Below are 114787 nucleotides of genomic sequence, written 5' to 3'. Positions count from 1 at the left end.
CACCTGGGAAAATGCTGATGAATACGCAAAAACTCGCGAGAAATTAGCGAAAATGTTTGTAGAAAATTTCAAACGCTACGAAGATGTCAAAGAGGGCGTAGAGTATGCAAAAGCCGGCCCAAAAGCTTAAAATTTGGCTTTTGTTAGGCACTGCGGGCTTGTTTTTGGGTTGCAAAGGCGAGCCTGCGAATTTAAAAGAACCGCTTCCTAGTAAAAGCGGTTTTTCTTTTTATGATACGCCGATAAACTACATAAACTATATCCGCCAAAGCTCGAATTTAAACCCATTTGCGCCAAATTCGCTTTTAGATAAAGCTGCGCTAAATCACGCCAAATATGTCGTTACAAACGATGAAATCACGCACGATGAGAGCGAGGGAAGGGCTGAATTTAGCGGCAAAACTCCAAGTGATCGCGCATTTAGAGTGGGATTTAATTCAGGCGTGGTAGAAAATCTCTCTTACAACGCCCACGATATCAAGGCCTCAATCGACGGGCTATTAAGCGCGATTTATCATCGTTTTGGGTTTTTGACATTTGACGCAAATCTTCTTGGCGTGGGATACTACGAGCAGGGCGAAAAATCCGCCTATGTCTATGAAATGGGAAATGGATATTTAGAGGAAATTTGTGGTGGCGGAAAGAGTCAGAGTGGGGACGGCAAATTTATCATAGGGCTTTGCAAAAACAAAAGCCTTGCCATACGAAACGAAAACTACGAGCGCACCAGGTCGCTAAATACCACGCCTTACGCGCATTATCCAAACAAAGAGCCCTCGCTTGCATTTTTTAGCCACGAGCTTCCTGATCCCGTGCCAGAGTGCGCGATTACAGCAAATCCTATTAGCATAGAATTTCACCCCCAAGCCAAACCTGTGGAAATGCTCGAATTTAGGCTATTTGATAGCGAGGGAGCGGAGATTAAAGATACTAAAATTTTGGATAAAAAAAGCGATCCAAATAGACGATTTAATGACAAACAATTTGCGCTTTTTAGCAAGGAAATGTTTAAATTCGACGCTACTTACACGGCGGAATTTAGCTATAAACAGGGCGAAAAGCAAGATAAAATTCGCTGGGATTTTACTACCCAAACCCCAAAATATGACTATTTTATAGTCGGTGGTGGAGAGAATTTAGCCATAAAAAACGGCAAATTTTACGATATATTTTTTGCGCCAAAAGACTGCAACGATGAGGTCAAAAACTACAAAACCAGCTACAATGGCGCAATCGACAAGCCCGAAATCCAAAACATCGCCACAAATATGCTAAGGGTGCGCGTAAATGGCGAACGGGGCGCCAAGCTCGAAATCAGCACGGATAATGGCAAGGTGGTGAGCTTGTATCTAACAGACGAGCCAAAAAATTCTAGTTTGAAACGCAAAATTATAAATTTATTCTAAGGATTATTGATGAAAAAAATGTGGGAAGGCAGGTTTAGTGAGGCTAGTAGCGAGCTTTTGGAGAGATTTAACGCTTCGATCATGTTCGATAGGGAGCTTTACGAGGACGATATCGCAGGCTCAATCGCTCATGCAAGCATGCTAGGCGATGCAGGAATCATCACCAAAGACGAGGCTAGCGCGATAAAATCTGGTTTGGAGCAAATTTTAGCCGAGATTAATGAGGGGAAATTTGAGTGGAAAATCGCCGATGAGGATATCCACATGGCGGTAGAAAAACGCCTAAGCGAAATTGTAGGCAAAGAAATCGGTGGCAAGCTCCATACCGCGCGCTCTCGCAATGATCAAGTCGCCCTTGATTTCAGGCGTTTTGTAATGCGAAAAAACCGCGAAATTTCGGTTCAAATTTTAAATTTGATCAAAACCTTGCTTGAAATTTCAAACTCCCACACAGACGCTTTAATGCCAGGCTACACTCACCTTCAACACGCCCAGCCTGTAAGCCTAGCCTTTCATTTGCTAGCTTATATTTATATGTTTAAGCGCGATTATGAAAGGTTTGTTTCGAGCTTCGAGCGCGGAAATTTCAGCCCACTTGGCTCGGCTGCGCTTGCAGGCACCCCGCACCGCATAAATCGCCATGCCACGGCTAGTGCGCTTGGATTTTATGCCCCTATGGAAAATGCTATGGACGGCGTGAGTGATAGAGATTTCGCCCTTGAAATTTTATTTAACATTAGCCTATTTTTCATGCACGCTTCAAGGCTGTGCGAAGAGCTGATTTTGTGGAGTTCGAGCGAATTTGGCTTCATCACTATAAGCGATGCGTATTCGACTGGAAGCTCGATAATGCCACAAAAGAAAAACCCCGATGTAGCCGAGCTAATCAGGGGCAAAACTGGCAGGGCTTATGGCAATTTAATGGGGCTTTTAACCGTTATGAAGGGTCTTGCTTTGGCGTATAACAAAGACATGCAAGAGGATAAAGAGGGCGTGTTTGATAGCGTAAAAGCGATTTTGGAGAGTGTTGCAATCCTAAATGAAATGCTAAAAACAGCCAAATTTAACAAAAAAAATATGCTAAGTGCGACTGAGCGTGGCCATTTAAGCGCGACTGATTTGGCGGATTTTTTGGTGCGAGAAAAGGGCGTGGCATTTCGCGAGGCGCATTTCATCACCGGAAAATGCGTAGCCACAGCAGAAAGAGCGGGCAAGGATCTAAGCCAAATGAGCGCGGAAGAGCTTCGCTTGGTCGATGAGCGAATCACGCCTGATGCGCTTGCATTTTTGGGGCTAAAAGCTTCGATGGACGCTAGGAAATCTTTCGGCGGGGCTAGCAGTTCTAGCGTGCTAGCGCAGATCGCGAGTGTGCAAAAGTGGCTGGGCGAGAAGAGCAGCTCTATTTAGTTTCAAACACTAAATTTGACGATGAGAGGGTGATTTGGCTAAATTTATGCGAGATAAAATTTCATAAATTTAGCATAAATTCCAAATTTGACGCACTTATTTTTACCTCGAAAAATGGGGTAAAAGCGCTTAAATTTAATGGTATCAAATTTAGCGAAAATATCCAAATTTACGCCATTGGCAAAGCGTGCGCTGATGAGATAGAGGATCAGGGATACAAAAATATTTTCGTAGCGCAAAACTCCCATGGCGATGAGTTTGCGCGCGAAATCGCACCGCACTTAAATGGCAAAAGCGCGCTTTATATCAGCGCCAAAGACAGAGTGTCGAATTTGCCCCAAATTTTGCACGAAAATGGCGTAAATTTAGCCCATATAATCGGCTATGAAAACGCGCCCAAAAAAGCTAGCATTTCGCAAAAACCAGCTTTAAATTCCGTGATAATTTTTACTTCGCCACTAAATGCAAAAAGCTTTATCTCAAATTTTGGTTGGGATAGCTCGTATGAGGCGATTTGCATAGGAAATAGCACGGCTAAAATTTTATCCAAATTTACTACGCCCATAATTAGCGAAAATCAAAGCATAAAAGCGTGTGTGGATTTGGCGTTTGCTTGTATTTTAAGGCAAAAAAACATATAATTTCGCTTGCCTGGGTGATGCGCCAGCGTTATTTATGAGGGTCTAACATATTTTAGTAGGCGACGATGTGATTTGCCGGTGTGACGCGGCTCGGTTTGAGGCTCTGAGCTTACGGGTTGCGACCTAAGGGCTTGTCCTAGTTGCAAGATTGGCTTTGTTTTAGGCCGAATCTTTTTCACGCAACGCTCACTTGGGCTATTTTTACACGGAGTTTTACCTTGAAAATTTTAATCATCGGCAGTGGTGGCAGAGAATACGCTATCGCACTTAGACTAAAAGAGGATAAAAATGTTTCAAATCTATATTTTGCCCCAGGAAATGGCGCGACTAGCGCACTTGGCGAAAATTTGGATTTGACAACTTTTGAGGAACTTGCAAATTTTGCGAAAGACAACAAAATCGATTTGACGATTGTAGGCCCAGAAGATCCGCTTACAAAGGGCATTGTCGATGTATTTAAATCAAAAGGTCTAGTGATTTTCGGACCGAGTAAAGCGGCAGCTCGTTTAGAGGGTTCAAAGGCCTATATGAAGGAGTTTTTGGCTCGTAACGCTATCCGCACCGCTAGATTTTTAAACAGTGATAATTTCGAGGAAATTTCTAAATTTATCCACACCCTAGATGAAAAAGTCGTTGTCAAAGCCGACGGGCTTTGCGCAGGCAAGGGCGTAATAATCGCTCAAAACCACGACGAGGCCAGAGACGCGGCATGGGAAATGCTAAAAGGCAGTTTCGGAGATGCTGGCAAAACCGTGGTTGTCGAGGAGTATTTAGACGGATTTGAGCTTAGCTTTTTTGCGATTTGCGACGGGGATAATTTCGTCTCTTTGCCAGTAGCCCAAGATCACAAACGATTGCTAAACCGCGATCAGGGTCCAAATACAGGCGGTATGGGCGCATACGCTCCAAGCCCGCTAGCAGATGAGGCGCTGATAAAAAGGGTCGAAAACGAAATCGTAGCTCCGACTTTAAGAGGTATGAAAAAAGACGGCAATCCGTTTTGCGGAGTGCTTTTTGTGGGGCTTATGATCGTGGGCGGAGTGCCGTATGTGCTCGAATACAATGTCAGATTCGGCGACCCTGAGTGCGAGGTTTTGATGCCTTTAATCGACGGAAATTTAAGCCAAATTTTATACGATGCAGCCACTGGCAAGCTAACAGACATCAAACTCCGCGATAAATTCGCCGTTGGTGTCGTAAGTGCTAGCGAAAACTACCCTTACAAATCTACGCCAAAAACAAAGATTAATTTAGGCAAAATTCCAGCTAACACTCACATTTGTTACGCTGGCGTTAGCGAAGAAAATGGCGAAATTTACGCAGACGGTGGAAGAGTTTTGGTAAGTGTGGGTGTAGCTAATAATATCAGAGAAGCGCGAAATTTAGCCTATGAATTAGTCAAAAATATAGAATTCGAAGGCTCTCAACACCGCAGCGATATCGCATATCAGGCACTTAGGGACTAAGTAGGTGTTAGCTAGTCTTCCTAAGAGAATTTTTGCCTTTATTTTAGATGAGGTGATTATGGGCGTGCTTTTTACCTTTATGCTCATTAGCGTGGCTTCCGAGCCAATGCTAGCGGCCTTGCAGATGAGCGGAAGCGACCCAATGGCGCTAAATAACGCAATTGCGCCGTATTTGCCCTATCTAGTAATGGTGAAATTTTTATATCACGCGATATTTGTATATTTTTATGGCGCGACTTTGGGAAAACTAGCCCTAAAAATAAAAGTCATCAGCGCTAGGGACGAAAACGAGAGGCTTAGCTTTGGCGTTTGCGCGTTTAGATCGGGCGTTAGGCTGGTTAGCGAAACAGCATTTTATATCGGATTTTTGTTTGCATTTTGGACGAAATTTCGTCAGAGTTTGCAGGATTTGGCAGCAAAAACCTTGGTGGTAGAAATTGAAAAAAAGTAAAATTTTAATATTAACATTTGGTGCGTTAGTGGCAAATTTGCTTAACGCAAAGGTGCAAAATGTCGAGTTAATCGCCGATAATGTCGAGCGAAACGGCTTTTTAACCATAGCTAGAGGCAATGTAACTGTGTATTCACAGGACTACTTCCTCACAGCCGATCGCGCCACTTATGATGAAAAAAACGAAATAATCGAGCTTTTTGGTAATGTAAATGCAATGCGAGGTGATAACGAAACCACTCGTGCTGAATATGTAAAAATTGATCTTAAAAACAACACCCAAGAGGCAAAAGCAAATTTTATGATGGATAAAGACGCTGAGCTTTGGATGCAAAACGATGAGAGTTGCAGTGATAGCGAATATTACCGAGTTAAGGGCTCTGTGGTATCTAGCTGTAATGTCAATGATCCAGACTGGAAAATCAAATTTAGCAGTGGCAAGCTAAATAAAGAGAGCAAATTTTTACACCTTTTCAACCCTAGATTTTATATCGGCGATGTGCCTGTGTTTTATCTGCCGTATTTTGGCGTGCCTACTGATACTACGCGTAGAACCGGTCTCTTGCCACCAGAGGGTGGATATATCGGCGATGAGGGCGTGTATTACAAACAGCCGATTTATTTCGCGCCGTATGATAGCTGGGATTTGCAGTTAGACCCGCAGGTTCGTTCGCGCCGTGGTTTTGGTGTGTATGGGACATTTAGGTTTGCGGATTCGCCGTATTCAAGGGGCGAAATTCGTGGCGGTGTGTTTGATAATTTTACCCGCGCCCAAGAACGCTTAGAGTATAAAAACGAAAAACACCACGGATACGAGATCGAATACGATAGAAGCAAACTTGTAGGATATCTAATCGATGGAAATTTCAAAGAAAATTTATGGATTGACTTTACGAAATTAAACGACCTTGAATACTATGATTTAAAGAGCAAAGGTGGCGTCGATGAGGACGATAACGCGTTAGTAACTTCTAAGCTAAATTATTATTTGACGACAGATGACCATTATTTTGGGCTTTATGGCAGGTATTATATCGACACTAGCAAGCTCAACCAAGATAGCGTCTTCCAAAACCGCGACACAGTCCAAGAGCTACCGACTGCGCAATATCATAAATTTATCGATGATATCTTTGTGCCAAATTTGCTCTACTCTGTGGATTTAAAGGCGCGAAATTTCACCCGCCAAGAAGGCGTTACTGCGCGCCAATACGAGCTTGATATTCCGCTTAGTTATAGCGATAGATTTTTGGGCGATTATTTGGGGCTTAGCGTGAGTGAGCGTGTGTATATGACGCATATAGATTGGAGCGATAAATATTACTATGCAAACGGCGAGTTAGAAGCCGATAAAAGCACATTTTACGCCAATCAATACACCGAATTTTCAGCATTTACGGATTTAGCCAAGGCGTATGAGAGCTTTTATCATACTATGAATTGGAGGGCTGATTTAAGGATTCCTGGCTGGCAAAAGGGCGAGATTGATAAGAGAATTTTAAAATCTCATCAATACGAATACGATGAAAAAAATGGAAATTTGCGCAAATCCCGCTTGGCAAGGTTACAAGATTCGCTGTATTGGGAGGATAATTTCCTTGGCGAGCTTGGCGAAGAATACACGCACGAAAATATCGCCCTTGGTATGACGCAGTATTTCTACGACGAAAATGGGCGCAAATTTATCCGCCACTCGGCTAAACAAAGCTATGATTTTGACGATGAAGAGCTGGGAAATTTCGACCATAGATTTGATATTTATTTCGCAAATGGGCTAAATTTGGGCAATCGTTTCACATACTCGCACAAATATGATAGTTTTAGCAAGGTTCAAACCTACGCAAACTACTCGAATTCTGATTTTAGCGCGAGCATAAGCCACGCTTATACCTACGATCAATTCGGCGACGAAAACGAAAAACGCTACAAAAAAGACAACTACACAATCGCAAATTTAAGCGCGAATTTGCCAGGAAATAACAAAATTTTCGGGCGCTGGGAGTATGATTTGGCTAGGTCGTATTCAAAAATGTGGAGGCTAGGTATCACGCATACGAGAAAGTGCTGGAACTACTCTTTCGTCTATCAAGAAGACATCGAGCCAAAAAACACGAGCAATGCTGATTACACCAAGGCTAAAAAAGAGCATGGATTTTACTTTTTCGTAAATTTCTACCCATTTGGCGGGGTTGGATATGATTTTTCGGTTGATACCGAGTATGGTGAAGCGCAATGATACCAAGAGCGGAATTGATGTTTGAAAACGAAGTAGAAGCGGCCGAAAAGCTAGCTGAAATTCTGCCCTCAAACGCGGTAAAAAACGAAAATTTCCTAATCATAGCCCAGTCGTTATCATCGATTTATTTGGTAAAAAGACTATCTGAAAAGCTAAATTTAAGCTATGAATTTTTATTTAGCGAGATGATTTATGCGCCAAATAATCCAGAGTGCGTGATAGCCTGTGTGAGCGAAACGCAAGAGATAGTTTTCATAAATGAGCTTGTAAAAAGCTTTGGGATAAGTTTAGATTATATTTACGGGCAGGCTAACCGCAAATATGAGGAAAAAATTTTAAAAAATGTCTATAAATTTCGCAAGGGCACGCTCTTGCCTGATTTGGCTAGAAAAAATGTAATCTTAGTCGATGAGGGTTGCGAGAGTGGGCTTACGACGATGACATGTATAAAAACACTAATCAAACTAAATGCAAAGACGATTTTTTATGCTACGCCGGTTATTAGCACTGATAATGCCGAAGAGATAGAAGCCGCGGTAGATGGGCTATACGCCGTGCATAAAATAAAAGATTTTGTAAATGTGGATTTTTATTATAAAGAGAAAAAAGAGGAAAAAGCCGAGGATATTATGCAAATTTTAAATAATTGCGAATTTTACCTACCATTTCACAAAGAAAAAAACATTGATAAAAACGAAAACAAGGAGAGTAACAATGCAGTGCAAGATTGATGTAAATAATCAATTAGAAATTTTTGACATAGACAAGGTCGCAAAACAAGCAGCGGGTGCTGCGCTTATGCGTGTGGGTGATACTGTGGTGCTAGCTACGGTCGCTAGGGAAGATAGACAGGTAGAGGAAGATTTCTTGCCATTAACCGTGCAATATATCGAAAAAATGTATGCCGTGGGAAAAATCCCTGGCGGATATATCAAAAGAGAGACCAAGCCGGGCGATTTTGAGACGCTAACTAGTCGTATTATAGATCGCTCGCTTCGCCCTCTTTTTCCAAAAGGATATGCCTATCCTACCCAAATCGTAGTTTATGTCCTTTCAGCAGATCCTGAGGTGGATTTGCAGGTCGTGAGCCTAAATGCGGCAAGTGTGGCGCTATATCTAAGCGATATTCCTATGAAAGCCCCAGTGTGTGGTGTCAGAGTAGGCCAAATAGACGGAGAGTTTGTGCTAAATCCGTCAAATTCAGCCCTTAAAAAATCAGCCCTTGATCTGTATGTAGCTGGCGTGGGCGATGAGCTTTTGATGATTGAAATGCGCTCGCTCCCTCAAATCGTAGATGGCGTCCAAAGCATGAACGAACTACCAGAGGATTTGACAGCCCAGGCGATAAATTTCGCTGCTAAGGCTATCGAAGAGGGCTCGCGCAAATACGAGGAAGCATTTTTAGCGCTTAAAAAACCAGACGCAAATTTAGAGTATAAACCAGAAATCGAAGATGAAAATATCGCCAAATATATCGACGAAAATTACAAAGACGCCGTAAAAGAGGCGATTAATCAAATGGCAAAAAGCGAGCGCGCAACCGAGCTAAATAAAATCGTAGATAAAATTTTAACCGATGAAATCGCGGTGCAAAACGAGTGGCAAAAAGAAGTAGTAACAAATGTCATTGGCAAATACAAACGCCAAATCATACGCACTCAAATCATCGAAGAGCGTCGCAGAGCCGACGGACGCGCGCTAAATGAGGTGCGCCCAATTAGTATTGAGACAAACATTTTGCCACGCGCGCACGGCTCATGCCTCTTTACCCGTGGTCAAACACAGGCTTTGGTGGTGGCAACTCTGGGCGGAGATAGCGACGCTCAGCTTAGCGATAGCCTAACTAGCCCAGAGCCGATAGCTGAGAAATTTATGTTTAATTACAACTTCCCTGGATTTTGCGTAGGCGAAGCAAGTCCGCTAAAAAGCCCAGGTCGCAGGGAGCTAGGACACGGAAATTTGGCAAAACGAGCGATTTTTCCAAGCATTGATATAAACTCTCCTCAATCAATGCGCGTAGTAAGCGAAATTTTAGAGAGCAACGGATCTAGCTCAATGGCGTCAGTATGCGGTGGCGCACTATCGCTTCGCGCAGCTGGCGTAAAAACCATAAAACTAGTCGCTGGTGTTGCAATGGGACTAATCTTTGAGGGCGAAAAACACGCGATTTTAACCGACATTATGGGCTTAGAAGATCACGACGGGGATATGGATTTCAAAGTCGCTGGTAGCAACGACGGAATCACTGCGCTTCAAATGGATATCAAGCTTGGCGGAATTAGTCTAGAAGTGCTAAAAGAGGCGCTAGCGCAGGCCAAAGAGGGCAGGGCGCATATATTAAATTTAATGGAGGAAGCAAACGCAAATATCGTAATCAATGAAGCCGTGCTTCCAAAACTCGAAATTTTCAGCGTCGATCCTAGCAAAATCGTCGATATCATCGGTCAAGGCGGAAAAACGATTAAGGAAATTACCGAAAAATTTGGCGTTAGCATTGATTTAGATCGCGAAAAAGGCGAGGTTAAAATCCAAGGCGCGAACAAAGACGGCGTCGATGGCGCAAAAGAGAGAATTCTCTCTATCGTTTCAAATTCGAAAGATTTCCGCAAACCGCGTGGCGATAGAGGCGATAGACACGAGCGCAAAGAGGTTAAATTTGAAATCGGCGAGGAATTTGACGGCGTAGTGCAAAGCTCGCTAGATTTTGGCACATTTATTTCACTTCGTGACGGCGTAGATGGGCTTTTAAGAGCGAAATTTATCACAACTCCATTTAAACCAGGCGATGTGGTTAGAGTGCGTGTAACAGAGCAAAAAGGTAGTAAAATTTCACTTGAATTAGTGTAAAAAGGAGGCAAAATGGAGCTTAAAAAACTTTTTTTCCCAATCGGTGGCGGCGAAGAGTTAGAGGGCAGAATTCGTGGTGCGTTGCTTGTGAATAAATTTTTTGGCACACACATGAATATCATGGCGTGCCAGCTAGATCCTAAGATGATTTATAATGTCCGCATGACGCTAAAAGGCGGGGTTTTAATGGACGAGTTTTTGGAGTCGGCAAACGAGGAGATGAAGGCTGAGCGCGATGAAATCGGCGCAGTTTTCGAGGCAGAGTGCAAAAAAATCGGCCTTGATATGCACGAAGATGAGAGAGTGGGAAAAAGTGCTTGCTTGCGCCATTTGGTAGGAATTCGCTCTGAGCTAGTTGAAAAGCACTCTAAATACTGCGATCTTGTCGTGGTCTCAGTGCCCCCAACTGGCACGATTACGGGCACTTTCGAGGCGGCTGTTTCAAAAAGTGGCAAGCCTTGTATCGTAATCCCAAGAGAGCTAAAAAGCTTTAAGGCTGATAAAATTTTGGTCTCTCTTACAGGCACGGCTGCAAGTGCCAGAGCGCTCGATCACTCGCTAGACTTGCTCAAAAAAGCGCAAAATGTCACAATCATCACAGCCAATCACTATCTCCAAGATAGCGCAGAAGAGACTAAGCGCAGAATCACTGAGTATCTAGCACTGCACGATGTGAAAGTCGATAAATTCGAGCTTTTAAACATTGACGGCAAAATTCCAGGGCAGGTTTTGATAGACTATGCAAACAACGGCGGATACGATTTAATCGTCGCTGGACTTCACTCAAACACTGGAATTAAGGAAATTCTGCTTTCAGGAACGAGCAAATTTTTCTTGCAAAACACGCAAATTCCTGTTTTAATGTAAATTTTATATGGGATTTTCCCATATAAAATCCTAAATTTAAAATGAAAAACAAATTTGTCTATATTTTGGCATTTTCGCATTTGTGCTGTGATATAAATCAAGGCGCACTCGTGGCGATTTTGCCGTTTTTAATCGCCAGCTATCACTACGATTACGCAACTGCTGCAAGCCTAGTCATGGTCTCAAATATCGTCGGCTCGCTAATCCAGCCCGTTTTTGGTTCGCTAGCTGATAAGAAAAACACACCTTACATTATCCCGCTAGGTCTTATTTTAGCAGGTGGCGGTATCGCGCTAAGTGGCGTTGCGCCTTCATTTGCCGTGCTTTGCGCGGTCGTGATGATCACAGGAATTGGCGTGGCGATGTTTCACCCACAAGCCGCCAGAGCCATAAATAAATGCTCTAATGCGCACAACAAAGCCCAAAATATCGGCATTTTTTCATTTGGTGGGATTTTGGGATTTTCTTTGGGACCGCTTTTTATGACGGCGATTATTAGTGCGTTTGGGCTAAAAGGCACGCTGATTTTCATAATTCCACAAATTTTAATTAGTATTGTGTATAAAATCTTTTACGCCGAATTTAAAAGACTTGGCGAAATTACACCCAAAACAGCCACAAACACCCAAACTAACGGCGTCGATGACTGGGGCGGATTTTATAAACTCATGGCGTTAATCTGTGGGCGTTCTATCATTTTTCACGGATTTAATACATTTTTGGCGCTTTATTTTATCTACGAATTTGACCAAAGTAAGGCTTACGCAAACACGCTATTAAGCGCATATATCGGCGTGAGCGCGATTTTTACCCTTCTTGGCGGCAGGTTTGCCGATAAATTTGGCTTTACAAAGATGATAAAAATCTCATTTCTTTGCCTTTTGCCGATTATGATAATGCTAGCAACCGCGCAAAATTTAGGCTTTGCCGTGGTTTTATTAGCACCACTTGGCATTTTTCTAGCTCTTTCTTATAGCCCGATTATCGCACTTGGGCAAGGATATTTACCAAACCGCGTTGGGCTTGCTTCTGGCGTTACATTTGGGCTGACTGTTAGTATTGGTGGGATTTTTGCGCCGATTTTGGGGCTGATAGCCGATAAATTTGGGCTTGGTTATGTTTTATACACGCTTTGCGGGGTTTGCGTTTTGCCACTAATCATGGCGTTTTTCTTGCCAAATTTAGAAAAAAGGCAAAGCTTATGAAATATTTTTGGCGTTATAGCTCGCCGCTTGGCGAAATTTTTATGCAAAGCGATGGAGCAAATTTAACAGCGCTTAAATTCGGCAAATTTGGCGCAGAATTTAAAGAGCAAAATTTGCAAATTTTTGGGGATACCTGCGCTTGGTTAGATATTTATTTTAGTGGAAATTTGCCAAATTTCACGCCTAAAATTTCACTAATTGGCAGCGAATTTCAGCTTGAAATTTGGCAAATTTTAATGCAAATTCCTTACGGAACTACCACGACTTACGGCGATATTGCGCACGAAATCTCACTAAAAAGACAAATCCCAAAAATGTCCGCCAGAGCCGTAGGCAGGGCAGTGGGAGCAAATCCAATCGCGATAATTATCCCATGCCACCGAGTTATCGGCAGTGGCGGCAAACTCACAGGCTACGCATACGGACTGGATAAAAAAGAGTTTTTGCTAAATTTAGAAAATGCGAAATTTAGGGCTTAATTTACTCCGCTTTTTGGATTAAAACTCTTTCGCATTTTATGATTTCATCAAATCCGCTTTCGAATTTACCGAGATTTATGACGCCTTCGTAGTATGGCTGAGGTTTGTAGTAAAGCACCAAATTTCCCCACGGCGAGAAATAGCCTAAATCGCCGACTTTGCCGTCCGAGCTGGGATCGCCGGCAAAATTTAATCGCACAGGCAAATCCGCGATTTTTTCTCGCCCTGCGTAATCTTTCAAATTTAACTCTAATGGTAAATTTTCATAAAAACTCTTTGCCGCGCCAGTATCGCCCAAAACAGCCACCGCACGGATATTTTCACAGCTAAATTCTACTCTCATATCGCCTCCTAATGCAAAAATCGCGCTCAAACACAAAAAAAGTAGTTTTTTCATAATTTTCCTTTAAAATTTTTGCCTAATCCTGCAAATTTTATTTTACCAAAATTCCGTTAGCATTTAGCCATGCTTTTATATCATCGCCGAGAGTCGCACCGCCTGAGTAATACAAAGCAAATAAATCACCGCCAACTAGCCAAGCAAGGTATTCGACGATGATTTTTGTATTTAATGTGCGAGTATAATAAACAATCAAAATTTTATGATTTTTAGCAAATTTGCTTAAATTTTCTTTTAAATTCGGGCTTAAATTTGCCACACTAAATACCGTCATAGTGCCAAAAATAGCGGAATTTTTAATAAATTCTCGCCTTTTCATCAAAATTATTTTTTACCCCAGTCTCTCATACCGCCACCTTGAAACTCTTCTATTCCCCTGTGTCCGTGGATTTCGATTTTATCAAGTGTGCTTTGAAGTTCGCTAAATTCGCTCTCGCTTAATTCCACGCTCCAAGCTCCCAAATTTTCTAAAATCCGCTCTTTATTTTTTGAGCCCGGAATTGGCACGACATTTGGATATTTGTGAAACATCCATGCTAAGGCGATTTGTGCAGGAGTTGCGTTTTTTCGTTTGGCAAATTCACTCACAAGCTCCACTAACGGAGCGTTTTTTTGCATATTTTCCTTTGACAACTGCGGGATAAATTTCCTAACATCATCGCTATGCGAAAAATCGCTTTTAGCGTTTAATTTGCCTGAAAGCAGACCGCTAGCTGTTGGCGAAAACGGCACCAAGCCGATATTGTTAGCTAAGCAGTATGGCAAAACTTCGCTTTCGCAATCTCGCTCGACCATGTTATAAAGATTTTGCACGGCTGAAACAGGCGTGATTTCGTGTGCTTTTTGGATAGTGTTTTTAGCAACTTGCGAAAGTCCCCAGCCACGAATTAATTTCTCATCAATCAATTTTCCCATAGCCTCAGCTACGATTTCTACGGGGATTTCAGGATTTACGCGGTGCAGATAATACAAATCAACATAATCAGTTTGAAGATTCAAGCGATTTTTCTAAATGCTTTTTGATAACCGCATACGCCGAGCCTTCGGCTGAAATTTCAGATTTGTCAAACATTAGTTTTGTAGCCAAAACCACGCTATTTCTAAATTCTTTTACAGCTTTTCCTAAAATTTGCTCGTTGTGTCCGTAGTGGTAGAGTTGTGCACCATAAACTTCGGAAGTATCGAAAAACGAACAACCAAATTCAAAAGCGGTTTTAATGGCTTCTATACTATAATCAATGCTAGGAATTTGTCCGTATCCGTGCGAAAAGCCCATGCAACCAATGCCGATTGGCGAAACTTCTATGTCGCCTAGTTTTCTTGTTTTCATCTTTTTCTCCTTTAAATTTTTGTTTGCGTTTAGTAAATTTACACCAAATTTACAACTATGCCTAAAATCAGCGAATTTTTCAAAAAATTTCTTCGTTGCATAAAAGCCCCTTAATCAGGCAACTTCCAGCTGTTTAACCTTTCTACCGTCGCAGGGTCGTTGTGATAAACTTCGCTAAAAAGGGATTTTTGCTCGTCCATATTGGCGATTGTTTGCATATCGTTTGTGCTAAGCTCGAAATCAAAAACGCTGAAATTCTCTATCATGCGCTCTTTGCGAGTGGTTTTTGGTATGACGATAATGTCAAGCTGGATAAGATAGCGCAAAATCGTTTGCGCCACGCTCTTTCCGTATTTCTCACCGATTTTTTTGAGAATTGGATTGTTAAACATATCGTTTCTACCCTCGCCAAAACTCGCCCAGCTTTGCACCGCAACGCCATATTTTTTGGCGATTTCGCGGTCAAATTTACGCTGATGAAATGGATTTAGCTCGATTTGATTAACGGCGGGTTTGATTTCGTTATTTATGGCGAAATCCACTAAGCGATCGGGATAAAAATTGCTAACGCCGATTGATTTAATCCTGCCTTCGTTTTTTAGCCTACTCATCGCCCGCCACGCCCCATAAACATCATTGAAAGGCTGATGAAGTAAAAGCAAATCAAGGTAATCTAAGCCTAGCTTTTTCATACTAGCTTCAAAACTGCGTAAAACGCCACTTTCTGTCGCGTTGCTAACCCAAATTTTGGTCGTGATAAAAAACTCTTCTCGCTTAATCCCGCCATTTATCGCCGAATTTACCGCCGCACCCACGCCAAGCTCATTTTGATACGCCTGAGCCGTGTCGATAGAGCGGTATCCTACGCTAATGGCGTCTTCAACGCACCTTTGGGTGTCGTTTTGTGGGATTTGATACACGCCGTATCCTAAAATAGGCATTTTGTTGCCGTCATTTAAAGTGATAAATTTCATAGCTTCTCCTTTTAAATTTTGCGAATTCGCGTTTAAATTTAGCGCACCGCCAAGCAGTGCCGCGCTACCTAAGATCGCAGAATTTTTTAAAAATTCTCGCCTTTGCATAAAAATCCTTTTCGGCAAATTTGATGAAATTTTAGCAAATTTGAGAGTAAAATTCATAGAACAATTCTCCAAATTCCTTGCCTAATCCTGCAAATTTTAATTGTTTTAAAAATTTATCTTAAATTTTATATAATTTTGAAATTAAATTCATAAAAATGGATATAAAAAAGGTTTATAATGTGGTTAAATTTGCGTAAATTTTTTGGATTTTTGGCACTTTTGCTATGTTTGATTTCATTTTTTTATGCCGTTTTTATGCAACTGAGTGGTAATTTTTTTGCAATCTTATACTATCCCATAAGTGCTATTTTCTTTCTCTTTTCTTTGTATTTTTATTTCAAACAAGATAAAAAAACCAAAAGGCAAATGGTTGGTTTTGCTTTGATTTTTGTTTTCATTGTCTTACCTTTTGTTGGTGTGAAATTTTATAATTATGCTTTTAAAGAGCCAAGCTATTTGGTGGGTGAAATAATTTTGGCTAAAAAAATCTCGAATTCAGACGGAAATATCACAAAATATCTAAAACCACAAGTTATACAAACCATAAAATCACAAAATTTAGATTATCTAAAATCACAAGGTTTTAGCGTAAATTCGCAAAGCGAACGCACAAGTGCATTTTTTAAAGGCGTTATCAAAAGACGGAATTTTGCAATATCAATAATAATTGAAAATGACAAAGTGGAAGTTCTAGCGTTTAGTGGATACAATGCGTTATGAATTTACTTAGGCGATTTTGCCTAAGTAAATTCCTTGCCTAATCCTGCAAATTTTATTTTCGCTCGATTCGTTCCGGTCCGCCTTTATTGATAGCGCCTACCACTTTGTGCGGGACATACAGCTCTTCAAGGTATTTGATCTCACTCTCATCAAGGCTGATTTCAAGGCTTTTTGCCCAGTCGTCTAAATGCTCTGTTTTGATTGCTCCAAGCACAGGGCTATCCACACCCTTAGCAAAGTGCCAAGATAAAGCGATTTGCGCCATATTTACGCCGCGATTTTTTGCTACTTCATCAATCCTAGCGATGATTTTAAGATCGCTTTCTTTAAATTCATCGTATTTTACGCGCAAAACCTTGTCTTCATTTACTCGCTTTGAATATCCGTCCCACGAAGTGTGAGCTAGATGACCGCCAGCTAGTGGGCTATACGGCGCGATACTTGTGCCAAACTGCCTACACACGGGGATCAAATCCCGCTCATCTTCCCTATAAATCAGGCTATAATGATTTTGCATAACGCTAAATTTGGTCAAATTTTCACGCTCGGCGCATAGTTGCATGTTAAAAAACTGATAACCATACATCGCACTAGCCCCTAGCGCACGGACTTTTCCGGCTTTTACTAATTCGTGCAAAGCACTCATAATTTCAAAAATTTCGTGGTCGTAGTCGAAGCGATGTATCATATACACATCGACATAGTCCATATTTAGGCGTTTTAGTGAGCCTTCGATTTCACGCATGATTGCCGTTTTGCTTAGTTTGCCTTCGTTGAAAAATACCTTAGTTTCAATTACGACATCTTCGCGTTTGACGCCTAAATTTCGAAGCGCCTTGCCTAGATAAATCTCAGAATCGCCGTTGGTATAGACATTTGCAGTATCAAAATAGTTTATACCAAGCTCCAATGCCCTTGCTACGACCTTTTCGCAGGTTTTCTCGTCCCCGTCAGTCCAAGTAAGAAAGTTTGGATTTGGTCTGCCAAAACCCATACAACCAAGGCAAATTTGCGAAATTTTAATGTCGGTTTGCCCTAAATTTGTGTATTTCATAATCTCTCCTTTTAATATCTGTTTATAAAGTCTTTGATTTCGATAAACGAGCTCTCGCTCTCCCAAAGCTCTGGCATCACAAGCGCGAAATCGTGTGGCATACCGCTATACACGCTCAGGCTAAACTCACCGTTAGCTTTGGCTAGTCTGCGCGCGAGTTCGACGCCGTCATCGGCTAATAGTTCGTATGCGCCCACTTGGATTAGCATTGGTGGCAAGTCGCTCAAATCGGCGTATAATGGCGAAAGGCGCGGATCTTTGAGATCGAAATTTTTAGCATAGCTTGGCGGAGTGATGATTTCTTTGTAGAGAAATTTGTTTTTCTCGCCCAAAACAGCGTCTTTTTTGGCGTTGTCTTTTTTGGAAGCCAAAGCCATACTCATATCTGTCCATGGCGAGATTAGCACCATAAGGCGGGGTTGCGCGACATTTTTTTCTTTTAGATACAGGCTTAATGCAAGGGCTAAATTTCCCCCAGCACTATCGCCGATGATTGCGATATTTTCGGGCTTTACGCCGTTAGCAAGAAGATATTCATACGCGCTAAATGCATCGTCTAGCGCGGCAGGGTATGTAAATTTAGGCGCAAGGCGGTAATTTAGCATATAAATTTCCTTCGCGCCCGTAACCGAAGCGTGTTTTAGGGCGAAATTTCGGTATCTATCGTTTAGTCCGCCCACATAACCGCCGCCGTGGAGTTGCAATATGGTTAAATTTGAGTTTGATTTCAAATTTGCTAATTTTTCGATTTTTAGCTCGCCACTCATTATCTCGCTGTGCTCCCAACCGCTAGGCGCACTAAATGGCGCAGGCTTTGGCGCGTTTTTATCAGGGTTAAAAAATTTATCCATTTGCGCTGCCATATACTCTTGCTTCGCGCTATTTTCGAATTTCAGCCCTGAATTTTGGGGAGTTGCCCCCTGTTTGGCGCACCCTGCTAGGCTTAGTGCCACAGCCACGCTCACACAAAAAAGCGAAAATTTATTTATTTTTTTCATATTTTTCCTTTCATTAAATTTTGCCTAATTCTGCAAATTTTATTTTAATTTCTCATATTTTTTACTTAAATTCAGACCCAAAATTCCCCAAACAAACGAAATTATTGCGCCTAAAATCAAAACTCCACTCACGCCAAATTTAGCTAGTGCTATGCCCTTGATCTGCGATGAGAGCGCGTCTCCGCCGCGATAAACGACCGTGTCAAGGAAGTTTTTGACCTTGTATTTGCTTTCGCTATCAAGCGGGACAAAAAGCATTTCGCGAGCTGGTTTTACAAGGGCGTATTCGCCGATTCTACGCAGGCTCATCACAAGCGCAATACCCCAAAATGCGGGGTGTGTGAAGCTTAGCATAATAAATCCGAGCGCAATCACAAATCCAAGCAGAGCCAAAAGCCACTTTATGCCAAAAAATTTAGCGATTTTTGCCGTTAGGAAAATTTGTATAAAAAAACTAGCGCTTTGCACGATGAGATCGATATTTGCAAAAGCTGCGGCTCTGGCTTCGCGGGTATCAAAGACGGCTCGCACAATCCTAGCTTGTTCCATGTATAAAAATGTGCTAACGCTTGTAAGCAATAAAACAAAGCCTACAAAAGATAGCAAATAGGGCGATTTTAAGATGATTTTAAAGCCATCAAGCGGATTTTTGCTAGGTAGTGGAGTGCTGAATTTTTGAGTGAAATTTGCTTTTTCGCTCTCGTTTTGGAGCAAATTTAGCCCCTCTTTTATGATTAAATTTTTTAAAATCAAGGCAAAAAGTAGCAAAAACGCCGATAAAAATATGAAATTTTGCGTCGAAACTTCTCGCAAAAAGCTAACCAAACTAGCCCCTGCAATCCCGCCTAAACTCGCTCCCGCGCTGATTATGCCAAACATTGATTTGCTAGTTTCTTTGCTAAAAACATCTGCTAGGACGCTCCAAGCCAAGCTTATGACGAAGAGATTAAAAACGCTAACCCAAATGTAAAAAACCCTACAAAGCGTGGCAAATGCGGGGCTTTGGGCGTCAATAAATCGCATAGCGACAAAAAAACCTAGCAAATTTAGGGCAAAAAAGATAAAAATGGCGTCGGTGTAGAGTTTGCGCCTAATAGCCCCACTTAGCCACATAGCCACAAACGAGCAAACAATCGTAGCGATAAAAGTGCCTAAAAATAGCCATTTTAGCTCGTCGCTTCCGCCGTGAATCCCAAGCGCATCGCGAATCGGGCGGAGTAGCGCATACGAGCAAAAAAGCGAAAAAATAAAAAACGCGCTGTAAAGCAAAAGCTTGAATTCTTCGCGCTTTATCTCAAAAACCGAGTAAAATTTCTCTTTAAATTTCGCCTTATTCATTTTAAAATTTGCCTACGATAAATTTTTGCGCATTTACCTAATGAAATTTGTCAAAATTTGCTCTTCATACTCAGGCATAGCAACGGCGTTTTTGGCAAATTCTTTGTTTTTGACAAACCAAGCGATATTTTTGGCTAGTGTTCGCATGGTCTGCAAGCCTTCTTCGTCCTTTGGAAGGTCATCAGGTGTCATGGCGTGGGCTTCGTTCCAATACTGCGAACCAGCCAAAAACATATTTGCAATCGTAAAAAATTTATTTAGTCTATCAAAACTCGCACTAGCCCCGCCACGCCTAGCTATAAGGACACTTGCGCCGATTTTACCGCTAAATTTATTTCCGCCCACGAAAAAAAGCCTTGTCAAAAACGCCTGAATTCTAGCTGTGGGTCCAGCGTAATAAACAGGGCTTCCAGCCACAATGCCGTCAAATTCATCAAGTCTTTGGATTATGTCATTTACCGGATCGTCTTTTATGGCACAACGCCCAGTTTTAGCACAAGAAAAACAGGCAATGCAATCATTTATCGCCTTTTTGCCAAGGTATAAAATTTCGCTTTGAACGCCGTTGTTTTCAAGCTCTTTTGCGATTTCGCTAAGAGCCAAATTTGTGCTTCCGTTTTTGTTCGGACTGCCGTTTATGAGTAAAATTTTTGACATATTTGCTCCTTAAATTTACTAAATTTCACACGCCCTTGCCGTCAAGATAAAATTTTTTCCCTGCGACATAATGGAGCGTTTTTAGCTCATCGCCCACTTCATTAAAATGCCAGTGGCTGCCGTCAAAAACCCTATCGTCGCCATAAGCTGCCACAACCTGTCCGATAAAAAGGTCGTAAGTCTGCTCGTTGTGAGGCTCTGGGATAACTTTGCAAATAATCCATGCAGCGCAACCTGCGACTAGCGGGACTTTGAAGTCATCTTTATAAAACAGCTCCACGCCGTCCATTTTATGCGGATTGTCAAAGCGAGAATTGTTTTCATCGCCCAAATTTAAAAGCAGATCTTTTTGCGTGGCAACGGGGATTTGCACGGCAAAATATCCACTTTTTTCGATGAGAGTGCGTGTAAATGAGCCATTGTGCGGCACTATTGTAACTTTGTCGTAATCAAGCGGACACGCCCAAGTAACCGCCATAGCGTTTGCCACTCCGTCAAATTCAGCCGAGACTATCGTCGTAGCACCGTGGTTTAAAATGTGGTAGGATTTTTGAATATCGACATTAATAATTGCCATTTTTTGCTCCTTTGACGGCTTGTCTTTTGAGTGCTTTTTTGCGATTGTTCGCAGTTGCTTCCTTGCGACGCACGATAAAGTGCGTCTTGGTCGCAACTGCTCCAAAACACAAAAAATCATCTCAAAATACTTCGCCTTAGATTTTTTTTATTTTCATGATTGCGAGAATTTGCAAAGCAAATCCAGCACTATAAATTTATCTTAGCTTTCCATACTGCTCGTCGCTTACAGGTTCTAACCACTCGTTGCTAGCTTCCACGCCCTCGACTTCGACGGCGATATGCGCAAACCAGCTATCCTTTGCTGCGCCGTGCCAGTGTTTGACGCCAGCTGGTATATTTATGACATCACCTGGTTTCATTTCCACGGCTTCCTTGCCCCATTCTTGGTAGTATCCGCGACCTGCTGTGGCGATTAAAATTTGACCGCCACCGCTTTTGGCGTGGTGGATATGCCAGTTGTTGCGGCAGCTTGGCTCAAAGACCACATTATACATTTTGACCTGTTGGGTCGAAATAGCGTTTAGGTAGCTGTTTCCGCTGAAATACTTCGCATACGCGCTGTTTAGTTCGCCCACGCCAAATGGGCTAATTTTGGCGAATTCGTCCTTGCTCATGGCACTAGGATTGCCAAATTTAGCCGAATTTGAAATTTCTAAAATCTCATTAATTTGCGCGTCGCTAACGCCGTTTAGTTTAGCGATTTTTATGTGAGCGTCCCTTTGTGGCTCGGTGCCACTCATCGCCGCTAATGCTGCGACCGTGATGATCTCGCGCTCCTTCCACGAAAAAATCTCGCTCGCAAAAATATCGCCAAATAAATGCGCCTTCAAATAATAATCCACATCTGCGCTAAGTGCGCTTAAATCGACTTTACCGCCTACTAAATCGGTTTGTGTTTTAGAGCCGATTTCAAGGCTATTTAAATTTTTCTCTATGATTTTATTTTCCGTGCCTTGCGTGGTTTTTAAGCCAATTTTTTCGCGCTCTTTAAGCGAAACGCTTAAAACACCAAGCCCATTTAGGGCTTTTGGAAAGCCACAATACGCATAAAGTTGCGCCATTGTATCCTTGATTTCGGCTACGCTCATGCCATTATCGAGGGCAAAATTTACGGCGTTTTTTAACTCGCTTAAATTTGAACTAGCCAAAAACGCTGAAATTTTGGTTAAATTTAGCTCTTTTTGGTTTAAATTTTTGATTTCGCTTTGTAAAATTTGCATATTTCCTCCCGTTTCATTTGCCATGCAAACCCCGCAAAATAGCGAAGTTATGGCTAGTGTTAAGATTGATTTTTTAAAAAACATACTCTCTCCTTTACAATTTTTCAAGATTTGCGATTTGTGCCATATCATCATCGCTTAAATTAAAATCAAAAATGCTTATATTTTCGATCATACGGGACTTTGTCGCAGTTTTTGGGATAGTGATGATATTTCTTTGGATTTGCCACCTTAAAATCACTTGTGCTGCCGTTTTGCCGTATTTCTCGCCGATTTTTTGAAGCGTTTCGTTTTTTAAAATTTTAGAACTACCTGAGCCAAAAGGCGAATAAGCTTGCGTGGCGACACCCAGCTTATCAAGCCCGTTTTGCGCACGAATTTGCTGTTTGAAAGGGTGGAGTTCGATTTGATTAAGCACAGGTTTTATAGCAAATTCATCACAAAGCTCTCGCACTAAATCCACGCTAAAATTGCTAACGCCGATTGATTTTATTAGCCCCTTTTCGACTAGCTCGCAAAACCCAGACCAAATGCCCTTAATATCGCCATAAGGAGCGTGGATTAGATACAAATCGATATAATCAAATTTAAGCGCGTCTAGGCTTTCATAAACTGCCCTCTTTGCGCCCTCAAAGCCTACATTTGCGCCCCATTGAAGCTTTGAAGTTACGAAAATTTCGCTTCTAGCGATACCGCTATTTCGCACAGCCTCGCCTACGATATCTTCGTTGCGGTAATACTGCGCCGAGTCAATGTGGCGGTAGCCCGCTTCTAGGGCATTTTCTATGGCTCTAAGCCCGTCCCTGCCACGAATATCCCAAGTTCCGTATCCTAAAATAGGGATTTCCCTGCCGTTATTTAAAGTGAAATTTGGAACTAAATTTTGCATTTTTGCCCCCTTGTTTGCAAAAAGCGAATTTGCGCTCACAATCACGCCTGCGCCAAAAATTACAGAATTTTTCAAAAAACTTCGTCTTTGCATAAAATTTCCTTGCGAGAGGTTAAATTCGCAGAAATTTTACCAAATTTGGGGTGGATTTTGGTAGAACAATCCTCCAAATCCCTTGCCTAATCCTGCAAATTTTTGTCTAATTCTTTGATTTTTTCGATTGCAAGAAGTGCGCCAGTTTTGGCTGTTTGCGAGAGCGCGGAGGAAAATTCGCCCAAATTTAGCAAATCAACCTTAATGCCTAAAAATAGTATTTTTGGGATAAATTCGCGCAGGTATTTGATCCACACGCACGCTGGGATATTGTGTGCGCTGTAAAAATAACTCACATCATCGCTTAAATCCACGAATTCGCACTCAAATTTGGCGTTTTCGTCCATTATCACGCCGATTGCATCGACAGCGACTAAGATTTCTGGCGCGTAAGCTCTGATTTTGGAAAATTCGTTTTCTGGCATGTCCCCGCCAAAAAACACCTTCCAGCCAGGAAGCTCGCGCATGGCGATTTTACCGACTTCTATGCCAACGCCGTCATCGCCACGAAGCTCGTTTCCTACGCACAAAATCGCTTTTTTCATCTAAAAACTTTCCTAAGCGTTAAATAACCCTCATCTAAATCCTTTAAAAACTCACCCAAAGCCGAATTTTCAAGGCTTTGAAAAAGTTTTATGGCGTGTTCTGGGAAAATTTCGATTTCATTTATCGTAGCGATATTTCCTAGCTTAAATTTCGCGTATTCATCGCCCGCGCTTAGTATCTCTTCCCACTCATTTTCGCTAAATTCGCAAATCTTCTCGCTAAAATCAATCGTGCCAACCCCATGCCCAAGGCTCGTAAAAATGGTGATATCCCTAAATTTTGGAGCACGCTCTGGCTCATCTACATGGCGTTTTGTCAGCTTCCAAACCTCTATCATAATCCTGCCTTAAATTTGAAATTTTGCGAAATTATACAGATAAATTCTTAATTATTAAAATTTAAAAAAATCCAAAATTTTGCCCTTTATTTGCTATAAAAGTAGTATAATCTTTCACTTAAAAGCAAAAGGCTTTTAGGACAAATTTTAAGGAGGGCGGTATGAAGGTTGTAAGTATTGTTGTAGTAGATGGCAGTGTCGTAAATGAATCTGATTTGATTACAAGTATTGCGTCGTATGATGATTTTAGCGCGATTAGCGCAGAGCTTCGAAAAGCCCTGAAAAAAAATTATATTAACAAGTCGCAATATACGAAAATTTACAAAAAAATCACCGCGCAAACCGGGTTTTCGCGCGCGAAATTCGACTATGCTCCATACGCGAAAGATATCGAGGAGCTGGTTTCAAGGGGATACACGGTCAAAGCGATTTTAGCCCATATCGGCGAGAAGGACGCGGAGTTTAAAAAATCTGTGAGCGCTTCGGGGCTAACGCACTTCATAGCTACGAATTGTAAGGACGAAAAAAACAAAATTCGCGCAATCGCAAAGAGCAAAAATGAGCTTTTGCAAGCGTATAAATTTGAGCTTAAAAAGCTCCATTTCAAGGGCATTTCTGACAAAGATATTTTGCGAGTAATGAGAGAGAAATACCCTGAGGATTTTACCAAAATCACAGAGGCGCAAATCCATGAGTTTATAGAAACCAACGCCAAACTCGATATGGGGCGCAAAATTTCGCTTCTTAAAAAACCAAGCCTGTATGATGAGCATTTCGACGAGATTATGAGCTTGTATAAAAGCGGCATGAGGGTCTATGATATCTGGAAAACACTAAGGCAAAAATACCCAAAACTAGCCAAACTTCAAGCCCCAAGCCTGTATCATTTCATCGGAAATAACGCACTTGGCAAGGCAAAATATATGCAAGAAGGATAGGCTTGGGCGAGCCTAGATTTTGCGTGATTTTGTGCGGTGGCAAAAGCTCTCGCTTTGGCAGAGATAAGGCAGTAGAGCCATTTTTGGGCGAGCCTAGCATGACGCATTTTTGTTTTAAAAGGTATTCTCGCATTTTTTCGCAGGTTTTTGTCTGCGCAAAATCGCAAAAATTTAGCCCCGCACTTCCTTTGATAAAAGATGATTTTAAGGATTTTTCGCCTATGGGTGCGCTGTATTCGGCGTTAAAGGGGTTTGCTGGGGAAAGGGTTTTCATTGTGCCTGCTGATACGCCATTTGTGAGCGAAGAGGCAATCCGCGCGCTTTGGGAGAGCAGGGCTGAGATTTCGCTTGCAAGCGATGGCGAAAAAACGCATAATTTATGCGGATTTTTTAACGGAGATTTGGCGGAGCGTGCGCTGAAATTTTACCGCGAAAACAACCATAAAATCGGCGAATTTATTACTTCTTGTGACAGTGAAATTTTAAAATTTAAAGACAAAGCGCAGTTTTTAAATATCAATTACGAAAGCGATTTAGAAAAAGTTGAAAACTAAAATTTTATTTTTGGCGCTATTTAGCGTTTTGTGCGCAGATGATAGCGAAATTTTGGCGAAAGCTAGGGATTTTGAGGTAAAGGGCGATTATAAAAACGCTATGATTTATTATAAAAAATTAGCCCTTGCAAACACTAGCGCGCAAAATTCAAGCGGAATTTCAAAGCCAAATTTAGCGTCAAATTCAAATGAAATTTCGGCGCAGTATCCGAAAAAGCAAAATTTAGCGAATTTAGACTTGAATTCCACGCCAAAACCAAGCAAAAAACAAAATTTTAGCGAATTTTTGGGCATTAAATATTACGAGCCAATTTATGCTCTCTTTACTCACGATCATCATAAAAAAGAGGGTCGTAGCCCCAACGAAGCGCACTTTGCGTTTAGTTTCGAACGGCCTATAAGCTATGATTATTTTGGCTTTGGCGAGAAAATTTCCTTTGCTTACACGCAAAATTCGTGGTGGCAAATCACCGCCGATAGCGCGCCATTTAGGGAAAATAACTACAAGCCAGAGCTTTTTATGAGTTTGGAGCTGGGCTTTGCCGACGAGCTAAAACTTGGCGTTTTGCACGAATCAAACGGCAAGGACGGGGCGGATTCGCGCTCAATCAATCATCTTTACGCGCAAAGTTCGTGGAGGTTTGGGGGCTTTGAAATCACGCCGAGACTTTGGTATGCTTTCGGGCTAGATCAGCGCAACAAGGACATTAGCGAGTATATGGGCTATGGGGATTTGCGCGCTTCGTATAGCTTCGGGCGACACAAAGTCATGGCCAAATGGCGCAACAATCTGCGCTTAAACTCGCAAAATCGCGGTGCAATCGAGCTTGATTTTATATTTCCGCTATTTAACAGCGGGCTTTATGGGTATTTTAGGTATTTTAGCGGATACGCTGAGAGCCTAGCGGATTATAAAAAAAGTGTCGATAAAATCGGCCTTGGCGTCTCATTTGTGGAATTTTAAATTGCGCCAAATACTGACCTTGAATTTTGTATAATTTGTCATTGCAAGAAATGCGAAGCATTTCAGTTAAATAAAACCAGCTGAATTTAGAAAAACGAAGTTTTTCTAAATTCAGCCACCTTGTAAAGCGTCGTCGGGGGTTGGGGGTTTATAAGGGGGAAGGGGCGCGACCTCGCAATTCAAGCCCCCTTCCCCCTTACAGAGAATTTCACGGCGCAGGTTAAATTTAAAAAATCGTTCAATGCTAAATTTAAGTAGAATTTTGAATTTAAATTTCCCTGGATTGCTTCGCTCGTTACACTCGCTCGCAATGACAGCAAATTTAGCGCAAGGAATTTAAAACTCGTAGATTGCTTCGCTTTCTACGAAAGCTCGCAATGACAGATTAAACAAATTTAAAAAAGCCCAAATTTTGAAAAGTCAAAATTTATAAAATTTTAGATAAAATCACAGGTTTAAATTTCAAAAAAGGATGTAAAATGGCAAAGGTTCAACCGGCAAATTTAATTTGGAAAAACGGCTCGCTAATCCCATGGGCTGAGGCTACAACGCATGTTTTAACCCACTCGCTTCACTATGGCAACGCAGTATTTGAGGGCGTAAGAGCCTACAAGACAGACAAGGGTTATGCGATTTTTCGCCTTGATGAGCACACAAAAAGACTTTTAGTTTCAGCCAAACTCTGCCTAATCAAAACCCCTTATAGCTTCGATGAGTTGCGTCAGGCGCAAATCGATGTCGTAGCCAAAAATGACTTCGATCAAACCGTCTATATCCGCCCGCTAATCTACCTAGGATACGGCTCTATGGGCGTTTCACTAAAAGATGTCCCAGTCGATACAGTCGTAGCTGCGTGGCAATGGGGCGCGTATATGGGCGAGGAAGCCCTAAGAGCGGGCATTAAGGTCAAAATTTCATCTTGGGCGAAACCTGCTCAACACTCAATGATGGCAAAGGCAAAAGCGAGTGCGAATTATTTCAACTCACAAATGGCAAACTTCGAAGCAGTCGATGCTGGATACGATGAGGCGCTACTACTTGATCCGCAAGGATTTGTGGCAGAAGGTCCAGGGGAATGCTTGTTTATCGTAAAAGACGGCGCACTAATCACTCCGCCAAACGATACTAGCTTGGAGTCAATCACTCAAAACTCAGTTATCCAAATCGCCGAGAGTTTGGGTATAAAAGTCCTTCGCCAACGCATTTCACGCGATCAAGTCTATGCGGCTGATGAGGCGTTTTTCACAGGCACAGCTGCTGAGGTTACGCCGATTAGCAATATCGACGGACGCATTATCGGCAAGGGCGAAATGGGCGAGATCACAAGCAAATTGCAAAAAGCGTATTTCGCGGTCGTTACTGGCAAAGACCCTAAATTTGAGCACTGGCTCACATATATCAAATAAGGATAATTATGCCGGCAGATTTAAATGATTATTTCAACAAAAATAAAAAAAATGGTGGCAACGAAAATGGTGGATTTAGCTTTAAGGGGCCAAATTTGCAGAATTTAGGCGGCTTTAAATTCGGCGGATTTTTCTACTTTTTAATCGCTATTATCGCGCTTTTTATCATCGCAAAACCGTTTGTGACAATCCAATCTGGCGAGGTTGGAGTTAAATCAAATTTGGGAAAATATGACCCAACACCACTAGGTGCTGGAATCCACTTTTTCGTGCCGTTTATCCAAGATATCTTTGTCATCGACACCCGTGTGCGTATCATCAACTACACTAGCAACGAGGATATGGCTACAAGCAGGGCAAGTGGCGGAAGTATCGGTGGAATCATCCGCAAAAATTCGCTTTCAGTGCTAGACTCTCGTAACCTGCCAGTAAGCGTGGATATCACCGTGCAGTATAAACTAAACGAAAGCACCGCGCCTGCGACAATTGCGGAGTGGGGACTTTTATGGGAGGATAAAATCATCGATCCTCGCGTCAAAGATGTCGTGCGTAGCGTCATCGGAAACTATCCAGCAGAAGAGCTTCCGACCAAACGCGAGGAAATCGCTAAGGCGATCGATCAAGGGATCCGCTCGAATATCGATGCTCTTTCAAACTCGCCTGTGGAGCTAAGAGCCGTGCAGCTTCGCGAGATAATCCTACCGCCAAAAATCAAAGAGCAAATCGAGCGCGTGCAAATCGCTAAACAAGAGGCAGAGCGCACCAAATACGAGGTTGAGCGCGCTAACCAAGAGGCTCTTAAAAAAGCAGCCCTTGCCAAAGGTAACGCTGATGCTGTAAAAATCGAAGCCCAAGGCAAGGCGGACGCCGTGAAAATCGAGGCTGACGCACAGGCGTATGCAAACACCGAAATCGCAAAAAGCCTAAATCAAAATTTGCTAAATTTAAAGCAAATCGAAACTCAGGCGAAATTCAACGAGGCTTTGCGTGAAAACAAAGACGCGCAGATTTTCCTAACCCCAGGCGGTGCGGTGCCAAATATCTGGGTTGATACCAAAAACAAACCGCAACAATCGGCGATTAGCGAATAATAAATTTTGCAATCCTTTCCTGGGATTGCAAAATCGCGTAAATTTATCAAAAACGGAGATTTTATGATTAAGGTTGATTGGCAAAAGGTCGCTGGCTTGCTCCCAGTGGTGGTGCAAGATTACAGCGACGGGGCTGTTTTGATGCTTGGCTATATGAACGAAGAGGCGCTTGCGCTTTCGCTAGAAACGGGGCTGGCGCACTATTTTTCGCGCACGAAAAATCGTATTTGGAAAAAGGGCGAAGCAAGCGGCAACGAGCAAATCATAAAATCTGCGTTTTTAGACTGCGATAATGACACACTGCTACTCAAAGTCGAGCAAAAGGGCGGCGCGGCGTGCCATACGGGGGCTAAGAGCTGTTTTTTTAACGAAGTAAAATTTGGCGAGAATTTGGCAAATTTGGCGCAAAATTCGCAAAATTTGGAGCAAAATTTGCAAAATTTGGGCGGTGGAAATACTGCGCCTAAAACTGCGCGCAAAATTTCGCCTTATGATATTTTAGATGAAATTTACCATGTTTGCTTGGATAGGAAATTTAACGCAGATCCCGCGAAATCGTATGTCGCAAGCCTCTATAAAAAGGGCGAAAATAGCTATCTTAAAAAAATCGCCGAAGAGGCGTGCGAGTTCGCGCTTGCATGCAAAGACCTAACCCGTGCAAAATCTGCGCCAAGTAGCCAGCGCGCGCAATTTGGCGAGCATAGAGCGGGCGAGCCAGAATACGACGCGATTTACGAGGGCGCGGATATTATTTTTCACATGCTTGTAGCTTTGGGGGATCATGGAATCCACCCTGAGACGATTTTGCGCGAGCTTGCACGCCGTGAGGGTATCAGCGGGATAGAGGAGAAAAATTCAAGAGGGCAAAATTGATGAAAAGCGTGCAAAAATGGCTCAAAAAACTAAAAACCGAGCGACTAATCAAAGAGTATTTTTACAAATATCCTATCAATCTAGCCGACCTAGATAAGGTGCAAAGCCTAAGTGTGGCGCAGGTTAGAGAGCTAGGCGAGGAGAGACTGCGGAAATTTATCAAAAAACTTCGCCATATCAAGCCTAAACAGACAGAGCATAAAGCTGTTTTCATAGCTCATAAATATATCGGCGAGGACGATTTTCCTGAGGTTTGCTTTGATTTGATTCATATTGACGAGCTTGGGAAAGACGGGGCGGAGGTGCCAGGCTATGCCTACGAGTATTGCAAACAGGCTGAAATTATGGGCTTTTTGGTCGCGGATTTAGAGCTTACGCGCGAAAATATTTATCCCCTAATGGCTGAGATACTCTATGAGGCGTCATTTTTTGGCTATGATAGTAAGGGTGTCAAAAAAGCGAACAAACGCCTTAAAAAGGCGATAAAAGAGGTAGAAGAGGGCAAGGTTATTACCGATGACGAGTTTAGGGCTAAATTTGGAATCAAAGAAAAAGAGCGCGATGAGAGGGCAGATGAGCTCTCAAATGCCGTTATAAAGGCGAAATTTGAGTATTTAAAATACATGCGCGATAAAGAACTCGAACTTTTAAAAGCGAGCCTAGTGCAGAGCGAATAATACTGCGCCGAATTTTAGAAATGAGATTTAGCGACACTTCCTCGAAATGACAGATTGGGTAAAATTTTACTTATATTTTATGAAATTTAAAATTCGGCTAAATTTGAAGCAAAAGTCCAAATTTAGCCTGCGTATCATCAAATCGGCATTACGCGGATATTTTCGCTTAAATTATCCTTCAAAACCGCCTCGATCGCATATAGCGTCGCGCCTGCGCCACTAGCGCAACCCGAGCACGCACCCAAATAGCGAATATAAATGTCAGTTTTGCCGTCATCGCTTGGTTTGATGTCGATGACATCGAGATTTCCGCCGTCCATTTGAAGCATTGGGCGGATATCGCTATCAAGTATCGCCTCGACCGCTTTAAATTTGCCGATTAAATTTAGCTCTTCAAAGCTTAGTTTCGCCTCTGGCGCCGTGCCAGAGCTAGCACACGCACCGGCTTGGGCTTGGAGTTTTTCTAGCTCCATTTCCTCTCTTGTTTGAGCTAAAATATCCTCTAAATAATACTCCCTAGCCTCGTGTCCGCCGGGCCTAATGCAAGATTTACAAAACGCGCCAGCCTTTGTGTATTGTGTGATTTGCTCGACGGTTTTTAAATCATTTAGCTTAATTACCTCTTTTATCGTGCCAAGGCTTACCCTAGCGCACTCGCACACGATAATCTCATCTTCGAAATGCTCAGGATCTATGCCTTTGTATTTTGCCGCAGCTGCTTTGATGACATCATACGCCATTACCGAGCAGTGCATTTTTTGTGGTGGGACAGCCGGCTCGTCAGGGGTGTCGCGCATATCGCGCTCGACATCTAAATTTGTAATCTTTACAGCTTGATCGACGGTTTTGCCGATACAAAGCGCCGCCATAGTGTCGCTACTAGCAATCGCCGTACCACAGCCAAAGCTTTTAAATTTAGCGTCGATGATAATGTCAGTAGCAGGGTCGATGAGCCAGTATAATCTCACAGCGTCCCCACAGCTCTCTGCGCCAAAATCAGCCACGATTAGCTTCGCGCCGCGCGCAGCAGCTTCTTCCTCTGTGATTTCGCCCATAAATTTAGGGTTGTTCATGCGATCTTGAACCTTGTTTGAGTATTGCTCCCAAATCGAACCATTTATTAAATCGTTTTTTGCCATTTTTAAATCCTTATTTTTGATAACCTTGTGGGGCGTAAGCAAATGTGCTAGAAATACCGCGAAGTCTGGTGATTGCCTTGCTGATATGCTCTATGGCATAATCAATCTCGGCCTCTGTATTAAAGCGAGAAAGAGATAAGCGAAGCGCTGTGTGAGCTAGCTCTTTATCTGCGCCGATTGCTTCCATGATTGGGTTATTTTCTAGTGCTTCGCTAGCGCATGCTGAGCCCGTGCTAGCGGCGATTCCAGCTTTGTTTAAATCCCAAAGCATAGCCTCGCCCTCTACGCCTTGAATCGAGGCTAAAATCGTATTTGGCACGCGAATTTCGCGCTCTCCCACGACATAGACATGTGGAATTTCAAGCAAAGCGTCCTCTAATTTATCGCGTAGCCTTTTGACATGCGAATTTTCAAAAGCCATAAATTTATTCGCTAACTCCATTGCCTTGCCAAGGCCCACTATGCTAGCGACATTTAGCGTGCCAGATCTGCGACCGCCCATGTGTTCGCCACCATGAAGCAGGCTAGTAAGTGGTTTGCTATTTTTGATATATAGTGCGCCAACGCCCTTTGGAGCGTGAAATTTATGTCCAGAAAGGCTTAAAAAATCCACGCCTGCTGCGCGCACATTTACAGGGATTTTTCCCATTGCTTGCACAGCGTCTGTATGATAAAGTGCGCCAAATTCGTGCGCGATATCTGCGATTTGCTTTACAGGGAAAATCGTGCCTGTTTCGTTGTTTGCCCACATTACGCTAACAAGGGCTGTTTTATCGTTGATTTTCTCTCTTAGTTCATCTAGGCTGATTAAGCCATTGCTATCCACGCCTAGCCTAATGATTTTCACCCCGCACACTCGCTCCAAAAACTCACAGGTCGCGCTAATAGCTGGGTGCTCGACAGAGCTGATTATGATGTTGTCCTTTTCGCCTGATAAAATTTTGTCGTAATAAATACCTTTTAAAACCCAGTTGTTGCTCTCTGTCGCACAGCTTGTGATGACGATATCGTCCGCATCTGCTGCGCCGATCCCCTCGTATAGCTCGTCCATAGCCCGCCTTAGAGCTGGGTGGGTTTCGCTACCGAAGCTATGCAGTGAATTTGGGTTTCCAAATTTTTCACAAAAATATGGCTTCATCGCCTCGAAAACTTCGGGATCGACCATAGTTGTAGCGTTATTGTCTAAATAAACACGCTCCATAAATTTCCTTTCTTAAATTTTTATTAATGAGATATATTTAATCTTTTGAAAGCTAGTTTGATAATATAATCATTAGACTAAATTTCACCTTAACTTACCAACGCTAAAATCCAAATGTTTTTGGCGAATTTATCAAATCAAAAAACTCTTTTCTGGTGTCGTTTCGGCTGATAAATAGCCCACGCAAAGCCGAAGTTGTCGTGGTGGAGTTGATTTTTTGCACGCCACGCATTTCCATACACATGTGGCGGGCTTGGATTACGACGCCCACGCCAAGGGGCTTGATGACCTCTTGAAGCGCATTTGCGATTTGTTCGGTGAGTTGTTCTTGGATTTGTAATCTTCGTGCGAAAATATTTACCATACGCGGAATTTTGGATAGTCCAACGACCTTTTTATTAGGTATATACGCCACATGCGCCCGCCCAATAATAGGCAAAAGGTGGTGTTCGCAAAGGCTGTAAAATTCAATATCCTTAATAAGCACCATTTCGTTATTTGAGCTCTCAAAAAGCGCGTCATTTAGCACATCTTTGGGGTCTTGCTCGTATCCGCTAGTAAGAAATTCATACGCTTTTGCCACACGCATTGGCGTTTTTATTAGCCCTTCGCGCTTAGGGTCTTCGCCAAGTAGAGTTAGCATTTTAGCGACACAAGAAGCGAATTCTTCCCTGCTTTTTTCGTCCATATTTTTCCTTTAAAATTTTTCGCGCATATTACTTAAACTCCCCTTTTATAACGCTAAAATTTAAAAGCAAAATTTAGCCCCAAACAATAAAATTTGCCAAATTTTAAAATTATTAAGCAAAATTTTGGTATATTCTGCGCTTTAATTTTAAAATTTTTTAAAAGGAAATTTATGGAAATCAATGCAAAGCTAACAAACTCTGCTAACGCAGTAGCAAGCACAAAAATCGATGCAGACACTATCGCTAAAAAAGTAGATGATCTTGCTAAAAAAGCCGCCAAAAACCTTAAAATCGACGGTTTCAGAAAGGGCAAAGTCCCAGTAGCAGTCGTGATGAAACGATACGGCGCGCAGTTAGAACAAGACGCAAAACAAGAGATTTTTAAAAATATCATCGACGAATCAATCAAAAGCATAAATAAAAAAGCTGATGAAGTAATCGGCGAGCCAATTTTTTCTAAATACGATGAAAAAGACGGAAATATCGATGTAGAGATGGAAATTTCTTTCCGCCCAGAGGTCAATATCGACGGATACGAGGAGCTAATTCCTGAGTTTTCGACACCTCGCGTAACCAAAAAAGAGATTGAGGACGAGATAAATAAAATTTTATTAATGGTCGCTCCACTAGAAAAATCAGATAAAACAGAGCTTGAAAAGGGCGATTTTGCCAAATTTGACTTCAAAGGTTTCGTTGATGGCGAGGCTTTCGAGGGTGGCGAGGCAAAAGATTATGTGCTTGAAATCGGCTCAAATCAATTTATCCCGGGTTTCGAGGATGGTATGATCGGACTAAAAGTCGGCGAAGAGCGCGATGTAAGCGTGAAATTCCCAGCTGAATACGGCGCGAAACACCTTGCGGGAAAAGACGCGATTTTTAAAGTAAAACTACATGAAATTCAGTGCAAAAAACCAGCTACTGAGCTTGATGAGGATATGCTAAAACGCATACTTCCAGGCGAGGAAAAACCTACAAAAGAAAAGGTTGAAAGCACGATTAAAGAACAGCTCAAAAATGACAAACTTCGCAAAAAAATCGAAGAAGAGTTAAAACCAAAAATGGCTGATGCTTTGGCTGAGAAATTTAACTTTGATTTGCCAAAATCAATCGTCGAGCAAGAGATAAATTTACAATTTAACAACGCTTGGCGCTCATTTGATGAGGCTACAATCGAAGAATTTAAAAAAGATCAAAAAGCAATTGAGAAAAAACGCGATGAATTTAGAGCTGGCGCAGAAAAAAGCGTAAAAATCACATTTTTGATCGACGCTTTGGCTAAAAAACGCGGTATTGATGTCAGCGATCAAGAGCTAATCCAAGCCATTTACTTCGAAGCCTACTCAAACGGCCTAGATCCGAAAGCTCACCTTGAAGAATATCGCAAAAGAGGCGTTTTGCCAGCTGTTAAAATGGCGCTAATCGAGGAAAAACTTTTCAACAATATTTTTAGCAAAAACAAAGACGACAAAGAAGGCGAATAATGTTTTTACCTTATGTAATCGAGCAAACAAGCAGAGGCGAGAGAAGCTATGATATCTACTCTCGCTTGCTTAAAGATCGCATTGTAATGCTAAGTGGCGAAATCAACGACGATGTAGCCAGCGCAATCGTAGCCCAACTGCTATTTTTAGAGGCAGAAGATCCAGACAAAGATATCTATATGTATATCAACAGCCCTGGTGGCGTGGTTACGAGCGGATTTAGCATTTATGATACTATGAATTACATCAAACCAGATGTCAGCACGATCTGCATAGGTCAGGCTGCTTCAATGGGCGCATTTTTGCTTAGTTGTGGCACCAAAGGCAAACGATATGCCCTACCAAATGCGCGTATTATGATTCACCAACCTCTCGGCGGTGCCCAGGGCCAAGCCACCGATATCGAAATCCAAGCAAAAGAAATTTTGCGTATGAAATCGCAACTAAATCAAATTTTAGCCCAAAACACAGGCAAAAATTTAAGCGATATCGAAAAAGACTGCGAGAGAGATTTTTTCATGAGCGCGAAAGAGGCCAGCGAATATGGACTAATCGACAAGGTATTGGAAAAGAGCTTTAAATAATGGTTTTAGAAATTCTTACATATCCGAACAAAAAACTCCATGTTCGCTCCAAAGAGGTCATCAAATTTGACGATGAGCTGGCGAAATTTTTAGACGATATGTATGAAACCATGATAAGTAAAAACGGCATTGGACTAGCTGCTATCCAAGTGGCTAATCCAATCAGAGCCGTTGTGATAAATTTAGCCAACGAAGAGGGCGTGCAAGACAAAGCCGATTTGCTAGAACTCATAAATCCCGTAATCACACAAAAAGAAGATGAAATCATCTACCAAGAAGGCTGCCTTAGCGTGCCAGGATACTACGAAGAGGTCAAAAGAGCGCGCAAAATCACGCTAAATTACCAAGATAGAAACGGCGAAAAACACGAGCTAAACGCCGATGAGCTTTTGGCTGTGTGTATCCAGCACGAGCTAGACCACCTAGACGGGCACCTTTTTATCGAGCGCATAGGCTACAACAACCGCAAAAAATTTGACAAAGAATACCGCAAAAACAAAAAAGAAAAATCAAAATGAAATCTCTAAAATGCGCTGTTTTTACCGATACTTTAATCAGTGTCAGTGTAGAAAGCACATTTGTTAGAGGCCTTCCTGGCTTTAATATCGTTGGCCTTGCAGGGACTACGATTAAAGAGAGCGAAAGCAGGGTAAAAGCGGCTTTGATGAGCCTAAATTTCAAATTCCCAGCCTCTAAAATCATTATAAATCTCTCCCCCTCTGATGTGCCCAAAAACGGCTCGCACTTCGACCTTGCAATCGCGCTTTTAATCGCTTTGCAAAAAGAGAGCTTTGGGGACGATTTTTTCGTATTTGGCGAGCTTGGACTTGACGGGGCGCTTAAATCCACGGCCTCTTTGTTTTCGACACTGCTGTTTTTAAGCACGCATGTGAAAAAGGCTAAAATTTTAGTGCCAAAAGAAATCGCGCTTAGAGCCTGCACAATCCCAAATTACGAGGTTTATGCGGTCGAAAATTTAGCAGAAGCGATTAGATTTTTTAGCGATGATAAATTTGCTGAGACCTGCCTTATGAGCGAAACTCACCCGATTTTTAAAGATGTTATCAAAATCGGCAGTGAAATTTATGTCCCAAACCGAAATTTCACCCTAAATTTCAAAGACATAAAAGGCCAAGAAAGAGCCAAAAGAGCGAGCCTAATCGCCGCTAGCGGTATGCATAACATACTCTTTGAGGGCAGTCCAGGGTGTGGCAAATCAATGTGCGCTAAACGCATAGCCCAAATTTTGCCACCTCAAAGCGTGAGTGAGATTTTGCTTTCGTGCGCTTATGAGTCATTAAACAACAAAAATGTCGATTTTAGCGCACTCAGAGCCTTTCGCTCGCCTCATCACACAAGCACTAGAAGCTCGATTTTCGGCGGCGGTTCGCTTGGAGCGCGTATCGGCGAGGTGGCTTTGGCAAACGGCGGTGAGCTGTTTTTCGACGAGCTTCCGCACTTTGGAAAGCAAATTTTAGAAAGCCTGCGAGAACCGCTCGAAGATAATAAAATTTTAATCTCGCGGGTAAATTCCAAAACAGAGTATGAGACGAAATTTATCTTTGTCGCAGCGCAAAACCCCTGCCCGTGCGGACATTTGTTTTCGCAATCGACCTCATGCTCATGCTCGGCAAACGAAATCAAAAAATACAAAAGCGTGATTTCTGGGCCACTGCTTGATAGGATTGATCTGTATGTGGCTATGGACGAGGTCAGCAAGGACGATAGATCTAGCATATCTAGCGAGGAGATGTATGAGAGGGTGGTGTGCGCCTTTCGCGCGCAAAAACTAAGGCAGCAAAACGAGCTAAACGCGAAATTAAGTGATAAGGATGTGCAGAAGTTTTGCGTTTTGGAATCAAGCGCGCAAAATATCCTAGAAAGCGCGATTGCTAGGTATAATCTAAGCCAAAGAGGGATTATAAAAACCAAAAAAGTAGCGCGAAGTATCGCTGATCTAAGCGAGAGCGAAGTCATCGCAAAAGCCCATTTACTCGAAGCTCTGAGCTTTCGAACTAGGAGCGAGATATGAAAAATTTGTATTTTAGCACAGCCGAATTTGACAAAAACGCAAGCCAAAATTTAGGCATTGATGAGAAAATTTTAATGGAAAACGCCGCTAGTGGCGTAGAAATTTTAATCCGCAAAAAGCTGAAAAAGGGGGCAAAAATTTTAGCCCTATGTGGGGCAGGAAATAACGCGAACGACGCTATTTGCGTGCTTCGCAGGCTAAGCGGGGATTATTTGTGCGAAGCGTTTTTAATCTTTGGCGAACCAAAAAACGAAGCGTTTAAATTTCAAAGCGAAATCGCCAAAAAAGTCGGTGTAAAATTTAGCCAAAATTTGGAAAATTTCAAATTTGACTGCATAATCGACGGCGTTTTTGGAAGCGGTTTATCGCGCGATATGGATAAAAAAGTATGCGAGATACTAGGGCGAGCAAACCATGCCAAAGCCCTAAAAATCGCCATTGATATCCCAAGCGGAATCGATTTGGCTGGCGTGCCAAGACCTATGGCGTTCGAGGCGGATTACACAGTGTGTATGGGAGCGCTGAAAATCTCGCTTTTTAGCGATTTGGCAAAAGATTTTACCGGCAAGATAAAACTGGCAAATTTAGGCATTTGTGAGGATAAATTTGCCACTTCGCCTGACGCGTTTTTGCTAGAAAAATCTGATTTACGCCTGCCATTTCGAAAGAAAAAAAACACAAATAAAGGCGAATTTGGCCATGCCTTTATCGCCTCTGGCGAAATGAGTGGCGCAGCCCAAATCGCCGCCCTTAGCGCGCACGCAATCGGCGCAGGGTTAGTCAGCGTCGTAGGCAAGGTAAAAAATCTAAATCCGATTTTAATGCGCAAAAACGAGTTTTTGGGCGCTAGCGCAATCGGGGCTGGTATGGGGCTAGGAGGGGCGAAATTTGACGCGCAAATCCTAGCTAGCACGCCTTGCGTCATCGACGCGGATTTGTGCTACTCTGACTCGATCATTGAAATTTTGCAAACTAACGAAAACGCCGTTATCACGCCACACCCGAAGGAATTTGCCGCCTTGCTAAGCTTGGCAAAAATCGCAAATTTAAGCGTGGGCGAAGTGCAAAAAGATCGCTTTGCCTTAGCGCGCAAATTTTCGCTTGCTACCAAATCTGTGCTCGTGCTAAAAGGTGCAAACACCATTATAGCGCACCGTGGCGAGCTTTTTGTGTGCGAGAGGGGAGTTAGCGCGCTAGCCAAAGCAGGCAGTGGCGATGTGCTATCAGGCCTCATCACAGGGCTTTTAGCCCAAGGTTATAGCTCGCGCGAAGCCGCAATAAATGGCGTTTTGGCCCATGCCTTAGCTGGGCGAAATTTTAGGAAAAACTCATATTCACTAAACCCATTTGACATCATCGAGGAGATAAAATGGTTACGAAAAAAATAGCCGTGCTTTTTAGCGGCAGCGGAAGTAATTTAGAGGCGATTTTAGAAAAGCTTCATGGCAAAATTTTTGGCGATATTAAAATCGAAGTTGTGCTAACACTAACTAACAAACCTAACGCGTTAGGTATCCAAAAAGCCGAAAAATACGGACTAACAAGCGTTGTTATTGATCATAAAGCGTTTGTTAGTAGAGAGGAATTTGACGCAAAAGTAGTAGAAGTTATCAAAAAAAGTGGCGCCGAGCTAACTGTGCTAGCGGGCTTTATGAGAGTTCTTACGCCAGTATTTTGCGAGCAAATCAAGGCGATTAACCTGCACCCGTCGCTTTTGCCACTTTTCAAAGGCGCACACGCAATCGACGAGAGCTTTGCAAGCGATATGCAAGTAGGCGGGGTGAGCGTGCATCTAGTCAGCGCGGAGCTAGACGGGGGCAAAATCATAGCCCAAGAGGCTTTTGCCAGAGAGGGCAAAACGCGCGATGAGTGGGAGGCCAAAATCCACGAAATTGAGCATGAAATACTGCCTCGCACAATAGTTAAAATTTTAAAAGGTGAGATTTAAGATTTGGTTTTGATTGAAATTTGCACCGCTAAATTTCAATCAAATTTCATTAAATTTATTCGGTTTTTCCAAGCATTTCTTTGATTTTTTCTTTCACTTTTTGCAAATCATCGTTTGAAAGAATTTCGCCCAGCCTGTCGATTTCTGCCACGCTTTTGTCCCACCATTTAAGACCCAAGAGCAAATTTATCATCTCATCATCGAAGCGTTTTCGCACTAGCCTTGCAGGGTTTCCGGCGACTATGCTATACGGCTCTATCTCGCCACCGACTACACTACGAGCGCCGATTATCACGCCATCACCGATTTTAGCTCCTGGTAATATGAGCGAGCGTTGCCCTATCCACACATCGTTTCCGACCACCGTGTCGCCTTTAATCGGCAATTTATCAAGGCTCGGAGCGTCTTGCAAAAAACCCTTAAAAATATAAAACGGAAATGTGCTAATACCGCCCATAGCGTGGTTTGCGCCGTTCATCATAAACTCCACCCCAGCCCCGATTTGACAAAATTTGCCGATGATTAGCCTGTCGCCGATGAAATCATAATGGTGCGTAACCTGCCCCTCAAAATTCTGCCCCGCATAGTAGCTAAATTCGCCCACAATTATATTTTTATTTTTAATGGTCGGCTTTATATAAGTTACACTTTCTAACCCAGATTTTAAGGGGAAAATTTCGTTTGGGTTTGGGAGAATTTTCATATTTACTCCATATAGCTACTTATCTAATGCTTTACACGCAAGTGTTTCGCCCAATTCACAAGCTTTTTCATAATATTTTTTGGCTAAATTTTCATTTTTTTCAAAAGGTATTGACGAATAACCAATTTGACGACTAAATGCAAGACAACTGCTTCTATCGCCTTTATCGCACTCTTTTGCAAATAAATTTATACTTTTTTTATGAACTTGTTCGGCTTTTGTAAAATCCATTATTCCAAAATTAAAATCCTTATAAACCCTACTAAGGTCTAAACAGCCTTCCGCACTTCCGTTTTCGCACGATTTTTCTAAAAAGCTTAAATATGTTTCTCTAATTTCTTGTATCTCTTTTTCTTTTAGTCTTTTTTTACCTACTTGATGATCATAAAATTTGGAATTTAATAATGTTTTACAAGCATATAGGCTTCCTTTTTCACAATTTGTTTTAAGCATAGGTATGAATTTTTTATATGGTTTGTTCGGATTATAAATTCTTTTTATACAGCTTTCTATATTATCTATGCCACTTTCACACTCTTTTTCATAAATTTGGTGTGCCTTTTCAAGCATTTTTTCGCCATAAGCTTCATCTCTATTCATCATTTTGCGAGTTGTTAATTCCCAAATTTGCAAACAGCTATAAGCCACGCCGTTTTTACACTCCTTTTCATAAAGCCCTTTGGCTTTTTCATAGTATTGCTCGGCTATTTCTCTATTATTCTCTAATTTTTCACCAAAATAATGCTCATAATGGTCGTATCTATGTCCTGTATAATCACACCCTTTTGCACTCCCACTTTCGCACTCTTTTTTTTCAACTTCTAGGGCTTTTTTCCAAATTTGTGGTTCATCTTTTTTGTCAAAATGATTTGTATATAAAGCACAACTTAAAGCATCGTTTTTTTCACACTCATTTTTTAAAAAAACCTTTTCATAGGCAAATGGCAATTCGTTATTTAATAAACCACTTTCATAGCTCCTAGCCAAGAGTGTGCAAATTTTAACATCTCCGTTTTCGCACTCTTGTGCGAATTTATCCGCTATATCGCCAAATGCGACATTTAAAAATATAAAAATTAAACAAATCTTTCTCATTTTTTGCCTTTTAATTTAAATTTTATCCGTAAATTTTCTTTAAATTCCCCAAATTTGCACTTGCGTTTAATAGAAGTAAATCAGCTAAGATTAGCCGTAAAAGTGCCGTGCAGACTACGCTTCCACGCACTCCGATACAAGGATCGTGGCGACCACGAAGCGAACAAATCGTTTCATCGCCGTTTTTATCAATCGTCGGCTGGTCGGCAAAAATGCTAGGGGTCGGCTTAAAATGCGTTTTTATGATGATTTGCTCACCTGTTGTGATACCGCCAAGAATGCCCCCTGCGTGGTTTGATTTAAAGCCATTTTTATCCATAAAATCATTATTTTCGCTTCCAAATTTATGCGAAACTTCCACGCCGTCGCCAATCTCTACGGCTTTTACGCCGTTTAGCCCCATGAACGCCCCGCCGATTAACGCGTCAGCCTTAGCATAAAGTGGCTCTCCAAGCCCCTTTGGCACGCCATTTGCGATTGTTAGCACACTCGCACCCACGCTCTCGCCCTTTTTCTTTAAATTTGCGATTAATTCTTTTTGCGAATTCTCCACGCCCTTATCAAGCGCGAAAATCTCGCTATTATCAGCATTTGCGAAGTCTAAATTCTCAGCCATTATTTCGCCCACGCTTAAAACTCCGCTTTTCACGCTCACGCCAAATTCATTTAAAAGCATCTGCGCAAACGCGCCACCTGCGACCCTTATAGCGCTTTCTCTTGCCGAGCTTCTGCCGCCGCCTCTGTGATCCCTAATGCCGTATTTAGCAAAATAGCCAAAATCAGCGTGTCCCGGGCGAAAAAGCTCTTTTAAATTTTCATAGTCTTTTGAGTGCTGATTTGCGTTGTAAATCACAAATCCAATGGGCGCACCCGTGCTAAGCCCGTCAAACACTCCGCTTAAAATCTGCACCTCATCGCTTTCTTTGCGAGAAGTGGCAAATTTACCGCCGGGTTTGCGTTTATCTAGTTCGGCTTGTAAAAATTTAGTATCGATTTTCACACCCGCAGGAAAACCGTCCAACACCCCACCAATCGCCACGCCGTGGCTCTCCCCAAAAGTCGTAAGCCTGAGTTTTATACCTAGTGTGTTCATATCAAATCTCCGTTATAAAATATCTGTGAATTTTGGCGGATTTTTATCTATCAGCCACTTAAAATAGTTTTGGTCTATGTTAAATACGGTTTGACCTTCCATTTGTTGCCTTGTAATCCAGTTCAAATCGTCATCAGCGATATTTGAAATATCCACGAACGCAACCTGTCCGTTAAATAAATCAAAATGCAAAACGAGAGTTTGAATTTTACTCTCGGCAAAAACTCGTTTTGCTTCTAAGACCTTGTGCTGTTTTATGTCGTTTATGCCCTGAAATCCACTTTGGGCTTCGATTCTATAAGCATTAAATTCCAAATCAGCCTTTGGCGTTCTTTTAAAAGAATCCAAGCTATCAAATTTATCATCGCCTATGTTTTTTATTTGCGAAATTTTGACTTCAAAAATCTCAGAAATCGCACCTTTAAAAAATTCAAGGCTCAAAAACCCGCGCATCCAACTAAAATAAACTTCTTCTTTTCGTCTGCCTTGATTGTTTAATTTATTTAAAATTCCGTTATTTTTGAGCTTCTCAAAGGTTACAAATAGATTATTTTGCAAAAATTTATCAATATCGCACGGAGCATAATAAATTGAATTTATCTTTGTAAAAATTTCGCATAGTCTATCGTTTAAGCTCCCAATATAGGCAAAATCGACACTAGCTTCAATATCTTTTGCCGATAAAAAATTTTTAAAATCTACCTTTGATGAAAATCCAAGTTTTTTTCTATATTCTTTAAAATCGTCGCTATTAAACATAATTTTCTCCTAAAAACTCTAAAACCGAATTTGACAAAGCAATACTAAGAAGCGGTGGCACGGCATTTCCGATTTGCAGTCTTTTCGACTGGTCGCTTCCACAAAAAGCGTAATCATCAGGGAAACTTTGAAGCCTAGCACCTTCCCTAATGCTAAGCGCTCTTGAATCTCGCGGGTGGATACAACGAGAGCTTGACGGGGTGGCGAAATTGCGTGTGATTGTAGGAGCTGGGCGGTTCCACCACATTTTAGCATAAGTGTTTGTATAGCCTGATTTTGGGCGAATTTCACTTGGCAAATCGTCCTTGCACTCGCCGTCTTTTAGCGTTTGCATAATTTTGATTAAATTTGGATTGTTTTTTGGGCTTGAATGCTCGGTTAAATTTGCCGAATTTCTAACAAATTTTAAAAATTCATTATTCGGTGCGTGGCGATACGACCTATCGTTGCCATTTTCGCCACTCCCAATAATCGGCAAATCATCAATCGCTTCTTTTAACGATATAAAATTTGATAAATCTCGCTCGTTTTCGCCGTGTGTGGGACTAGGAAATTTAAATTTGCCCTTTTTTGTGCCTACTAGCAAAACTCGCTCTCTGATTTGCGGAACACCAAATTCAGCGGTATTTAAAATCTTATAATCCGTTTTGTAGCCCAAATTTTCAAACTCAGCACAAATTTGTTTAAATAATTTTCCGCCTTGCATAGATAAAATTCCCCTAACATTTTCGAAAATAAACATTTTTGGGGATAAAATTTTTAAAATTCGCAAATATTCTTTAAATAAAATTGCCCTGCTATCCATTTGCCTTTTGCCAAGTGTCGAGTAGCTTTGGCACGGCGGACCGCCTAGCAAAATATCAATTTGTCCGAATTTTTCGATTTCATTTTGGCTTAAATTCGCTATATCTTTGCATAAAATAGCCGTGTTTTTGTGGTTTGCTTTGTATGAATTTACGGCGTTTTCATCTATGTCGTTAGCAAAAACTATTTCAAATTTATCGTTTTTGCTAAAACCATAGCTAAGCCCACCAGCTCCGCAAAAAATATCAGCTATTTTGTAGGTCATTGCTGACTCCTATGCTTTTTAATAAAGCATTATATTGTTCTTTGTCTTTTTCTTTAATTGTATCTAAAACAAATTGTGCTATTTTTTTACTTTCTGGAATATCTACTTCTCGCATTCCTCGTTCAAATACTCCTAGCAAATGAGAATATTCATTAGCATATCTTTCAGTAACTATTGAGTTCTTATTCTTACCAAAAAAACGGGGAATTTTAATTGATAACTCTTTATTATCATCAACCACATCGGGATATTTAAAATACAAATATAATTCCAAAAATTTTCTTAAATTATTCCCAAAATTATATATCGTAGCCAACCTATCATTATCATTTAAATATTCGTCTGATATTTTACAGTGGTCATGAATTGTTTTAAAAAGATAATTAAATTCCGTTATGTGCTCTTTTAAATATTTTGGCATATTAGTTATTCTGCTATCAACTGATTTTTCTACCAAAAAATATGCTCTTTGGTTGTTACTACCCGTTTTTAATCGTTTTAAATACTTTAAAAAATCCAAATTATGAGTAGAGATAAAAAATTGTTGAAAATTTAAATTTTCATCATTAAACAGTTCATCATTTATAATAGCAAAAGTATAAAATATATAATTTGTATCAAGGCTAGAAATTGGGTCATCAATCCAAATTATTAAATCACTGTTGTTTTGCAAATCATTTTTTAATTTTGCCATAAAATAGCAAAATGCAACCAAACTGCACTCGCCTTCGCTTAAATTTATGGCTTTTTCTCCATTCCTTAAAACTTCAAATTCTTTTTCATTGATAGGATTAAATTTTAAATTTTTATTTCCAAAATAAGAATTTAATAACTCATTTGCATTATTTGCCGCTTCTCTTTCATCGCTTTTTTTATCTTCTAAATTTGTTATTTTATTATTTATTTCTTCAATTTCATTTTTTTTATTTTGTATATCAATACCTGTTGAATTTATATTTTCTTGTAATAAATTTAATTCTTCTTTTTTTTCTTTATATTCTTTTTCTTCAATAAATTTAGCTACGATATGAAGTTTTATTTTTTTTCTAGCTTCTTCTTTGCTTGTAGTAAGATTTTCAGTTATATTATTATTGTTATTGCATAATGTTTCTAAATTTTCTAAAATCGTTTTAATATTACTCGATTTGTCACATATCAAAGAATTTAAAGTAATTTTTTCAAAAATATTGCTTTGTTTTTGCATTAAGTCATTTTTTATAATATTTAAATTGTTATTGTATTCTTGTATTAAGGCTTTTAAATTACTTTCATATTGCAAAAATTCATTTTCATTGGTTGTATAAAATGCCCTTATATTAAAATTTAAAATATTTTCTATGTTTAATTTTGCACTATCACATTCTTCTAACAACATATTGATAGATTGTTCTAATTCTCTTCTTTCTTCTACATTGGCATTTTGAATATTATCTATAAGCCATTGCCAACGCTCGTGATTTAAAATATTTTCACAAAATATACATTTTTCAGAACTACTATGAAGCTTTATGCCTTGTTCAAGCCATTGCCTTACATTTGCTTCTAAATTTTGTGCTTGCTTTATCTCTTTTTCTAAAATATTTTTTGCTTCATTATATATATTGTCAAATTTATCTTTGCCAAATACTAAATTTTTATTAAAATTAATTATATTTTTTTCTTGTTCTGCCAAAATTTCTCTATTTGTTCTTTCTTCATCTTCATTTAGCATATAGATATTATAATTGCTTATAATATCATTTATGTCTTTTTCCAAATTACTTTTATTGTAATTAACATTCATCAAAATACTATCTTGCTTAATTTCTCTTGCCTTATTAATTAAATTTGTGTTTAAATCGGTTTCTTTTATTGCTTTATTTGCTTCAAAATTTTTCTTTTGTTCTTCTAAATCAAATAATTCTCTAAACAAACCACTATATTCTATATTTTTGTCTTTATCTTCTTCATTTCCTAATTTTAATTTTAAAGCTTGTATTTGCATTTCAATTTCTGTATTATCTCGACCAATAACACTAGATTTAAATGCTTTTATATCTCCATTGCTATCATCTATTAAAAATTTTAAATTGTCATTTATAAAATCTTTGTTATAAACACGAACATTTAAATTATTGTTTTCTATGTCAGATTGCGATAAAGCAACATTGTCGTCTAACAATAGTTCAAATTCCTGATTGTCATATTTTTCATAAAGCTTTTTTATTTCAAAACTTCTTAAAATCCTTGATAAAGTTGTTTTTCCGCTTCCATTATGTCCATAAAAAATATTAATTTTTTTTAACTCTTCATTATTATTCCAATCAAAATTCACATAAGAAGCACAATTTATCTTTTGAAATTTTCTAATCATTTATATTTCCTTGCGATTTTTCTAAAATCTCAATCGCAATCTTTGCCGCCTTTTGTTCGGCCTCTTTTTTGCTGTTTCCGATGTCCCTCGCAAACTCCTTGCCACCCACAAAAACCGCCATTTCAAAGCTTTTTTTATGATCAGGTCCAGTTGAGCCTAGCAAGCGATACTCTGGCGTAACGCCAAATTTTGCCTGCGTGATTTCTTGAAGCGAGGTTTTATAATCCTTCACAAGTTCGTTAAATTCGATCTTTGGATAAATTTTTTCTAGCAGAGTGGTTACGATTTTGGCCGTTTTTTCTAGCCCCACCTCCAAATACAGCGCGCCAATCGTCGCCTCAAAAGCGTCAGAAAGTAGCGAGTTTTTCTCCCTGCCGCCGTTTTTTTCCTCGGAAGCCGACATATTCAGACACGCCCCAATCCCCAAAAATCTAGCAAATTTCGAAAAACTCGTCTCATTGACAAGTGCCGCGCGCAGTTTGCTAAGGTCCCCCTCATTTGAGTTAAATTTCACAAACAAATACTCCCCCACTATCAAATCCATAACCGCATCGCCCAAAAACTCCAATCTCTCGTTGTTTGCGCCATTTTTGGCACTTCTGTGCGTTAGCGCGACCGCAAGCCTTGCTTTATCCTTAAATTTATAACCAAGTTTTTCTTCTAAATTTGATAAATTTTGCATTTTTTTCCTTTATTAAATTTGCAAAAATTCTTAAATTTAGCAACGCTCATTGCAAAATTTAAGCCTTTTTATATTTTTGTGCCTCGCCCCTAGCTAGGCTGTCGCAAGCCTCATTTTGTGGGTGCCCAGCATGCCCTTTGACCCATACGGCCGTGATTTTATGGCCGTTTGCCACTCTGATATACTCCCTCCACAAATCCTCGTTTTTTTTGTTTTTAAAATCCGTTTTTATCCACTTATGAAGCCACGAATTTATCGCATTTACCACATACTGACTATCTGTGATAAGCTCCACTTCGCATGGCTCTTTAAGCGCCTTTAAGCCCATAATCGCCGCGGTTAGCTCCATTTGGTTGTTTGTAGCGCACGCACTGCCGCCGCACTCGCATTTTTTAGCGCCCTTGTATTCTAAAATATACGCCCAGCCCCCAGCTCCTGGGTTTCCAAGACTGCTACCGTCGCTAAAAAGTCTGACTGATTTCATTGTTTGCTTCCGAGATTTTTGCGCCAACACCCACGCTAGCCATTTCGTAGCACACAGGGCAACGATGAGAAAATATCCCCACCTGGCTTTTGCATTTCGCGCACGAATACGAAAATGCTAAACTAGCCCCCGCAAATCCCGCTTCCTTCATCGCTACAAGAGCGTTTATTTCGAAATTTTGGCTAGGTTTTTCTGGCTTTTTCTCGCTTCTACCTAGCGCGTAAAAAAGCGCATTATAGTCGCTATCGCCCAAATTTACGGCTGTTTTTAGCGGATAGATTAGATCAATCACTTCGCTCAAATTTGGAAATTCACTAAATTCGCCAAATGGCTCTTTGTTTTTGATAAAAAGCTCTATGCAAAATCTCTTTGCACCCTTGAAATTTAGGGCTAAAATTTGCCTTATTTTCTCGCTAAATGGCGTGTTTGCGTCATTTGCGATGATTTGAGCTCTGATATATTGCGCGCCTTGCCAGACATCTACGCCTTGTTCTTGCAGCGCGTCTAAAACATGCAACGCCTCGTCAAACCTGCGAAGCCTCTCATAAATCACGGTTAGGTGATTTAGCGCGGTTTGGTTGCGTGGGCGCAGACGCAAAGCTTCCAAAAACACCTCCTCAGCCCTGCCCATAAATCCGGCTTTAAAATATACAATGCCTAAATTTGTCAGCACAAACTCCCTTTGTGCGCCGTTTGTGGTTTTATTTAGCGCGATTAGATAAATTTCAATCGCCCGCTCATAATCCCCGCTTTTGACAAAAGAATTCGCTAACACCCCAAGGGTAGGCTGATCGATTTGCGGGCTTGATAAAAGCTCGCGGTGAGCGTCGCTAAGCGCGTCTAGGGTGTCAAATTTTTTGATAAAATTCTCTAAATTTGTCCTTTCGTTTTTTTTGTGAAAAATCCCCCAAACATAGCTTAAAACGCTAACTAACAAAATAATGCTGATTAAAACAATTAGCCCAAAAATCGGATCGCGATCATCAAGAAAAAAATTGTCCAAATTTCGCCTCGTGGTATAAAATAAAGGGCGATTATAGCAAAGTGTGGGTATAATTTGCAAATGATTAAAAATGAAAGTATTGAAAGGCTTTTAGCCGTCGCTGATATCGTAGATGTCGTAGAAAGATATGTCCCACTCAAACGCTCTGGCTCAAATTTCGTCGGAATTTGTCCATTTCACGATGATTCGCACCCTAGCATGAGCGTGAGCTCACGGCTTGGGATTTTCCACTGCTTTTCGTGCAAGGCTGGCGGAAATGCCATAAAATTCGTCCAAGACTACGAAAAGCTAAATTTCAAAGAAGCCGTAGAAAAGCTAGCCTCGATGTATGGTTTCGAGCTCGAATACACAAATGAGCGCAATTTTCAGCGCGAAAATAAAAAAATTTTAGAAATCCTAAATGCTTTTTATCAAAGCCAGCTTTATAACAATTCTAGCGCGGTAGAGTATCTGCACTCGCGCGGTCTTAGTGATGAGACGATACAGAAATTTGGCCTTGGCTGGGCTGGGTCTAGCGCGCAGACAATCCGAGTTTTGCAAAACGAGCAAATCGAAGCGCGCGACGCCTTTAATGTGGGCGCGATTAAGCAAAACGAGCGTGGAAGCTACGCTAGCTTTATCGAGCGCATTACATTTCCGATTCACAACCACACTGGCAAAATCGTGGGCTTTGGCGGGCGCACGATTAGTGGCAATCCTGCCAAATATGTCAATTCGCCCCAGTGCGCGGTTTTTGATAAATCGCGAATTTTTTACGCTTATAATCTAGCCAAAAAAAGCGCGTATGATAAAAAAACTCTCATTATCACAGAGGGCTATATGGATGTCATAATGCTTCATCAAGCAGGTATCGACAACGCAGTAGCCGTGCTTGGCACAGCTTTGACGCCACTACATTTGCCACTGATTAAACGCGGGGATTTGCGCGTGATTTTAAGCTTCGACGGAGATAGCGCAGGAATCAACGCTGCGATAAAAAGTGCTAGACTCTTATGCGCAAACGGCATTGATAATAGCGTGGTTATCATAGGCGGTGGCGCAGATCCAGCCGATATGGTGCAAGCTGGCAAAGTGCGCGAGCTAGCCCAAATTTACGCTAATGGCATGGAGGGCGGAGAGTTTTTGATCCGTGAAATCGCCAAAAAATACGACCTAACTCGCCCTGTGCAAAAAGAGCAGGCTCTAAATGAAATCAAAGAATTCACTAACGCGCTAAATCCCGTGGTGGCGCAGTCATATACGAGTTTGGTAGCGCAAATTTTAGATGTTTCGCCTAGCGCGTTTTCGCTAAGTTCGAATTCGGGCGTGAGCGCAAATTTCGCGCCAAAGCCGAGTGTCAAAGCCGAGCCAAACGCGCCAAAACCAGAAAGCTCAAATTTAAAAGACATAACCGAGCTTCAAGTCATAAAATCCATGCTTTTAAACGAAAATTTCATGGCAAACGGCCTAAACTGCCTTAGCGTGCAGGATTTCCGTATGCATGGCAGGGTGTATGAAGCCCTAATATCAGCGCAAAAAAGCGAAGATGACGAGCAAAGTCTGCGCGCGCTTGCCTTGGATAATAAAATTTTAGCCATTACAAATGAGACGAATTTTATCAAGGCCTGCATGCTTCTTCGTCGCAGGGTTTTAGAGGAGCAAATGCAAAAATTGCTTGTTTCAAACGACCCTGACAGGCTCGATAAAATCCTCGAATATCAAAAAAAAATAAACGAATTAAAAGGAAAAAAATGAAGGCACTCGCACTTTTTAGCGGTGGGCTAGACTCTATGCTAGCCATAAAATTAATAACTATGCAAAATATCGGCGTTACGGCACTTTATATGGATATTGGCTTTGGTGGCAAAGATGATAAAAGCGAGATTATGAGCGAGCGAGCGCGCATGGCTGGGGCTGAGTTTTTGCGTGTGGATATCAGAGATGAGTATTTGCAAAATGTGCTTTTTAGCCCAAAATACGGCTATGGCAAGCAGTTTAACCCCTGCATAGACTGCCATGGGTATATGTTTAAAACCGCGCTTTCTATGCTAGAAGCACTTGGGGCTAGTTTTGTGATTTCTGGCGAGGTGCTAGGACAGCGTCCGATGAGCCAAAGGGCCGCTGCAATGGCGCAGGTGCGCAAACTAAGTAGTGATGAAAATAACCTAATCTTGCGCCCGCTAAGCGCGAAACTAATGGCACCAAGCGCGCCTGAAATCAACGGCTGGGTCGATCGCGAAAAACTGCTAGATATCAGTGGCAGGGGGCGAACGCGCCAAATGGAGTTAGCGGGGGAATTTGGCTTTGATGATTACGAAACGCCAGCTGGCGGGTGTTTGCTTACGATCCAAAGCTACGCTGATAAAATCAAAGATATGATGAAATTTGAAAAATTACAAACCACGCAGGACGCTGAAATTTTAAAATTTGGCCGTCATTTGCGCCTAAGCGGTGGTGCAAAAATGATAATCGGACGCAACGAAGACGATAATGCGCGCCTAAGAAATATCCAAAATCCTAAATTTACTCGCATTAAATTTACCGAGCCACTCGTAGGTGCATACTCGCTCATTTCGCGCGGTGCTAGTGGCGATGACATGGAGTTGGCGGCGAAATTCGCGCTAACTTATATGAAATTTCAACCAGGCAAAAGCTACGAAGTCATCATTGAAAATGAAAAATTTATAGCCACGCCGTTTGAAGATAAGGCCGAAGCGCAAAAATATTTTATTAACTGAATTATTTTATAATAGAACTATATAATATTTATGAAAGAGAGGTATAGACTATGGAAGATATTGTAAGGCGCAAATTTGTGAAAATGGCAGGAGCCGCAGCGGCACTTGGTGCTCTCTCAAACTATGCTAGCGCAGCAGAGAAAAAAGAGGGAACAAGCGCGTCTAAACCCCCAGTCCCTGGTGTCGGCGGAGAACGCTATATTCCGTATGATCAGCGAAAAGGGCCTGAGTCTTATGTATATTTTACAAGGGATCTCTCTCCCGCAGGACTTACTAAAATATTTGATAAAATCAAAAGCGTATTGGTCGGAAAAGTTGCGGTCAAACTCCATACCGGAGAGCCACACGGACCAAATATTATTCCACGCCCATGGGTAAAGGAGCTTATGAGTTCTCGTCTTTCTAATGCCTCGATTGTAGAGACAAACACATATTACGCAGGCGCAAGGTATAACACAGAAGATCACCGCAAAACTCTCAAAACAAATGGCTGGACTTTTTCTAGGGTAGATATAATAGATGAAAACGGGACAGCGTTATTACCAGTCCCGCATGGCAAATGGTTTAACGAAATGTCTATGGGAAAAAATATCCTTGATTATGATTCGTTTCTTGCCCTTACTCACTTCAAGGGACACATGATGGGGGGATTTGGCGGTTCGAATAAAAATATTGGTATCGGTTGCGCTGACGGACGAATAGGCAAAAAATGGATCCACTCCGCAGAGGGTAAAGGTCAGTGGAGTATCAGCGAAGAAGAGCTTATGGAGCGCATGAGTGAATCCACCAAAGCAATAACGACATATTTCGCTCACAAAATCGCCTTTATAAATGTATTGCGCAATATGAGCGTTTCTTGCGACTGCGAAGGAACTGCCGCAGCCCCTGTCGTAACGCCAGATATCGGCATCGTCGCCTCGCTTGATATCCTAGCAGCAGATCAGGCATCAGTTGATCTCGTCTATGCCTTGCCAGAGTCATCAAAGCACGATCTTGTCGAGCGCATAGAAACTCGCCATGGTCTTAGACAGCTTTCGTATATGAAGGAAATGGATATGGGCAACGACCGCTATCACCTGATAGATATAGATAACGGCGATGTGGAAATCAAAGTAGCAGACGCCGTAAAGGGTATCAGCGGAAAATGGGTCTCTGATGGTCAGTAAATAAAACTATCAGTAAAATTCATTGGGCATAAATTTAAAATTTTATGCCCAATCTGTCATTGCGAGAAGCGATAGCGACGAAGCAATCTACGAATTTAAAATTCAAGGTTAGTGTTTTTGCAAAATTTCAAAATTTTGCCTAAAATTTAAGAAATCGTTCAATGTTAAATTTCGCGCGAATTTAATACAAATTTCAACTCCACTCTGGCTGAAAAGTGCAGTGTGCGATACGCAAATTTTGCCTTAAATTTTGCGATAATTCACCGATGATTTGCGAAAATTTATCTAAATTTTCACGCTGGATTACGATATGAGCCGTCAAAACATAAAAATTATGCGTAATTTCGCTGAGGTGAATATCGTGCGTATCCAGCACAAACTCATGCGATAAAATTTCATTTTTTATGCTTTGTATAGGTATCGGCGAAGTCTCTAAAAGCACATTTACGCTATCTTTCGCCAAAGAATATGACCATTTTCCAATCACAAAGGCAATCATCATAGCCAAAACGCAATCCACCCAAAACGCACCCGTAAAATACACAATCACAGCACCCAAAATAACGCCAACCGAGCTTAGCAAATCGCTCATCATGTGTATGAAACTGGATTTTATATTTATGTTTTGCATATCGGCTTTGATTAGCAAAAGCCCGCTTATCGCATTTGCTACAAGTCCGATAAAAGCAGCCACCAAAAGGGTTTTTGCGTCTATGCTTTCAGGGTTTATCAGTTTGCACACAGCCTCATACACGATAAAAAGGGCGAACCCAAAACTCATAATAGAATTTACAAAAGCGACTAAAATCTCAGCTCTAAAAAATCCAAATGTCCGCTCGCTCCCACCGCTAAATTCCGAAATTTTCACCGCAAAATAGCTTAAAGTCAAGGCAAACGCGTGGCTAAACATGTGCAAAGTATCGCTTAAAAGCGCGAGAGAATTTGTAATGATAGAATAAACGAATTGAAAAATCATCGCAAAAATCGTAATTGCGATACAAATTTTAAGCATTTTTTTGTTTGTGTTCGCCCCCACTGCGTGGCTGTGATCGTGGTGCGAGTGAGCGTGGTCGCGAAAATGCTCGTGGTTGTGCGAGTTGCCATGAGAGTGGCTGTGCGAGTGCGACGCTTGGCTTGGGATAATAGGTTTATGGCTATAAAAATCGTGCTTGCAAGTCATGAAAAACTCCGTGATTAATTTGGCTAGCCTATATCGCAAATTCGCTTAAAATTTATTTATCGCAAACGCACGCAAACCACGCGTTACAAAATCACCACTTCTTCGTGTAAATCCACGCCAAATTCGGCTTTTACGCGCATTTTGGCTAAATTTATGAGCGTGATTGCCTCAAAATATGTCGCGTCGCCGTAGTTGATAAGAAAATTTGCGTGGATCTCGCTAAATCCGCACCCGCCGACACGAAAGCCCTTTAAACCCACAGCCTCGATGAGCCTACCTGCACTATCTCCATTTGGGTTTTTAAAACAGCTTCCAAAACTTGCACCCTTTGGCTGATTTGCCCTTTTTTGCGCGATTGCTTCACTAAGGGGTGCATCAAAACCGCGCGAAACTTTAAATTTGGCTTCCAAAATAATGCCGTTAATTTCGCTGTGGCGATAGGCGAAATTTAACTCGTCTTTGCCATATTCGCCCTTGTTTGTGCGAACGCTTAGTAAATTTTGGCTAATTTCAAAACCCATAAGTCCAGCGTTCATCGTTATTAGACCGCCCAAAGTGCCGGGGATATTTTTTAAAAACTCGAAATTTGCTAGATTTTGCCGTTTTGCAAAGTTGTAAATTTTACCGCTTTTTGTTTTTGCGCCGATTTTTAAAATGTCGCCATCAAGCGTGATAAAATCAAATTTATTGCTTAAAATTCCTAATTTCGGCGGATTTGGCGAGATTAAAAGATTATTTGCCCCGCCCACGACAAAGCCGTTAAATTCGCTGTTTTCGTCTAAGATTTCAATCTCTATTACTCCCCCGATTTTCACAGACGAATACTTCGCAAAGTCGATTTTTTGATATTTTTTTTCCATTTAATGCCTTGTTTTATTATTTATCAAATCTAATATTTCATTTCTATCGTAATTTTTTGCAAAATTGACAAATATATTTCTAGCTTTTTCGTTTTCCAAAATTCCATTATCAATCAAAATTTTTAAGGCGTTTAGATTATTTGTAAAGGCGACATATTTAACCGAAGAAATTAAAGTTTTTTCTATTTCTTCATTTAATTTTCTATATTTTAGATATTCTTGCAAATATTTTATTCCATTATTTTGTGCTTGTTTAAATTCCAATGAATTTATAAGTTTTTCATAGTTTTCGTCAATTCCATTCTTCCAATATAAACTCAATTCATCACTATATTTATACATAGGATGTGAAAAAATAAAAAATAGCACTACATCATCAATTGCTCCGTTTTTTAAATAATATGAAAACATTTCGAAATTATCAGACATTAAAGCTATACTTAGCACATTGCTTTCTGGATATTTATGTTTTTTTCCTAGATATACACTTTGTTTATTTATATTAAGACCGTTTTTTAAAAGCATATCTGAAATTTTAATTCTATCTTTATTTTCAAATGGATATACGATTAAAGAACCAAACAATGTGTGTTTTTCATTTTTTATTCCACTATTTAAATCTGGCTTATAACTTAAAAGCAAATTTAAAACATTATAAAAATGCTCTTTATCAAAAGATTGTGTAGCCCACATTTGAGCCACTGGCACTTCTGTTGTAGTAAAAAACAAATCTTGATTTATTAAATTTGGATTTTTATCGAGCATTGATTTTAGATTTGAAAAATCCTTTGTTACAAAAGATTTTTCAAGTTCTAAAAAAACTTTATCTTCATCATCAATATCCAAATTTAAAATATCTTCTTCTAAAATTTCATCATAAAAATTTTGTAATTCTTGCTTTCTTTTTTCACACTCTTCTTTTTCGCAATTAACAAAAATATTCCAAACACATTGAGAAGAACTTTTGCAACTTGTATAATCTATTGATTGTAGATGATTTGACATCATTTCGTCTAATCTATGCGCAAAAATGAAATTTGTCAAAAAAAACATTAAAATTAAGATAATTTTTTTCATTAAATTCCTTATGAATTTTTGTATAAATAACTTTATTATTATATTAAAAAAATATAAATTCTTAAATTATAAATTAAATTATTTTTTATGATATATTAAAAAATTACAACTCAAAAAAAACGCCTGACGGCGTGGCTGGATTGCTTCGCTCGTTACACTCGCTCGCAATGACAAATTAGGCAAAATTTACACTCGATTTGTCATTGCCACGAATTTAAAATTTCAGGGCAGTATTTTTGCGAAATTTTAAAATTCTACAAATTCCTAATTTCCTTATACTCGCTTGGTATCAGCATATCCCTTACGCAAATTTGTTCGCTATAAAAGCCATGCGAAAAGCCCAAATCAAAAAGCTTTTGCACCGCTTTTAATTGCGTTTCGTTCATTGAAATCGAATTTTCATTTGCATACAGCCCTAGATACTTTTCTAATTTTTTATCATCAACCCGCACCAAATTTCGCTCAATTAGCATTTTTGATAGCAAAGATTTATTTGCGTGAGCGACCCGCACGGCATCAGTCAGCACCCTTTCGCACTCTATCGCGTCTGTGAGTGGCAGTGAGCGGCGAAGCGCCATACCGCCAAGTGGAAGCGGTAAATTTTCGCCATTTAACTCGCTCCAAATGTCCCAAATTTCGCGCTCTACGCACAAATCGCTAGAAAAATCTAAAATGCTCTCGTGTATCAGCACTCCTGCATCGACTTCGCCACTAAGCACGGCATTTTCGATTTCCAAGAAATTTTTATACACAATTCTAGCGTTTGGGTAGGCAATGCGAAAAATCATCGCATTTGTCGTGTGTTCGCCACTTAGGGCGACTTTGAAATTCGGTTTTAGCTTCACGCCTTTTTTCTTTATCAGTTTTGGACCATAGCCTTCGCCAAAGCTCACAGCTGTGCGAAGCAAAGCATAATCAGCGTAAATTTTTGGATACAATGCAAAAGAGATCGCGCAAACATCATAAGTCCCAGCAAGACTTGCCAAATTTAGCGTTTGAATATCGTCCGCGTGGTTAGAAAATCTCAGCCACGAAGAACCTACCCAGCCAAATTTTATCGCCATATACATAAAAATATCGTCCGCATCGGGCGAGTGAGCAACGCTAATGTTTTTCATAATCTTACCTTAAATTTGATTTTGTGCAATCATAACAAAAAAGGGTTAAATTTCGCCATATAACACAACCTATTATTAAAGTTATTTTGCTAAAATCAGCGGTAAATTTTTTTTAAGGAATAGTATGGACGAAGGAAAGAAAAAAACCCTTGACGCCGCGCTAAAATCGATTGACAAAGCGTTTGGCAAAGGCACTTTGGTTCGCCTTGGCGATAAGCAAGTCGAGGCGATCGACGCGATATCCACAGGCTCAGTCGGCCTTGATATCGCCCTTGGAATCGGTGGCGTGCCAAAGGGCAGAATTATCGAAATTTACGGACCAGAAAGCTCTGGTAAAACTACTTTGACACTTCATATCATCGCCGAGTGCCAAAAGGCTGGCGGAATTTGCGCTTTTGTCGATGCTGAGCACGCGCTAGATGTCAAATATGCCGCAAATTTGGGCGTAGATACAGACAATCTATATGTAAGCCAACCAGACTTTGGCGAGCAGGCCCTTGATATCGTCGAAACCCTAGCCAAAAGTGGCGCAATTGATTTGATAATTGTAGATAGCGTCGCAGCACTTACGCCAAAGAGCGAAATCGACGGCGATATGGGCGATCAGCATGTAGGACTTCAAGCCCGCCTTATGAGCCAAGCTCTTCGCAAACTCACAGGCGTCGTGCATAAAATGGGAACAACGGTGATTTTCATTAACCAAATTCGTATGAAAATCGGTATGACAGGATACGGCTCGCCAGAGACCACCACAGGCGGAAATGCGCTGAAATTTTACTCATCAGTGCGTATCGATATCCGCAAAATCGCCACACTCAAACAAAACGAGGAACCAATCGGCAACCGCGCGAAGGTAAAAGTGGTCAAAAACAAGGTCGCTCCGCCGTTTAAGGTGGCTGAGTTTGACATTATGTTTGGCAAGGGTGTTTCCAAAGTCGGCGAGTTAATTGATTATGGCGTCAAACTCGACATTGTCGATAAAAGTGGCGCGTGGTTTAGCTATGGCGATACGAAGCTTGGTCAAGGCAGAGAAAATGCTAAAATTTACCTAGAAAATAACCCGAGCGTGGCTGATGAAATTCTAGGCAAAATAAAAGAACAAATGGGAAGCGAAGGCGTAAATTTAAGCGATTCCAGCGATGATGATAAAGGAGAAGAATAATGGTATTCGTAGAAAATGTGTATGCAATCGAGGTTTTAGATAGCAGAGGTAATCCGACAGTCAAAGCCACAGTCGAGCTAAGCGACGGCACGGTCGCAAGCGCAGTAGTGCCAAGTGGGGCAAGCACAGGTAAAAGAGAGGCTTTGGAGTTACGCGATAAAGACGCGAGATTTGGCGGAAAAGGCGTGCTAAAAGCGGTCGCTAATGTAAATGAAGCAATCGCTGAGGCAATCGTGGGAGCTGATGCGTATAATCAAAAATTTATCGATGATACTATGTTAGAGCTTGACGGCACTGAGAATTACTCAAATTTAGGCGCAAATGCTGTTTTGGGCGTCTCTATGGCGGTTGCAAGAGCGGCTGCAAAAAGCCTAAATATCCCATTATATCGCTATTTGGGTGGGGCTAACGCTAGTATTTTGCCTGTGCCTATGTTTAATATTATAAACGGCGGTGCGCACGCAAACAATAGCGTGGATTTTCAAGAATTTATGATTATGCCGTTTGGTTTCGATAATTTCAGCGACGCTTTGCGCGCAGCAGCCGAGATTTATCAAACTTTAAAGAAAATCCTAAATGATGCAGGTCATAGCACAGCTGTGGGCGATGAAGGCGGTTTCGCGCCAAATTTAAAAGACAACGAAGAGCCGATTAAAATCATTATGAGCGCGATTGAAAAGGCTGGATACAAACCAGGAGAGCAGATCAAAATCGCCCTAGATGTCGCTTCTAGCGAGCTTTACGAGGACGGAAAATACAAATTAGAAGGCAGAGAATTCACAAGCGAAGAGTTAATCGAATACTACGCGAATTTGTGCGAAAAATATCCAATTTTCTCAATCGAAGATGGTCTAAGCGAAGATGACTGGGACGGCTGGAAAAAGCTAACCGAAAAACTTGGCAAAAAAGTGCAACTCGTGGGCGATGATTTGTTTGTAACAAATGAGAAAATTTTGCTAGAAGGTATCAAAAAAGGCGTGGCAAACGCGATTTTGATTAAACCAAATCAAATTGGCTCTGTTAGCCAAACCATGCAAACTGTGCGCCTAGCACAACGCAACGGCTATCGTTGCATTATGAGCCACAGAAGCGGCGAGAGCGAAGATGCGTTTATCGCTGATTTTGCGGTCGCGCTAAATACAGGCGAAATCAAAACAGGCGCTACTTCAAGAAGCGAGCGCAACGCAAAATACAACCGCTTGCTTGAAATCGAGTGCGAAAGCGACGAATTTTTAGGCAACAAACTATAATGCTTTTTAAAAAAAAGGGTAGTGGTGCGCGCGAGCTTGGCTCTTACGCCCAGCGCGCACAATTTGGCGATGATAGCGAAATTTTAAGCCAAATCGGGGCTAAATTTTACGATGAGCAAGAGGGCAAAAGTGAAAATTTAGCCAGGAATTTCTACGAGCAAGAATTTAGCGCAAATTCGGCGCAAAAGCCAAATTTGGGCGCAAATTCTGCTCGCACAGCGAATACTGCGCCAAAACAAAATTCGCAAAATTCGCAAAATTCGCCAAAATTTAGCAAACCTAGAAATTTCAGAAAAATCGAATCGCCATTTAAAAAGATCGCCATTGCGCTTTGTGGGTTAGTGGCTATCGCTTATGCTGGATTTTTCTTATACGATGTGCTTTTTGGCAAGCGTTCGTTGGAGGTTTTGCGCGATTTGCAAAAGCAAAAGGCGTTTTTGTTTTCGGATATCGAGAGGCTAAAAAGCGAAAATGCCGAGCTTCAAAAGACATATTTGGAGCGCAGATTGCTAGATCCGGATTTGGTTAAATGAAAATTTTACTACCCTTTTTATGCGCAGTTTTACTGCTGGCTGATACAAATTCTAGCGCGAATTTAGACGCCAATTCCACAAACAAAGACAAAAATTCAAGCGCAGAGCAAAATTTAAGTGCGCCTAAATTTCAAGTCATAAAGCCCATAATCCCGCCAGATGACTTCACCTCGCAGCTGTTTTCGCTCCCCTCAAACGCCAAGGTAATCGAGCAAATCATAGTGCGTTATAGCGACGAAAATGGCGCAACACAGGAAAAAATCATCGACATAAATCGCTCTGTGGATTGGCGAGATGATTTTATGCTAAGTGCGCGAGCTAAACCTGCGCTTTCTAAAATTTTAGATGTTTCTGTTACTTCAAATGACCCAAATTTGGAGCAAAACGGCGGTATTTCTATGCCTAAGCCATACTTTACGCCACGCCTTGATTTGCCGTTAGAAACGATCAAATTTGACGATAAATTGCAGTTCGTTATCAAAAATCATAGTCTCGAAATCATCACAAAAGATGAGCTTAAATCCCTCGACACAAACAAAAGCAAATTTGCAAAAATCGAGCTTTTTAGAGACGAAATGAAGCTTAGTCAGGCCGGATTTATGGTAAATGTGGGCGGGTTTTATGACATTAATATCACCAGAGATGAGGGCTTTTACAGCCTCGAAATCAGTGGCGAATCAAACGCTAGCTTTGAGAATTTCGCCAATGGCTACATAATCAAACTAAAATAAGGAGAGAGTATGACACATACAGAAATTTTAAATTTTCGCCACGCATGCAAAATTTTTGACGAAAACAAAAAAATATCAGACGAGGATTTCAGAGCAATCCTAGAAGCTGGAATTTTAGCTCCAAGCTCGACTGGGCTTGAACAATGGGATTTTTTGGTTATACAAAATGATGAAATGAAGCAAAAAATTTGCAATCTTTGCTGGAAACAGCCTCAAATCACCACCTCAGCGCGCCTTGTCGTAATCATGGCGAAAATTTCTGAGCTCAAAAACGGTAGCGAATATATCGCCAAAATGATTTCTCGTCGTGAGGACAAAAGCGCAGAAGAGCGCGAGGCGAGGGTGAAATTCTACGATGAATTTTTAAATGCAAATTTCAAAAACGACGATGAATTGCTATTTGGCTGGTCGCACGCTCAGTGTATGTTCGCAGCGATGACCATGATGAACGAGGCCGCAAGCCGTGGGATCGATAGCTGCGCAATCGAGGGGATAGATGATAGGCTTGAACTAACAAGGGTGCTAGGATACGAGCCAAACGACCGCCGCGTGGCACTCGTGCTTCCGTTTGGATACCGCGTAAATCCACAGCCTAAAAAACTACGCCGTGCATTTGACGATGTCGTAAAAGTGATAAAATAAAGGGAATTTCGTGAAAAAGCTTTTTTCTTTTACCCTTGTTTGCGCACTTTTTGCTGGTTGCGCGCACAAGGCCGAGTTCAAAAACGGCGCAGATGTCGCCCCGTATGATGAAAATATCCTAGTCGCAAACGCAATGCAGGAAGCCCAAATTTATATCCCGGCTGATATTATGAGCGAGCAAACTTTCATCTCTTCAACTAGCCTTGGCAAAAAAAAGGATCTAACCCTTAGCCTTGGCGAGTTTGTCGGAGGCGAGACAAAGCGATTTATCGGCTCGTATTTGCTCCGCGCAAATCTCGTAAATGATGAAAAACTCATAAGCCCTAGCGCGCTTTTAGTCGTCCCGCAAATCAGCGATTTTAAATTTGGCTTTTATAGCGCAGACGGCTTCGATGTGACGGCAAAGCCATTTATCAGCTACGATTTGAAGCTTAAAATTCTAAAAAACGGCAAGCCGATTTATAATAAAACAATCTCTACAAACGAGCGAAATTTCGGCGACAGCGAGTTTTTCGGCGGAGGCGATGGCTCGTATGAGCAACTAGCCGAAATTTTCCAAAAAGCCCTTGCCAACGACTACGCAATCCATGCCAGAGAGATTATCGATACGATAAATTTGGCGGATTAATCCAAATGCCCCTTTGCCAAAAGGGGCTAAATTTGGCGCGAATTTACTACTTAAATTTGACATAAAAGCGAAATTTCACGCCTCTTTTGGGCGCAGATTATCGCGGATAATTTCAAAATCATCGTTTTCTTTGCCGTAATTAAATGTAATTTCCACGATTTTTAGCAATCTTGAAGTGATTTCATTGACGATTTCCATATCGTTCATCAGCGAGGTCGCCATTTTATTCGAAATCAGCTTCCCAGCTAGAAGTTTATCGGGTGCAAGCGCGCTTTTGCGGTATTCTTCAAAAAGCGCCCTAAGCTCCTTCATACCCTCTTTGCTATCAATTTCGAAATCGCGCAAACTCTCCATAATTCGAAGCATTTTTACGATTTTTGCGCGCAGTTTGTCGTATTCGGCGCGGATATGCTCGTTCGATGAGCTCATAAATTTAAAGATATTTGGCTGGATTAGTTTGACATCTTTTAGCGTTTCGGCTAGAAGCAGGCTAGCTCTGCGGATATTCATAAAGCGCGTCAAATCGCTGTCTTTGGCGTTTGCGCTAGCGCCGATGAGGTAGTCTGTGATTTGCGAATAAAGCTCTTTGAAGCGGTTTTCGTAAAGCTCGTCGAAATTTATCTCCTTTGGCTTCGAGCGTTTGGCGATAATCTCAGCCGAGCCAAGCTCCGAGCTAAGGTCATTTTTGCTAATGCTGATTGATTTTGCCACGATTGAGACGGTGTTAGAATACAACCTGCCCATTTCTTTGATAAGCAGGATAAATGCCGTATTTGGCACCTTTTGCGCGTTTTCATCGAGAAATTTTGCCTTGATGATTTTGGCGCGTTTGACCTTGCCGGTGATGATTTTGTTTAGTAAAATTTCAAGTTTTGAAATCAGCGGATAAAAAATCATGCACCCAAAAGCATTAAAAATCGTGTGAAAAACAGCGAGTTTGAGCGCGTAATCATCGCTTTTTATCCCCACATACGCACTCACCCAGTCTGTGGCAAGCACAAAGTATTTTATCAGTGCGATCACCAAAACAGCCGTGGCGACATTGAAAATCACATGGCCAAGCATTAGCTTTTTTCCGTCGAAATTCGCCGAAAGTGAGCCGATGACTGCCACGATTGTGCTTCCGATATTTGAGCCAATGGCGATTGCGATTGCGTTTTCGTAGCTTATCTGCGACGCGCCAAGAGCTGCGATGACAAGGGCGAGTGTGGCGTGCGAACTCTGGGTCAGTATCGTAATGACAATACCTACAAATGTGTAAATCAAAAGCCCGCCAAACCCGCTCATAGCGTATTTTGCTAGATCGACCGTGTCTTTGATTTCCTCAAATCCGCCTTTCATATAGTGGATTCCTAAAAACAAAAGCCCTAAACTAAATAAAAAATAGCCAAAACTTTTGGAATTTTGATTTTTGGTGAATAAAAAGAGTGAGCCTAGGATTATCAGGGGCATTGCGTAGTATGCGATTTGGGTTTTTAGCCCCAGTGCAAAGAGCCAGCCGCCAGAAACTGTGCCCAAATTTGCCCCGCAAATGATAGCTAGCCCAGCGCTAAGCCCGATTAGCCCTGCGCTTAAAAACGATATCGCAAGCACGCTAACTAGGCCACTTGATTGCATGATAAAGGTCGTAATAAACCCAAAAAGGAAGCTTTTAAATTTGCTAGAAGTTACGCTGTGTAAGAAATTTTCGATTATGCTTAGACCGCTTAGGGCTTGATTTAGCAAATTTATCGCAAAGATAAAAATGCAAATTCCAAAGGCGATTGTCATAAAGCTCTTTGAATACGCCATTAGCGCACAGGCGATGATAAGGATAAGGCCAAAGGCGATTTTGTGCCTTAAATCAATTAGTTTTTTTAAAAAATCATTTTGGATTTGCAACTTTTTCCTTTTTTTATTTTTGAGGCTTTTAAAAGTCGAAATATTACAATATTTTGCGTAAATTTGGGATTAAAATCTAAATTTAAAGGTTGAAATTTAAAGGGAACTTTGAAGAATTTTAAAATTTAAAATTCGGGATTTCTCCCGAATTTTGATTATTTGCTAATTAGCTCGATATATGCCATCTCGGCTGCGTCGCCACGGCGAACGCGAGTTTTGATGATACGAGTATAGCCGCCATTTACGCCCTCGTATTTTGGAGCGATTTCGGTAACTAGTTTGTTTGTTGCGCCTTTGTCTTGTAATGCAGCGAAAACAAATCTATGAGCTTCGCTATCGCCTTTTCTAGCTCTTGTGATTAGTTTTTCAGCATAACTTCTAAGCTCTTTTGCCTTAGGAAGCGTTGTCTCGATTTTGCCGCTATTTACTAGTGCGATAGTTAAATTTTTTAGCAGTGCAGCACGATGAGACGAAGTGCGACCTAGCTTTCTATATCCGTGATTGTGTCTCATTTATTATCCTTAATTTTTTGATTGTGCTTTAAGCTCTTCAAGCTTTTGTTTAAGGCTATCTTTTTTGCTTAAAAATTCTGGTTTATCATTACTCAATGGATAACCGATTTCTTCCATAATGCCTTTAATCTCTTCAAGAGATTTTTTACCTAAATTTTTAAGGTCTTTTAGCTCTGATTCGCTCATAATAGCGATTTCACCGACAAATTTAATATCGGCTTTTTCTAAGCAGTTAAAGCTTCTTGCACTTAAATTCAAACTATTAATGCTTTCAAATAATTTAGCAAATTCTGAATTTGTAGGGATTTGTTTTCCCAAAGTATCAGAAATATTGATATTTACTATGCCTTTGAAAACGCTTAGTTGTTGATACATAGCCTCTAACGCATTTTTAAATGCGTCGATTGCGCTTACTTGTCCGTCAGTTGTGATCGTAAATACTACTCTTTCGAAGTCTGGGTTATCCTCGACTAGGATATTTTCGATATCATACACTGCTTTTGTAACAGGCGTAAAGAAAGCGTCAAGCGCGATATAATCGCTATCAAGAGTGTCTCTTATCTCTTCGCTTGGAACATAACCAATGCCCTTTTCTACGATTAGAGTAAATTTCAAATCGGCATCTTCGTTAATAGTAGCCAAATATGCGCTAGGATTTACTACATCGACCAAATCGTTGGCAAGATCGCTTCCGCAAATCTCTTTTGGTCCTTTGAAGCTGTATTCTACAACCTCTCTTTTTGAATCGCCTTTGATTTTAAATCTTAGGCTTTTCAAATTTATGATAAATGCAGCAACATCTTCGAGCATACCTCTCATACTGTCAAATTCGTGGGTTACACCCTCGATTTTGACAGCAGTCGGAGCGAATCCGACGGTGCTAGTATATAGCAATCTTCTTAAAGGGTGAGCCAGAGTGACGCCGTATCCTGTCTCAAAAGGATATGCTACGATTTTAGCAACATTTTCGCTGACATTTTCAACCTTTAATTCAGTTGGCATATGAGCTGATGTTGTAATTTTTCTCATGTTTCACCTACTATTTAGAGTAAAGCTCTACGATAAATCTTTCCTCGACAGGAATAACTATTTCATCTCTTTCTGGAACGCGTGAGAAAATTCCGTATCTTTTCTCTTTCTCTACATCGACCCAAGCAACGATACCTGTTTGAGCTGTCAAATCAACCGCTCTTGAAATTTGAGGATTGTTTTTGCTTTTTTCGATAACTTCGATTTTTTGTCCAGCTTTTACATTGTATGATGGGATATCTAGTCTTTTTCCATCGACTAAAATATGTCCGTGAGTTACAAGTTGTCTTGCAAAACGGCGAGTTGTAGCAAAACCCATTCTATAAACAACATTATCAAGTCTTTGCTCTAATAGTTGGATTAAAATCGCACCTGTGTTTCCATCGCGACGAGCAGCTTCTGCGAATAGTTTGCGGAATTGTTTCTCGCTAACGCCATACATAAATTTAGCTTTTTGTTTTTCTCTTAATTGTGAGCCGTATTCGCTAAGTTTAGCGCGTCTTTGTCCGTGTTGGCCTGGCGCATAAGGTCTTTTTAGAAGAGCGCTTTTTCCAGCTAGTCTTCTTTCGCCTTTCATAAATAAATCAACGCCTAGTCTTCTTTCTAATTTTTCAACTGGTCCTGTATATCTAGCCATTATATTCTCCTAAATTTATTATACGCGGCGGCGTTTTGGTGGTCTGCAACCATTGTGAGCCAAAGGAGTAATGTCTTTGAAATATGTAACTTTAATACCCTCAATAGCACCCACGCTCTTTACAGCAGTTTCTCTACCGCTACCTGGACCTTGAACTTTGATACCAACTTCTTTAATGCCATGCTCTTTTGCTTTGCCAAGCGCATCTTCTACTGCTTGTTGAGCTGCGTATGGAGTTGATTTTTTGCTGCCTTTAAATCCTAGTCCGCCAGCACTGCTCCATGCGATAGCATTTCCCATTTCGTCTGTAACTGTAATCATTGTGTTATTAAATGTAGCAGAGATATAAACGATACCTTTTGCTATATTTTTTCTAACGGTTTTTTTCTTAACAACTTTTCTTTTTGCCATTTCTTAATCCTTATTTAGTTGCCGCGCCGACAGTTTTGCGTTTGCCCTTGCGGGTTCTAGCATTTGTCTTTGTTTTTTGGCCGCGAACAGGAAGACCTTTTCTGTGTCTTAAACCTCTATAACCACCCAAATCCATCAAAGCTTTGATATTCATCGCAACTTCTTTTCTAAGATCACCCTCAACCATATAGTTTTCTTGGATCTCTTTGCGGATTGTAGCAGCCTCATCTTCGCTTAGATCAGCAACTCTTTTGTCGTAAGAAATGCCAGTGGCATCAAGAATTTTTCTTGAAGTAAAAAGACCTATACCATAGATATAAGTTAGGCCATACTCAATTCTTTTTTTCTTTGGTAAATCAACACCTGCGATACGAGCCATAACTTATCCTTGTCTTTGTTTATGTTTTGGATTGTCACAAATTACATGGACAACACCTTTGCGTTTGACGACTTTACATTTGTCGCACATCTTCTTAACAGAAGGACGAACTTTCATCCTACACTCCTAAAATTTTATTCCGCTTAATGCAACTTGCACTTAGGTTTAACGAATTTCAGGCGAAAGTATCAAACCAACTGTTTTCAAAATAGCGGTGATTTTGAAAACACTTCTTCACGCAGTTAGTTGCAAAAAATGGCAAATTTATCCAAATTTAGCTTTAAATTTACTTATTTAACACACAAAATTTAAATTAAATTTTTGCAAATTTTGATAAAATAACCAAATTTTATTTCAGGGGGCAGGTATGAATTTCGACAAAATAACCAAAAATTTGGAAAAATTAGGCTACAAGGTCAGCGCTTTTGAGAGCAAAGAAAAGGCTGTGGAGTATCTAAATATCTATATCCACGATGTCAGCGTGGGCTTTGGCGGTTCGATGAGTGTCAAGGAAATGGGGCTATATGAGAGTCTTAGAGAGCACAACGAAACCTACTGGCACTGGCTACTTGACAAAAATCTCAGCGTCGATGAAACGCGCAAAAAAGCCCTTACGACCGATGTTTATATCTCGTCTGTCAATGGCATTTCAGAAGACGGCGAAATCATCAACATCGACGGCACCGGTAACCGCATAGCAGCGATTTGCTACGGGCACAAAAAGGTCTATTTCATCGTGGGTAAAAACAAAATCGCGCCAGATTTTGATAGCGCGATGAGCAGGGCTAGAAACATAGCCGCCGTGAAAAATACAAATCGCTTTAAATCAAAAACCCCATGTGTGGCAAACGGGGATAAATGCTACGATTGCAAGAGCAAAGAGCGCATGTGTAGGGGGTTTAGCATATTTTACTATCCGCCGTATGGCTGTGAATACGAAGTGATTTTGATCAACGAAAATTTAGGATTTTAAGCAAATTTCGCTGTTTTGCCTGAAATCACCTAGACCAAATCCCTACAATAATAAATTCAAAGCGTTTAAATTTAAATTTGTAATGAATTAAAAATTTAAACGCTAAATTCGCAAATTTCGCGCCATAATAAATTTTATTCTAATCCTAAATTTAGTATAATCGCGGGATATTTTTTATTTAAGGACAAATCATGAGACCAGTTATACTCGATAGCGTAAAACATGCAGATCTAAAATACCACGCAGACGCGATTCCAAACGAGCCGTTTGTGCCTGTAATCGCGCCTGAGGTTCCAGCGTGTTCTGATAAACTAGTCATCGTTTTTACAAACGAACCTGAGCCAAAAATGGTAGCACTTCTAGGCCGTTCAAAAAACCTTTTAATCGACAAAAGCTACAAAGGCATGGTGCCATCAGCTATCCAAAACTACCCATTTTTCCTAGCCAAAATCGAAGATCGCATGGTGATTTGCTTCGATGAGGACGCCAAACAAATCAAAGGCGAGGGCGAGGCGCTGTTTGAAGAGGGCAAACCAACGCAGTTTTTGGAAAATTTGAAAAGCGTAATGAAAAACTATTGGGAGCTAAACGCCATTACTAGCGAGGCTGCAAAAGAGCTAAAAGAGGCTGGTGTTTTGGAGGCAAAAGAGCTAAATATCCAAAAAGACGGCGAGACGATTACGCTATTAAACGGCTTTTTGATACTAAACCGCGATAAACTTTTGAGCCTAGATGATAAAAAACTAGCCGAATTTGCGCGCAAAGGCTATTTGGAGCTAGCATTTTTCCACCTAAAAAGCCTAAGCAATCTACAAACCCTAGGCGATAAAATCATGGCAAAAGACGCGCCAAAAAGCAATTAAAGAGCAAATTCAAAGGAAATTTAATGATACCATTTAGCGATGAAGAGCTTTTAGGCCCTGTTAAGGCTAGCCTCGATACTATCCGCCCAATGCTACAAAACGACGGCGGTGATATGGAGCTTCGTGGCATTAAAAACGGCGTTGTGTATGTTACGCTCACAGGACATTGTCATGGTTGCGCTGCTAGCGGACAGACGCTGAAATTTGGCGTAGAAAGACAGCTTCGTATGGATATCCACCCAGAACTTAGCGTCGTAAATATCCCACAAGGCGAGAATTTTGAGCTATAAATCAAAAGGGCTAAACGCCCTAAAATCTGGCAAATTTGAGTTTGCTAAAACATTTTTTGCCTTAGCGCAAGAGCAAAAACCAAGCGATGAGCTTTTGTTTTTAATCGAGCTTTGCGATTTGGGGCTTAGCGAGCCAGAAGAGGCCTTGATGCTGTATGAATTTTATACCCTAAAACCTAAGCCAAAACCTAGCGTTTTGTTTCGAATTTTAAACTCAATTAACGAAAAAATTGTTAAGAAAAATGCTGAAATTTCAAAGAAATTTTCAGATGAGGCTGAGGGGATAGACGCGATTTTATACAAAGATTTCATGCGTGTTGTAAAGGAGAGCGGAAGCTTTAAAAATGTCTTTGAGAGCGTGATTTTCTCGTCAAAAATCGCGGTTGAGAACAAAGACGAGATGATCGAGTTTTTGCAAAATTTGCTTGCAAATGGATTTGATGAAATTTGCATTAATTATATCGAGGCGAGTTCGGAGCATTTCGCTGGGGATTTGCGCCTAGATGAGATTATAAAAAAGATAAAAAATGAAAATAGGGATTAAAAATAGTTTTATCACCGATAATTCGGGCGAGTGCGAGAGCGGGTGCTATTTTGTGCAAACTAGCGCAAATGCCAAATTTAGCGCACAAGCCGAGCAAAACGGCGCACAAATTATTTCTATTGGCGAAGCAAAGGCGCTTTTAGGGATTGATGAGAGTATCAAAATCGTAGGTATTACCGGAACTAACGGCAAGACTACGACCGCTGCACTGATTTATTCTATGCTTTTGGATTTGGGGTATTCTGTGGGGCTGTGTGGCACCAGGGGGGCTTTCATAAATGATAAAAGAATCGATGAAAAGGGGCTTACGACAAGCTCTGTTTTTAAAACGATGAGTTATTTGCTAGAAGCAACTAAGCAAAAATGCGAATTTTTCGTCATGGAGGTTAGCTCTCACGCAATCGCGCAAAACCGCATTGAAGGGCTAAATTTCGCGCTTAAAATTTTTACAAATTTAAGCCAAGACCATTTGGATTATCATAAAACTATGAGCGAATACGCCGCGGTAAAAAGCTCGTTTTTCGCCGATGAGAGCGCAAAGCTTATCAACAAAGACGACGGCCATATCGAATTTAACCTAAAAAACGCCCTAACTTATGGCGTGAAAAATCCAGCTACTTTTAGTGTGTTAGCTTACAGCGTAAAAGGCGCAATCGACGCTATGATAAAAACTCCAAATGGCGAGTTTGAAATTTCTAGTGAATTAATCGGCGAATTTAACCTTTACAACGCCCTAGCAGCCTTTGGCGCAGTTAAAATGCTAACTAATAAAAACGAAAAAGATATCGCAAGGGCTTTGTCGAATTTCGCAGGGGTTGAGGGCAGGGTGCAAGTAGTAGCCAAAAATCCCCTTGTCATCGTGGATTTCGCACACACGCCAGATGGGATCGAAAAGGTGCTAAATGCGCTCAAAGATAACGAACTAATCGTGGTTTTTGGCGCAGGTGGCGACAGAGATCCTCTAAAACGCCCATTAATGGGGGCTATGGTGGAGCATTTCGCTAAAATTGCAATCATCACTAGTGATAATCCACGAAGCGAAGACCCCGAAAAAATCATCGCCCAAATCGAAGAGGGTATGCGAGATAAAGAAAAAATCACAAAAATCGTAGATCGCAAAGAGGCGATTAAAAAGGCGATAAATTTGGCGCAAAATGGCGAAGTGGTCGTGATTTTGGGCAAGGGTGATGAAACATACCAAGAGATAAAGGGTGTAAAATATCCATTTAGCGATAAAGATGTCGTTTTAGAGATTTTAAAGGAGCAAAAATGAAAATAACAATGCTTCAAAGCAAAATTCACAGAGCCCGTGTAACGGACGCAAATCTAAATTATGTCGGCTCGATTACGATTGATAAAGAGCTTTTAAAAGCCAGTGGCATGATAGAGTTTCAAAAGGTTGAAATTTTAAATATCAACAATGGCGAGAGATTTAGCACATATATCATCGAGGGCGAGAAAAAGGGCGAGATTTGCCTAAATGGCGCGGCTGCGCGCAAAGTCTGCGTAGGCGATGTCATCATTATCGTAAGTTATGCACAAATGAAGCCAGACGAGGCGAAAAAATTCAGGCCAAAAATCGTGCATGTAAATGAAAAAAATGAGATTGTGGAGTAAGAGATGTTTGAGGGAATGGATTTTAGCAAAATGGGCGAAATGATCGAGCAAATGCAAGAAAAGGCAAAGCAGATCCAAGAAGAAAACGCCAAAAAAGAATTTAGCGTCAAAGTCGGCGCTGGTATGGTCGCTATCAAAATCAACGGCGCTGGCGAGGTTTTGGATGTGGAGATCGACGATAGCCTTTTGGAGGATAAAGACAGCTTGCAAATTTTGCTAATCTCAGCGATAAATGACGCCGTAAAACTCATAGAAAACGAAAAGAAAAACGCCGCAACTGCCATGCTAGGTGGTCTTGGCGGACTAGGCGGATTTGGCGCGAATTAGGAATAAAAATGGAAATTTTAAAGGAATTTAAAGAGTATTTGCACGAAAATCCGCTTCACGCACCTAGCTTTCACCCATATTTCGAAGAGGCGTTAAATTATATGTTGGGTGCTGGTGGGAAGCATTTTCGCGCTCAACTGCTTCTTGGCGTGGTCGCTGCTATAAATAAAGAAAAATTTGCAGACGCCCTGCCTGTCGCAAAAGCCCTAGAAATGGTGCATACATACTCGCTAATCCACGATGATTTACCCGCTATGGACAATGCTGATTTTAGGCGCGCTCATCAAACCATACACAAAAAATACGATGAGGTTACAGCGATACTCGTGGGCGACGCGTTAAATACTGACGCTTTTTTGGTGATTTCTAAGTCAAATTTAAGCGCAGAAATTAAGGTAAAATGCGTTGAAATTTTAGCCAAAAATGCCGGTTCAGCGGGCATGGTTTTGGGTCAAGCGATTGATTGTTATTTTGAGAAAAAACACCTAGAAATATCAGATTTAAAATTTTTGCACCTTCACAAAACAGGCGCCCTAATAGCCGCTTCGTTTGAACTAGGCGCTGTTATTGCGGGTTTGGGCGATGAAAAGGCGAGGAAATTTTATGGCGTCGGGCTAAATTTGGGACTAGCTTTTCAGATACAAGATGACATCATCGACGCTACGCAAAGCTCCCAAATCGCAGGAAAGCCTACTATGCACGACACAGATAAAAATTCTTTTACAAATTTACTCGGCGTCGAACGCGCCAAAGAGTATAAAAACTCACTCATTTCGCAAATCGAAGAAAGCATGAGCGATGAGAGTGAAAATTTACAAAATTTAGTATCAAATTTGATAAACAAATATCTGAAAGGATAAAAATGAGAAGTAAAATTTCAAACACCATTAAATTTTTGAGTGCGGATATGATCCAAAAGGCAAATTCTGGCCACCCGGGCACTCCTATGGGGCTAAGCGATGTGATGAGCGTGCTTATGGAAAAGCTAGTGCATAATCCAAAAAACCCAAACTGGCTAAACCGCGATCGCCTAGTGTTTTCCGGCGGTCATGCAAGTGCTTTGGTGTATAGCTATCTCTATCTGAGTGGCTATGATATCGCGCTGGAAGATTTGAAAAATTTCCGTCAGCTTCACTCCAAAACCCCAGGCCACCCAGAAATCACAACCCCAGGCGTAGAAATCGCCACAGGTCCGCTAGGTCAAGGCGTGGCAAACGCTGTGGGTTTTGCAATGGCGGCAAAATACGCTGCAAATTTGCTAAATGACGAAAACACAAAGGTAATCGATCATAAAATTTACTGCCTTTGCGGGGACGGCGATTTAGAGGAAGGTATCAGCTACGAAGCATGCGCGCTGGCAGGTTGCCATAGCCTAGATAATCTCGTCATTATCTATGATAGCAACAAAATCACGATTGATGGCTCAACTTCGATTGCATGGGACGAGGATATCAAGGTTCGCTTCGAAGCACAAGGCTTTGAGGTGGCTCGCATAGACGGACACAATTTCGACCAAATCGAATTTGCCCTAGATGAGGCCAAAAACAAAACAAAACCATACCTAATCATCGCAAATACCGCTATCGGCAAGGGTGCATTAGAGCTAGAAGGTAGCCACAAAACTCACGGCGCACCTTTGGGTGAGGATCTCATAAAAAGAGCCAAAGAGGCACTGGGCTTTAACTCTGATGAGAGTTTTAGCGTGAGTGAAGATGTGCTTTTCGCCACTCGCGCAGCCGTAGAAAAGGGCGATTTGGCTGAGAAACTATGGAACGAAAAAATCGCAAATTTAAGCGCAGAGAAGAAAAATTTATTAAACTCGCTTCAAAATCCAAATTTTGACGCTATACAATTCCCTGATTTTAGCGGTCAAAAGGTCGCCACGCGCGATAGCAATGGCAAAATTTTAAACGCAATTGCGGCCGCGCTTCCTAGCTTCATAGGCGGAAGCGCAGACCTTGCGGCCTCTAATAAGACCGAATTAAAGGGCTTTGGCGACTTCCCGTATGGCAAAAATTTCCACTTCGGGATCCGCGAACACTCAATGGCTGCGATAAACAACGCAATCGCTAGATATGGACTATTTATCCCATTTTCTGCGACATTTTTTATTTTTAGCGACTATCTCAAAAACAGCGCTAGAATGGCGGCGCTTATGAGTCTAAGGCACTATTTCGTTTTCACTCACGATAGTATCGGTGTGGGCGAGGACGGCCCGACTCACGAGCCGATCGAGCAACTCTCAACCTTCCGCGCAATGCCGAATTTCTACACCTTCCGTCCAGCTGATGGCAACGAAAATGTAGAATGCTGGCGCGCAGCACTGGCCACAAACGCCCCTGCTGCCTTTGTTTGCTCACGCCAAGGCTTGGAAGCTTTGCCAAAGGCTGTATTTGGCGAGGCAAAAAACGGCGCGTATTTGATCAAAGAGTGCGAAAACGCCGATATTACGCTAGTAGCTAGTGGTAGCGAAGTAGGAATCTGCCTAAAAGCCGCCGCGCTTTTACAAAGCGAAAATATCAGAGCAAATGTCGTCAGTGCGCCTTGTTTCGAGCTTTTGTGCGAACAAAGTGAAGAATACAGGGCTAGAATTTTCAAAGGCAAAGTCCTAGCCGTCGAGGCCGCAAGTGCGCTAGAATGGTATAAATTCGCCGATGAAATTTTAGGTATGAAGAGCTTTGGCGAGAGCGCACCAGCTGGCGAGCTATTCAAACTTTTCGGTTTTAGCGATCTAAATGTCGCAAACGAAGCGAAAAAACTTCTAAATAGATAATCCAAAATTTAGCCAAATTCCAAAATTTGGCTAAATTCCTTTTAAATTTTATTAAATTTCACTAAATTTTACTTGCAATCGCTCGGTGAAATTACGATAGAAGCTAGGTTAGCATCAATCCCGGGCAGGGTGTAGCGCCACTCCATGGCGATTTCGTTATCTCTGTATTCGGCTAGCTCCTCAGCCTTGCAGTAAAGCTCCAAAAGCTCGCCACTTTTTAAAACCAAATTCGAGCGCAATTTGTCCTCGATTTGGCTGATTTTTTCCATTGCCTCTGGCGGAAGGTCGAATTCATAGTAGTGCGTCAAAAGGTTGTCTTGGCAGGTTATGTCGCTATAAATCACAACGCCGTTTTTGTATGGCAAATCTTTTTTGCTAGCCTTGATTAGCGCGATAGTTTCGGCGTTTTGGCATTTATCGGCGTTTTCTTGTTCGCTTTTATTTTGATTTGGAGCCGATAAAATTATCGTTTGCGTGGAAGTGGCTGGCGCCTCTGCCATCTCAGGCTCACTTGGCGCGAGATTTTTTGTATTTGGCTCATTAGAAACACTCGGCGCGCTTTTTTCTTGCGTGAAATTTGGCGCTTCTAGCGTCTTTGGCGTGCTTGCAATTTCATTTAAGCCATCTTTGCTCGCATCAAAAACAGCTGGCGTATCAGGCATGGCTAGCGTGGTAGAATTTATAGGTTTTGTCGGTGTTGCGGAGTTTGCGGCGGCGATTTTATCAAATTCGCGCGAAATTTCTAGCTCTATGGAATCATTTTTTTCGTGTTAGCTAAGCGCTGTTTTCCTCTTTTTTTCTCCTCTCCGCACCCCGCTAAAAGCACCAAAAGACCAGCCAAAACTAGAAATTTTCTCATAAATTTCCTTTTTTTAAATTTTGCAAGAATTATAACGATTTAGGGTTAAATTTGGCGTGATTAAATTTCGAAAATTTAAGGTAAATAAATTTAAACAAAATATTAATATTAACTAAAAAAAATCAATTAAATTTAAGTTGGGTGGGGGTATAATCACGGAACTTCATTTATTTTCAAAGGAATTTTTTATGAAAAAAATTATTAGTTTGAGCATAGTTGCTATGCTTGCATTGACAGGTTGCGTTGATACAAATACGCTTGGTTCTGATGTTTATGATGTAAATGACCTAAACACTCAACAAGACGCTAAAACCGTGCAAATTCTATCAATTATGCCGGCAAAAGTCGCTGTGGATAATACAGAAGCAAAACGCACAGCGCAAGGCATCGGCACACTTTTAGGCGCAGTTGGTGGTGCGATTTTGGGTAACAAAATGGGTGGCAGACGCCATGAAACAGGTGGCACGGTAGCTGGTGGCACCGTGGGCGCAGCTGGTGGATATGCTGCTGGTTCAATGGTAAAAGATAAAGTTGTCGTCGAGGGTGTTACGATTGCTTACAAACAAGGCACAAAACTAAAAACTTCAACACAAGCTGGTCGTATGTGTCAGTTTAAGGAAGGAACTGCTCTGTTGATTTCAACTCGCACAAAAGAGACTAGAATTCAACCAAACGCTGTTTGTCCAAAGGAAAAATAATGAAAAAATTTACTTTACTTTTCGCAGCTTTGCTTTGCACTGGTGCGTGGGCTGATTTGGAGGCGTTGCGCCAAGCCGAAATGGAGGGTCAAAGACAAGAAAGAGCCGCAGCTGCAAAAGCGCAAGCAAGAGCTGCTGCGAAAGAAAAAGCTAGACTTGAAGCCATTAGAGCAAAAGAGGCGAAAAAAGAGGCCAAAGAGGAGCGTATGTATCAAGATTATATGAAAGATAAAAAGCGCGACCAAGAATATGAGGATCTCAAACGCGAAATCGAAATCGAGAATATGCGTGTAGAACTTGAAGAAAAAAGAGCAATGCGCAAAGCGCGTGCTGCTAAGGCCGAGGATTTTGCCAAGGCTGAGCTAAATAACCTTGACGCTCATACAGATAGCATTAGAGCTGAGAGTGAAGCCACTAGAAATATGGCAAAAGGTCAGTATGACTATCTAAGCAAGTCAGGCGACGCTGCGATTAAACACGAAGAGAAAAAATAACAAAATTTTACAATTAGCACCATTTTTGGTGCTAATTTTCTTTAAACTTCATTAAAATCAAATTTAAAATTCCAAACATGTAACGAGATTTTTATTTCTGCATAAAGAAAATACTACGAAAAATCTCTAATCGGTTTTAATTTTGTTGCTATGTTGGGATTTGCAGATTGTGCCGATAAATTTAGCGCCTATGCTAAGCGATACCAAGGTAATCGACGCCGTGACAATCACATACAAAGAGGGCAAATCGCTTAAAAGCTCGACACAAGCAGGTCGCGTGTGCCAGTATGCTAATGGCGAGGCGTTGATGATTTCATCATACTCTGGCGAGACGAGAATCCAGCCAAATGCGGTGTGCGCTGATTAAATTTAGCCGAATTTACCCGTGAAATTTACGGGTAAATTCCACTTTGCAAAACATCTAAAATTTACAAATTTTTATTAAAATATAGAACAAATTTCAAAATTTAGGATTACAATGAAACTTCAAATGTCCCTAATCTCGGCTGCTTGCGTGGTGATAATCATAGCAGGACTTAAAGCCGCTGGCTCGATTATCGTGCCGTTTTTGCTAGCGATTTTTATCACGGTTTTGATTTCGCCACTAATGCTATCTATCCAAAAACTGCGCGTTGGGCGATTGTTTAGCTTTTTGATCGTGGTTTTGGGATTTCTTGGCGTTATGGGATTTATGGGCGATATCGTATTTAAGGCGGTCAGAGAGTTTTCGGCGCAGTTACCAGAGCTGGGGGCGAAATTTAACCAGGTCCTAGGTGGCGCGCAAGAGCGGCTGAATAATTACGGCATTGATTTTGATCTAGCTAGCCTCGGTGCTGAGCCCTCTGAAATGGTATCTCGCGCCACAGCTGTGGCGAAAAAAACAGGCGGAATTGTAAGCACCGGGTTTTTTGTCTTTATTTTGGTCTCTTTCATGGTCTTTGAAAGCTCGGTAATCGATGCGAAAATCAAATATTTTTCCGCTCGCAACCGCGGTATGCATAAATTTATGAAAAAATTTGCCCCAAGCCTGAAAAAATATCTACTTATCAAAACGATTTCAAGTGCCACGACAGGTGCGCTAATCGGGCTTTGTCTGTGGCTACTTGGAGTGCCTTATGCTGCGCTTTGGGGGATTGTAGCCTTTATGCTAAATTATATCCCTACAATCGGCTCCATAATCGCCGTTTTTCCGACGCTTTTTGTAACCTTGGCGACAATGGATTTAAGCGTGAGTATTTGGGTCGTGGCAATCTATCTTATCGTAAATGTCGTCATTGGAAATATCATCGAACCGCGCTTTATGGGCGAGGGACTGGGGCTTTCGACACTAAGCGTGCTTGGAGGTCTTCTTCTTTGGGGATTTGTCTTTGGTGTGGGGGGTATGTTTTTGGCTGTGCCGCTTACTATGAGCATACAAATCGCGCTAAATTCGAACGAACGCACGAAATCTATCGCTACACTTTTAAGCAATAAAATTGAGCATTAAATTTTAAAATTTTAAAATTTCGCTAGGGAAATCCTAGCGAAATTTAGCTATTAAACATAGCCTTGATCTATCATCGCATCGGCTACTTTGCGGAAACCTGCGATATTTGAGCCAAGCACAAGGTTGCCCTCATCGCCGAATTCTTTCGAGGTTTCATAGCTAGTGCGGAAGATATGTCTCATAATCTCGTGTAACCTGCCATCGACCTCCTCGAAACTCCATGATTCAAGTTGCGCATTTTGCATCATTTCTAAGCCACTTGTCGCCACGCCACCAGCATTTGCTGCTTTTGCAGGGCCAAATAAAAAGTCTTTTTGAGCTAACATAAAATCAATCGCAGCTAGCGTGCTAGGCATGTTTGCCCCCTCGCATACAAGGCGACATCCGTTTGCGTATAGGGTTTTGGCGTCCTCTAAGCTTAGCTCGTTTTGTGTAGCGCTTGGGAAGGCTGCGTCGCATTTGACGCTCCATACGCCATTTCTGCCCTTTGGATACTCGCTAACTGGGGTAAATTTGGCGTTTTTGCGTTCTTTGGTGTATTCTGCAAGGCTTACTCTAAGCTCCTCTTTTAGCTTTTTTAGAAGTGCCAAATCAATGCCATCTGGATCATAGATAAAGCCGGTAGAATCGCTAATAGTAACTGGTTTTGCCTCTAATTGATATAGTTTTTCGACTGTGTAGATTGCGACATTTCCTGCGCCAGATATTGCGCAGATTTTGCCACGAAGTGCTTCGCTTTTTTTAGCTAGCATTTCTTGTGCGAAATACACTGAGCCGTATCCAGTAGCTTGCGTGCGAGCTAGGCTTCCGCCCCATGCTAGGCCTTTTCCAGTCAAGGCTCCGTCGAATCTACGAGTGATTTTTTTGTATGCGCCATATAGGTATCCGATTTCTCTACCACCCACACCGATATCGCCGGCTGGGACATCTGTATTTTCGCTAATAAGCCTGTGAAGCTCTAACATAAATGCTTGGCAAAATCTCATAATCTCGCCGTCGCTTTTGCCTTTTGGATCGAAATTTGCGCCACCTTTGCCGCCGCCGATATTAACACCTGTGAGTGAATTTTTGAAAATTTGCTCGAAACCTAAAAATTTCAAAACACCCATATTTACGCTAGGGTGAAATCTAAGACCGCCTTTGTATGGGCCAAGCGCTGAGTTAAACTCGACGCGGTATCCCGTATGCACGCAAGGCTCGCCACGATCGTTTGTATAGACTACGCGAAAGCTTAGGCTTCTCTCTGGCACGGTGATTCGCTCTAAAATTCTGTGTTTTGTGTATTTTTCTTCGCGCTCGATTAGGGGAGCAAGAGAGTTAAAAATTTCAGTCGCTGCTTGTATAAAAACTTCTTCGCCCGGATTTTGCTCTTTTAGGTTGTTTAACAACCCTGCCACATAACTATTCATATCTCCTCCTTAGTTTGGTTTATAATTAAATTTGCTTGCTTTTCTTAGGAAAATTTTAAGTGCGCGCCTCTCGCGCGCGCCGACTTTGTAGCTTATGAGTTGGAGGTATTCTAAGATGTCTTTTTCGGCAATCCCTCTGCTTCTAGCGTATTTGATGAGGATATATTGCGGGATTTTGACCTTAGTGCGCAAAAACGCCTCGGTAAGTTTGGCGTAAATTTCGTGATTTTTAACCGAGCATAAAATTCCAAAAACAAATGGCAAATTTGTGTTTTTGTGCCAAATTTCGCCCAAATCGTAAAATTTCTCTTCCCCTTGCGATAAAATCGCGCGCAGAGCGTTATCGCCGATGATGACCTCGCCACTAATGCCTAAAATTCGCGAGAGCATATTTGAGCTCATCGAGGCTGGATCTAGGCGCGGGGTGGTGTTTTTACGCACGAGCACGCTTTTTACCTTTTTTTGGGCGACTATGCCAAGAGGGTGGGTGGAGTATTTTTTGTGGCGGGATTCTATGCTAGAAATCACGGCCGCATCGACACGCATTGCGCGCAAATCGCGACAGAGCTTGCTAGGCACGCCTTTTTTGAGTTCTATGAATTTTTTGGTATGCGCTGGCAAAGGTAGAGATTTTAAATACACATGAAAAGGGAGTAAATTTAAATAATCTATCTTGCCAAATCGCATCCATATTCCTATTTTAAAATTCGTAAATTATATTACTATTTTTGTAAGAAAAAGTTAAAATTTTAAAATTAATAAAACTAATAAATTTTGCCACCAAAGAAGTGGCAAAATTTGGATTAATTGACTTGTGAGATTGAGAGTGAGTTGTATTTGCTAAACTCGACTATGCCCTCGCCACCCTCTTTGAAGTGAATACTCACGCCTTTGTCATTTTCCATGTAAATTCCGCTAGCTGAGCGTTGGCGAGTTAGGTTGTGAGTTTTGCCCTCGCTATCGGTTAAAACCGCTGTGTCAAACAAATCGTTTGAAGCTAGGCTTAGTTTTTTGCCATTTTCGGTTTTGAAATTTAGCACTTCCATTTTGGCAGTCGCTGCGGTGTGGTTTTGCTCGTTAATCGCGTCCTCTGGGGATTGGCGAAGCTGTTTTGAGGCGCAACCTGCCAAAAGTAAAAGCGCAGCCACGCATGAGAGAATTTTGCTCATTTTCTATCCTTTTAAAATGAAATTTTACGCAAGAAATCTTGCAAACGCGCAATTATAGTCAAAATTTTTATTTCAAAAGTAAATAAAAATTTACTATTTTCTACGATTTGCCTAAATTTGCGTTTATTTCATCAATCAGTGATTTTCGCGTCTCCCAGAGCTTAGCCGATAAATCTACTTTGTAGGTTTGTGGGTGGATATTTCGCAGGTATTCGCACCAAAATTTCGCCTTAGCCTTGCGCGAAAATTCGGCGATTTGCATGACGGACTTTTTCTCGCCGACAAATTTACCATGGACAAACACAGGCTTTAACATAGCCTTTGCGCTGAAATTTTCGAGTTTTTTGCGTTTGTAGGTGTAGAGTGGGTGGAAAATTTCAAGCGGTGCGCTCTCGTCGATATTTTCATTTTCAAGCGTGATTAAATCAGCTAATGCCATGCCACTATCTTTGTCATAGAGCCTGAAAAACTGCTTGTAGCCGGGGTTGTTTATCTTGCGTGGGTCGTTTGAAATTTTAATCTTTGGCAAAATTTCGCCCTCTTTTTCGATACCACTTAGCTTATAAACGCCGCCAAGGCTTGAACTATCGCCACCTGTGATTAATCTCGTGCCAATGCCCCAGCTATCGATTTTAGCGTCGAAAAGTTTGAGCTGATCGATCGCGTATTCGTCCAAATCGTTGCTGGCTGTGATTTTGGCGTCCTTAAATCCAGCGTTATCAAGCATTTTGCGAGATTGTTTGGTCAGATACTCCAAATCGCCAGAATCAATGCGGATTCCAAGCGGTTTGTGGCCTTGCTCGCGAAGTTCTTCAAAAACCTTAATCGCATTTGGCACGCCGGAATTTAGCGTATCGTAGGTATCGACGAGCAAAAGCGCGGAGTCTGGGTAGATTTTGGCGTAAGCGCGAAAGGCCTCGATTTCGCTAGGAAAGCTTCCGATCCACGCATGAGAGTGTGTGCCGATAGCTGGTATGTCAAAAATTTTGGCAGCCAAAACATTTGAAGTAGCCACGCAACCGCCGATTATAGCGGCCTTTGCGCCAAAAATCGCAGCACTTTTATCCTGCGCTCTGCGAAGTCCAAACTCCATTACGCTACCCTCTCCTGCGCTGAAATTTATGCGCGAGCTTTTGGTGGCGATTAGGGTTTGGAAATTTATGGTGTTTAAAATCGCAGTTTCGATTAACTGCGCCTCGATGATATTTGCTTTGACGCGGATTAGTGGCTCGTGTGGAAATACGACCTCGCCCTCATCGACAGCGTAAATTTCGCCACTAAATTTGAAATTTTCAAGGTAGGTTAGAAATTCGTCCTTAAAACTCCCAAGCGAGCGCAAATACGCTATATCATCACTGCTAAAATGCAAATTCTCTATATAATCCACCACTTCGCTCATACCGCAAAATATCGCGTAACCGCCACCGCATGGGTTTTTGCGGTAATACATATCAAAAACTGCGACTTCGTGCGGTTTTAAGAAAAAATATCCTTGCATCATTGTGAGTTGATAAAAGTCAGTAAGTAGGGCTAAATTTGATGAATTTTCGAAATTTTGCATTTTTTAAATACCTTAAATTTTGAAATTTCCCGAAAACGGGAAATTTCGATTATTTTGATTGTAAAGATTTTTTGTAAGCCTCGAAATCGAAATCGCTTACTCTTGCGACGCCATCATCGATCGCAGCCTTTGCCACAGCGGCAGAAATGATAGCAAATACGCGCGGATCAAATGGATTTGGTATGACATAATCTCGTCCAAATTTTAAATCAGGCTTGCCTAGCATTTTTAGCACATCTGGGTGGATTGGCTCACGGGCTAGCTCCGCCATAGCGCGAGAAGCGGCTAGTTTCATATTTTCGGTGATTTTTTTGGCCTTTACATCTAGCGCACCACGGAAAATATATGGGAAGCCCAAAACATTGTTGATTTGGTTAGCAAAGTCGCTTCTACCAGTGCCTACGATTGCATCGTCCCTCACGGCATGCACCTCATCTGGGTAGATTTCAGGCACAGGGTTAGCCAGAGCGAAAATTATCGGCGTTGGCGCCATTGATTTTACCATTTCGGCCGTTACGACGCCCGGTTTGCTAAGACCTAGAAACATATCAGCCTCCCTCATCGCATCTGCTAGGCTTCTATCGTTTGTGTCGATAGCAAATTCCATTTTTTGCGGGTTCAAATCGCTTCTGCCAGTATGAATTACGCCCTTTGAATCGAGCATAATTACATTTTTTGCGCCAAGACTTTTATAGAGTTTCGCGCACGCAATACCTGCTGCACCTGCGCCTGAGACTACGATTTTCATATCTTCGATTTTTTTGCCACTGATGTAGGCTGCGTTGATTAATCCCGCACCTGTAATCATCGCCGTGCCGTGCTGATCATCGTGCATGACAGGGATATCGACGGCATTTTGTAGCTCTTTTTCGATCTCAAAGCACTCAGGAGCTTTAATGTCCTCTAAATTTATTCCACCAAATGTCGGCGAGATAGCCTTGCAAATTTCGACTATTTTTTTAGGGTCTGTTTCGTTGATCTCGATATCAAAGGCATCTACGCCAGCAAATTTTTTAAACAAAACCGCTTTTCCCTCCATTACTGGCTTTCCTGCGATTGCGCCTATATCTCCTAGCCCTAAAACGGCCGTTCCGTTTGTGATAACTGCGACAAGATTTGATTTGTTGGTGTATTTGTATGCTAGCTCATTATCGGCCTCAATCACCTTGCAAGGCTCGGCCACACCCGGTGTGTATGCTAGGGTCAAATCCTCTGGTTTCGCGCATGGAGTTTTGACATTTATGCCGATTTTTCCACCGATATGATACTCTAATGCCCTTTCTTTCAAATCATTTTGTGCCATTTAAATTCCTTTCTGTAATAAGCTAGAAATTCTAGCTTTAACCTCGTCGCTACCTAAAATTTCAATCATCTCAAATATCGACGGACTTACGCTTGTTCCTGTTATTGCGACTCGCAAAGGTTGGGCTAAATCTTTTAGCTTCACTTCGTTTGCCTCCAAAAATTCCATTGTCTTCGCCTCGATTTCGCTTGCAACGAAATTTGAGGTTAAAATTTCTTGGAATTTTGCGAGTAAGGCTATCGAATTTTCGTTGATAAACTTTTTATACGCTTTTTCATCATAAATTTTTAAAGGATTGATTAAGGTTGCGATTCCGTTCGCCATTTCGGCTAGGGTTTTTGCCCTCTCTTTGTATTGATTAACGATAAGCTCTTTTTTAGGGTGTTGGACTATATCTACGCCAAATTCTAGCAGGTGGGCGCAGGCTTCGGTGGTGCTTAAATTTTTAATGTAATGCGCATTTAGCCAATCAAGTTTGGTTTGGTTAAATGTGCTTGCACTTTTGCCGATATTATTAGGATTAAAGAGTTTTTTCATATCGTCCATGCTAAAAATTTCATCGTCCCCATGCGACCAGCCAAGGCGGACTAAGAAATTTAGCAGAGCTTGTGGCAGATAGCCCATTTTTTTGTATTCCATGACATCTGTCGCGCCGTGGCGTTTAGAGAGTTTTGAGCCGTCAGAGCCATTTATCATAGCGACATGGTAAAATTTCGGAACCTTAAATCCAAGCGCGTTATAAAGCACGATTTGTTTTGGGGTGTTTGATAGGTGATCGTCGCCTCTGATGATGTCTGTAACGCCCATTAGTGCATCATCTATAACGACCGTGAAATTATAAGTCGGCGTGCCGTCGCTTCTAGCGATGATAAAATCGTCTAAAATGTCTTTGGCTTCGAATTTCATATCGCCCTTAATTCCGTCGCTAAACTCAATTGTGCCGTCAAGTGGCGATTTTATACGGATTACTGGCTCGATACCAACTGGTGGAGTGCCTGTGAAATCGCGATACCTATTATCGTATTTTGGGCGCTCTTTTCTGGCTTCTTGCTCGGCTCTTAGCGCATCTAGCTCAGCCTTGCTCATATAGCATTTGTATGCTTTGCCCTCATCAAGGAGTTTTTGGACATATTCTTTGTATAAATCAAATCGTGAGCTTTGATAGACGATTTCGCCGTCGTAGTCTAGACTGCACCATTTAAACGCCTCTTCGATAGCCTTTGCAGCCTCTACCGAATTTCTTTTTAAATCCGTATCTTCAATGCGAAGCAAGAATTTGCCGTTATTTGCTCTTGCGTATAGGTATGAAAACAGCGCGGTTCTTAATCCGCCGATGTGCAAATACCCTGTCGGGCTTGGTGCGAAACGAGTTACAATCATAAATTTCCTTTTTAAAATTTTACTTTTTAATGTTATAATCGTGGGATTATAAAGCAAAAAGACTAAATAAAGGTTGAAAATGATAAAAAAACTAGCCGTTGTTGCACTTTTAGGTTTTGGCGCGTTAAACGCAAATGTCGTAAATAGCGTCGTGGCTGTCGTAGAAAACGAGCCGATTACGAATTACGAATTAGCCAGAGTCCAAAAGGCCACAGGTGCCAGCCCGCAAGCTGCAATGGAAATTTTAATCAAGCAAAAATTGCAAGATTCTGAGATTAAGCGCAGAGGAATCACCGTAAGCCCAGCCGAAATAGATAACCGCATAAAAATGATTGCCGAGCAGAACAAGCTCAGTCTAGAACAGCTGCAAAAGGCGCTAAAACAGCAAAAAATGTCAGAAGAGGCGTTTAGAGAAAATGTGCGTCGCGGAATTTTAGAAGAAAAGCTCTATGGGCCGCTTTTTGCCGATGTACAACGCACTGTAACACCACAAAATGTGCGCAGATTTTACGAGCAAAATCCGTCTTTATTCACGACCTTTGATAGCATTACGCTAACTCGCTATATCGCTAAAAGTGAGAGCGCTCTAAACCCTATCAAACGCAATCCAAACGCCCGCCCTGGTAATGTATATGTCATGCGTGGCACGCTAAAAGCCAATCAAATGGACGCAGGGCTAAAATACATCGTCACAAGCGTGGATAAGGGCAAATTCTCGCCAGTTATCCCTACGGCAAACGGATATGAGATGTTTTATGTTAATGACAAAAAGGGCGTGCAAACGGCTGATTTTGAAAGCGTGCAAGAAAAGGCAATCGAAGCCTATGTGACAAACAAACGCAAAAAAATGGTCGAGGAATTTAATGATAGAATCCGCTCTAACGCAAATGTCCGCATAATAGATCGCAACCTAAACCCTACAAATTCTACAAAAAAATCTAAATAATATACCCAAAATTTTGGAAATTTTAAAATTTCCAAAATTTAAATTTTAATGAAATTTTAAAATTTACACCACGCTAAATTCGTAAATTTAGCGTGGAATTTGAAGTATAAATTTTGAAATTTATTTTAATTTCGAAGTTTCGATGATAAATGGCACTGAATTTAGGCCAGATGAGAAGTATTTATCGGCGATAGCTTTTGCGCTTTTTAGTTCCTCAGGGCTTACGCTTGAAGCGTTTGCTTTGTTATCTTCGGCATAGTATTTGCGCAAAACAGCGATTTTTTCGGCGTCAGTTTTGGCTGATTTGACCTCTTTGTAAATCAGCGCTGATTTGGCATGACCGCTATCTCCATGCACTGATGTCATTACGATCTCGACATTGTTGCTTTTAAGCGTTCGCTCGATTTCGGCTAGCTCTCTACGACAAAACGGACACTCAGCGTCAGTTAGCATTAGCAAGGTTGGCTTTTTAGGGTCATTTCCAAGGGTAATGATATTGTCTTTGTTTTCGCTTTTATAGACGCTTGCTACCCCTTTTGAAAGTCTAGATTGTTTGATTTGATCTTTGTAAAGAATCTGTTTTTTAGGGTCGATTACATCCATTAAAACCAAATCTCCACTAGTGAAAATCACCTCTTCTTGTGAAATTTCGCCATTTGAAATTTTCAAAATCACAGCTTGAATATCTTTTAGTCCCTCTACTGGCATACGCTCAGCCACGCTGATTTTTAAATTTGCTGGCAAACCGCCATACATAGATAAAATTTCGCTATCGCTAAGCGCGGCATTTAGGCTTAGCGCGCCCGCAAGCGAGAAAAGTAAAACTTTTTTCATTTTCTTCCTTTTTTAAAAAATCCAACGATTTTAGCCAAAATTTGTAAATAACTTATTTTTTTAAGTAGCGTTTATTATCGATTGTGATGATATCGCCTAGATTATCGAGGTATTCTAGGTAAGAAATCGCAAATTTCCTGCTTAAATTTAGGCTCTCTTTGACATTTGCCACATCGGCAAAACCAGCTTCTTTTATCAAATCATAAAGCTTTTTGATAATCTTGCTTAAATTCCCAGCCTCCACAAATAGATTGTGCGCTAGGCGAACTACCTTTTTAGAATATGTTAGTTTTTTCAGAGCGTCATCGCCACTGACGCGGTCGATATCGAGCATTTCGTAGATATTATATGGTGCAAGCGGGGCGATTCCGCCTTTTTTGATGATGTCAAAAATTTTGCCCTCCAAGCTCTGTTTTAAATCCTGTAAATTCGCCCCTTTTTTGATATACACGCCACCGGTTTTTTCTATCACGCCGGCTGTTTCTAGCTCGCTAAGCACGAGGGAGGCTAAGCTTTCGCTAGCCCAAGAGAGTTTTAGGGCGATTGAGGTTGGGGAAAATACAGCGTGCGGGTTTTTGTCTATGATAAATTTAATCAGCTCTTTGATATCGCCAATCGCGCTATTATCATACACACACAGCGTCGCTTCGTCAAAATATGTATTTGGTATCGTCTTAGCGATTGCCTTTGCGCTATCATAATCCATATCAAATCTCTGATACGCCGAAAACAGCCCAAATCCGTGGCGGTGAAATTTGCTTAAAATTTCAAAGGCTTTTTTGAAATTTTTGTGCAAAAGTGCTGTTAAAAACTCTGCCTTATTTGCCTTTTTTATTGGCTCGATGACCGCATTTAGCACCCTTCCGCCCCCACACACGCGAGAGTTTGCCAAGCATACAAATGGCTCGTCAAATTTCAAAAACATAGTTTTTTCAAATTTGAAATTTATCAAAAATTCGCCGCTATCAAGCTCTTTGATAATGCGCGCTTTTGCCGGCGTTTGCTTTGAGCCCACACAAAAGCTCACATCCTCCCCATGCGCTATTTTGCCACGAAAGAGCGTATCGGCTTCGTTAAATCCCCTAAAAAAGCCCTTTTTAGTGAGGATATAGCCTCGCTCTAACTCGCTAGTTTTAGCATCAAGCGCGATTGCTACGCGGTTTGGCGCATACGCAACCTGCGTGTCGGTATCGTGGATTTGCAGGCTTTTGGCGGTTAAAATTTTGCCACAATCTGCGCAAAGAAGCTTTTCGCCACGCGAAATCGCCCCGCTAATAAGCGAGCCAGTTACCACCGTGCCAATGCCTTTTAAAGTGAAAATTCTATCTATATAATAATGCAAAATTCCCCCGTTTTTGCGCGGTTTTGGCTTTATGTTAAATAGATAAGATTTAAGCTCATCAACGCCTAAATTTGTCTTTGCGCTTAGGAAAAATGTATTTAAAATTTGCAAATTTGAAAATTTGGCTATAAATTCCTCGCACTCTTTTTTAACTTCGCTTTGGCGTGCAGAGTCTGTGAGATCGCACTTTGTGATACACAAAACCACGCTTTTTACATCTAAAAGCGATAAAATTTCGATATGCTCCCTGCTTTGGGGCATTAGCCCGTCATCGCTAGCGACGATTAAAAGCGCGCAATCAAACGCATACGCCCCACTAATCATAGTCTTAACTAAATTTTCATGCCCCGGAACATCGATAAATGCGATATTTGCGTTTTTTGATTTTAAATTTGAAAAGCTTAAATCAATCGTGATTCCGCGCTCAATCTCGCTTGCTAGCCTGTCGCCATCGACGCCATTTAGCGCCTTTATGAGTGCGGTTTTGCCATGATCGATATGCCCTGCTGTGCCGATTATGACGCTATTCATACATTTCCTTTAAAATTTTTATTAGTTTTTGCAAATCGTGTTTTAAAATGGCGCGAAAATCAAGCAAAAATTTATCATTTTCAATGCGCCCGATAATCCCGCGCGCCCTAAATTTCGCCGAAATTTCCTCTGGGCTAGCGTTTTGGCTAAGCACCAAAGCGACGCTATCGTAGTTTTTGCAAGGCAGACTTCCGCCACCCACAAAGGTTTTTGTGCGAATAAGGCTTGCTTGAAATTTAGTATTTTTTAGCGCGTCCAAAACACCCTGCGCGCGCCTTTCAAGCTCGCTAAGGGGCAAGTGAATTTGATCAATCGTAGGAATTAGCGAAAATTCTTTGTTAATGTAAGCCTTAATCGTTTCGTTTAAAATCGCAAGTGTGATTTTATCGGCGCGAAGCATGCGCAAAAGCTGATTTTTGCGCAATTTTTCGATTAAGGATTTCTCGCCCAGGATTATTCCACACTGCACGCTTCCAAAAAGTTTATCCCCGCTAAAACTAATTAGCCTAGCCCCGGAGGCTAAAATTTCGCCAATTTTTGGCTCGTTTTTAGCTAAATTTGAGCCTAAATCATTCACGCTTCCGCTTCCAAGATCGTAATAATCAATGATTTCGCTAAATTTTTCCTCTTCGCAAATTTTAAATTCCGGCTCTTTTTTCTCGTAAAATTCAGCCTTTTTCTCGCTCGCAAATTTTGCTAAACGCGAAATTTCGCCTATTTCCACACTTTGCGTGAAACCTGAAATTTCAAAATTCGAGCGATGAATTTTCATCAAAACTGCCGTATTTTCGTTTATGGCGTTTTGATAATCCGAAATTTTAGTCTTATTCGTGGTGCCAATCTCACGCAAAATCGCCCCAGAGTTCGCCATGACCTCGCTTACCCTAAAACTCCCGCCGATTTCGACTAGCTCACCACGACTTACCACGACTTCGCGCCCCCTAGCAAAGGTATTTAGCACCAAAAACACAGCCGCTGCGTTGTTATTTACCACAAGTGCGGATTCAGCGCCAAAAAGCTCAGCCAAAAGCGCGCTAGTATAATCGTAGCGATTGGCGCGCGTCCCGCTATATAGGTCGAATTCGAGGTTAGAATAAGCGCAAATCGCCCCCTGCGCGCGAGATAAAATTTCAGGCGAAATCACGCTACGACCGAGATTTGTGTGAAGCACGACGCCAGTTGCGTTGATAAGCGGACGAAGTGCGAGATTTGCGAATTTTTCGTAGCGGGATTTGATTTGCGCGATGATTTGCTCTTCGCTAGCGCACGAATTTTCGCCATTTACTAGGCTGGTTCGAAATTCGTTTATGACCTCTTTTGCGATTCGTAAAACCACGGGCTTCAAAAGTCCGTGAAATTCCGCGCTATTTGCGATTTTATCGACTTTGGGAAGTTTGATTTGCATTTAAAAAATCCTATAAATTTTGTTTTTACGGACCATTTTTATCACTATTTTTATTAAAATTTAACATGCCAAAAAAATTACAAATTTAACTTATGTTTAGTTTAAATTTACATTTAACGATTGTTTAGAAAATGAGTGTAAAAAATGCGAATTTTGTTTTTAGGATAGAAAATGAGCGAATATGGATTTAGCCCTAAGGGGGTAAAAGAGGCCATTTTAGGCGATAGCATAGAGGTTTGCACTGATAGCGAAAAACACTTTGTCGTGGCAAATTCGCCTAGCTTAAAGGCTGAAATTTACGCGCCAGAGATAAATTTTTATATAAATTCCACAAACGATGAAATGCTTCAAATCGCTAGAAATGTTGAAATTTTATACGAAGCAAAGGCGGTGATGTTTGATTATGGCGCGGATAATGTCTATCAAAAACCAGTGGGAAAAAATATAATTTTCGTAAGCGATAATGAGCGCAAAAGCAGTGTAAATGCGCTCAAAAACGCTGGATTCAAGGTGATTTGCCTAAGACACGCTGAGGTGAAATTCGTCTATGGTGGGATTGGGGATTTGAGTGTAAGCGTGCTAAGTAACACCGATGAATACGAGGTTGAGGCCGATTTTTTCCTAGTAGAAAATGCAAAAAGCTATCAACTTCGCCAAAGTGGTTGCTATGAAATCGCAGGGCTAAATGATGATGAAATTCTAGCTCTCGTATCCGAAAAATCGCCGATTTACACTTACAAAAACAACATTTCATTTAACGCAAACCTCTGTCAATACGAGGGCAGGAGAGTGGAGCTGTGTGCTAAATGCGTGGAGGTTTGCCCTAGCGTGGCACTTTTGAAAGATGAGCAAAATCGCAAGCTTGAAATTTCGCATATTGATTGCATAGCCTGTGGTATGTGCGTGAGCATCTGCCCCACAGGCGCGATTAGCTCGTCAAAACAGCCACCGATTGCGATTAGCCAAATGGCAAAACTCTACGCCGGCAAAATTCCGCTTCTTGCCCATGAGGCGAGTTTTGGCGAGATTTCGGGCGTGAGTTTGCCATGCGGTGTGCTTCCATTTGGAATTTTCGCTAAATTTCAGCTAGATGAAATTTCGCTGCTTAGCATAATGCAAGAAACAGGCTCGCAGGTTGTGCTTTTTGAGGGCGAGATTTGCGAAGCTACAAAAGATGCGATAAATCTCATAAATAGCGTTACAATGGAGATTTATGGCGTGCAGGGAGTGTTTGTGGCTAGCGATAAAAAGGGGCTTGAAACTGCGCTAAATTTGGCTAAAAGCGGGCAAAAATGGAAATTTAGCCTAAATGAGACAAATTTGAGCAAAATTGAAATTTTCTCAGCTCGCATGGCATTTATGGTGGGCGAGGGCGATTACGGCGTGATTGCAAACGGCGCGTCGCAAAGCCACGCTAAAATCAGCATAAACGAGCAAACCTGCACGCTGTGCCTATCGTGCGCGGGCGCGTGCAACACAGGCGCGCTTTTTGCCGATAAAAGCGATAATTCGCTCAAATTTAACGCTTCGCTTTGCGTGGGGTGCGATTACTGCGTGCGAAGTTGCGCCGAAAAGGACACAATGGCGCTTGATTTGTGTGGCGTAGAGCTTAAAAAAGAGTTTTTCGAGTATCAAATTTTAGCCCGCGACGAGCTGTTTGAGTGTATCGAGTGTGGCAAAAAATTTGCCACAAAAAAGGCGATTATGAAAATCGCAAATTTGATGAGCGCGCACTTCGCAGACGACGCGGATAAGGCAAAAACGCTGTTTTGTTGCGCTGATTGCAAGGCGAAAATTATGATTTTAAAGCAAATGCAAGAGGAGATTTGAAAATGGATTTAAATTTGATTAAGGCTAGGTCGTATTATTATGAATTTTTCGCAATTCCGTTTTTTTTCTACGAAAACGGGGCTAAATTTAGCCTGTGGAAAGAGCAACTCGAATTTCTGAAATCATCGCCGATTAGCGAAAGCGACACTGGGAATTTTGAAATTTTGCAAAATTTTAGTTTTGAGGAGTTTAGGCGCGAGCAAAACGATGTTTTGTTTGATTTTTCTTTTGTCAATGTCCCGACGACGGCTAGTTTTTACGACGAGGGCAGGGACGAGGGCAGAATGAAAATCCTCATCACAAACACCCTTAAAAAGAGCAAATTTCGCCGTAACAGCGAGCTTTGCAAGGATAGCGAGGATTTCGTGGGATTTATTTTTTATCTGCAATCTTCGCTTTTGCGCGATGAGGCGGAGGCGCAAAACGGAAATATTTTCCTTTCAACCGAGCTTTTTGCAAGCGTGATAAATGAGTTTTGCGACCATTTTATGGGGCTTTTAAAAGAGCATAAGAGTTCGAAATTTTTTAGGGCGTTGGCTGGGATTATGGAGAGTTTTTTCGCTTTGGAGCGTTCGCTTTTGGCCCTGCCAAAACCGCAAAAAGATAAAAATATCGCCAAAGAATCAATTAATGCTAAGCTTTATCGTGGAAATTTCAAAAACGCGAAGCACAATTTCGAATTTGACGAGTAAATTCGCTAAAATTTTGGCGAAATTCGGCTAAATTCGCCGAATTTTAGCCTTTCTTAAAATAAAATTAATCTTAAATTATAATTTTATTTTTAACCGCTTTATTATTAACTTTTCGTTAATATCAGCTATTTTAAGATATGTAGCAGGCGTTACGACAAAGATTAAAATAAAATTTCCTTTTAAAGGAGAGATTATGCAAAGCAAACGCAGAGATTTTCTCAAAAAATCTCTAAAAGTCGGCGCCGTCGGTGCCGTAGGTATAGCTGCTAGCGTAGCTAGTGCAAACGGTGATAAAGACACTCCCCAACCAAACACAGTTCGCGGAAAATCACCAAAAAAAGAGGTGCTTTACTTTGAAAGTGAAGCGTGGCAAAAATACTACAAAGTAGCGTATTAGGAGTAGATTATGAGTGAAAATACGATCGGCAGAAGGTCGTTTTTAAAACTCGCTGCTTTGGGCGGTGCTAGCGTAAGTGCGTTTGGAGCTAACGACACACTTCGCGAGGCGACGGAGCAAGAGATTAAAAACCCTTTTCCAAATTCGGTTTATAAAAAGACGGTTTGCTCGATTTGTTCGGCAGGGTGCGGTATCATCGCACAGGTCGATGAGAGCACAAACACTTGGATTCGCCAAGATATGGCGGTAGATCACCCGATTTCGCAGGGAAGCCATTGCTGTAAGGGAATCGATCAAATCGATTTAACCAAGTCAAAAATGCGTTTAAAATACCCGCTTAAAAAAGTTGGTGGCAAATGGGAACGCATAAGCTGGGAGCAAGCAGTTAATGAAATTTCAGCAAAAATGCTAGAAGTGCGAAAAGAAGATGGTCCAGATAGCGTAGAATTTCTAGGTTCAGCTAAATTTTGCAACGAACAGGCATTTTATTTTAGAAAATTTGCAGCATTTTGGGGTTCTAATAATATAGACCATGTTGCTAGAATTTGACATAGCGCAACAGTCGCCGGTGTGGCGAATACATGGGGTTATGGCGCTATGACAAATCACTTCGGTGATATGGCAGCAAACTCAAAAATGATACTTTTCATCGGTGCAAATTCAGCCGTGGCAAACCCAGTTGGTGGTATGAAACACGCTTTGCAAGCCAAAGATAGAAACGGCGCGAAAATCGTCGTCGTCGATCCCGCATTTACTAGAACTGCGGCCAAGGCTGATATGTATATCAGAATCCGCCCTGGCACAGATATTGCATTTGTCTATGGTATGTTGCATTTGATTTTCAAAAATGGCTGGGAAGATAAAGATGTCATCGCAAATCAATCTTATGCAATCGATGAAATTCGTGCAGAGGCCGAAAAATGGACGCCAGAAGAGACAGCAAATGTTACAGGCTGTAAGATTGAAGAGTTGCTCGAATTTACAAAAATGTTTGCTACGACCAAGCCAGCTACTTTGATTTGGGCTCTTGGTATCACTCAGCACTCTGTTGGTAGCTCGAATACTAGAATTCTTTCTATTTTGCAATTAGTTTTAGGAAATATGGGCAAACCGGGCGGTGGAACGAATATTATTCGTGGTCATGATAATGTCCAAGGTTCAACCGATATGGGCGATTTGGCTGATACTTTGCCAATGTATTATGGACTAGGCGATGCGGCGTGGAAACACTACTGCAAGGGCTGGGGCGTGGATTTTGATACATTTGTCAAACGCTTCGCTACGACCATTAAAGAGCCAAAACAAGGCGGAAAAGTTGCTGGAACAAATTTTGATGAGTATTTCCATGTCGATCCAAATGCCGAGAAAGAGATAACTTGGCGTAATGAAAAAGGTTACTCGCTCTCTAAATGGTGGCAAGGCGTGCTAAAAGAGGAAAAAACATATTCAAGCGGAAATTTACGCGTGCTTTGGGTTCAAGGAACAGGAATCACCTCTATGGCGCATTTGACCAAAATTCAACAAGCTGTTGATAAGCTAGATATGCTTGTCGTAGCCGAGCCTTTCTTAAACGAAGTCGCGATTTTAAGCGATAGGAAGGACGGCATTTATGTCCTTCCTACTTGCACGCAGTTTGAGACAGAGGGGCATTTGCAGGCTACAAACAGAACTGGTCAGTGGCGCACTCAGGTCATCAAACCAATCTATGAGAGCAAGGAAGACCACGAGATAATGTTTATGTTCGCCAAAAAATTTGGCTTTTATGATGAATACACTCGCGGTATGAAAATGGAAGTCGTAAATGGCGAAATCAAGCAGGTAAAAGCCGATAACGAGCCTTTCATCTGGCCAGATGACGCTACAAACGAGATCGCAAGGTGCGGTCATAGTATCGGCGCACAAGGCAGAACCGCAGAGAGATTAAGACGACACCAAAGAAACTGGGAATTTTTCGATCCTGATACGCTAATGGGAATTGGTGGCGAAGTCGAGGGCGAATACTTCGGACTTCCGTGGCCTTGCTGGGACATTAAGCACCCAGGCACGCCTATTTTGTATGATTTAAGCAAACCTTATGAAAAGGGCGGTATGGGATTTAGAAATCGCTTTGGTTTAGAGCACGACGGCGTTTCACAGCTAGCAGGCGAGGGCATAACTTTGCCGGGAGCGAAAATTTCTGGCGGACATGCGCATTTGCTAAAAGATAATATCGAAGAAATGCTAGGAATCACGCTTAGCGAGGAAGAAAAAGCAAAAATGGGGCCTAGTTGGAGTGATGATTATAGCGGAATTATCAACCAAAAAGCGCGTGAATTTGGAATTTGTCCTTGTGGAAACGCAAGGGCTAGGGCGAAAGTCTGGGAGTTTGCCGATCCTATCCCTAAACACAGAGAGCCATTGCACTCTCCACGCTGGGATTTGGTAGAAAAATACCCTACATTTGACGATCAGGCTAAAAATTTCCGTGTCGAGGTTAAATTTATCAGCGAGCAGAAAAAGCAGGATTGGAGCAGGGATTTCCCTACGATTATGAGTTCGATGAGACTTGTAAATTTAAGCGGTGCTGGTATGTTAGAGCGCACTAGCAAATACCTTGCAGCAATCACGCCAGAGATGTTTGCCCATGTCAATCCAAAACTAGCGGCAGATTATGGTATAGCTGATGGGGCGATGATGTGGATACACTCGCCACAAGGCACGAAAATCAAGGTCAAATGTATATATTCGCACTCTGTTACGCCAGATCGCATAGTGTTGCCGTATAACTTCGCTGGAATTATGCAGGGCGTGGATCTAAGCTCGCGCTATCCAGAGGGGGCGAAACCTTATGTCATCGGTGAGAGTTCGAACACTATCACGAATTACGGCTTTGATATAAATACGCAAATTTCGGAATTTAACGCCGGACTTTGCCGTTTGGAAAAAGCGTAAGGAGTAGATAATGGGAAGAATGAAATTTTATGTAGATGTCCAAAGATGTATCGCATGCTATGGCTGTCAAGTGGCCTGCTCTAATGCGCACGAAGTCCCTGTGGGCATTAATAGACGCAAGGTTTTAATCCTAAATGAGGGCGTCCCTGGCAAAGAGGTGGCTAGCTCGATCGCATGTCAGCACTGCACAGACGCGCCGTGTGCGCAGGTTTGTCCGGTGCAGTGCTTTTATATCAGGGCTGACGGGATTGTCTTGCATGATAAAGATAAATGTATCGGTTGCGGATACTGCTTGTATGCGTGTCCGTTTGGTGCGCCGCAATTCCCACGAGATGGCGCTTTTGGTATAAAAGGCGCAATGGATAAATGCACAATGTGCGCAGGCGGACCCGAGGAGACATTTTCTAGTGCTGAGCTTCACAAATACGGCCAAAACCGTATAGCTGAGGGTAAGGTGCCAATGTGCGCGGCGATTTGTTGCACAAATGCGCTTTTAGTCGGAGATAGCACGAAAGTTTCGGAAGTTTATCGCAAACGCGTGCTTACTCGGGGCACAAATTTATAAAATTTTGGGAGAGAAATCTCCCAAAATTTCTCAATTCTATAAATTCTTAATCCTAAATTTGCTACAATCTCTGAAATTTTTTCGGAGAAATTTGATGAAAATTAAAATTTTAAGCGTTTTTACGATTTGTATTTTTGCGTTTTTTACAGGTTGCGCAAAAGCGCCGGTAAATAGCGGGATCGTGCGCACGAGCGAGCCGATTTTTATCACCAAAATGCCAGAGAAAAAATTCATCAGCGTGAGTTTTACAAACACCAGCACGAGTGATTTAAATCTAACCTCGGCTGTGAGCGAGTATCTGGTAAAAGACGGATTTGTGGTAGTAAAAAACGAAAAAGACGCCACGATTAAGGTGGGTGGAAATATAAATTATTTTCGCTTGCTAAGCGTTGGTGGGGATTATTATGCAAGGCCTAGGTTTAGTTTTGGCTTTGGTTTTGGTGGCGGCAGAGGTCATAGACACAGCCACTGGGGCGTAGGTATGGGATTTCCGATGTTTTATGATCCATGGTATGATGATGTGCCTGAAAGGCTCTATGACGCGCAGGTTGGCTTGCTAATCAGCGTGAAAAATGGCAAGGTTTGGCAGGATTACACTACGAATTTGACCTATCAAAATAGTAGCTCAAATTTGTCAAAATCGCGCGCAATCGACGCATTTAATTATAAAATTTACGAACATATAAAACAAATTTTAAGTAGGTAAAAATGATAATAAACGAAAATAAAAAACCAGTTAGAGCAACCTTAGTCGCTGCCCTTATTTTGGCAGTTTGTGGCGGATATTTGTATCATATCGGATATGGCGGGATCGCGCTTTTTATGTCAGCGACTTGTGCCGTGAGCGCGCTGTTTTGTCTGAAAAAAATGTTTAGCAAAAAATATATCGAAATCACTGATGACGCCCTAAAAATCGTCATAAATGAGCGCGAGTGTGAGTTTAAATTCGCCGATATTAAAAATATCAATGTCAAAACTTTCACCGCTGGCAAAAAGCAGGTTAAGCTTTTAAATTTCGAATTCAAGCGCGCTCTGGATTTGGACGATACTTATAATTTCTTGCATTTTTATACTGATACAGAGGCTACGATGCCAGATATCTACGAAACCTCAATCTATGAAATAAATAAAATTTTGCGCGCTAAAATGGGCTTTGAAAACGAACCCGAAGAGCCTAGCGCAAATTCTAAAAAACACGGCAAACGCAAATGATAGACCCAGCCATCACCAGCGCATTTTTGCGCGGGGCTGGGCTCATGCTATCGATGATTGTGGCGATTGGCGCACAAAATATCTTTGTCATCTCGCAAGGCCTAGCCAAAAGCTATATTTTCGTCGTTTGCGCGCTTTGCACCCTGCTTGATATCGTTTTTACGGGCTTTGGCGTCTTTGTCGTGGGCGAGAGTTTCGCTAAAAACGAGCTTTTGACGCTGATTTTGGGTGTGAGTGGAATTTTGTTTTTGCTAAGTTACGCGCTAGCCTCATTTCGTAGCGCATACAAAGGCTCGCACTTTGCTAAAATCAAAAACGCCAAAAATGCCTCACTGCTTCCGGTGGTTTTAAAAACCCTAGCCGTAACCGTGCTAAATCCGCATGTTTATTTGGATACTATCGTCGTTATCGGCTCGACATCAGCTCCCGTGCCAAGCGAGCTAAAAATTTGGTTTTTTTGCGGGGCGGTTTTGGTATCCTTTGCGTGGTTTTTTAGCTTAGGATACGCTGCTAGGGCGCTTGCTGGGCTCTTTGCGAACGAAAAAGCATGGCGGATCATAGATAGCGTGGTGGGCGTGATAATGGTCTATATGGCGTATTTGATAGCGGAATTTTTGTTTAAAATTTAGCTTTTAAGTGCGTTTTTGATAGAATTTGCAAATTTTGTTTAAAGGAAGAAAAATGAGCCATATTTTGATTATCGGAGCAGGTGGAGTAAGCCGCGTAGCAACCGTGAAATGTGCGATGAATTCTGGGGTTTTTACCAAAATAACTCTTGCTAGTAGAACCAAAAGCAAATGCGATGAGATTGCTAAATTTATAAAAGAGCGCCTTGGCGTAGAGATCGCGACAGCCAAAATCGATGCTGATGACACGGAAGCCGTGGCAAAATTCGCCAAAGAAATCGGGGCAGATTTGCTTTTAAATGTGGCTTTGCCGTATCAGGATCTCACACTAATGGACGCTTGTTTGAAAGCGGGAATCCCATATATCGATACCGCAAACTACGAGCACCCAGACACCGCGCACTTTGAATACAAACTTCAATGGGCGAAAAATGATGATTTTAAAAACGCAGGGATTCCCGCACTTCTTGGAAGCGGATTTGATCCGGGTGTTACAAATGTATTTTGCGCTTATGCCGAGCATTATTTATTCGATGAAATAAATGAGATTGATATACTTGATTGCAACGCAGGCGACCACGGATACGCGTTTGCGACAAATTTTAACCCAGAAATTAATTTGCGTGAAGTATCAGCCAATGGCAGATACTGGGAAAATGGCTCGTGGATCACCACAAAACCGCTTGAAATAATGATGAAATGGGACTATCCGCGTGTCGGCGTGAAAGATAGCTATTTGCTTTATCACGAAGAAATGGAAAGTTTGGTTAAAAATATCAAAGGCTTAAAGCGAATTCGCTTTTTTATGACCTTTGGGCAAAGTTATCTTACGCACATGCGTTGCCTAGAAAATGTCGGTATGCTTCGCATTGACGAAGTCGAGCATAACGGCATGAAAATCGTGCCGATTCAATTCCTAAAAACACTTTTGCCAGATCCTGCAAGTCTAGGACCACGCACCAAAGGCAAAACAAATATCGGCTGCGTGATAAAAGGCTTCAAAGACGGCAAAGCGCGAAAAGTTTATATTTACAATGTCTGCGACCACGAAGAGTGCTACGCAGAGACTGGCGCACAGGCTGTTAGCTACACCACAGGCGTGCCTGCGATGATTGGCTCGATGATGATAGCAACTGGCAAATGGAGCGGAAAAGGCGTATTTAATATGGAAGAATTTGATGCCAAACCATTTATGGACGAGCTAAATCGCCAAGGCTTACCATGGGAAATCATCGAAATGGATCCAAACGAAACTAGGGTGGCAGAGTAAAATTTGCCCACAAATTCACTAAATTTTGGCTCAAATTTGAGCCAAAATTTTAAATTTAAAGCAAAACCTTACCCATACTACTACTTATAAAATCCACAAGAAACGGCATTATAGCGCACAAAACCGCACATAAAGCCACGGCGAAATTTATCGGCGCGCTACTTTGGCGCAGTGCGGCGCGAAAATTAGCCGAGCGAAAGTCCGCCTCGCACAAAAACATACACACGATTAAACGCAGATAATAATACAGCGCAACCGCGCTATTTACCGCCATTATCACAGCCAAGCCGTAAAATTCGCCTCTAATAGCAGAGCCAAGCAAGTAAAATTTGCCCCAAAACAGCCCAAACGGCGGAATCCCAGCGAGGCTCAGCATAAAAATAGCCAGAGCAATCGCGCGCAGTGGAAATGCGTGGATAAGGCCGTTAAATTTCTCGTATGGATACTCAAAACGGCTCCAAATTTCGCTACCGACGCCGTGTAAATCCCTTTTTTCTCTTGCGCTCCAAAGCACAGCAAACGCACCTAAATTCGCCATTGCGTATAAAACCCAATAAACAAAAAGGCTTAAATTTGCTTCCGTCGTGCCGATAACTATGGCGCAAAGCCCAAATCCAGCGTGGCTAATCGCGCTGTAAGAAAGCATGCGTTTGACATCGTGCTGGACTAGTGCCATGACATTTGCCACGCTCATTGTAAGCACGGCGATTGCGTATAAAATCGAGTTAAGCCACGCTACGCCTATGTTTTGCAATGCTTCAAAAAGCCTAATTGCTACAATGAAGGCCGCGATTTTAGGCGCGACGGACATAAAGCCACTAAGGGCTGAGCTAGCGCCCTCGTAAGCGTCCATAATCCATGCGTGAAATGGGATAAACGATAGCTTAAAGCCGATAGAAGCTATCATAAATGCACTTGCGCCAAACAGAGCCGCGCTCGTGCTAAGGCCTGAATTTTGCGCAATCATAGCGATTTGCGAAATTTCAAACGAGCCTGTGATTAGGAAAAATAGCGCCGCGCCAAATGCGTAAAACGCTGAACCTAGCGCGCCCATTACGAAGTATTTGAGCGCAGCCTCAGCAGAGCGCGCGCGGTTGTGCATGGCAATGAGTGTATAAAGTGCTAGCGATGAGGTCTCTAATCCAACGAAAATCATCATTAAATTTTCGCTTGATACCATAAATTCATACCCTAAAATCATAAAAAGAAAAATGGCGAAAAACTCCGCCACGCTGTATTCGTGCGCGCTTTTAGTCCCAAGGCTTAGCCAGATATAAAACACGCTACAACCCAAAATTATGAGGGTTGCAAGAATTGCTAGATTATCAACTAACATAATATCGAAAAAGCCTCTTGCACCCCCGCTGTATCCAAAAACGAAGCCAAAGTCCAAAATAAGGGCTAAAAGTGTGATTATGGCGTAGAAGTTTTGGGGTAATTTGCGCCCAAAAAGGCAAAGTGCTAAAATCAGTAGCGCAAACACGCACAAAATCGCCATTGGCACGATTACGGCTAAATTTAAAAGACTATTTTGCATTTATCACCGCCTTGAAATTTGCTTTTTCTATATAGTTTTTGGTGGCTAAATTTTGGGCGTTGTGCGCCATGAGAGCGATATTTTCACTCACACTTGGCGAAATGCGACTAAGCATAAAATTTGGCGCGACACCTAGGAAAATGCACAAAACACAAATCGGAACAATGCTTGAAATTTCGCTAAATTTCAAATCTTTTAAGTTCTTGTTTTGTTCGACGCAAATTTTGCCAAAAAATGTTTTTTTGTATAAATTTAAGCTATAAATCGCCCCCATAACTATACCAAATCCACCAAAAAGCGCATACGAAAAACTGATTTTATAAATGCCAAGCAGACTTAAAAACTCGCCCACAAATCCAATCGTAAGCGGAAGTCCAATCCCGCTAAATAAAACCACGCCAAAGCAAAAGGCATAAACTGGCATAATTTTGGCAAGTCCGCCAAACTCGCTTAGCAGCTTTGTGTGGCGTCTATCATAGATAAATCCCACAAGCATAAAAAGCCCGCCAGAGGTGATTCCGTGGCTAATCATCAAAAATATCGCCCCGCTAACGCCCTCGCTTCCAAGCGAGAAAATGCCTAGTATTATCACGCCCATGTGAGCGATAGAGCTATAAGCGACGACTTGTTTTATGTCTTTTTGCGCAAATGCGATGAAGCTAGTATAAATCACCATAATTACCGCCAAAACGCACATTAAAGGGGCGAAATGCACGCACGCATCAGGGAAAAGTGGCAATGAAAATCGCACGAAGCCGTAAGTTCCCATTTTTAGCAAAACAGCCGCTAGCAAAACAGAGCCGATTGTGGGGGCCTGTCCGTGCGCGTAAGGTAGCCAAGTGTGAAATGGAAACATCGGCGTTTTTATCGCAAAAGCAATCCCAAAAGCCAAAAATAGCAAATTTTGCGCATTTATTGGCAAATTTAGCCCCTGCCATGCGATGAGATTAAAGCTAAACTCGCCAGTGGATTTGTAGTATAAATACGCCATTGCGATTAGCCCCACGAGCAAAAACATAGAGCCAAAAAATGTGTAGATAAAAAATTTCACCGCAGCATAAATCCTGCGCCCGCTTCCCCACGCGCCGATGATATAGAGCATTGGGATAAGAGAGAGCTCCCAAAATATATAAAATAATATCGCATCAAGCGCGACAAACACCCCAATCATCGTCATTTCTAAAAACAAAACCGAGATGATTAAATTTTTAACCCTCTCTCTTATGCTTAGGCTAATTAGGGCCAAAAATGTCATTAGCGTGCTTAAAATCACCAAAAATAGGCTAATCCCATCTACGCCGATAAAATAGCTTATCCCATACGCGCTAATTATGCTTACCGAGGTGCTAAACGAGGTCCCGCCCTCGTAATATGCCAGCAAAAAGAGCGAAAGCGCAAATTCTATCAGGCTCATCATCACAGCATAAGTTTTTATGCTCCGCTCATCGATAAAAACCCCAAGCGCCCCAGCGACGGCTGGGAAAAATATAATTAAACTTAAAAAATGCTCCATAATCTACCTTAAATCAAAAATACTAAAACCAAAAGCACAAAAAAGCCAAAAATCATCAATCTCAAATTTGCGCCCAAATTTGTCCCGTCGTTTGCGCCTTGGAGCGCAAAGCCCATTTTTAGTAGCGCCTTGGCGATTAGATCTACAATGCTATCAATGATCGCGCTATCTATTTTGGCGCAAATTTGGCTTATGATTTTATAGCTTCCCACTATGAAAATGTCGTAAAATTGCGGTATGAAATACTGCGCGCTTAAAATTTTGTAAATTTTAGAATTTTTCAAATTTGGGCTAAATTTTGCGTTTTTATACGCAAAAATTGTAGCGATTGCCACAACGCTAATAGCACCTAGCGTTAAGGCGATTAGTAAAATTTCGGTGTTGTGCGAAATTTCATTATGAAAGCTTGGCAAGACATAGCCCACAAAGCCGTAAAACTCAGGCGCGAAAAAGCCACAAATTATCGCCAAAACTGCCAAAACGCTCATTGCAAGCAGGGCATAAGACTTCGCTTCGTGCGGGTGGTGGTCGTATTTTTTATCGCCAAAAAAGACAAGCATTAAAAGCCTAAAACTATAAAATGTAGTCAAAATCGCGCCAAAAAACAAAACCGCCCAGATAAAGTGCGCCCCACTGGCAAAGGCAGTTTCTAAAATTTTATCCTTTGAGAAAAATCCAGAAAATGGATAAAATCCGCAAAGTGCTAGCGAACCGATACTCATAAGCGCAAGGCTAGGTTTCATAAATTTAGCCAGCGCGCCCATTTTTTGGATATTTAGTTTGCCCGCCATAGCGTGCATTACATTTCCAGCCCCAAGAAAAAGAAGCGATTTAAAAAACGCATGAGTTACAAGGTGAAAAAGCGCGATAGCATACGCCCCAAGCCCTGCTGCTACGAACATATAGCCAAGTTGTGAGAGCGTAGAGTAGGCTATGATTTTTTTAAGATCATTATGCACGCACGCCATTGACGCGGCAAAAATCACCACAAACGCTCCAAGATAGGTGATAGCTTGCGCCACATCAGGGGCGAGCGCAAAGATAGAATTTGCTCTAATCACCAAATAAACGCCAGCCGTAACCATAGTCGCAGCGTGGATTAGAGCAGAAACTGGCGTCGGTCCTGCCATAGCGTCAGCTAGCCATGTGTGAAATGGAAACTGCGCGCTTTTGCCCATAGCACCGATGAAAAGCAATGCAGCAATGAGCGCAAGTGCGCCCCTATCGGCACTGCTAGCATTTGCTAGGACATCATCATAGGCAAATGAGCCGAAATTTAGATAAATCGCAAAAATTCCAAGTAGCATGGCAAGGTCGGCTACGCGGTTCATGATAAAGGCTTCATTCGCGCACCAGCTGTTATTATCCCTATCGTGCCAAAAGCCGATTAGTAGCCACGAGCAAAGCCCCACGCCCTCCCAGCCGATAAAAAGCCCGATAAAATTATCGCTTAGCACCAAAACTAGCATTGAAAAGACAAAAAGTCCAAGATAAGCGAAAAATTTGGCAAATCCCGGGTCATTTTGCATATAATAAATCGAATAAATATGCACCACGGAGCTTACGATCCCCACGGTAATCGCCATAATCGTGCTAAGAGAGTCAATCATCACGCCGTATTTTATATTTAGTTCGCCCACGCTTATGAAATTTGCTAGCGCAATGTCCATACCGCCGTTTTGCAGGACAAATTCCACTAGCCACAGCGAAGCGATTGTGCTAAGCACTATTAGGCACGAGCAGATGACGCCTACGAATAATTTATCCCTAAATTTGATAAAAATCCCAGCGAAAATTGCCGAAACTAGCGGGGCAAAAAGTGCGATTAATAGCCAAAAAAACATAGTGTCAAGCATTTTTTTCTCCGCGTGGAATTTTAAAATTTACAAAACTATCTGTTTCGATACTGCCTGTTTTTTTATACCACAAAATCAAAAGCGCTAGTCCCACGGCAATCTCGCTAGCAGCGATTGCGATGATAAAAAGGGCGAAAATTTCGCCATTTAAATTTTGGTGAAATTTAGCGATTGCCACAAGGGCTAAATTTGCAGAATTTAGCAAAATTTCGGTTGAGAAAAATAGCATTATTAAATTTTGCCTTTTCATAACCCCCACAAGCCCCAAAACAAACATAAGACTTGCCACGATTAAATAGTGATTTAGGCTCATGCTTCCTCCTTTATCGCGCTCTCTTCGTAGCTTTGGCAAATATCCATTTGCTTCTGAGTTAGCACGATAGCGCAAATCATCGCCACAAGTAGCATTATGGCGACCACCTCGAAAATCAGCAAATATTTCGTAAAAAGCAGAGTTCCGATAGCTTGGATATTGTCGCTATTTGGGATTTTAAGGCTTGGCGCGTCATTTGCGATGAGCGCACCTGAGATGATTAGCACTAGCAAAAGCGCGATAAAAACGGCTAAGGTGTAGAAAATTTTGGCATGTTTTGCGCTCTCTTTAACATTTTTGCTAGCGTCAAAAAACATAAGCGAAAACCCATACAGCACCATTACTGCGCCCGTATAGACTATGATTTGCACTACGCCTAAAAATTCAGCCCCAAGCAAAAAGAAAAATCCGCTCAAAAATATCATGCCACCAGCTAGCGCGCTCATAGCATAAAGCAAATTTCGCGAAAACACGCTCACGCTAAAAAGCCCTAAGGTAAGGATTGCGAAAAAATAAAACGCAAAAGCCTCTATCATAAGCTCTCCTTTTCATCGCTAAAATACGCAGTAGGCGTGCGCTTCACGCGCACTCCCGCGTTCGCGTCCAAGCTTCCATAGCCCTCAAATTCTTTATTTGATTCTACCAAGCACAAATCCTCGCCCCTGCTTAAAAAATCCTCTTTAAATCCATAATACGCCCGCTGTTCGCTTGCTAGCTCGTATTCGCTTCCATGCACGATTGCGATTTCTGGGCAGACATCAGCACACAGCCCACAATACACGCACCTGCCTAAATTTATGGAGTAGTTTTCGACCTTTTTGCGCCCGTCGCTTCCAAGGCTAGTTTGCATGGCGATACAATTTGAGACGCAGATTTTTTCGCACAGCCCACAGCCAATGCAGCGCTCATTTCCGCTTTCTAGCAGTCTCATTAGCCTATGCACGCCACGATACCTTAATCCCAAATCAAATTTTTCTTGCGGATAGATTAGAGTGTGTGTATTGCCACGGGCTAGCATTTGGCGAAGCACGACCCAAAGCCCCACAAAAAGCTCGCCCCTAAATGTGCGAATTAAAAATTCTCTAAATTTGTCTTTGTTATTTAAAAGTGGTTTTCGTTTGTCGATTTCTTTGTAAATTCCCATAATCTTTCCTATAAAATCACAATGCCAGTGATTAAAATGCTAAGTAGCGCTAGTGGCATGCAAACCTTCCAACAAAGCGCCATTAGCTGGTCTGGGCGCAGGTGCGGAAATGCTGCTCTGCTCCATAAAAACAAAAAGAAGAAAAAGCCCGCTTTAAGGGCTATCATCACCCAGCCAGGAATAAACCAAAAGCTATTGTATCCGCCAAAAAATATGAGCGAGATTACGACAGAGTAGGTTATCATATTGGCGTATTCGCCGATGAAAAACATACCGCCCCTTAGCCCAGAATACGCCGTGCTAGCCCCTGCTAAAAGCTCGGTTTCGTTCTCGGTAAGGCAAAGTGGCGTGCGGTTACACTCCACAAACGAAGCGATTAAAAATAGCGCGAAGCACACAGGCTCTTTCCACACAAACCACTTCTCAATCCCGCCACTTTGGGTATTTACGATATCAATCAGTGAGAGTGAGCCCACAATCATAATAATCGGAATTAAGCTTAAAGCATTAATAACCTCAAAGCTAATTAGCTGTAAAAACGCGCGAAATGAGCCGATTAGGCCGTATTTATTATAGCTTGCCAAACCTCCGATAACTAGCCCATAAACGCCAGCAGCACTAGCTCCAAGCAAAAACAAAAGCGCGACATTTATATCAGCGATAATCGGGCGAATAGTGTGCCCAAAAAGGCTAAATTCAGGCAAAAGTGGCACTACGCTAATAGCCACAAGCGCAGCTGCTGCTGAGATAATCGGCGAAATTTTATAAAGAAACTTATTTGCATGCGTTGGAATTGTATCTTCTTTGGTGATTAGTTTAATCATATCGGCTACAACTTGAAGCACGCCAGCAGGCCCCACGATAGCAGGACCTAATCGGCGTTGCATATAGGCGATGACCTTGCGCTCGATATATGTCGCAAAGCCCGCCATTGTGGCGATTAGAGCGATGATGATTAGACATTTGGCAAAGGTAAATGCGAAATTTAGGGCAAACTCACTCATTATTGCCTCCGATTTTTTCGATTTTCACGGCCTTGTAGCGCGAATTTACAAAAATATTTTGCGTAGGGATTTTTGCGTCGAAATACGGCAAATAAATTCCGCAAAATTCATTGTCAAATTTTACTTTGACTACGATTTTTTCGCTCTCGCACTCGATTTTTACCATATCGTTTAGAGCTAAATTTAGCTCTTTTGCAATGCTTGGGTGCATAAATATCGCGCCACTTTCGCCAAGACCTGCGCTAATGCCAGTAAATGCGTTAAAGTGGTGAAGCGGGTTTGCTTCATATATTAAAATTTCGCCATTTTTAGCGCAAATCTCATCTGAAACAAAAATGTCAAATTTATCAGCATTTGGCGAAATTTGGCGGTTTTGCAGAGCGTATCCACGGTGATTTTCCCCGCAGTTGTCGTAAAAATTCTCTAAATCATCAAATTTGATTTTTTCGAAATATTCGCCCAAATTTGGCGTGTATGAAATCGCAAAAGTGGCATTAATGCCAAGGGCGTTTGCGATATCGTTTAGCTCGTATCCGCCGTATGCCAATGCCGCATTTGTCGGCACTACGCGCTTGTCGTAATTGGTAAATGTGCCCTCTTGCTGCACTAGGCTAGGCGCGTGCAAATCCGCTTCACTCACGCCAAATTTAAAATTGCCGTCCTCGTTGTATCCTAAAATCTCGCCAGCCCCCTTTTCGCTAAGGTTGCAGATTAGCGCCACGCCAAGGCTATTTGTGCGAGGCGGTATGATTAAGACGCTAAAATTCGTGTATCGCTCAACCATGCCAAGCAATTTCGCAAGGGTACCAGCGCGCGGGTGCTTGATAAAATCCTCGCCGATGATTAGGGCGGGATTTTGGGCGTTTTGGCAAATTTCGCGGAGGGCGTTTTCGTCTAAATTTAGGTTTTTTGCGAAATTTGAAATTTTATTTTCGCCTGAAATTTCAAAATTTGCGCCCAGTTTTTTATCCAGCCACTCTGGCATTTGTGCGCCAAAATTTTGTAAAATCCATAGCAGAATTTGCGCTTCCAAACCCGCCTTGTGCTGGCATGAGATGAGATTTTTGCCAAATGCGTCTAGCCCGCTATCACGCATGGCGTGAAAATACAGAGCGCGCGATTTTCGCACTTTTAGGGCGTTATTTAGCGCATAAGCCAAATTTGGCGCGTCCGAGCGCAAAAAACTGCCCGCACACACGATAAAATCGCTATTTCGCACGGCTTGTTCGCTCCCGCTGTATAATTTCATACCGCTATATTCGCTAAAATTTCGCAAAAAATCTTGATATCTTTTGGCTTCAAAGTTTATCAAATTTAGGTCAAATTTTTCACGCAAAAGCTCTAAAATTCGCGCTTCCTCGTTTGTAATAAAGCTGTTAAATTTGATATTTTTGATAACGCCAGTTTTTATTTTTTCTACAATTTCATTAAATTTGACTTCGTCTTTGCGCGCATTTTCGTTTGAAAAATCCCAGCCAAAGCGCGCCCCGGCGTGAAGAGGGGCAAAATTTATATCGCTAGTAACTCTGTAAATTTTCTCTTTTGGCTCGGAAATTGAAGTGCGTTTTACCTCGTAAAAAAGCAGTTCGCAATCGCTCGTGTGCGGGTTGGAGGCTGGTATTTTGCGAAGCTCCCAAGCATTTGAGCTGTATTTAAACGCACTCACGCTTAGCGCGCCAGTAGGGCACGCGGCCGCGCACTCGCCGTAATTTACGCAATCATCATCATCGCTAACGCGCGCGATTAGGCTTTTTTGCATTTTATTTAGCACGGCGTAGGCGTCTTTTGGCATGCTATCTTTTAAATTTGGACTTAGTGGCTCGCTCTGGCGCGCTACTAGTTTAAAAGCCTCAAATCCAAGGCGATCTTTGGCGGCTTTTATGCAGCGTTCGCACACAATGCAAAGGCTAGGATCGTAGCTCAAAAATCCCCAATCCTCGATTTTTTTCGCGCTATCAACCACGGCGAAGGATTGAGCGCTAACGCGCATTTGCTGGGTTAGGTTTTGCAATTCGCACTCGCCACTTTTATCGCATACACCGCATTCTAATGGGTGATTTATGCAATAAACCTGCATTATGGCGTTGCGCTCTTTGCTTAAATTTGGCGAGTTTGTGATCACGCTCATGCCATCTTTTGCCTTGGCGTTACAGCTATATACTACCTTTTCATCGGCCTCGACCATACACAGTCTGCACGCTAGCGTGGGCGTTGCGCCATGCAGGTAGCATAGAGTCGGGATATAAATCCCGTTTTCGCGCGCGATTTCTAAAATGCTCTGCCCTTCGCTAAATTCGCAAATTTGCCCGTCGATTGTAATTTTTGCCATTAAACCCTGCTTATTTTGGCTATTTCGAAGTCATAGCCACTGAAATTTTCTCCCCCAAAACCAAGTCTTGCGACCGTGCCTTTTAAATTTGCGTCTAACTCAAATTTGCGTTTTACGCTAAAATTTGGCGTGCTTATCTCGCACATATCGCCGTCTTTGATCTTTGCGACCATGCTAAAATACGCCCCACCGACGAATTTATCATCGAGGCTGTGTTTAAAAACCACGGCGCCGTCGAAGTTTTCAAGCTCTTTTAGCTCGCTTAAATTTTGCTTTTGTGGGCAAAATTCCTCGCCATTTAGGCGCAAAATTTTAAATTTATACTCATCTTGCAAAAGCGATAAAAATGTTTGGATATTTTCTTTATCGCTGTGAGTGTCGATAAGAGCGTCATCTATAATGAGGATTTCGCAACCACACAAAAATTCGCTCAAAACCTCGATTTCCTCGTCTCCGACATTGCTCTCTGCGCTCATAAACGCATCGTCTAAATCCTCAAAAAACGCCTTCTGTGTGGCGCTCAAATTTGGCAAATTTATACATAAAAGCGCCAAAACATAGCCCTGTGCGCCGATTTCGCATTTGATTAAATTTTCATAGCCCTCATCTTGCAGGGCAGAAAGGGTTAAAATTTCATCATCTTTAAATTTTTCCCATAAATTTGGTGCTTGCAATCTTAGCAACGAAGCGCAATTTAGTATTTTCATTTTTTTCCTTTTCTAGCGACTATCATCCAGTCGGCTTGGTTGTATCTAAGTGAGTTTAAAAGTGTCGAATTTAGCCCTTCCACGAGGTTTGCACTGGCTTTGATTTGGTCGAATTCGCCCATTTCAAAGATAAAAATCATAGTCTCGTTTGGGGCAGAGTTTTTCAAAATTTCCCCCATGCGGTTTAGGAAATTTCCCCGTAAATGGCGCAAATCGTATCGTTTCATCGATCCACCTCGCCAAGAAGTATGTTTGAACTACCGATTATCGCGGCTGCGTCGGCTAGGTAGTGGCCTGGCAGTATCTCCTCATACAGCGCGCAGTGCCAAAAGCTAGGTGTGCGCACTTTGAGCCGATACGGGCGCGAATCCCCTGTGGAGTAAATGTAGTATCCAAGCTCGCCCTTTGGGGTCTCGGTAGCGTGATAAATCTCGCCAGCAGGGGGTTTTAGCCCTTGTGTAATTAGGACAAAATGTTGCATTAGCGAGTAGTTTTGCGTCATAATCTGCTCTTTGCTAGGGCTTACAAATTCCGGATTATCGGCTAAAATTCCAGCTGGCGAGCTTTTATACAGCCCCGCACACTGGCGCAAAATTTTAAGGCTTTCCTTCATTTCGGCGATATAGCATTTATACCTAGCGTAGCAATCCCCAGCGTTAGCGTAAGGCACATCGAAGTCTAGCTCGTCGTAGATGAGATAAGGCTCCTCTTTTCTGATATCCCATTTATGCCCACTGGCTCTTAGCATGACGCCAGAACAGCCCAAATTTAGGGCGTCTTCTTTGGAGATTACACCGACATTTTGGGTGCGCAAAAGCCAAATTCTATTATTATCTAGCAAATCTTCAAATTCTTTAATATCATTTGGGAACTCATCGCAAAAGCTAAGCATTTCCTCACACCAAAGCTCAGGCAAATCCACAAAAACGCCACCGATTTTTATACTATTGTGCGTTAGCCTCGCGCCGCAGTATTTTTCTATGAGATCCAATGCATGCTCGCGCGAGCGAAAGCAGTATAAAAACACGCTCATAGCCCCGATATCTAGGGCGTGCGTGCCCAAAAAAAGCAGGTGAGAGCTAATGCGATTTAGCTCTAATAAAATCGTGCGAATAATCTGCGCTCTGCGTGGCACCTCGATACCGCACAACTTCTCCACAGCAGCGCAAAACCCGTAGTTATTCGCGCTTGCTGCGATATAATCCATGCGATCAGTTACTGGCACAAATTCGCTATAAATCATATTTTCTGCCATTTTTTCCACGCCTCGGTGCATGAAGCCAACCTCTGGGCGTGCGCGCACGATTAGCTCGCCGTCGAGTTCTAAGACTAATTTTAGCTGACCATGCGCGCTAGGGTGTTGGGGGCCGAAATTTAGTATCATATTGCCTCCAACGCGCGTAAATTCGGCATTTTCGAAAAATGGTCTAAGTTTGGTCGGTTTTTGCATTATTTTCTCTCTGTTATGATTTTGTGTGCGCCGCGTTTGGCCTTTTTGATGAAGCGAACTCCGCCAGTTTCTTGGTATTCTTGCGCGCTAGCTTTGCTCGGTCTAGCCTCGCCGTAAGGGGTTTCGTGATTTATGCGCGAGAAATTAAAGGTATCTTTGTCATCAACCATAGCCGAATCGCGGTTTTCCTCGCCGATTAATTCTCTACTTTCGCGCCCGAAAATTTTATCCACCTCATACCATTTGGCAAATTCGTCGCCTTGGAGTGGATATGATTTTAAAAGTGGGTGGCCAAACCAGTCATTTGGCATTAAAATTCGCCCCAAATTTGGGTGGCCCGCAATCCATACGCCCATCATATCGTATAATTCACGCTCCGCCCAGTTCGCGCTTTTAAAAATACCTGTCGCGCTTGGCAGATACTCGCCGGTTTTTACGAAGCATTTTGCTCTCATACGGCGCGCTCTGTGTATGTCAAGCAACTGATAAAAAACCTCGATTCCGCCGCTTTTAGCTATGAAATCAACCCCACTTAGCTCGCATAAAATTTCATATCCTAGCTCTTTGCATGCTTGAAGCGCAGGCAAAATTTCATCTTTTTGTATGTAAATTACAAGGGTATCAAATTCGACATAAGCATTTAAAATTTCAAATTTGGCTAAATTTGATAAATTTTCAAAATCATCGCTAAATTTGGAATTTTTCGGGTCAAATTTTTCACTTTTTTTGGGGACGAAAAATCTATCGTTGTAGTAGTTTTTCGCGCTTTTATCGCCCTTTGGTGTGTATTTTCTCATCAAATTAGCCTTTTTGGTTTTTGCGTTCTACATGCTCTTTCGCGGCGGATTTTTTTCTGCAAAATCATCAGCGCAAACTGCAATGTCTCTGGTCTAGGCGCACAGCCTGGCAGGTAAATATCCACAGGCACCACTCTATCGCAGCCCTGAACCGTAGCGTATGTGTTAAACATACCGCCTGTATTGGCGCAAGAACCCATTGAAATCACCCATTTTGGCTCGGGCATCGCGTCGTATAGTCTGCGGGTAAATTCGGCGTGTTTTTTCGTAAGCGTGCCTGCGATTATCCATCACATCGGCTTGTTTGGCTGAGGCGCGAAAAATCGTCCCAAACCTGTCGAAATCATACCTGCCAGCGCCTGAGGCCATCATCTCTATCGCGCAACACGCTAGCCCATAGGTCATAGCCCACAGCGAATTTGACCTGCCCCAATTTATCAGCTTATCGGCAGTGGTGAGCACGATAGGAAGGCCATTTTCTTTGGTGTAGTCTATTTTGTGCTCTGCCATGAAAGTGCTCCTTTTTTCCACGCATAAACAAATCCTACGCCAAGCAATGCGATGAATAAAATCATCTCGGCAAATCCAAACGCGCCTAAGAGTTTGAAATTCACAGCCCACGGAAACATAAAGATAATCTCAACATCAAAAAGTATAAACAAAACCGCGACTATGTAAAAGTGTGAATTTATCGAATTTGGCTGTTTTACGGCCTCTGGACCTGCTTCGTAAAAATCATTTTTCAATCTCTCATCATTGCGATTGGCGAGTTTTTTACTGATAATCGAGCTTGATTTCACGGTGAGTGAAAACACGCAAAACGCCAAAATAAACATAATAAAAATGCCTAAATATGACGAATCGTTTGGAAGTCTTGACATTTTTTACCTTAAATTTGAAAATTTGGCTTAATTTTATCATTTTATGATTTATAAAATCTTACTTTGCGTTTTAAATAAGCTTTTTCATAAAAATTTAAGAAAAAAGATAAAAAATGTCAATATAAATTTTGCCCCTGTTTTTTAGTTTTTTTTAAATGGATAAAGGGTAGAATTGAAAGGTTATTTTTAAATTTTTGGGGATAAATTTTGAAAACACAAAAAATCAACCTCCTTTTAATCGGCATAACTCTTGGCGCACTGATTTATTTTTTTATTTGGGGTTTTGGATTTATAGGAAATGCTAATAAGCTAATCTTCGTAATCTCCGTATTTTTGGGCGTTTTCATGGCGTTTAACATCGGCGGAAACGATGTGGCAAATAGCTTTGGCACAAGCGTGGGAAGCGGGACGCTGACTATCACGCAAGCTCTTTGTATCGCGGCTGTGTTTGAAGCAAGTGGCGCAATCATTGCTGGTGGCGAGGTTACGGCGTCGATTAGAAGTGGGATTATTGATTTTGGCGGCTCTCACATACACCCGAGCGATTTTATTTATATTATGATGAGTGCGCTTTTTGCGGCTGGGGCGTGGCTGCTTTTCGCTAGCAAGCACGGACTTCCGGTTTCAACCACGCACGCGATTGTAGGCGGAATTGTGGGTTCTGGCGTAACGCTTGGATTTTTGATGAATAATCCTGAAATTTCAGCCCTAGGCTTAGTGCAATGGGGTAAAATCGGCAAAATCGCCAGCTCATGGGTGCTATCGCCACTTCTTGGAGGATTGATTTCGTATGGTGTGTTTTGGCTGATTAAGCACTATATTTTGGATTATAACAAATACGCGCAAATTCGCATTGACCGCATAAAACGCGAAAAAAAGGCACTTCGCAAACTACACAAAAAAACATTTGAAACGCTCGATGATATCCAAAAAATCGCCTACGCAGAGGCTGTCAATCACGATATCTACGCTATGAAAGACCCTGATTTCGATCCGAGCGAGTTAGATAGCGATTATTATAAAAAAATCGTAAATTTGGATAGGAAAAAAGAGGGCTTAAAATCGCATAGAGCGCTAGAATTTGGAATTCCAGCCGTGGCAGGAATTGGGGCGTTTGTAATCTCATCAATGCTGATTTTTAAGGGATTGCAAAATTTAGATTTAGGGCTAAGCGATATTCACAACTACCTAATTATCGGCATGGTTACGGTGGTAACTTGGCTTTTGATGTTTATTTTCGCCAAGACTTTGCGCAGGTCCGATCTGCATAAATCGACATTTTTGATGTTTAGCTGGTTGCAGGTCTTAACAGCGTGCGGATTTGCCTTTTCGCACGGCTCGAACGATATCGCAAACGCCGTAGGGCCGTTTGCTGCGATACTTGATACACTTGCGAGTGGTTCGATTAACGGCGATAGCCCTGTGCCGCCGCAAATCATGGTAATGTTTGCCGTAGCGCTTATCGTGGGGCTTTGGTTTGTAGGAAAAGAGGTAATCGCCACCGTGGGGACGAATCTGACCGAGATACACCCTGCCTCTGGATTTAGCGCGGAGCTAGCTAGCGCAATCGTAGTCATGGTAGCCTCTGTGCTAGGGCTTCCGATTTCATCGACGCATGTGCTAATCGGCGCGATTTTGGGAATCGGCGTGGTCAATGGCAACACAAACTGGTCTTTGATGAAGCCAATAGGGCTAGCGTGGATTATCACGCTTCCCGCCTCATCGCTTTTAGCCGCGGTGATGTTTATAGTTTTAAGGCATGTGATTTAAATTTTAAATTTGGCGTTACGAGAAATGCGAAGCATTTCCATAAAATAAAATCAGCTAAATTTAGAAAAACGCAGTTTTTCTAAATTTAGCCACTTCTAAGGTTTTACAGGGGTGGGGGTTGGTAAGGGGGAGGGTAGCGTCTCCTAAAAAGCGCGCCCTCCCCCTTACAGAGAATTTCAC

General features: G+C 41.7%; 118 protein-coding genes and 2 pseudogenes (1 of these 120 cut by a window edge). 59 read left to right on the top strand and 61 right to left on the bottom strand.

Annotated features, from left to right (window positions below; all coding sequences use genetic code 11):
* The 12 genes from pckA to OFN91_RS03825 all read left to right on the top strand — a co-directional run.
* Positions 1–130: the 3' end of a phosphoenolpyruvate carboxykinase (ATP) gene (gene pckA, locus OFN91_RS03880; RefSeq protein ID WP_270873352.1), read on the top strand. It extends 1454 nt beyond the left edge of the window; the window shows 130 of its 1584 coding nt (coding positions 1455–1584); its start codon lies beyond the left edge, outside the window; its stop codon occupies positions 128–130.
* Positions 105–1406: a CAP domain-containing protein gene (locus OFN91_RS03875; protein ID WP_270873351.1), complete on the top strand. Its 1302-nt coding sequence runs from the start codon at positions 105–107 to the stop codon at positions 1404–1406. Before pckA ends, OFN91_RS03875 begins: the two co-directional genes overlap by 26 nt.
* 9 nt (positions 1407–1415) lie before the next feature.
* Positions 1416–2813 carry an argininosuccinate lyase gene (gene argH / locus OFN91_RS03870; RefSeq protein WP_270873350.1) on the top strand — a complete coding sequence of 466 codons (1398 nt, stop codon included), beginning with the start codon at positions 1416–1418 and terminating at the stop codon, positions 2811–2813.
* Positions 2783–3454 carry a uroporphyrinogen-III synthase gene (locus OFN91_RS03865; RefSeq protein WP_270873349.1) on the top strand — a complete coding sequence of 224 codons (672 nt, stop codon included), beginning with the start codon at positions 2783–2785 and terminating at the stop codon, positions 3452–3454. The genes argH and OFN91_RS03865 overlap by 31 nt, the downstream gene beginning before the upstream one ends.
* 218 nt (positions 3455–3672) lie before the next feature.
* Positions 3673–4920: a phosphoribosylamine--glycine ligase gene (purD, locus tag OFN91_RS03860; protein ID WP_270873348.1), complete on the top strand. Its 1248-nt coding sequence runs from the start codon at positions 3673–3675 to the stop codon at positions 4918–4920.
* A gap of 4 nt (positions 4921–4924) precedes the next feature.
* On the top strand, positions 4925–5371 hold the full coding sequence (locus OFN91_RS03855) for an RDD family protein (protein ID WP_270873347.1): 447 nt from the start codon (positions 4925–4927) through the stop codon (positions 5369–5371).
* A gap of 28 nt (positions 5372–5399) precedes the next feature.
* Positions 5400–7607: an LPS-assembly protein LptD gene (locus OFN91_RS03850; protein WP_270873346.1), complete on the top strand. Its 2208-nt coding sequence runs from the start codon at positions 5400–5402 to the stop codon at positions 7605–7607.
* A complete protein-coding gene (locus OFN91_RS03845) occupies positions 7604–8338 on the top strand; it encodes a phosphoribosyltransferase family protein (RefSeq protein ID WP_270873345.1) in 735 nt (244 codons plus the stop codon). The genes OFN91_RS03850 and OFN91_RS03845 overlap by 4 nt, the downstream gene beginning before the upstream one ends.
* Positions 8322–10454, top strand: coding sequence for a polyribonucleotide nucleotidyltransferase (locus OFN91_RS03840; RefSeq protein ID WP_270858542.1), 2133 nt, complete (start codon positions 8322–8324; stop codon positions 10452–10454). Before OFN91_RS03845 ends, OFN91_RS03840 begins: the two co-directional genes overlap by 17 nt.
* 12 nt (positions 10455–10466) lie before the next feature.
* A complete protein-coding gene (locus OFN91_RS03835) occupies positions 10467–11321 on the top strand; it encodes a universal stress protein (protein WP_270864717.1) in 855 nt (284 codons plus the stop codon).
* 41 nt (positions 11322–11362) lie between these two features.
* The gene (locus tag OFN91_RS03830; protein ID WP_270873344.1) at positions 11363–12526 is read left to right on the top strand and encodes an MFS transporter; all 1164 of its coding nucleotides are present in this window, start codon (positions 11363–11365) and stop codon (positions 12524–12526) included.
* Positions 12523–13005, top strand: coding sequence for a methylated-DNA--[protein]-cysteine S-methyltransferase (locus tag OFN91_RS03825; protein WP_270873343.1), 483 nt, complete (start codon positions 12523–12525; stop codon positions 13003–13005). Before OFN91_RS03830 ends, OFN91_RS03825 begins: the two co-directional genes overlap by 4 nt.
* 1 nt (position 13006) lies before the next feature.
* Here the strand turns inward: OFN91_RS03825 and OFN91_RS03820 are convergent, their stop codons facing one another.
* The 4 genes and pseudogenes from OFN91_RS03820 to OFN91_RS03800 all read right to left on the bottom strand — a co-directional run bounded on the left by OFN91_RS03820 (position 13007) and on the right by OFN91_RS03800 (position 15817).
* Positions 13007–13402, bottom strand: coding sequence for a cyclophilin-like fold protein (locus OFN91_RS03820; protein WP_270873342.1), 396 nt, complete (start codon positions 13400–13402; stop codon positions 13007–13009).
* Between the two features lie 37 nt (positions 13403–13439).
* A complete protein-coding gene (locus tag OFN91_RS03815; RefSeq protein WP_270865778.1) occupies positions 13440–13724 on the bottom strand; it encodes a hypothetical protein in 285 nt (94 codons plus the stop codon).
* Between the two features lie 5 nt (positions 13725–13729).
* Positions 13730–14681: pseudogene (locus OFN91_RS03810) on the bottom strand (aldo/keto reductase).
* Positions 14682–14845: 164 nt separating this feature from the next.
* Complete coding sequence (locus OFN91_RS03800; RefSeq protein WP_333720465.1) at positions 14846–15817, bottom strand: aldo/keto reductase; 972 nt, start codon at positions 15815–15817, stop codon at positions 14846–14848.
* Positions 15818–16072: 255 nt separating this feature from the next.
* Here OFN91_RS03800 and OFN91_RS03795 point away from each other — a divergent pair, with 255 nt between their 5' ends.
* Positions 16073–16537 (top strand): hypothetical protein, encoded by a 465-nt coding sequence (locus tag OFN91_RS03795; RefSeq protein WP_270873341.1) that lies wholly within the window; start codon positions 16073–16075, stop codon positions 16535–16537.
* Positions 16538–16589: 52 nt separating this feature from the next.
* Here OFN91_RS03795 and OFN91_RS03790 read toward each other — a convergent pair whose 3' ends face one another.
* The 9 genes from OFN91_RS03790 to OFN91_RS03750 form a co-directional block, all read right to left on the bottom strand.
* Entirely contained in the window at positions 16590–17591 is a 1002-nt protein-coding gene (locus OFN91_RS03790) for an aldo/keto reductase (RefSeq protein ID WP_270873340.1), read from the bottom strand.
* An 11-nt stretch (positions 17592–17602) separates the two neighbouring features.
* Positions 17603–18589: an alpha/beta hydrolase gene (locus OFN91_RS03785; protein WP_270873339.1), complete on the bottom strand. Its 987-nt coding sequence runs from the start codon at positions 18587–18589 to the stop codon at positions 17603–17605.
* Positions 18590–18628: 39 nt separating this feature from the next.
* On the bottom strand, positions 18629–19927 hold the full coding sequence (locus OFN91_RS03780; RefSeq protein WP_270873338.1) for an NTP/NDP exchange transporter: 1299 nt from the start codon (positions 19925–19927) through the stop codon (positions 18629–18631).
* 33 nt (positions 19928–19960) lie between these two features.
* Positions 19961–20584, bottom strand: coding sequence for a flavodoxin family protein (locus OFN91_RS03775; RefSeq protein WP_270873337.1), 624 nt, complete (start codon positions 20582–20584; stop codon positions 19961–19963).
* Positions 20585–20609: 25 nt separating this feature from the next.
* The gene (locus OFN91_RS03770) at positions 20610–21161 is read right to left on the bottom strand and encodes a flavin reductase family protein (RefSeq protein WP_270873336.1); all 552 of its coding nucleotides are present in this window, start codon (positions 21159–21161) and stop codon (positions 20610–20612) included.
* A 196-nt stretch (positions 21162–21357) separates the two neighbouring features.
* Positions 21358–22467, bottom strand: coding sequence for a carboxymuconolactone decarboxylase family protein (locus tag OFN91_RS03765; RefSeq protein WP_270873335.1), 1110 nt, complete (start codon positions 22465–22467; stop codon positions 21358–21360).
* Positions 22468–22477: 10 nt separating this feature from the next.
* Positions 22478–23365: an aldo/keto reductase gene (locus tag OFN91_RS03760; RefSeq protein ID WP_270873334.1), complete on the bottom strand. Its 888-nt coding sequence runs from the start codon at positions 23363–23365 to the stop codon at positions 22478–22480.
* An 86-nt stretch (positions 23366–23451) separates the two neighbouring features.
* Positions 23452–23910: a hydrogenase maturation protease gene (locus tag OFN91_RS03755; RefSeq protein WP_270873333.1), complete on the bottom strand. Its 459-nt coding sequence runs from the start codon at positions 23908–23910 to the stop codon at positions 23452–23454.
* A complete protein-coding gene (locus tag OFN91_RS03750) occupies positions 23907–24248 on the bottom strand; it encodes a formate hydrogenlyase maturation HycH family protein (RefSeq protein ID WP_270873332.1) in 342 nt (113 codons plus the stop codon). The genes OFN91_RS03755 and OFN91_RS03750 overlap by 4 nt, the downstream gene beginning before the upstream one ends.
* A 161-nt stretch (positions 24249–24409) precedes the next feature.
* On the opposite strand from OFN91_RS03750, the gene OFN91_RS03745 reads away from it, so the two are divergent.
* The 7 genes from OFN91_RS03745 to OFN91_RS03715 all read left to right on the top strand — a co-directional run bounded on the left by OFN91_RS03745 (position 24410) and on the right by OFN91_RS03715 (position 30751).
* Positions 24410–25186 (top strand): hypothetical protein, encoded by a 777-nt coding sequence (locus OFN91_RS03745; RefSeq protein ID WP_270865789.1) that lies wholly within the window; start codon positions 24410–24412, stop codon positions 25184–25186.
* Positions 25187–25188: 2 nt separating this feature from the next.
* The gene (gene mobA, locus OFN91_RS03740; RefSeq protein WP_270873331.1) at positions 25189–25740 is read left to right on the top strand and encodes a molybdenum cofactor guanylyltransferase; all 552 of its coding nucleotides are present in this window, start codon (positions 25189–25191) and stop codon (positions 25738–25740) included.
* The gene (locus OFN91_RS03735) at positions 25730–26704 is read left to right on the top strand and encodes a phospholipase A (RefSeq protein WP_270873330.1); all 975 of its coding nucleotides are present in this window, start codon (positions 25730–25732) and stop codon (positions 26702–26704) included. Before mobA ends, OFN91_RS03735 begins: the two co-directional genes overlap by 11 nt.
* Positions 26705–27183: 479 nt before the next feature.
* Positions 27184–28110: a branched-chain amino acid transaminase gene (locus OFN91_RS03730; protein WP_270868536.1), complete on the top strand. Its 927-nt coding sequence runs from the start codon at positions 27184–27186 to the stop codon at positions 28108–28110.
* A gap of 8 nt (positions 28111–28118) precedes the next feature.
* Positions 28119–29201: an SPFH domain-containing protein gene (locus OFN91_RS03725; protein ID WP_270858517.1), complete on the top strand. Its 1083-nt coding sequence runs from the start codon at positions 28119–28121 to the stop codon at positions 29199–29201.
* Positions 29202–29264: 63 nt separating this feature from the next.
* Entirely contained in the window at positions 29265–30074 is an 810-nt protein-coding gene (hisIE, locus tag OFN91_RS03720) for a bifunctional phosphoribosyl-AMP cyclohydrolase/phosphoribosyl-ATP diphosphatase HisIE (protein ID WP_270873329.1), read from the top strand.
* Positions 30074–30751, top strand: coding sequence for a DUF6557 family protein (locus tag OFN91_RS03715; protein ID WP_270873328.1), 678 nt, complete (start codon positions 30074–30076; stop codon positions 30749–30751). The genes hisIE and OFN91_RS03715 overlap by 1 nt, the downstream gene beginning before the upstream one ends.
* 137 nt (positions 30752–30888) lie before the next feature.
* Here the strand turns inward: OFN91_RS03715 and OFN91_RS03710 are convergent, their stop codons facing one another.
* The 3 genes from OFN91_RS03710 to folE form a co-directional block, all read right to left on the bottom strand.
* The gene (locus OFN91_RS03710) at positions 30889–31890 is read right to left on the bottom strand and encodes an iron-sulfur cluster assembly scaffold protein (RefSeq protein ID WP_270864737.1); all 1002 of its coding nucleotides are present in this window, start codon (positions 31888–31890) and stop codon (positions 30889–30891) included.
* 10 nt (positions 31891–31900) lie between these two features.
* The gene (locus OFN91_RS03705) at positions 31901–33091 is read right to left on the bottom strand and encodes a NifS family cysteine desulfurase (protein ID WP_270873327.1); all 1191 of its coding nucleotides are present in this window, start codon (positions 33089–33091) and stop codon (positions 31901–31903) included.
* A 103-nt stretch (positions 33092–33194) separates the two neighbouring features.
* Positions 33195–33779 (bottom strand): GTP cyclohydrolase I FolE, encoded by a 585-nt coding sequence (gene folE / locus OFN91_RS03700; RefSeq protein WP_270862978.1) that lies wholly within the window; start codon positions 33777–33779, stop codon positions 33195–33197.
* 171 nt (positions 33780–33950) lie between these two features.
* Here folE and tig point away from each other — a divergent pair, with 171 nt between their 5' ends.
* The 6 genes from tig to purN are packed head-to-tail and all read left to right on the top strand — an operon-like array spanning position 33951 to position 39825.
* Positions 33951–35261: a trigger factor gene (tig, locus tag OFN91_RS03695; protein WP_270873326.1), complete on the top strand. Its 1311-nt coding sequence runs from the start codon at positions 33951–33953 to the stop codon at positions 35259–35261.
* Positions 35261–35845 carry an ATP-dependent Clp endopeptidase proteolytic subunit ClpP gene (clpP, locus tag OFN91_RS03690; protein ID WP_270858485.1) on the top strand — a complete coding sequence of 195 codons (585 nt, stop codon included), beginning with the start codon at positions 35261–35263 and terminating at the stop codon, positions 35843–35845. The genes tig and clpP overlap by 1 nt, the downstream gene beginning before the upstream one ends.
* Positions 35845–36363, top strand: coding sequence for a peptide deformylase (gene def / locus OFN91_RS03685; RefSeq protein WP_270873325.1), 519 nt, complete (start codon positions 35845–35847; stop codon positions 36361–36363). The genes clpP and def overlap by 1 nt, the downstream gene beginning before the upstream one ends.
* Positions 36360–37877, top strand: coding sequence for a YifB family Mg chelatase-like AAA ATPase (locus OFN91_RS03680; RefSeq protein ID WP_270873324.1), 1518 nt, complete (start codon positions 36360–36362; stop codon positions 37875–37877). The genes def and OFN91_RS03680 overlap by 4 nt, the downstream gene beginning before the upstream one ends.
* Positions 37874–39265 (top strand): NAD(P)H-hydrate dehydratase, encoded by a 1392-nt coding sequence (locus OFN91_RS03675; protein WP_270873323.1) that lies wholly within the window; start codon positions 37874–37876, stop codon positions 39263–39265. The genes OFN91_RS03680 and OFN91_RS03675 overlap by 4 nt, the downstream gene beginning before the upstream one ends.
* Positions 39247–39825: a phosphoribosylglycinamide formyltransferase gene (purN, locus tag OFN91_RS03670; RefSeq protein ID WP_270873322.1), complete on the top strand. Its 579-nt coding sequence runs from the start codon at positions 39247–39249 to the stop codon at positions 39823–39825. The genes OFN91_RS03675 and purN overlap by 19 nt, the downstream gene beginning before the upstream one ends.
* A gap of 55 nt (positions 39826–39880) precedes the next feature.
* On the opposite strand, the gene OFN91_RS03665 is transcribed toward purN, so the two are convergent.
* Genes OFN91_RS03665 through OFN91_RS03625 form a run of 9 tightly spaced genes read right to left on the bottom strand, consistent with a single transcriptional unit; the run spans position 39881 to position 49066 of the window.
* On the bottom strand, positions 39881–40528 hold the full coding sequence (locus OFN91_RS03665) for a CatB-related O-acetyltransferase (protein WP_270873321.1): 648 nt from the start codon (positions 40526–40528) through the stop codon (positions 39881–39883).
* Between the two features lie 15 nt (positions 40529–40543).
* Positions 40544–41623, bottom strand: coding sequence for a hypothetical protein (locus OFN91_RS03660; protein WP_270873320.1), 1080 nt, complete (start codon positions 41621–41623; stop codon positions 40544–40546).
* 22 nt (positions 41624–41645) lie between these two features.
* Positions 41646–42716: a chorismate synthase gene (aroC, locus tag OFN91_RS03655; protein ID WP_270873319.1), complete on the bottom strand. Its 1071-nt coding sequence runs from the start codon at positions 42714–42716 to the stop codon at positions 41646–41648.
* Between the two features lie 12 nt (positions 42717–42728).
* Positions 42729–43475, bottom strand: coding sequence for a restriction endonuclease (locus tag OFN91_RS03650; RefSeq protein ID WP_270873318.1), 747 nt, complete (start codon positions 43473–43475; stop codon positions 42729–42731).
* Positions 43468–44544 (bottom strand): DNA cytosine methyltransferase, encoded by a 1077-nt coding sequence (locus tag OFN91_RS03645; protein ID WP_270873317.1) that lies wholly within the window; start codon positions 44542–44544, stop codon positions 43468–43470. Before OFN91_RS03645 ends, OFN91_RS03650 begins: the two co-directional genes overlap by 8 nt.
* Entirely contained in the window at positions 44525–46897 is a 2373-nt protein-coding gene (locus tag OFN91_RS03640) for an AAA family ATPase (RefSeq protein WP_270873316.1), read from the bottom strand. The genes OFN91_RS03645 and OFN91_RS03640 overlap by 20 nt, the downstream gene beginning before the upstream one ends.
* On the bottom strand, positions 46890–47579 hold the full coding sequence (rnc, locus tag OFN91_RS03635; protein WP_270873315.1) for a ribonuclease III: 690 nt from the start codon (positions 47577–47579) through the stop codon (positions 46890–46892). Before rnc ends, OFN91_RS03640 begins: the two co-directional genes overlap by 8 nt.
* Positions 47580–47637: 58 nt before the next feature.
* Positions 47638–48063, bottom strand: a complete 426-nt coding sequence (rnhA, locus tag OFN91_RS03630; RefSeq protein WP_270873314.1) for a ribonuclease HI — start codon at positions 48061–48063, stop codon at positions 47638–47640.
* Entirely contained in the window at positions 48041–49066 is a 1026-nt protein-coding gene (locus OFN91_RS03625) for a tetratricopeptide repeat protein (RefSeq protein WP_270873313.1), read from the bottom strand. Before OFN91_RS03625 ends, rnhA begins: the two co-directional genes overlap by 23 nt.
* A gap of 60 nt (positions 49067–49126) precedes the next feature.
* On the opposite strand from OFN91_RS03625, the gene dnaG reads away from it, so the two are divergent.
* From dnaG to OFN91_RS03610, 3 genes are read left to right on the top strand one after another with little or no spacing between them, the layout of a single operon-like run.
* The gene (gene dnaG, locus OFN91_RS03620) at positions 49127–50800 is read left to right on the top strand and encodes a DNA primase (protein WP_270873312.1); all 1674 of its coding nucleotides are present in this window, start codon (positions 49127–49129) and stop codon (positions 50798–50800) included.
* A complete protein-coding gene (locus OFN91_RS03615) occupies positions 50797–51783 on the top strand; it encodes an argininosuccinate synthase domain-containing protein (protein ID WP_270873311.1) in 987 nt (328 codons plus the stop codon). The genes dnaG and OFN91_RS03615 overlap by 4 nt, the downstream gene beginning before the upstream one ends.
* 50 nt (positions 51784–51833) lie before the next feature.
* The gene (locus OFN91_RS03610) at positions 51834–52949 is read left to right on the top strand and encodes a DUF362 domain-containing protein (protein WP_270873310.1); all 1116 of its coding nucleotides are present in this window, start codon (positions 51834–51836) and stop codon (positions 52947–52949) included.
* Positions 52950–53142: 193 nt separating this feature from the next.
* On the opposite strand, the gene OFN91_RS03605 is transcribed toward OFN91_RS03610, so the two are convergent.
* From OFN91_RS03605 to OFN91_RS03590, 4 genes are all read right to left on the bottom strand, one after another.
* On the bottom strand, positions 53143–54129 hold the full coding sequence (locus tag OFN91_RS03605) for a cation diffusion facilitator family transporter (protein WP_270873309.1): 987 nt from the start codon (positions 54127–54129) through the stop codon (positions 53143–53145).
* A gap of 83 nt (positions 54130–54212) precedes the next feature.
* Positions 54213–54989, bottom strand: a complete 777-nt coding sequence (locus OFN91_RS03600) for a UDP-N-acetylmuramate dehydrogenase (RefSeq protein WP_270873308.1) — start codon at positions 54987–54989, stop codon at positions 54213–54215.
* Positions 54990–56066 (bottom strand): hypothetical protein, encoded by a 1077-nt coding sequence (locus OFN91_RS03595; RefSeq protein ID WP_270873307.1) that lies wholly within the window; start codon positions 56064–56066, stop codon positions 54990–54992.
* A 254-nt stretch (positions 56067–56320) separates the two neighbouring features.
* Positions 56321–57184, bottom strand: a complete 864-nt coding sequence (locus tag OFN91_RS03590; protein WP_270864756.1) for a menaquinone biosynthesis family protein — start codon at positions 57182–57184, stop codon at positions 56321–56323.
* 124 nt (positions 57185–57308) lie between these two features.
* On the opposite strand from OFN91_RS03590, the gene recA reads away from it, so the two are divergent.
* The 6 genes from recA to OFN91_RS03560 are packed head-to-tail and all read left to right on the top strand — an operon-like array spanning position 57309 to position 62130.
* Positions 57309–58346 (top strand): recombinase RecA, encoded by a 1038-nt coding sequence (gene recA, locus OFN91_RS03585; protein ID WP_270858502.1) that lies wholly within the window; start codon positions 57309–57311, stop codon positions 58344–58346.
* On the top strand, positions 58346–59596 hold the full coding sequence (gene eno / locus OFN91_RS03580) for a phosphopyruvate hydratase (protein WP_270873306.1): 1251 nt from the start codon (positions 58346–58348) through the stop codon (positions 59594–59596). Before recA ends, eno begins: the two co-directional genes overlap by 1 nt.
* Entirely contained in the window at positions 59596–60129 is a 534-nt protein-coding gene (locus OFN91_RS03575) for an FtsB family cell division protein (RefSeq protein ID WP_270873305.1), read from the top strand. The genes eno and OFN91_RS03575 overlap by 1 nt, the downstream gene beginning before the upstream one ends.
* Positions 60126–60860, top strand: coding sequence for a hypothetical protein (locus OFN91_RS03570; RefSeq protein WP_270873304.1), 735 nt, complete (start codon positions 60126–60128; stop codon positions 60858–60860). Before OFN91_RS03575 ends, OFN91_RS03570 begins: the two co-directional genes overlap by 4 nt.
* 9 nt (positions 60861–60869) lie before the next feature.
* The gene (locus OFN91_RS03565) at positions 60870–61502 is read left to right on the top strand and encodes an NAD(P)H-dependent oxidoreductase (RefSeq protein WP_270864760.1); all 633 of its coding nucleotides are present in this window, start codon (positions 60870–60872) and stop codon (positions 61500–61502) included.
* A gap of 10 nt (positions 61503–61512) precedes the next feature.
* Positions 61513–62130, top strand: coding sequence for a hypothetical protein (locus OFN91_RS03560; protein ID WP_270873303.1), 618 nt, complete (start codon positions 61513–61515; stop codon positions 62128–62130).
* A 75-nt stretch (positions 62131–62205) separates the two neighbouring features.
* Here the strand turns inward: OFN91_RS03560 and OFN91_RS03555 are convergent, their stop codons facing one another.
* From OFN91_RS03555 to rpmJ, 7 genes are all read right to left on the bottom strand, one after another.
* On the bottom strand, positions 62206–64011 hold the full coding sequence (locus OFN91_RS03555; RefSeq protein WP_270873302.1) for a Na/Pi cotransporter family protein: 1806 nt from the start codon (positions 64009–64011) through the stop codon (positions 62206–62208).
* Between the two features lie 155 nt (positions 64012–64166).
* On the bottom strand, positions 64167–64523 hold the full coding sequence (gene rplQ / locus OFN91_RS03550) for a 50S ribosomal protein L17 (protein WP_270858509.1): 357 nt from the start codon (positions 64521–64523) through the stop codon (positions 64167–64169).
* Between the two features lie 9 nt (positions 64524–64532).
* Entirely contained in the window at positions 64533–65552 is a 1020-nt protein-coding gene (locus OFN91_RS03545; protein WP_270858510.1) for a DNA-directed RNA polymerase subunit alpha, read from the bottom strand.
* 10 nt (positions 65553–65562) lie between these two features.
* Positions 65563–66189: a 30S ribosomal protein S4 gene (gene rpsD, locus OFN91_RS03540; protein WP_270858511.1), complete on the bottom strand. Its 627-nt coding sequence runs from the start codon at positions 66187–66189 to the stop codon at positions 65563–65565.
* Positions 66190–66207: 18 nt separating this feature from the next.
* Positions 66208–66600: a 30S ribosomal protein S11 gene (gene rpsK / locus OFN91_RS03535; protein WP_270858512.1), complete on the bottom strand. Its 393-nt coding sequence runs from the start codon at positions 66598–66600 to the stop codon at positions 66208–66210.
* Between the two features lie 10 nt (positions 66601–66610).
* Positions 66611–66979 (bottom strand): 30S ribosomal protein S13, encoded by a 369-nt coding sequence (rpsM, locus tag OFN91_RS03530; RefSeq protein WP_270858513.1) that lies wholly within the window; start codon positions 66977–66979, stop codon positions 66611–66613.
* A 3-nt stretch (positions 66980–66982) separates the two neighbouring features.
* Complete coding sequence (gene rpmJ / locus OFN91_RS03525) at positions 66983–67096, bottom strand: 50S ribosomal protein L36 (RefSeq protein WP_270858514.1); 114 nt, start codon at positions 67094–67096, stop codon at positions 66983–66985.
* A 250-nt stretch (positions 67097–67346) separates the two neighbouring features.
* Between rpmJ and OFN91_RS03520 the strand changes: the two genes are divergently transcribed.
* From OFN91_RS03520 to tkt, 9 genes are all read left to right on the top strand, one after another.
* Positions 67347–67952 carry a lactate utilization protein gene (locus OFN91_RS03520; protein WP_270862949.1) on the top strand — a complete coding sequence of 202 codons (606 nt, stop codon included), beginning with the start codon at positions 67347–67349 and terminating at the stop codon, positions 67950–67952.
* Between the two features lie 191 nt (positions 67953–68143).
* Complete coding sequence (locus OFN91_RS03515) at positions 68144–68815, top strand: SapC family protein (RefSeq protein WP_270873301.1); 672 nt, start codon at positions 68144–68146, stop codon at positions 68813–68815.
* Between the two features lie 23 nt (positions 68816–68838).
* A complete protein-coding gene (locus OFN91_RS03510) occupies positions 68839–69105 on the top strand; it encodes a NifU family protein (RefSeq protein WP_270865819.1) in 267 nt (88 codons plus the stop codon).
* Positions 69095–69649, top strand: coding sequence for a histidine kinase (locus OFN91_RS03505; protein WP_270873300.1), 555 nt, complete (start codon positions 69095–69097; stop codon positions 69647–69649). The genes OFN91_RS03510 and OFN91_RS03505 overlap by 11 nt, the downstream gene beginning before the upstream one ends.
* On the top strand, positions 69633–70922 hold the full coding sequence (locus OFN91_RS03500; RefSeq protein WP_270873299.1) for a UDP-N-acetylmuramoyl-L-alanyl-D-glutamate--2,6-diaminopimelate ligase: 1290 nt from the start codon (positions 69633–69635) through the stop codon (positions 70920–70922). Before OFN91_RS03505 ends, OFN91_RS03500 begins: the two co-directional genes overlap by 17 nt.
* Positions 70919–71266: an aspartate 1-decarboxylase gene (gene panD, locus OFN91_RS03495; protein ID WP_270865822.1), complete on the top strand. Its 348-nt coding sequence runs from the start codon at positions 70919–70921 to the stop codon at positions 71264–71266. Before OFN91_RS03500 ends, panD begins: the two co-directional genes overlap by 4 nt.
* A 3-nt stretch (positions 71267–71269) precedes the next feature.
* Positions 71270–71593: a YbaB/EbfC family nucleoid-associated protein gene (locus OFN91_RS03490; RefSeq protein ID WP_270858475.1), complete on the top strand. Its 324-nt coding sequence runs from the start codon at positions 71270–71272 to the stop codon at positions 71591–71593.
* 8 nt (positions 71594–71601) lie between these two features.
* Positions 71602–72453, top strand: a complete 852-nt coding sequence (locus tag OFN91_RS03485) for a polyprenyl synthetase family protein (RefSeq protein WP_270873298.1) — start codon at positions 71602–71604, stop codon at positions 72451–72453.
* Positions 72454–72455: 2 nt separating this feature from the next.
* Positions 72456–74366: a transketolase gene (gene tkt / locus OFN91_RS03480; protein ID WP_270873297.1), complete on the top strand. Its 1911-nt coding sequence runs from the start codon at positions 72456–72458 to the stop codon at positions 74364–74366.
* 68 nt (positions 74367–74434) lie between these two features.
* Here the strand turns inward: tkt and OFN91_RS03475 are convergent, their stop codons facing one another.
* Positions 74435–75028, bottom strand: coding sequence for a hypothetical protein (locus tag OFN91_RS03475; RefSeq protein ID WP_270873296.1), 594 nt, complete (start codon positions 75026–75028; stop codon positions 74435–74437).
* 86 nt (positions 75029–75114) lie between these two features.
* Positions 75115–75225 carry a lipoprotein gene (locus OFN91_RS03470; protein ID WP_270873295.1) on the bottom strand — a complete coding sequence of 37 codons (111 nt, stop codon included), beginning with the start codon at positions 75223–75225 and terminating at the stop codon, positions 75115–75117.
* A gap of 188 nt (positions 75226–75413) precedes the next feature.
* Here OFN91_RS03470 and OFN91_RS03465 point away from each other — a divergent pair, with 188 nt between their 5' ends.
* The 4 genes from OFN91_RS03465 to OFN91_RS03450 all read left to right on the top strand — a co-directional run bounded on the left by OFN91_RS03465 (position 75414) and on the right by OFN91_RS03450 (position 77903).
* Positions 75414–75923: a glycine zipper 2TM domain-containing protein gene (locus tag OFN91_RS03465; protein WP_270873294.1), complete on the top strand. Its 510-nt coding sequence runs from the start codon at positions 75414–75416 to the stop codon at positions 75921–75923.
* Positions 75923–76417: a DUF5384 family protein gene (locus tag OFN91_RS03460; RefSeq protein ID WP_270873293.1), complete on the top strand. Its 495-nt coding sequence runs from the start codon at positions 75923–75925 to the stop codon at positions 76415–76417. The genes OFN91_RS03465 and OFN91_RS03460 overlap by 1 nt, the downstream gene beginning before the upstream one ends.
* 142 nt (positions 76418–76559) lie before the next feature.
* Entirely contained in the window at positions 76560–76784 is a 225-nt protein-coding gene (locus tag OFN91_RS03455; protein ID WP_270873292.1) for a hypothetical protein, read from the top strand.
* Positions 76785–76895: 111 nt separating this feature from the next.
* Positions 76896–77903: an AI-2E family transporter gene (locus OFN91_RS03450; protein ID WP_270858470.1), complete on the top strand. Its 1008-nt coding sequence runs from the start codon at positions 76896–76898 to the stop codon at positions 77901–77903.
* Between the two features lie 50 nt (positions 77904–77953).
* On the opposite strand, the gene gdhA is transcribed toward OFN91_RS03450, so the two are convergent.
* The 6 genes from gdhA to gltX form a co-directional block, all read right to left on the bottom strand.
* Complete coding sequence (gene gdhA / locus OFN91_RS03445; protein WP_270873291.1) at positions 77954–79312, bottom strand: NADP-specific glutamate dehydrogenase; 1359 nt, start codon at positions 79310–79312, stop codon at positions 77954–77956.
* A gap of 9 nt (positions 79313–79321) precedes the next feature.
* Entirely contained in the window at positions 79322–79999 is a 678-nt protein-coding gene (locus tag OFN91_RS03440; RefSeq protein ID WP_270873290.1) for an MqnA/MqnD/SBP family protein, read from the bottom strand.
* A 116-nt stretch (positions 80000–80115) separates the two neighbouring features.
* Positions 80116–80481 (bottom strand): hypothetical protein, encoded by a 366-nt coding sequence (locus OFN91_RS03435; RefSeq protein WP_270873289.1) that lies wholly within the window; start codon positions 80479–80481, stop codon positions 80116–80118.
* Between the two features lie 100 nt (positions 80482–80581).
* On the bottom strand, positions 80582–82042 hold the full coding sequence (locus OFN91_RS03430; protein ID WP_270873288.1) for a nicotinate phosphoribosyltransferase: 1461 nt from the start codon (positions 82040–82042) through the stop codon (positions 80582–80584).
* Positions 82043–82091: 49 nt separating this feature from the next.
* Positions 82092–83345, bottom strand: a complete 1254-nt coding sequence (locus OFN91_RS03425) for a malic enzyme-like NAD(P)-binding protein (RefSeq protein ID WP_270873287.1) — start codon at positions 83343–83345, stop codon at positions 82092–82094.
* Positions 83346–84725: a glutamate--tRNA ligase gene (gene gltX, locus OFN91_RS03420; RefSeq protein ID WP_270873286.1), complete on the bottom strand. Its 1380-nt coding sequence runs from the start codon at positions 84723–84725 to the stop codon at positions 83346–83348. It lies immediately after the preceding gene.
* Between the two features lie 79 nt (positions 84726–84804).
* Here gltX and OFN91_RS03415 point away from each other — a divergent pair, with 79 nt between their 5' ends.
* Entirely contained in the window at positions 84805–85671 is an 867-nt protein-coding gene (locus OFN91_RS03415) for a SurA N-terminal domain-containing protein (RefSeq protein WP_270872093.1), read from the top strand.
* A gap of 120 nt (positions 85672–85791) precedes the next feature.
* Here the strand turns inward: OFN91_RS03415 and OFN91_RS03410 are convergent, their stop codons facing one another.
* Genes OFN91_RS03410 through selA form a run of 3 tightly spaced genes read right to left on the bottom strand, consistent with a single transcriptional unit; the run spans position 85792 to position 89783 of the window.
* The gene (locus OFN91_RS03410; RefSeq protein ID WP_270873285.1) at positions 85792–86505 is read right to left on the bottom strand and encodes a histidine kinase; all 714 of its coding nucleotides are present in this window, start codon (positions 86503–86505) and stop codon (positions 85792–85794) included.
* Between the two features lie 52 nt (positions 86506–86557).
* Positions 86558–88378, bottom strand: coding sequence for a selenocysteine-specific translation elongation factor (gene selB / locus OFN91_RS03405; protein WP_270873284.1), 1821 nt, complete (start codon positions 88376–88378; stop codon positions 86558–86560).
* Positions 88371–89783: an L-seryl-tRNA(Sec) selenium transferase gene (gene selA, locus OFN91_RS03400; protein WP_270873283.1), complete on the bottom strand. Its 1413-nt coding sequence runs from the start codon at positions 89781–89783 to the stop codon at positions 88371–88373. The genes selB and selA overlap by 8 nt, the downstream gene beginning before the upstream one ends.
* A 171-nt stretch (positions 89784–89954) precedes the next feature.
* On the opposite strand from selA, the gene OFN91_RS03395 reads away from it, so the two are divergent.
* The 9 genes from OFN91_RS03395 (at position 89955) to OFN91_RS03355 (ending at position 99306) form a co-directional block, all read left to right on the top strand.
* Entirely contained in the window at positions 89955–91613 is a 1659-nt protein-coding gene (locus OFN91_RS03395) for a 4Fe-4S binding protein (RefSeq protein WP_270873282.1), read from the top strand.
* A 2-nt stretch (positions 91614–91615) separates the two neighbouring features.
* On the top strand, positions 91616–92305 hold the full coding sequence (locus tag OFN91_RS03390) for a hypothetical protein (RefSeq protein ID WP_270873281.1): 690 nt from the start codon (positions 91616–91618) through the stop codon (positions 92303–92305).
* A 193-nt stretch (positions 92306–92498) separates the two neighbouring features.
* Entirely contained in the window at positions 92499–92702 is a 204-nt protein-coding gene (locus OFN91_RS03385; protein ID WP_270864785.1) for a twin-arginine translocation signal domain-containing protein, read from the top strand.
* Between the two features lie 9 nt (positions 92703–92711).
* Positions 92712–95633, top strand: coding sequence for a formate dehydrogenase subunit alpha (locus OFN91_RS03380; protein WP_270873280.1), 2922 nt, complete (start codon positions 92712–92714; stop codon positions 95631–95633).
* Between the two features lie 10 nt (positions 95634–95643).
* Entirely contained in the window at positions 95644–96198 is a 555-nt protein-coding gene (gene fdh3B / locus OFN91_RS03375; protein ID WP_270862929.1) for a formate dehydrogenase FDH3 subunit beta, read from the top strand.
* A gap of 94 nt (positions 96199–96292) precedes the next feature.
* Positions 96293–96904 (top strand): hypothetical protein, encoded by a 612-nt coding sequence (locus OFN91_RS03370; RefSeq protein ID WP_270873279.1) that lies wholly within the window; start codon positions 96293–96295, stop codon positions 96902–96904.
* 2 nt (positions 96905–96906) lie between these two features.
* Positions 96907–97410, top strand: a complete 504-nt coding sequence (locus OFN91_RS03365) for a hypothetical protein (RefSeq protein ID WP_270873278.1) — start codon at positions 96907–96909, stop codon at positions 97408–97410.
* Positions 97407–98039, top strand: coding sequence for a LysE/ArgO family amino acid transporter (locus tag OFN91_RS03360; protein WP_270858452.1), 633 nt, complete (start codon positions 97407–97409; stop codon positions 98037–98039). The genes OFN91_RS03365 and OFN91_RS03360 overlap by 4 nt, the downstream gene beginning before the upstream one ends.
* Positions 98040–98091: 52 nt before the next feature.
* Positions 98092–99306, top strand: coding sequence for a saccharopine dehydrogenase family protein (locus OFN91_RS03355; RefSeq protein WP_270873277.1), 1215 nt, complete (start codon positions 98092–98094; stop codon positions 99304–99306).
* 55 nt (positions 99307–99361) lie between these two features.
* Here the strand turns inward: OFN91_RS03355 and nuoN are convergent, their stop codons facing one another.
* The 14 genes and pseudogenes from nuoN to OFN91_RS03285 form a co-directional block, all read right to left on the bottom strand.
* Positions 99362–100843, bottom strand: coding sequence for an NADH-quinone oxidoreductase subunit NuoN (nuoN, locus tag OFN91_RS03350; protein WP_270873276.1), 1482 nt, complete (start codon positions 100841–100843; stop codon positions 99362–99364).
* Positions 100833–102356, bottom strand: a complete 1524-nt coding sequence (locus tag OFN91_RS03345; protein ID WP_270873275.1) for an NADH-quinone oxidoreductase subunit M — start codon at positions 102354–102356, stop codon at positions 100833–100835. Before OFN91_RS03345 ends, nuoN begins: the two co-directional genes overlap by 11 nt.
* A gap of 8 nt (positions 102357–102364) precedes the next feature.
* On the bottom strand, positions 102365–104212 hold the full coding sequence (nuoL, locus tag OFN91_RS03340) for an NADH-quinone oxidoreductase subunit L (RefSeq protein ID WP_270873274.1): 1848 nt from the start codon (positions 104210–104212) through the stop codon (positions 102365–102367).
* Positions 104205–104525, bottom strand: coding sequence for an NADH-quinone oxidoreductase subunit NuoK (gene nuoK / locus OFN91_RS03335; protein ID WP_270873273.1), 321 nt, complete (start codon positions 104523–104525; stop codon positions 104205–104207). Before nuoK ends, nuoL begins: the two co-directional genes overlap by 8 nt.
* The gene (locus OFN91_RS03330; RefSeq protein ID WP_270873272.1) at positions 104522–105061 is read right to left on the bottom strand and encodes an NADH-quinone oxidoreductase subunit J; all 540 of its coding nucleotides are present in this window, start codon (positions 105059–105061) and stop codon (positions 104522–104524) included. Before OFN91_RS03330 ends, nuoK begins: the two co-directional genes overlap by 4 nt.
* On the bottom strand, positions 105058–105669 hold the full coding sequence (gene nuoI / locus OFN91_RS03325) for an NADH-quinone oxidoreductase subunit NuoI (protein WP_270873271.1): 612 nt from the start codon (positions 105667–105669) through the stop codon (positions 105058–105060). Before nuoI ends, OFN91_RS03330 begins: the two co-directional genes overlap by 4 nt.
* Positions 105670–105677: 8 nt before the next feature.
* Positions 105678–106673: an NADH-quinone oxidoreductase subunit NuoH gene (nuoH, locus tag OFN91_RS03320; RefSeq protein WP_270873270.1), complete on the bottom strand. Its 996-nt coding sequence runs from the start codon at positions 106671–106673 to the stop codon at positions 105678–105680.
* Positions 106666–109002 carry an NADH-quinone oxidoreductase subunit G gene (locus OFN91_RS03315; RefSeq protein WP_270873269.1) on the bottom strand — a complete coding sequence of 779 codons (2337 nt, stop codon included), beginning with the start codon at positions 109000–109002 and terminating at the stop codon, positions 106666–106668. The genes nuoH and OFN91_RS03315 overlap by 8 nt, the downstream gene beginning before the upstream one ends.
* The gene (locus tag OFN91_RS03310) at positions 109002–109709 is read right to left on the bottom strand and encodes a hypothetical protein (protein WP_270873268.1); all 708 of its coding nucleotides are present in this window, start codon (positions 109707–109709) and stop codon (positions 109002–109004) included. The genes OFN91_RS03315 and OFN91_RS03310 overlap by 1 nt, the downstream gene beginning before the upstream one ends.
* Positions 109706–109936, bottom strand: coding sequence for an NADH-ubiquinone oxidoreductase subunit E family protein (locus OFN91_RS03305; protein WP_270858441.1), 231 nt, complete (start codon positions 109934–109936; stop codon positions 109706–109708). Before OFN91_RS03305 ends, OFN91_RS03310 begins: the two co-directional genes overlap by 4 nt.
* The gene (gene nuoD, locus OFN91_RS03300; protein WP_270873267.1) at positions 109933–111159 is read right to left on the bottom strand and encodes an NADH dehydrogenase (quinone) subunit D; all 1227 of its coding nucleotides are present in this window, start codon (positions 111157–111159) and stop codon (positions 109933–109935) included. Before nuoD ends, OFN91_RS03305 begins: the two co-directional genes overlap by 4 nt.
* Positions 111159–111956 carry an NADH-quinone oxidoreductase subunit C gene (locus OFN91_RS03295; RefSeq protein ID WP_270873266.1) on the bottom strand — a complete coding sequence of 266 codons (798 nt, stop codon included), beginning with the start codon at positions 111954–111956 and terminating at the stop codon, positions 111159–111161. The genes nuoD and OFN91_RS03295 overlap by 1 nt, the downstream gene beginning before the upstream one ends.
* A pseudogene (locus OFN91_RS03290) lies at positions 111956–112466 on the bottom strand (NuoB/complex I 20 kDa subunit family protein). The gene OFN91_RS03295 and the pseudogene OFN91_RS03290 overlap by 1 nt, the downstream one beginning before the upstream one ends.
* Positions 112448–112837, bottom strand: coding sequence for an NAD(P)H-quinone oxidoreductase subunit 3 (locus tag OFN91_RS03285; RefSeq protein ID WP_270873265.1), 390 nt, complete (start codon positions 112835–112837; stop codon positions 112448–112450). Before OFN91_RS03285 ends, OFN91_RS03290 begins: the two are co-directional and overlap by 19 nt.
* 207 nt (positions 112838–113044) lie before the next feature.
* Between OFN91_RS03285 and OFN91_RS03280 the strand changes: the two genes are divergently transcribed.
* Positions 113045–114607 (top strand): inorganic phosphate transporter, encoded by a 1563-nt coding sequence (locus tag OFN91_RS03280; RefSeq protein WP_270872113.1) that lies wholly within the window; start codon positions 113045–113047, stop codon positions 114605–114607.
* Positions 114608–114787: the final 180 nt, after the last annotated feature.

The sequence above is a fragment of the Campylobacter sp. JMF_08 NE1 genome (assembly GCF_027737875.1).
Lineage (GTDB): Bacteria > Campylobacterota > Campylobacteria > Campylobacterales > Campylobacteraceae > Campylobacter_B.
This window is presented reverse-complemented; position numbering and strand designations above follow the sequence as displayed.

Coding starts and splice junctions, on each gene's coding strand:
- OFN91_RS03875 (WP_270873351.1), top strand. CDS start 105: ATGCAAAAGCCGGCCCAAAAGCTTAAAATTTGGCTTTTGTTAGGCACT.
- argH (WP_270873350.1), top strand. CDS start 1,416: ATGAAAAAAATGTGGGAAGGCAGGTTTAGTGAGGCTAGTAGCGAGCTT.
- OFN91_RS03845 (WP_270873345.1), top strand. CDS start 7,604: ATGATACCAAGAGCGGAATTGATGTTTGAAAACGAAGTAGAAGCGGCC.
- OFN91_RS03840 (WP_270858542.1), top strand. CDS start 8,322: ATGCAGTGCAAGATTGATGTAAATAATCAATTAGAAATTTTTGACATA.
- OFN91_RS03835 (WP_270864717.1), top strand. CDS start 10,467: ATGGAGCTTAAAAAACTTTTTTTCCCAATCGGTGGCGGCGAAGAGTTA.
- OFN91_RS03830 (WP_270873344.1), top strand. CDS start 11,363: ATGAAAAACAAATTTGTCTATATTTTGGCATTTTCGCATTTGTGCTGT.
- OFN91_RS03825 (WP_270873343.1), top strand. CDS start 12,523: ATGAAATATTTTTGGCGTTATAGCTCGCCGCTTGGCGAAATTTTTATG.
- OFN91_RS03820 (WP_270873342.1), bottom strand. CDS start 13,402: ATGAAAAAACTACTTTTTTTGTGTTTGAGCGCGATTTTTGCATTAGGA.
- OFN91_RS03815 (WP_270865778.1), bottom strand. CDS start 13,724: ATGAAAAGGCGAGAATTTATTAAAAATTCCGCTATTTTTGGCACTATG.
- OFN91_RS03800 (WP_333720465.1), bottom strand. CDS start 15,817: ATGCAAAGGCGAGAATTTTTAAAAAATTCTGCGATCTTAGGTAGCGCG.
- OFN91_RS03795 (WP_270873341.1), top strand. CDS start 16,073: ATGCAACTGAGTGGTAATTTTTTTGCAATCTTATACTATCCCATAAGT.
- OFN91_RS03790 (WP_270873340.1), bottom strand. CDS start 17,591: ATGAAATACACAAATTTAGGGCAAACCGACATTAAAATTTCGCAAATT.
- OFN91_RS03785 (WP_270873339.1), bottom strand. CDS start 18,589: ATGAAAAAAATAAATAAATTTTCGCTTTTTTGTGTGAGCGTGGCTGTG.
- OFN91_RS03780 (WP_270873338.1), bottom strand. CDS start 19,927: ATGAATAAGGCGAAATTTAAAGAGAAATTTTACTCGGTTTTTGAGATA.
- OFN91_RS03775 (WP_270873337.1), bottom strand. CDS start 20,584: ATGTCAAAAATTTTACTCATAAACGGCAGTCCGAACAAAAACGGAAGC.
- OFN91_RS03770 (WP_270873336.1), bottom strand. CDS start 21,161: ATGGCAATTATTAATGTCGATATTCAAAAATCCTACCACATTTTAAAC.
- OFN91_RS03765 (WP_270873335.1), bottom strand. CDS start 22,467: ATGTTTTTTAAAAAATCAATCTTAACACTAGCCATAACTTCGCTATTT.
- OFN91_RS03760 (WP_270873334.1), bottom strand. CDS start 23,365: ATGCAAAGACGAAGTTTTTTGAAAAATTCTGTAATTTTTGGCGCAGGC.
- OFN91_RS03755 (WP_270873333.1), bottom strand. CDS start 23,910: ATGAAAAAAGCGATTTTGTGCGTAGGAAACGAGCTTCGTGGCGATGAC.
- OFN91_RS03750 (WP_270873332.1), bottom strand. CDS start 24,248: ATGATAGAGGTTTGGAAGCTGACAAAACGCCATGTAGATGAGCCAGAG.
- OFN91_RS03745 (WP_270865789.1), top strand. CDS start 24,410: ATGAAGGTTGTAAGTATTGTTGTAGTAGATGGCAGTGTCGTAAATGAA.
- OFN91_RS03730 (WP_270868536.1), top strand. CDS start 27,184: ATGGCAAAGGTTCAACCGGCAAATTTAATTTGGAAAAACGGCTCGCTA.
- OFN91_RS03725 (WP_270858517.1), top strand. CDS start 28,119: ATGCCGGCAGATTTAAATGATTATTTCAACAAAAATAAAAAAAATGGT.
- hisIE (WP_270873329.1), top strand. CDS start 29,265: ATGATTAAGGTTGATTGGCAAAAGGTCGCTGGCTTGCTCCCAGTGGTG.
- OFN91_RS03715 (WP_270873328.1), top strand. CDS start 30,074: ATGAAAAGCGTGCAAAAATGGCTCAAAAAACTAAAAACCGAGCGACTA.
- OFN91_RS03710 (WP_270864737.1), bottom strand. CDS start 31,890: ATGGCAAAAAACGATTTAATAAATGGTTCGATTTGGGAGCAATACTCA.
- OFN91_RS03705 (WP_270873327.1), bottom strand. CDS start 33,091: ATGGAGCGTGTTTATTTAGACAATAACGCTACAACTATGGTCGATCCC.
- folE (WP_270862978.1), bottom strand. CDS start 33,779: ATGGACGAAAAAAGCAGGGAAGAATTCGCTTCTTGTGTCGCTAAAATG.
- tig (WP_270873326.1), top strand. CDS start 33,951: ATGGAAATCAATGCAAAGCTAACAAACTCTGCTAACGCAGTAGCAAGC.
- clpP (WP_270858485.1), top strand. CDS start 35,261: ATGTTTTTACCTTATGTAATCGAGCAAACAAGCAGAGGCGAGAGAAGC.
- def (WP_270873325.1), top strand. CDS start 35,845: ATGGTTTTAGAAATTCTTACATATCCGAACAAAAAACTCCATGTTCGC.
- OFN91_RS03680 (WP_270873324.1), top strand. CDS start 36,360: ATGAAATCTCTAAAATGCGCTGTTTTTACCGATACTTTAATCAGTGTC.
- OFN91_RS03675 (WP_270873323.1), top strand. CDS start 37,874: ATGAAAAATTTGTATTTTAGCACAGCCGAATTTGACAAAAACGCAAGC.
- purN (WP_270873322.1), top strand. CDS start 39,247: ATGGTTACGAAAAAAATAGCCGTGCTTTTTAGCGGCAGCGGAAGTAAT.
- OFN91_RS03665 (WP_270873321.1), bottom strand. CDS start 40,528: ATGAAAATTCTCCCAAACCCAAACGAAATTTTCCCCTTAAAATCTGGG.
- OFN91_RS03660 (WP_270873320.1), bottom strand. CDS start 41,623: ATGAGAAAGATTTGTTTAATTTTTATATTTTTAAATGTCGCATTTGGC.
- aroC (WP_270873319.1), bottom strand. CDS start 42,716: ATGAACACACTAGGTATAAAACTCAGGCTTACGACTTTTGGGGAGAGC.
- OFN91_RS03650 (WP_270873318.1), bottom strand. CDS start 43,475: ATGTTTAATAGCGACGATTTTAAAGAATATAGAAAAAAACTTGGATTT.
- OFN91_RS03645 (WP_270873317.1), bottom strand. CDS start 44,544: ATGACCTACAAAATAGCTGATATTTTTTGCGGAGCTGGTGGGCTTAGC.
- OFN91_RS03640 (WP_270873316.1), bottom strand. CDS start 46,897: ATGATTAGAAAATTTCAAAAGATAAATTGTGCTTCTTATGTGAATTTT.
- rnc (WP_270873315.1), bottom strand. CDS start 47,579: ATGCAAAATTTATCAAATTTAGAAGAAAAACTTGGTTATAAATTTAAG.
- rnhA (WP_270873314.1), bottom strand. CDS start 48,063: ATGAAATCAGTCAGACTTTTTAGCGACGGTAGCAGTCTTGGAAACCCA.
- dnaG (WP_270873312.1), top strand. CDS start 49,127: ATGATTAAAAATGAAAGTATTGAAAGGCTTTTAGCCGTCGCTGATATC.
- OFN91_RS03615 (WP_270873311.1), top strand. CDS start 50,797: ATGAAGGCACTCGCACTTTTTAGCGGTGGGCTAGACTCTATGCTAGCC.
- OFN91_RS03610 (WP_270873310.1), top strand. CDS start 51,834: ATGGAAGATATTGTAAGGCGCAAATTTGTGAAAATGGCAGGAGCCGCA.
- OFN91_RS03605 (WP_270873309.1), bottom strand. CDS start 54,129: ATGACTTGCAAGCACGATTTTTATAGCCATAAACCTATTATCCCAAGC.
- OFN91_RS03600 (WP_270873308.1), bottom strand. CDS start 54,989: ATGGAAAAAAAATATCAAAAAATCGACTTTGCGAAGTATTCGTCTGTG.
- OFN91_RS03595 (WP_270873307.1), bottom strand. CDS start 56,066: ATGAAAAAAATTATCTTAATTTTAATGTTTTTTTTGACAAATTTCATT.
- OFN91_RS03590 (WP_270864756.1), bottom strand. CDS start 57,184: ATGAAAAACATTAGCGTTGCTCACTCGCCCGATGCGGACGATATTTTT.
- recA (WP_270858502.1), top strand. CDS start 57,309: ATGGACGAAGGAAAGAAAAAAACCCTTGACGCCGCGCTAAAATCGATT.
- eno (WP_270873306.1), top strand. CDS start 58,346: ATGGTATTCGTAGAAAATGTGTATGCAATCGAGGTTTTAGATAGCAGA.
- OFN91_RS03575 (WP_270873305.1), top strand. CDS start 59,596: ATGCTTTTTAAAAAAAAGGGTAGTGGTGCGCGCGAGCTTGGCTCTTAC.
- OFN91_RS03570 (WP_270873304.1), top strand. CDS start 60,126: ATGAAAATTTTACTACCCTTTTTATGCGCAGTTTTACTGCTGGCTGAT.
- OFN91_RS03565 (WP_270864760.1), top strand. CDS start 60,870: ATGACACATACAGAAATTTTAAATTTTCGCCACGCATGCAAAATTTTT.
- rplQ (WP_270858509.1), bottom strand. CDS start 64,523: ATGAGACACAATCACGGATATAGAAAGCTAGGTCGCACTTCGTCTCAT.
- OFN91_RS03545 (WP_270858510.1), bottom strand. CDS start 65,552: ATGAGAAAAATTACAACATCAGCTCATATGCCAACTGAATTAAAGGTT.
- rpsD (WP_270858511.1), bottom strand. CDS start 66,189: ATGGCTAGATATACAGGACCAGTTGAAAAATTAGAAAGAAGACTAGGC.
- rpsK (WP_270858512.1), bottom strand. CDS start 66,600: ATGGCAAAAAGAAAAGTTGTTAAGAAAAAAACCGTTAGAAAAAATATA.
- rpsM (WP_270858513.1), bottom strand. CDS start 66,979: ATGGCTCGTATCGCAGGTGTTGATTTACCAAAGAAAAAAAGAATTGAG.
- rpmJ (WP_270858514.1), bottom strand. CDS start 67,096: ATGAAAGTTCGTCCTTCTGTTAAGAAGATGTGCGACAAATGTAAAGTC.
- OFN91_RS03520 (WP_270862949.1), top strand. CDS start 67,347: ATGAATTTCGACAAAATAACCAAAAATTTGGAAAAATTAGGCTACAAG.
- OFN91_RS03515 (WP_270873301.1), top strand. CDS start 68,144: ATGAGACCAGTTATACTCGATAGCGTAAAACATGCAGATCTAAAATAC.
- OFN91_RS03510 (WP_270865819.1), top strand. CDS start 68,839: ATGATACCATTTAGCGATGAAGAGCTTTTAGGCCCTGTTAAGGCTAGC.
- OFN91_RS03500 (WP_270873299.1), top strand. CDS start 69,633: ATGAAAATAGGGATTAAAAATAGTTTTATCACCGATAATTCGGGCGAG.
- panD (WP_270865822.1), top strand. CDS start 70,919: ATGAAAATAACAATGCTTCAAAGCAAAATTCACAGAGCCCGTGTAACG.
- OFN91_RS03490 (WP_270858475.1), top strand. CDS start 71,270: ATGTTTGAGGGAATGGATTTTAGCAAAATGGGCGAAATGATCGAGCAA.
- OFN91_RS03485 (WP_270873298.1), top strand. CDS start 71,602: ATGGAAATTTTAAAGGAATTTAAAGAGTATTTGCACGAAAATCCGCTT.
- tkt (WP_270873297.1), top strand. CDS start 72,456: ATGAGAAGTAAAATTTCAAACACCATTAAATTTTTGAGTGCGGATATG.
- OFN91_RS03475 (WP_270873296.1), bottom strand. CDS start 75,028: ATGCCTGATACGCCAGCTGTTTTTGATGCGAGCAAAGATGGCTTAAAT.
- OFN91_RS03470 (WP_270873295.1), bottom strand. CDS start 75,225: ATGAGAAAATTTCTAGTTTTGGCTGGTCTTTTGGTGCTTTTAGCGGGG.
- OFN91_RS03465 (WP_270873294.1), top strand. CDS start 75,414: ATGAAAAAAATTATTAGTTTGAGCATAGTTGCTATGCTTGCATTGACA.
- OFN91_RS03460 (WP_270873293.1), top strand. CDS start 75,923: ATGAAAAAATTTACTTTACTTTTCGCAGCTTTGCTTTGCACTGGTGCG.
- OFN91_RS03450 (WP_270858470.1), top strand. CDS start 76,896: ATGAAACTTCAAATGTCCCTAATCTCGGCTGCTTGCGTGGTGATAATC.
- gdhA (WP_270873291.1), bottom strand. CDS start 79,312: ATGAATAGTTATGTGGCAGGGTTGTTAAACAACCTAAAAGAGCAAAAT.
- OFN91_RS03440 (WP_270873290.1), bottom strand. CDS start 79,999: ATGCGATTTGGCAAGATAGATTATTTAAATTTACTCCCTTTTCATGTG.
- OFN91_RS03435 (WP_270873289.1), bottom strand. CDS start 80,481: ATGAGCAAAATTCTCTCATGCGTGGCTGCGCTTTTACTTTTGGCAGGT.
- OFN91_RS03430 (WP_270873288.1), bottom strand. CDS start 82,042: ATGCAAAATTTCGAAAATTCATCAAATTTAGCCCTACTTACTGACTTT.
- OFN91_RS03425 (WP_270873287.1), bottom strand. CDS start 83,345: ATGGCACAAAATGATTTGAAAGAAAGGGCATTAGAGTATCATATCGGT.
- gltX (WP_270873286.1), bottom strand. CDS start 84,725: ATGATTGTAACTCGTTTCGCACCAAGCCCGACAGGGTATTTGCACATC.
- OFN91_RS03415 (WP_270872093.1), top strand. CDS start 84,805: ATGATAAAAAAACTAGCCGTTGTTGCACTTTTAGGTTTTGGCGCGTTA.
- OFN91_RS03410 (WP_270873285.1), bottom strand. CDS start 86,505: ATGAAAAAAGTTTTACTTTTCTCGCTTGCGGGCGCGCTAAGCCTAAAT.
- selB (WP_270873284.1), bottom strand. CDS start 88,378: ATGAATAGCGTCATAATCGGCACAGCAGGGCATATCGATCATGGCAAA.
- selA (WP_270873283.1), bottom strand. CDS start 89,783: ATGCAAATCAAACTTCCCAAAGTCGATAAAATCGCAAATAGCGCGGAA.
- OFN91_RS03395 (WP_270873282.1), top strand. CDS start 89,955: ATGAGCGAATATGGATTTAGCCCTAAGGGGGTAAAAGAGGCCATTTTA.
- OFN91_RS03390 (WP_270873281.1), top strand. CDS start 91,616: ATGGATTTAAATTTGATTAAGGCTAGGTCGTATTATTATGAATTTTTC.
- OFN91_RS03385 (WP_270864785.1), top strand. CDS start 92,499: ATGCAAAGCAAACGCAGAGATTTTCTCAAAAAATCTCTAAAAGTCGGC.
- fdh3B (WP_270862929.1), top strand. CDS start 95,644: ATGGGAAGAATGAAATTTTATGTAGATGTCCAAAGATGTATCGCATGC.
- OFN91_RS03370 (WP_270873279.1), top strand. CDS start 96,293: ATGAAAATTAAAATTTTAAGCGTTTTTACGATTTGTATTTTTGCGTTT.
- OFN91_RS03365 (WP_270873278.1), top strand. CDS start 96,907: ATGATAATAAACGAAAATAAAAAACCAGTTAGAGCAACCTTAGTCGCT.
- OFN91_RS03360 (WP_270858452.1), top strand. CDS start 97,407: ATGATAGACCCAGCCATCACCAGCGCATTTTTGCGCGGGGCTGGGCTC.
- OFN91_RS03355 (WP_270873277.1), top strand. CDS start 98,092: ATGAGCCATATTTTGATTATCGGAGCAGGTGGAGTAAGCCGCGTAGCA.
- nuoN (WP_270873276.1), bottom strand. CDS start 100,843: ATGCAAAATAGTCTTTTAAATTTAGCCGTAATCGTGCCAATGGCGATT.
- OFN91_RS03345 (WP_270873275.1), bottom strand. CDS start 102,356: ATGGAGCATTTTTTAAGTTTAATTATATTTTTCCCAGCCGTCGCTGGG.
- nuoL (WP_270873274.1), bottom strand. CDS start 104,212: ATGCTTGACACTATGTTTTTTTGGCTATTAATCGCACTTTTTGCCCCG.
- nuoK (WP_270873273.1), bottom strand. CDS start 104,525: ATGAGCCTAAATCACTATTTAATCGTGGCAAGTCTTATGTTTGTTTTG.
- OFN91_RS03330 (WP_270873272.1), bottom strand. CDS start 105,061: ATGATAGAGGCTTTTGCGTTTTATTTTTTCGCAATCCTTACCTTAGGG.
- nuoI (WP_270873271.1), bottom strand. CDS start 105,669: ATGGGAATTTACAAAGAAATCGACAAACGAAAACCACTTTTAAATAAC.
- nuoH (WP_270873270.1), bottom strand. CDS start 106,673: ATGAGTGAGTTTGCCCTAAATTTCGCATTTACCTTTGCCAAATGTCTA.
- OFN91_RS03315 (WP_270873269.1), bottom strand. CDS start 109,002: ATGGCAAAAATTACAATCGACGGGCAAATTTGCGAATTTAGCGAAGGG.
- OFN91_RS03310 (WP_270873268.1), bottom strand. CDS start 109,709: ATGAAAATACTAAATTGCGCTTCGTTGCTAAGATTGCAAGCACCAAAT.
- OFN91_RS03305 (WP_270858441.1), bottom strand. CDS start 109,936: ATGAAACGATACGATTTGCGCCATTTACGGGGAAATTTCCTAAACCGC.
- nuoD (WP_270873267.1), bottom strand. CDS start 111,159: ATGCAAAAACCGACCAAACTTAGACCATTTTTCGAAAATGCCGAATTT.
- OFN91_RS03295 (WP_270873266.1), bottom strand. CDS start 111,956: ATGAGAAAATACACACCAAAGGGCGATAAAAGCGCGAAAAACTACTAC.
- OFN91_RS03285 (WP_270873265.1), bottom strand. CDS start 112,837: ATGTCAAGACTTCCAAACGATTCGTCATATTTAGGCATTTTTATTATG.